This window comes from Mesorhizobium opportunistum WSM2075 (assembly GCF_000176035.2).
Classification (GTDB): Bacteria; Pseudomonadota; Alphaproteobacteria; order Rhizobiales; family Rhizobiaceae; genus Mesorhizobium; species Mesorhizobium opportunistum.
Genome location: NC_015675.1, coordinates 285,251 through 399,491, shown reverse-complemented (window position 1 = coordinate 399,491; position 114,241 = coordinate 285,251). Strand labels below are relative to the sequence as shown.

At 63.9% G+C, this 114,241-nt stretch carries 103 protein-coding genes and 1 tRNA gene (2 of these 104 cut by a window edge); 56 read left to right on the top strand and 48 right to left on the bottom strand.

Going from position 1 to position 114,241, the window contains the following annotated elements; all coding sequences use genetic code 11:
• Together MESOP_RS01785 and MESOP_RS01780 are read right to left on the bottom strand one after the other, a co-directional pair.
• A protein-coding gene (locus MESOP_RS01785) for an ABC transporter substrate-binding protein (protein ID WP_013891605.1) crosses the window boundary here: on the bottom strand, positions 1-1,519 show its 5' portion. It extends 68 nt beyond the left edge of the window; only the first 1,519 of its 1,587 coding nucleotides appear in the window; it begins with the start codon at positions 1,517-1,519; the stop codon falls past the left edge of the window.
• A gap of 154 nt (positions 1,520-1,673) precedes the next feature.
• On the bottom strand, positions 1,674-3,659 hold the full coding sequence (locus MESOP_RS01780; RefSeq protein ID WP_013891604.1) for a CocE/NonD family hydrolase: 1,986 nt from the start codon (positions 3,657-3,659) through the stop codon (positions 1,674-1,676).
• 179 nt (positions 3,660-3,838) lie between these two features.
• Between MESOP_RS01780 and MESOP_RS33215 the strand changes: the two genes are divergently transcribed.
• Together MESOP_RS33215 and MESOP_RS01775 are read left to right on the top strand one after the other, a co-directional pair.
• A complete protein-coding gene (locus MESOP_RS33215; RefSeq protein WP_013891603.1) occupies positions 3,839-4,093 on the top strand; it encodes a BrnT family toxin in 255 nt (84 codons plus the stop codon).
• Positions 4,080-4,391 (top strand): BrnA antitoxin family protein, encoded by a 312-nt coding sequence (locus MESOP_RS01775; protein WP_013891602.1) that lies wholly within the window; start codon positions 4,080-4,082, stop codon positions 4,389-4,391. The genes MESOP_RS33215 and MESOP_RS01775 overlap by 14 nt, the downstream gene beginning before the upstream one ends.
• A gap of 10 nt (positions 4,392-4,401) precedes the next feature.
• Here the strand turns inward: MESOP_RS01775 and MESOP_RS01770 are convergent, their stop codons facing one another.
• From MESOP_RS01770 to puuE, 4 genes are all read right to left on the bottom strand, one after another.
• Positions 4,402-4,995 carry a nucleoside deaminase gene (locus MESOP_RS01770; RefSeq protein ID WP_013891601.1) on the bottom strand — a complete coding sequence of 198 codons (594 nt, stop codon included), beginning with the start codon at positions 4,993-4,995 and terminating at the stop codon, positions 4,402-4,404.
• Between the two features lie 66 nt (positions 4,996-5,061).
• Positions 5,062-5,553, bottom strand: coding sequence for an ureidoglycolate lyase (locus tag MESOP_RS01765; protein WP_041164476.1), 492 nt, complete (start codon positions 5,551-5,553; stop codon positions 5,062-5,064).
• An 11-nt stretch (positions 5,554-5,564) separates the two neighbouring features.
• A complete protein-coding gene (locus MESOP_RS01760; RefSeq protein WP_013891599.1) occupies positions 5,565-6,428 on the bottom strand; it encodes a bifunctional allantoicase/(S)-ureidoglycine aminohydrolase in 864 nt (287 codons plus the stop codon).
• 10 nt (positions 6,429-6,438) lie between these two features.
• Positions 6,439-7,857: an allantoinase PuuE gene (puuE, locus tag MESOP_RS01755; protein WP_013891598.1), complete on the bottom strand. Its 1,419-nt coding sequence runs from the start codon at positions 7,855-7,857 to the stop codon at positions 6,439-6,441.
• A gap of 201 nt (positions 7,858-8,058) precedes the next feature.
• On the opposite strand from puuE, the gene uraH reads away from it, so the two are divergent.
• The 4 genes from uraH (at position 8,059) to xdhC (ending at position 13,437) form a co-directional block, all read left to right on the top strand.
• Positions 8,059-8,433, top strand: coding sequence for a hydroxyisourate hydrolase (gene uraH, locus MESOP_RS01750; RefSeq protein WP_013891597.1), 375 nt, complete (start codon positions 8,059-8,061; stop codon positions 8,431-8,433).
• 3 nt (positions 8,434-8,436) lie between these two features.
• Complete coding sequence (gene xdhA / locus MESOP_RS01745; protein WP_013891596.1) at positions 8,437-9,918, top strand: xanthine dehydrogenase small subunit; 1,482 nt, start codon at positions 8,437-8,439, stop codon at positions 9,916-9,918.
• Complete coding sequence (gene xdhB / locus MESOP_RS01740; RefSeq protein WP_013891595.1) at positions 9,918-12,284, top strand: xanthine dehydrogenase molybdopterin binding subunit; 2,367 nt, start codon at positions 9,918-9,920, stop codon at positions 12,282-12,284. Before xdhA ends, xdhB begins: the two co-directional genes overlap by 1 nt.
• Before the next feature lie 61 nt (positions 12,285-12,345).
• Complete coding sequence (gene xdhC, locus MESOP_RS01735) at positions 12,346-13,437, top strand: xanthine dehydrogenase accessory protein XdhC (RefSeq protein ID WP_013891594.1); 1,092 nt, start codon at positions 12,346-12,348, stop codon at positions 13,435-13,437.
• An 11-nt stretch (positions 13,438-13,448) separates the two neighbouring features.
• On the opposite strand, the gene MESOP_RS01730 is transcribed toward xdhC, so the two are convergent.
• From MESOP_RS01730 to MESOP_RS01720, 3 genes are all read right to left on the bottom strand, one after another.
• Complete coding sequence (locus tag MESOP_RS01730; protein ID WP_013891593.1) at positions 13,449-14,702, bottom strand: LLM class flavin-dependent oxidoreductase; 1,254 nt, start codon at positions 14,700-14,702, stop codon at positions 13,449-13,451.
• Positions 14,699-15,652, bottom strand: coding sequence for an LLM class flavin-dependent oxidoreductase (locus MESOP_RS01725; protein ID WP_013891592.1), 954 nt, complete (start codon positions 15,650-15,652; stop codon positions 14,699-14,701). Before MESOP_RS01725 ends, MESOP_RS01730 begins: the two co-directional genes overlap by 4 nt.
• Positions 15,653-15,780: 128 nt before the next feature.
• The gene (locus MESOP_RS01720; protein ID WP_013891591.1) at positions 15,781-16,701 is read right to left on the bottom strand and encodes a LysR family transcriptional regulator; all 921 of its coding nucleotides are present in this window, start codon (positions 16,699-16,701) and stop codon (positions 15,781-15,783) included.
• 236 nt (positions 16,702-16,937) lie between these two features.
• Here MESOP_RS01720 and MESOP_RS01715 point away from each other — a divergent pair, with 236 nt between their 5' ends.
• The 4 genes from MESOP_RS01715 to MESOP_RS01700 all read left to right on the top strand — a co-directional run bounded on the left by MESOP_RS01715 (position 16,938) and on the right by MESOP_RS01700 (position 21,595).
• Positions 16,938-18,155 carry a urate hydroxylase PuuD gene (locus tag MESOP_RS01715; RefSeq protein ID WP_013891590.1) on the top strand — a complete coding sequence of 406 codons (1,218 nt, stop codon included), beginning with the start codon at positions 16,938-16,940 and terminating at the stop codon, positions 18,153-18,155.
• Between the two features lie 2 nt (positions 18,156-18,157).
• Positions 18,158-19,474: a guanine deaminase gene (gene guaD, locus MESOP_RS01710; protein WP_013891589.1), complete on the top strand. Its 1,317-nt coding sequence runs from the start codon at positions 18,158-18,160 to the stop codon at positions 19,472-19,474.
• A 355-nt stretch (positions 19,475-19,829) separates the two neighbouring features.
• Positions 19,830-20,333 (top strand): heme-degrading domain-containing protein, encoded by a 504-nt coding sequence (locus tag MESOP_RS01705; RefSeq protein ID WP_013891588.1) that lies wholly within the window; start codon positions 19,830-19,832, stop codon positions 20,331-20,333.
• The gene (locus tag MESOP_RS01700) at positions 20,330-21,595 is read left to right on the top strand and encodes a glycerate kinase type-2 family protein (RefSeq protein WP_013891587.1); all 1,266 of its coding nucleotides are present in this window, start codon (positions 20,330-20,332) and stop codon (positions 21,593-21,595) included. Before MESOP_RS01705 ends, MESOP_RS01700 begins: the two co-directional genes overlap by 4 nt.
• A gap of 9 nt (positions 21,596-21,604) precedes the next feature.
• Here the strand turns inward: MESOP_RS01700 and MESOP_RS01695 are convergent, their stop codons facing one another.
• From MESOP_RS01695 to MESOP_RS01685, 3 genes are read right to left on the bottom strand one after another with little or no spacing between them, the layout of a single operon-like run.
• Entirely contained in the window at positions 21,605-22,285 is a 681-nt protein-coding gene (locus MESOP_RS01695; protein ID WP_013891586.1) for a UdgX family uracil-DNA binding protein, read from the bottom strand.
• A 57-nt stretch (positions 22,286-22,342) separates the two neighbouring features.
• Positions 22,343-23,743, bottom strand: a complete 1,401-nt coding sequence (locus MESOP_RS01690; protein WP_013891585.1) for a glutamine synthetase family protein — start codon at positions 23,741-23,743, stop codon at positions 22,343-22,345.
• Between the two features lie 11 nt (positions 23,744-23,754).
• Positions 23,755-25,134 (bottom strand): aspartate aminotransferase family protein, encoded by a 1,380-nt coding sequence (locus MESOP_RS01685; RefSeq protein ID WP_013891584.1) that lies wholly within the window; start codon positions 25,132-25,134, stop codon positions 23,755-23,757.
• A 158-nt stretch (positions 25,135-25,292) separates the two neighbouring features.
• Here MESOP_RS01685 and MESOP_RS01680 point away from each other — a divergent pair, with 158 nt between their 5' ends.
• Complete coding sequence (locus MESOP_RS01680; protein WP_013891583.1) at positions 25,293-25,745, top strand: hypothetical protein; 453 nt, start codon at positions 25,293-25,295, stop codon at positions 25,743-25,745.
• Between the two features lie 15 nt (positions 25,746-25,760).
• Here MESOP_RS01680 and MESOP_RS01675 read toward each other — a convergent pair whose 3' ends face one another.
• The 4 genes from MESOP_RS01675 to MESOP_RS01660 form a co-directional block, all read right to left on the bottom strand.
• Positions 25,761-26,735, bottom strand: a complete 975-nt coding sequence (locus MESOP_RS01675; protein WP_013891582.1) for a WD40 repeat domain-containing protein — start codon at positions 26,733-26,735, stop codon at positions 25,761-25,763.
• Positions 26,736-26,842: 107 nt separating this feature from the next.
• Positions 26,843-27,370 (bottom strand): acetyltransferase, encoded by a 528-nt coding sequence (locus tag MESOP_RS01670; RefSeq protein WP_013891581.1) that lies wholly within the window; start codon positions 27,368-27,370, stop codon positions 26,843-26,845.
• Positions 27,367-27,645: a type II toxin-antitoxin system TacA family antitoxin gene (locus tag MESOP_RS01665; protein ID WP_013891580.1), complete on the bottom strand. Its 279-nt coding sequence runs from the start codon at positions 27,643-27,645 to the stop codon at positions 27,367-27,369. Before MESOP_RS01665 ends, MESOP_RS01670 begins: the two co-directional genes overlap by 4 nt.
• Before the next feature lie 59 nt (positions 27,646-27,704).
• The gene (locus MESOP_RS01660; RefSeq protein ID WP_013891579.1) at positions 27,705-28,757 is read right to left on the bottom strand and encodes a CobW family GTP-binding protein; all 1,053 of its coding nucleotides are present in this window, start codon (positions 28,755-28,757) and stop codon (positions 27,705-27,707) included.
• A 420-nt stretch (positions 28,758-29,177) separates the two neighbouring features.
• On the opposite strand from MESOP_RS01660, the gene MESOP_RS01655 reads away from it, so the two are divergent.
• Positions 29,178-29,648 carry a MarR family winged helix-turn-helix transcriptional regulator gene (locus tag MESOP_RS01655; RefSeq protein WP_013891578.1) on the top strand — a complete coding sequence of 157 codons (471 nt, stop codon included), beginning with the start codon at positions 29,178-29,180 and terminating at the stop codon, positions 29,646-29,648.
• A gap of 16 nt (positions 29,649-29,664) precedes the next feature.
• Here MESOP_RS01655 and MESOP_RS01650 read toward each other — a convergent pair whose 3' ends face one another.
• Positions 29,665-30,540: an AraC family transcriptional regulator gene (locus tag MESOP_RS01650; RefSeq protein ID WP_013891577.1), complete on the bottom strand. Its 876-nt coding sequence runs from the start codon at positions 30,538-30,540 to the stop codon at positions 29,665-29,667.
• Positions 30,541-30,587: 47 nt separating this feature from the next.
• Between MESOP_RS01650 and MESOP_RS01645 the strand changes: the two genes are divergently transcribed.
• The 5 genes from MESOP_RS01645 to MESOP_RS01625 all read left to right on the top strand — a co-directional run bounded on the left by MESOP_RS01645 (position 30,588) and on the right by MESOP_RS01625 (position 34,649).
• A complete protein-coding gene (locus MESOP_RS01645) occupies positions 30,588-30,995 on the top strand; it encodes a DUF2000 family protein (RefSeq protein ID WP_013891576.1) in 408 nt (135 codons plus the stop codon).
• 198 nt (positions 30,996-31,193) lie between these two features.
• Positions 31,194-32,078, top strand: a complete 885-nt coding sequence (locus MESOP_RS01640; RefSeq protein WP_041163965.1) for a DMT family transporter — start codon at positions 31,194-31,196, stop codon at positions 32,076-32,078.
• A gap of 78 nt (positions 32,079-32,156) precedes the next feature.
• Entirely contained in the window at positions 32,157-33,179 is a 1,023-nt protein-coding gene (locus MESOP_RS01635) for a LacI family DNA-binding transcriptional regulator (protein ID WP_083833194.1), read from the top strand.
• A complete protein-coding gene (locus MESOP_RS01630) occupies positions 33,176-34,159 on the top strand; it encodes a 2-hydroxyacid dehydrogenase (protein ID WP_013891573.1) in 984 nt (327 codons plus the stop codon). Before MESOP_RS01635 ends, MESOP_RS01630 begins: the two co-directional genes overlap by 4 nt.
• Before the next feature lie 85 nt (positions 34,160-34,244).
• The gene (locus tag MESOP_RS01625; RefSeq protein ID WP_013891572.1) at positions 34,245-34,649 is read left to right on the top strand and encodes a hypothetical protein; all 405 of its coding nucleotides are present in this window, start codon (positions 34,245-34,247) and stop codon (positions 34,647-34,649) included.
• Here the strand turns inward: MESOP_RS01625 and MESOP_RS01620 are convergent, their stop codons facing one another.
• Complete coding sequence (locus MESOP_RS01620) at positions 34,650-35,423, bottom strand: gamma-glutamyl-gamma-aminobutyrate hydrolase family protein (protein ID WP_041164474.1); 774 nt, start codon at positions 35,421-35,423, stop codon at positions 34,650-34,652.
• 263 nt (positions 35,424-35,686) lie between these two features.
• Here MESOP_RS01620 and MESOP_RS01615 point away from each other — a divergent pair, with 263 nt between their 5' ends.
• Positions 35,687-36,796 (top strand): TRAP transporter substrate-binding protein, encoded by a 1,110-nt coding sequence (locus MESOP_RS01615; protein ID WP_013891570.1) that lies wholly within the window; start codon positions 35,687-35,689, stop codon positions 36,794-36,796.
• A gap of 78 nt (positions 36,797-36,874) precedes the next feature.
• Here the strand turns inward: MESOP_RS01615 and MESOP_RS01610 are convergent, their stop codons facing one another.
• The 4 genes from MESOP_RS01610 to MESOP_RS01595 form a co-directional block, all read right to left on the bottom strand.
• Complete coding sequence (locus tag MESOP_RS01610; RefSeq protein ID WP_013891569.1) at positions 36,875-37,903, bottom strand: zinc-dependent alcohol dehydrogenase family protein; 1,029 nt, start codon at positions 37,901-37,903, stop codon at positions 36,875-36,877.
• Positions 37,904-37,916: 13 nt separating this feature from the next.
• The gene (locus MESOP_RS01605; RefSeq protein WP_013891568.1) at positions 37,917-39,704 is read right to left on the bottom strand and encodes a TRAP transporter large permease; all 1,788 of its coding nucleotides are present in this window, start codon (positions 39,702-39,704) and stop codon (positions 37,917-37,919) included.
• Complete coding sequence (locus MESOP_RS01600) at positions 39,704-40,288, bottom strand: TRAP transporter small permease subunit (protein ID WP_013891567.1); 585 nt, start codon at positions 40,286-40,288, stop codon at positions 39,704-39,706. The genes MESOP_RS01605 and MESOP_RS01600 overlap by 1 nt, the downstream gene beginning before the upstream one ends.
• A gap of 184 nt (positions 40,289-40,472) precedes the next feature.
• The gene (locus MESOP_RS01595) at positions 40,473-41,378 is read right to left on the bottom strand and encodes a branched-chain amino acid ABC transporter permease (protein ID WP_013891566.1); all 906 of its coding nucleotides are present in this window, start codon (positions 41,376-41,378) and stop codon (positions 40,473-40,475) included.
• Positions 41,379-41,524: 146 nt separating this feature from the next.
• Between MESOP_RS01595 and MESOP_RS01590 the strand changes: the two genes are divergently transcribed.
• The 6 genes from MESOP_RS01590 (at position 41,525) to MESOP_RS33210 (ending at position 50,069) form a co-directional block, all read left to right on the top strand.
• Complete coding sequence (locus tag MESOP_RS01590) at positions 41,525-42,136, top strand: CGNR zinc finger domain-containing protein (protein WP_013891565.1); 612 nt, start codon at positions 41,525-41,527, stop codon at positions 42,134-42,136.
• A complete protein-coding gene (locus MESOP_RS01585) occupies positions 42,129-42,668 on the top strand; it encodes a hypothetical protein (protein WP_013891564.1) in 540 nt (179 codons plus the stop codon). Before MESOP_RS01590 ends, MESOP_RS01585 begins: the two co-directional genes overlap by 8 nt.
• A gap of 217 nt (positions 42,669-42,885) precedes the next feature.
• Positions 42,886-46,365 carry an indolepyruvate ferredoxin oxidoreductase family protein gene (locus MESOP_RS01580; RefSeq protein WP_013891563.1) on the top strand — a complete coding sequence of 1,160 codons (3,480 nt, stop codon included), beginning with the start codon at positions 42,886-42,888 and terminating at the stop codon, positions 46,363-46,365.
• A gap of 143 nt (positions 46,366-46,508) precedes the next feature.
• Complete coding sequence (locus MESOP_RS01575; protein ID WP_013891562.1) at positions 46,509-48,821, top strand: putative bifunctional diguanylate cyclase/phosphodiesterase; 2,313 nt, start codon at positions 46,509-46,511, stop codon at positions 48,819-48,821.
• Between the two features lie 147 nt (positions 48,822-48,968).
• Positions 48,969-49,748 (top strand): N-acyl amino acid synthase FeeM domain-containing protein, encoded by a 780-nt coding sequence (locus MESOP_RS01570; RefSeq protein ID WP_013891561.1) that lies wholly within the window; start codon positions 48,969-48,971, stop codon positions 49,746-49,748.
• A 171-nt stretch (positions 49,749-49,919) separates the two neighbouring features.
• Positions 49,920-50,069, top strand: a complete 150-nt coding sequence (locus MESOP_RS33210) for a DUF3096 domain-containing protein (RefSeq protein WP_013891560.1) — start codon at positions 49,920-49,922, stop codon at positions 50,067-50,069.
• A gap of 88 nt (positions 50,070-50,157) precedes the next feature.
• Here the strand turns inward: MESOP_RS33210 and MESOP_RS01565 are convergent, their stop codons facing one another.
• On the bottom strand, positions 50,158-50,973 hold the full coding sequence (locus tag MESOP_RS01565) for an alpha/beta fold hydrolase (protein ID WP_013891559.1): 816 nt from the start codon (positions 50,971-50,973) through the stop codon (positions 50,158-50,160).
• Between the two features lie 210 nt (positions 50,974-51,183).
• Between MESOP_RS01565 and MESOP_RS01560 the strand changes: the two genes are divergently transcribed.
• The 4 genes from MESOP_RS01560 (at position 51,184) to MESOP_RS01545 (ending at position 54,604) form a co-directional block, all read left to right on the top strand.
• Complete coding sequence (locus MESOP_RS01560) at positions 51,184-51,408, top strand: aa3-type cytochrome c oxidase subunit IV (RefSeq protein ID WP_013891558.1); 225 nt, start codon at positions 51,184-51,186, stop codon at positions 51,406-51,408.
• Between the two features lie 86 nt (positions 51,409-51,494).
• Positions 51,495-52,775, top strand: coding sequence for a Re/Si-specific NAD(P)(+) transhydrogenase subunit alpha (locus MESOP_RS01555; protein ID WP_013891557.1), 1,281 nt, complete (start codon positions 51,495-51,497; stop codon positions 52,773-52,775).
• Entirely contained in the window at positions 52,775-53,200 is a 426-nt protein-coding gene (locus MESOP_RS01550; RefSeq protein WP_013891556.1) for an NAD(P) transhydrogenase subunit alpha part 2, read from the top strand. Before MESOP_RS01555 ends, MESOP_RS01550 begins: the two co-directional genes overlap by 1 nt.
• Positions 53,201-53,206: 6 nt before the next feature.
• Positions 53,207-54,604, top strand: coding sequence for an NAD(P)(+) transhydrogenase (Re/Si-specific) subunit beta (locus MESOP_RS01545; RefSeq protein ID WP_013891555.1), 1,398 nt, complete (start codon positions 53,207-53,209; stop codon positions 54,602-54,604).
• A gap of 92 nt (positions 54,605-54,696) precedes the next feature.
• On the opposite strand, the gene MESOP_RS01540 is transcribed toward MESOP_RS01545, so the two are convergent.
• From MESOP_RS01540 to MESOP_RS01525, 4 genes are all read right to left on the bottom strand, one after another.
• Positions 54,697-55,623 carry a membrane protein gene (locus MESOP_RS01540; RefSeq protein ID WP_013891554.1) on the bottom strand — a complete coding sequence of 309 codons (927 nt, stop codon included), beginning with the start codon at positions 55,621-55,623 and terminating at the stop codon, positions 54,697-54,699.
• A gap of 236 nt (positions 55,624-55,859) precedes the next feature.
• Positions 55,860-58,331 (bottom strand): DNA topoisomerase (ATP-hydrolyzing) subunit B, encoded by a 2,472-nt coding sequence (gene gyrB / locus MESOP_RS01535; protein WP_013891553.1) that lies wholly within the window; start codon positions 58,329-58,331, stop codon positions 55,860-55,862.
• A 145-nt stretch (positions 58,332-58,476) separates the two neighbouring features.
• Positions 58,477-61,107, bottom strand: a complete 2,631-nt coding sequence (locus MESOP_RS01530) for a caspase family protein (protein WP_013891552.1) — start codon at positions 61,105-61,107, stop codon at positions 58,477-58,479.
• Between the two features lie 81 nt (positions 61,108-61,188).
• Positions 61,189-61,758, bottom strand: a complete 570-nt coding sequence (locus MESOP_RS01525; protein ID WP_041164472.1) for an NADPH-dependent FMN reductase — start codon at positions 61,756-61,758, stop codon at positions 61,189-61,191.
• A gap of 247 nt (positions 61,759-62,005) precedes the next feature.
• Between MESOP_RS01525 and MESOP_RS01520 the strand changes: the two genes are divergently transcribed.
• Both MESOP_RS01520 and MESOP_RS01515 read left to right on the top strand, forming a co-directional pair.
• Positions 62,006-63,037: an IS110 family RNA-guided transposase gene (locus MESOP_RS01520; RefSeq protein ID WP_013891550.1), complete on the top strand. Its 1,032-nt coding sequence runs from the start codon at positions 62,006-62,008 to the stop codon at positions 63,035-63,037.
• 406 nt (positions 63,038-63,443) lie between these two features.
• Entirely contained in the window at positions 63,444-64,811 is a 1,368-nt protein-coding gene (locus MESOP_RS01515) for a cytochrome P450 (RefSeq protein WP_013891549.1), read from the top strand.
• A 154-nt stretch (positions 64,812-64,965) separates the two neighbouring features.
• On the opposite strand, the gene MESOP_RS01510 is transcribed toward MESOP_RS01515, so the two are convergent.
• A complete protein-coding gene (locus MESOP_RS01510; protein ID WP_013891548.1) occupies positions 64,966-65,943 on the bottom strand; it encodes a complex I NDUFA9 subunit family protein in 978 nt (325 codons plus the stop codon).
• A 284-nt stretch (positions 65,944-66,227) separates the two neighbouring features.
• Positions 66,228-66,509 (bottom strand): hypothetical protein, encoded by a 282-nt coding sequence (locus MESOP_RS01505; protein ID WP_013891547.1) that lies wholly within the window; start codon positions 66,507-66,509, stop codon positions 66,228-66,230.
• Between MESOP_RS01505 and MESOP_RS01500 the strand changes: the two genes are divergently transcribed.
• The gene (locus tag MESOP_RS01500; protein WP_041163963.1) at positions 66,508-66,738 is read left to right on the top strand and encodes a hypothetical protein; all 231 of its coding nucleotides are present in this window, start codon (positions 66,508-66,510) and stop codon (positions 66,736-66,738) included. The two genes, MESOP_RS01505 and MESOP_RS01500, sit on opposite strands and share 2 nt — an antisense overlap.
• A gap of 13 nt (positions 66,739-66,751) precedes the next feature.
• Here MESOP_RS01500 and MESOP_RS01495 read toward each other — a convergent pair whose 3' ends face one another.
• The 5 genes from MESOP_RS01495 to MESOP_RS01475 form a co-directional block, all read right to left on the bottom strand.
• Positions 66,752-67,753, bottom strand: a complete 1,002-nt coding sequence (locus MESOP_RS01495) for an Ldh family oxidoreductase (RefSeq protein WP_041163962.1) — start codon at positions 67,751-67,753, stop codon at positions 66,752-66,754.
• 217 nt (positions 67,754-67,970) lie between these two features.
• Positions 67,971-68,780 (bottom strand): ABC transporter permease, encoded by an 810-nt coding sequence (locus MESOP_RS01490; protein ID WP_013891545.1) that lies wholly within the window; start codon positions 68,778-68,780, stop codon positions 67,971-67,973.
• Positions 68,780-69,493, bottom strand: coding sequence for an ABC transporter permease (locus MESOP_RS01485; RefSeq protein WP_210160835.1), 714 nt, complete (start codon positions 69,491-69,493; stop codon positions 68,780-68,782). The genes MESOP_RS01490 and MESOP_RS01485 overlap by 1 nt, the downstream gene beginning before the upstream one ends.
• Positions 69,494-69,654: 161 nt before the next feature.
• Positions 69,655-70,455, bottom strand: a complete 801-nt coding sequence (locus MESOP_RS01480) for a transporter substrate-binding domain-containing protein (RefSeq protein ID WP_013891543.1) — start codon at positions 70,453-70,455, stop codon at positions 69,655-69,657.
• Positions 70,456-70,509: 54 nt separating this feature from the next.
• Positions 70,510-71,325 carry an ABC transporter ATP-binding protein gene (locus MESOP_RS01475; protein ID WP_013891542.1) on the bottom strand — a complete coding sequence of 272 codons (816 nt, stop codon included), beginning with the start codon at positions 71,323-71,325 and terminating at the stop codon, positions 70,510-70,512.
• A gap of 210 nt (positions 71,326-71,535) precedes the next feature.
• Here MESOP_RS01475 and MESOP_RS01470 point away from each other — a divergent pair, with 210 nt between their 5' ends.
• The 4 genes from MESOP_RS01470 to MESOP_RS01455 all read left to right on the top strand — a co-directional run bounded on the left by MESOP_RS01470 (position 71,536) and on the right by MESOP_RS01455 (position 75,574).
• Entirely contained in the window at positions 71,536-72,408 is an 873-nt protein-coding gene (locus MESOP_RS01470) for a dimethylarginine dimethylaminohydrolase family protein (protein ID WP_041163960.1), read from the top strand.
• Positions 72,405-73,052 carry a TetR family transcriptional regulator C-terminal domain-containing protein gene (locus tag MESOP_RS01465; RefSeq protein WP_041163959.1) on the top strand — a complete coding sequence of 216 codons (648 nt, stop codon included), beginning with the start codon at positions 72,405-72,407 and terminating at the stop codon, positions 73,050-73,052. Before MESOP_RS01470 ends, MESOP_RS01465 begins: the two co-directional genes overlap by 4 nt.
• Positions 73,049-74,629, top strand: coding sequence for a 5-guanidino-2-oxopentanoate decarboxylase (locus MESOP_RS01460; protein WP_013891539.1), 1,581 nt, complete (start codon positions 73,049-73,051; stop codon positions 74,627-74,629). The genes MESOP_RS01465 and MESOP_RS01460 overlap by 4 nt, the downstream gene beginning before the upstream one ends.
• A 237-nt stretch (positions 74,630-74,866) precedes the next feature.
• Positions 74,867-75,574 (top strand): SDR family NAD(P)-dependent oxidoreductase, encoded by a 708-nt coding sequence (locus MESOP_RS01455; protein ID WP_013891538.1) that lies wholly within the window; start codon positions 74,867-74,869, stop codon positions 75,572-75,574.
• On the opposite strand, the gene MESOP_RS01450 is transcribed toward MESOP_RS01455, so the two are convergent.
• The 4 genes from MESOP_RS01450 to aroA form a co-directional block, all read right to left on the bottom strand.
• On the bottom strand, positions 75,559-77,427 hold the full coding sequence (locus tag MESOP_RS01450) for a hypothetical protein (RefSeq protein WP_013891537.1): 1,869 nt from the start codon (positions 77,425-77,427) through the stop codon (positions 75,559-75,561). The genes MESOP_RS01455 and MESOP_RS01450 overlap by 16 nt on opposite strands.
• Before the next feature lie 133 nt (positions 77,428-77,560).
• Entirely contained in the window at positions 77,561-79,258 is a 1,698-nt protein-coding gene (rpsA, locus tag MESOP_RS01445; protein WP_013891536.1) for a 30S ribosomal protein S1, read from the bottom strand.
• 205 nt (positions 79,259-79,463) lie between these two features.
• Positions 79,464-80,114, bottom strand: a complete 651-nt coding sequence (gene cmk, locus MESOP_RS01440) for a (d)CMP kinase (RefSeq protein ID WP_013891535.1) — start codon at positions 80,112-80,114, stop codon at positions 79,464-79,466.
• Positions 80,115-80,224: 110 nt separating this feature from the next.
• The gene (gene aroA, locus MESOP_RS01435) at positions 80,225-81,583 is read right to left on the bottom strand and encodes a 3-phosphoshikimate 1-carboxyvinyltransferase (RefSeq protein WP_013891534.1); all 1,359 of its coding nucleotides are present in this window, start codon (positions 81,581-81,583) and stop codon (positions 80,225-80,227) included.
• 206 nt (positions 81,584-81,789) lie between these two features.
• Here aroA and MESOP_RS01430 point away from each other — a divergent pair, with 206 nt between their 5' ends.
• Together MESOP_RS01430 and MESOP_RS01425 are read left to right on the top strand one after the other, a co-directional pair.
• The gene (locus MESOP_RS01430; protein ID WP_013891533.1) at positions 81,790-82,176 is read left to right on the top strand and encodes a TIGR02300 family protein; all 387 of its coding nucleotides are present in this window, start codon (positions 81,790-81,792) and stop codon (positions 82,174-82,176) included.
• A 173-nt stretch (positions 82,177-82,349) separates the two neighbouring features.
• Positions 82,350-82,425: transfer RNA gene (locus MESOP_RS01425), tRNA-Ala, on the top strand.
• A gap of 280 nt (positions 82,426-82,705) precedes the next feature.
• On the opposite strand, the gene MESOP_RS01415 is transcribed toward MESOP_RS01425, so the two are convergent.
• The 4 genes from MESOP_RS01415 to MESOP_RS01400 form a co-directional block, all read right to left on the bottom strand.
• Positions 82,706-82,945 carry a hypothetical protein gene (locus MESOP_RS01415; protein ID WP_013891531.1) on the bottom strand — a complete coding sequence of 80 codons (240 nt, stop codon included), beginning with the start codon at positions 82,943-82,945 and terminating at the stop codon, positions 82,706-82,708.
• Positions 82,946-83,120: 175 nt separating this feature from the next.
• Complete coding sequence (locus tag MESOP_RS01410) at positions 83,121-83,822, bottom strand: Crp/Fnr family transcriptional regulator (RefSeq protein WP_041163958.1); 702 nt, start codon at positions 83,820-83,822, stop codon at positions 83,121-83,123.
• 141 nt (positions 83,823-83,963) lie between these two features.
• Complete coding sequence (gene dgoD, locus MESOP_RS01405) at positions 83,964-85,112, bottom strand: galactonate dehydratase (protein WP_013891529.1); 1,149 nt, start codon at positions 85,110-85,112, stop codon at positions 83,964-83,966.
• Positions 85,113-85,119: 7 nt separating this feature from the next.
• Complete coding sequence (locus MESOP_RS01400) at positions 85,120-85,866, bottom strand: FadR/GntR family transcriptional regulator (RefSeq protein WP_013891528.1); 747 nt, start codon at positions 85,864-85,866, stop codon at positions 85,120-85,122.
• A 200-nt stretch (positions 85,867-86,066) separates the two neighbouring features.
• Between MESOP_RS01400 and MESOP_RS01395 the strand changes: the two genes are divergently transcribed.
• From MESOP_RS01395 to MESOP_RS01315, 17 genes are all read left to right on the top strand, one after another.
• Positions 86,067-87,056, top strand: coding sequence for an arabinose ABC transporter substrate-binding protein (locus tag MESOP_RS01395; RefSeq protein ID WP_013891527.1), 990 nt, complete (start codon positions 86,067-86,069; stop codon positions 87,054-87,056).
• A gap of 70 nt (positions 87,057-87,126) precedes the next feature.
• Positions 87,127-88,638 (top strand): L-arabinose ABC transporter ATP-binding protein AraG, encoded by a 1,512-nt coding sequence (gene araG, locus MESOP_RS01390; protein ID WP_013891526.1) that lies wholly within the window; start codon positions 87,127-87,129, stop codon positions 88,636-88,638.
• A gap of 11 nt (positions 88,639-88,649) precedes the next feature.
• A complete protein-coding gene (gene araH / locus MESOP_RS01385; protein ID WP_013891525.1) occupies positions 88,650-89,600 on the top strand; it encodes an L-arabinose ABC transporter permease AraH in 951 nt (316 codons plus the stop codon).
• A 25-nt stretch (positions 89,601-89,625) separates the two neighbouring features.
• The gene (locus tag MESOP_RS01380; RefSeq protein WP_013891524.1) at positions 89,626-90,405 is read left to right on the top strand and encodes an SDR family oxidoreductase; all 780 of its coding nucleotides are present in this window, start codon (positions 89,626-89,628) and stop codon (positions 90,403-90,405) included.
• 16 nt (positions 90,406-90,421) lie between these two features.
• A complete protein-coding gene (gene araD / locus MESOP_RS01375) occupies positions 90,422-92,134 on the top strand; it encodes an L-arabinonate dehydratase (protein ID WP_013891523.1) in 1,713 nt (570 codons plus the stop codon).
• An 11-nt stretch (positions 92,135-92,145) separates the two neighbouring features.
• Positions 92,146-93,051 carry a dihydrodipicolinate synthase family protein gene (locus tag MESOP_RS01370; RefSeq protein WP_013891522.1) on the top strand — a complete coding sequence of 302 codons (906 nt, stop codon included), beginning with the start codon at positions 92,146-92,148 and terminating at the stop codon, positions 93,049-93,051.
• 255 nt (positions 93,052-93,306) lie between these two features.
• On the top strand, positions 93,307-94,479 hold the full coding sequence (gene ssuD / locus MESOP_RS01365) for an FMNH2-dependent alkanesulfonate monooxygenase (RefSeq protein WP_013891521.1): 1,173 nt from the start codon (positions 93,307-93,309) through the stop codon (positions 94,477-94,479).
• Positions 94,476-95,936, top strand: a complete 1,461-nt coding sequence (locus MESOP_RS01360) for an FAD/NAD(P)-binding protein (protein WP_013891520.1) — start codon at positions 94,476-94,478, stop codon at positions 95,934-95,936. Before ssuD ends, MESOP_RS01360 begins: the two co-directional genes overlap by 4 nt.
• 164 nt (positions 95,937-96,100) lie before the next feature.
• The gene (gene sfnG / locus MESOP_RS01355; RefSeq protein WP_013891519.1) at positions 96,101-97,204 is read left to right on the top strand and encodes a dimethylsulfone monooxygenase SfnG; all 1,104 of its coding nucleotides are present in this window, start codon (positions 96,101-96,103) and stop codon (positions 97,202-97,204) included.
• Between the two features lie 125 nt (positions 97,205-97,329).
• Positions 97,330-98,265, top strand: coding sequence for an ABC transporter ATP-binding protein (locus MESOP_RS01350; protein ID WP_013891518.1), 936 nt, complete (start codon positions 97,330-97,332; stop codon positions 98,263-98,265).
• Positions 98,262-99,161, top strand: a complete 900-nt coding sequence (locus MESOP_RS01345) for a branched-chain amino acid ABC transporter permease (RefSeq protein WP_013891517.1) — start codon at positions 98,262-98,264, stop codon at positions 99,159-99,161. The genes MESOP_RS01350 and MESOP_RS01345 overlap by 4 nt, the downstream gene beginning before the upstream one ends.
• 3 nt (positions 99,162-99,164) lie before the next feature.
• Complete coding sequence (locus MESOP_RS01340) at positions 99,165-100,205, top strand: branched-chain amino acid ABC transporter permease (protein WP_013891516.1); 1,041 nt, start codon at positions 99,165-99,167, stop codon at positions 100,203-100,205.
• 82 nt (positions 100,206-100,287) lie between these two features.
• Entirely contained in the window at positions 100,288-101,625 is a 1,338-nt protein-coding gene (locus tag MESOP_RS01335) for an ABC transporter substrate-binding protein (protein ID WP_013891515.1), read from the top strand.
• A gap of 76 nt (positions 101,626-101,701) precedes the next feature.
• Complete coding sequence (locus MESOP_RS01330) at positions 101,702-102,508, top strand: ABC transporter ATP-binding protein (RefSeq protein WP_013891514.1); 807 nt, start codon at positions 101,702-101,704, stop codon at positions 102,506-102,508.
• A gap of 24 nt (positions 102,509-102,532) precedes the next feature.
• Entirely contained in the window at positions 102,533-103,780 is a 1,248-nt protein-coding gene (locus MESOP_RS01325; RefSeq protein ID WP_013891513.1) for an SfnB family sulfur acquisition oxidoreductase, read from the top strand.
• A 62-nt stretch (positions 103,781-103,842) separates the two neighbouring features.
• Positions 103,843-104,403 (top strand): FMN reductase, encoded by a 561-nt coding sequence (msuE, locus tag MESOP_RS01320; protein ID WP_013891512.1) that lies wholly within the window; start codon positions 103,843-103,845, stop codon positions 104,401-104,403.
• Between the two features lie 118 nt (positions 104,404-104,521).
• A complete protein-coding gene (locus MESOP_RS01315; RefSeq protein ID WP_013891511.1) occupies positions 104,522-105,007 on the top strand; it encodes a hypothetical protein in 486 nt (161 codons plus the stop codon).
• Between the two features lie 16 nt (positions 105,008-105,023).
• Here MESOP_RS01315 and MESOP_RS01310 read toward each other — a convergent pair whose 3' ends face one another.
• From MESOP_RS01310 to MESOP_RS01290, 5 genes are all read right to left on the bottom strand, one after another.
• Positions 105,024-105,557 (bottom strand): aminomethyltransferase family protein, encoded by a 534-nt coding sequence (locus tag MESOP_RS01310; RefSeq protein WP_013891510.1) that lies wholly within the window; start codon positions 105,555-105,557, stop codon positions 105,024-105,026.
• Positions 105,550-108,423, bottom strand: a complete 2,874-nt coding sequence (locus MESOP_RS01305; protein ID WP_013891509.1) for a sarcosine oxidase subunit alpha family protein — start codon at positions 108,421-108,423, stop codon at positions 105,550-105,552. The genes MESOP_RS01310 and MESOP_RS01305 overlap by 8 nt, the downstream gene beginning before the upstream one ends.
• Positions 108,420-108,686: a sarcosine oxidase subunit delta gene (locus tag MESOP_RS01300; RefSeq protein ID WP_013891508.1), complete on the bottom strand. Its 267-nt coding sequence runs from the start codon at positions 108,684-108,686 to the stop codon at positions 108,420-108,422. Before MESOP_RS01300 ends, MESOP_RS01305 begins: the two co-directional genes overlap by 4 nt.
• 8 nt (positions 108,687-108,694) lie before the next feature.
• On the bottom strand, positions 108,695-109,948 hold the full coding sequence (locus MESOP_RS01295) for a sarcosine oxidase subunit beta family protein (RefSeq protein WP_013891507.1): 1,254 nt from the start codon (positions 109,946-109,948) through the stop codon (positions 108,695-108,697).
• 92 nt (positions 109,949-110,040) lie between these two features.
• Complete coding sequence (locus MESOP_RS01290) at positions 110,041-110,700, bottom strand: TetR/AcrR family transcriptional regulator (protein ID WP_041163957.1); 660 nt, start codon at positions 110,698-110,700, stop codon at positions 110,041-110,043.
• 281 nt (positions 110,701-110,981) lie between these two features.
• On the opposite strand from MESOP_RS01290, the gene MESOP_RS01285 reads away from it, so the two are divergent.
• Both MESOP_RS01285 and MESOP_RS01280 read left to right on the top strand, forming a co-directional pair.
• Entirely contained in the window at positions 110,982-112,421 is a 1,440-nt protein-coding gene (locus tag MESOP_RS01285; RefSeq protein WP_013891505.1) for an aldehyde dehydrogenase family protein, read from the top strand.
• A 79-nt stretch (positions 112,422-112,500) separates the two neighbouring features.
• On the top strand, positions 112,501-113,076 hold the full coding sequence (locus tag MESOP_RS01280; RefSeq protein ID WP_013891504.1) for a DUF1349 domain-containing protein: 576 nt from the start codon (positions 112,501-112,503) through the stop codon (positions 113,074-113,076).
• Between the two features lie 69 nt (positions 113,077-113,145).
• Here the strand turns inward: MESOP_RS01280 and MESOP_RS01275 are convergent, their stop codons facing one another.
• On the bottom strand, positions 113,146-114,241 hold the 3' portion of the coding sequence (locus tag MESOP_RS01275; RefSeq protein ID WP_013891503.1) for a glycosyltransferase. It continues 479 nt past the right edge of the window; 1,096 of the gene's 1,575 nt are visible here — the last part of the coding sequence; its start codon lies off the right edge, out of view — the gene reads right to left on this strand; it ends in the stop codon at positions 113,146-113,148.

The window sequence follows — 114,241 nt, the reverse complement described above, 5'->3', positions numbered from 1 at the left end:
AGCCATCGACCTTGGCACCGGTCGCGTCGATGAACTGGTTGAACATCGGCAGGATCAGGCCGCCCTCGTCGCGCACCAGGACAGCCATGTCGTGGTACATCTGCTTGCGCTTGGCCTCGTCGAGCTCGGCGCGCGCCGCCAGCACCATCTTGTCGAAATCCGGGCGCTTGAAACGCGTATCGTTCCAGTCGGCGGTCGACAGATAGGCGGTCGAATACATCTGGTCCTGCGTCGAGCGCCCGCCCCAATAGGAAGCGCAGAAGGGCTGCTTGTTCCAGACCTCGTTCCAATAGCCGTCGCCGGGCTCGCGCTTGAGCTCGATCTTGATGCCGGCCTTGGCGGCGCTCTGCTGGAAGAGCTGCGAGGCATCGACCGCGCCCGGGAAGGCGACGTCGGAGGTCCTCAAAAGCACGGTGCCATCATGGCCCGACTTCTTGTAATGGAACTTCGCCTTGTCCGGATCGTACTTGCGCTGTTCGATTTCCGTGAACAGCGGGTAGGCGGAGTTGATCGGGAAGTCATTGCCGAGCGATCCGTAGCCGCGCAGCACCTTGGTCAGCATCTCTTCGCGGTCGATCGCCAGCTTCAGCGCCATGCGCAAATCGTTGTTGTCGAACGGCGCCGTGTTGCAATGCATGATGAAGACGTAGTGGCCCGGGCCGGCGTGGTTGCGGATGGTCACGCCCGGCACGCGCTTGATCAGGTCGACGATCTTCGGCTCGACGCGGTTGATCATGTTGACCTGGCCGCCCTGCAGAGCCGCCGTGCGCGCCGTCGCATCGTTGATGACGATGATCTCGATCTGGTCGGCATGGCCCATCTTGTCGCTCTGCCAGTAATTGGCGAAGCGCTCGCCGGCATGGCGCACGCCGGGTTCGTTGGTGGTGACCTTATAGGGTCCGGCCGAGATGCCGGCGTCGGCCTTGTCCTTGCCGCCATTGGGCTGGACGATCAGGTGATAGTCGCTGAGCAGGTAGGGAAGGTCGGCATTGGCTTCCTTCAGCGTCAGAACCACTTCCTTGCCATTGGCCTTGATGGTCTCGATGCCCTTCATGTAGCCGAGCGCACCGGATTTCGATTTCTCGTCGGAATGACGCTCGAGCGTCGCGGCCACGTCCTCGGCGGTCACCTTCTTGCCGTTGTGGAATTCGACGCCGTCGCGAATCTTCAGCGTCCATGTCTTGGCGTCCTTGGACGAGCCGATCTCCTCTGCGATGCGGTTCTCGAGTTTGCCGTCGGGCGACAGCTCGACGATCATTTCGCCCCAGCACTTGCCGAAGGCGAACGGCACCTGGGTCATGAACAGGGCCGGATCGAGACTGTTGGTGGATTCACCGCCGACCAAGCCGGCCTTCAACGTGCCACCCTTGACCGGACCGGCCGCCCGCGCCGCGCTTGAAAGCAGCGAGTTGGCGAAGGGTGCGGCGATGCCGAGCGCTGCCGCCCGGCCGAGAAAATCACGACGGCTCAGCTTGCCTGCTGCAACGCGCCGGCTAAGGAATTCGAGTTCATTCGACATTTTGAGTTCCTCACTCTGTTGGTTCGACTCTCTGGTCGATTTTCTTGTTTCTTGTGAGGGGAATAATGACCGTAAGGGAAAGCGGTAAGCAAGACCGAATGCGACATGCCGTGGCGTAAATCGTACGTCGCATTTGGACCAACCGTTTCAGTCCTCAGACCAGCGCGCGCGGAATTTTCTCCTCGAAATTCCGCTCGAAGACGAGGATTTCGCCCTCATAAGCTTCGATTCTGGCGCTGACGATGAAGTTTTGCGCGTCCGATCGCATCTCCGCCCATGTCTCGGTGCGCACCGACCATCCGTTTCGCGACAGCGTCTGCGTCCAGTGCGTCTTGCCCGACGCTGATAAGGGATTGTCAGGATGGATCGACCAGATCTCGCGGGCGATGCTGCCATTGGCCAGGCCATGGGCAAGATCGCGCACCTCGCCGAAGTCGTCCGCTATGGAAAGCGTGACGATTCCCGTCTTTTCGTCGCGATCGACATGACGTTCGGAATTGGCGGGCCGAACCGTCTGGGTGGCCCAGGGCGCGGCGCCTTCCGGCTCGGCGAATGTCACCTCGCTGCCCTTGGCCAGCGGGCGCAAGGGAAGGGCCAGTGTCGCTGCCGACAAGGTGAGTTGAACCGGCTCCGGCGAGGGCCAGATCATTGGCCAATAGGCGTTCGAAACGGCAACGCGCAGGCGGTGGCCGGCCGGAACGCGGTAGGCGCATTGATCGAGCACGACGCGCGCCGAAATGGCCTCGCCCGGCACCAGCGCTTGCGGGAATTCGTGCGAGTCGCGGTGCGTCAGATTGAGCACGCCGTAGGAGATCAGTTCCGAGGCTCCGTCGGGATGCACGTCGCACAGTCGGATCGCAATGTTGGCTTGCGGGCGATCGGACGAGAGCGTGACTTGGACTTCCGGTGCGCCGACAATGTCGAGCGCCTCGGCGAGTTCCGGCTGGTCGAAACACACCGACAGCGTATCGTCGGGACGCTGGTCACCTGGCAGTTCCGGGCCGAAGGTGAACGGGAAGTACTCGCCGCCAGCGAGACCGCAGCTTTGCGGCGAGGCGACGATGGCAGGTTTTGTGCCCTTGGAGATCAGCTCGATCGCTTGCGTCTTGATGGCGGGCGACGGCCACTGCTGTTCCGCCACCCAGCGGCCCGGCCGCTCGGGATGCCAGCGCGCCGGGCGCACGCTGTCCATCACATAGGCGCGATAGGCCGGATCGGCCTCAACGCCGGTGTCGATGCCCTTCAGCCAGCGGTCCCACCAGCGCAACGCTTCCTGCAGGAAGCCGATGGCCGGCTGAGGTCCGGCATAATGTGGATATTTGTGGATCCATGGGCCGACGATGCCCTTGACCGGTGCCTCGATGTTGCTGACGAGATTGGAGATCGTGTTGCGGTAACCGTCATGCCAGCCGCCGATCGACAGCACCGCTGCCTTGACCGCCGAAAAATCCTCGCAGATGGAGCCGCGTTTCCAGTAGGCATCGCGGTGCTGGTGGCTGAGCCACAGCGGCAGAAGGAAGGACTGGTTCTCCAGCCGGGTCAGCCACAGATCGCGCCACCGGTTGTCGCCTGAAATCAGCGGGTCCGGCGGTCGTGACGAATAGGAGAGCATCGTCGAAGCCCAGCCGAAATTCTCGATCAGCAGGCAGCCGCCCTTGTAGTGGATGTCGTCGGCGTAGCGGTCGACGGTCGAGCACAGGCTGATCACCGCCTTGAGCGCCGGCGGCTGTTTGGCCGCCACCTGCAGGCAGTTGAAGCCGCCCCAGGAAATGCCCATCATGCCGACATTACCGTTGCACCAAGGTTGAGCTGCCGCCCAGGCGATGACGTCGCAGGCGTCCTGCAATTCCTGCTCGGAATATTCGTCGTCCATCAGCCCTTCGGAATCGCCATTGCCTCGCATGTCGACGCGGATCGAGGCGTAGCCGTGGCCGGCAAAATAGGGATGCGTCAACTGATCGCGAAAGATGGTGCCGTCGCGCTTGCGGTAGGGCAGGTGCTCGAGAATGGCAGGCACCGGATCGTCGCCGGCGTCCTCCGGCATCCACACCCGCGCCGACAGCCGGCAGCCATCCGGCATGACGATGCCCATGTCCGGGAATTCGACGACCTTGCGGGGAAATTCGGTGACGGTTTTCATGGCTGCTCTCCAGGATATCAGTGACGCATGAAGCGCGCACATTACGAAGTCGAACGGACGACGGCCTGTGTCGCCGGGACGACGGTTGGCGCGAACATTTAACTTCTAACTTGCGTTATCCCGAGAATTTATGTATTACTTTTATTCACTCCAGTTCGACATACTGAGGATAATTACGCCTGAAAATCGTTTGGGATGAGCCGAAGCGCGTAACGAACCTCAAAAACCGGGGTCTCGATTTTGCCAAACTCGATATCGAGTTTTTTGCGACTTCAACCGTCCTGCCGGCCAAGGCCGGCCGGCTCAAGGCGATTGGCGAATTCGGAGAGATCATTCTCGCCGTTATTTTTAAGCCGCTTGGTTCCGAAGCGATTTCGGTGATCTCGATGCGTCGTGCTAGCCGAAAGGAAAGGTCAGTATATGAACAACCCTAAGTCACGTATTCGGCCGCTTACCGATGAGGAGGAAGCGGAAATCCAAAGGCAAATCGCTGCTGATTCCGACGACGCGGAGGCGACTGACGAGCAATTGGCGCGAGCCAAGCCTTTCGCGGAAGCGTTTCCGGAACTTTTCGAAAGCATAAGGCGCGCTCGTGGCCGGCCTCCTGTGGAAAAGCCCAAGCAAGTTGTGTCCATCCGTCTGGATCAGGACGTCGTCAGAAAATTCAAGGCGACTGGCAAGGGCTGGCAGGCCAAGATAAATGAGGTATTGAAAAACGCGAAGGTAAGCTAGGCGATCCCTCTCAATTCAGCGGAATGTCGTTCTCGTCCTTGTTCGCCTGGTAGGCGCCGGAGAGTTCATCGTAACGCGCCGAAATCTTGCCGATGCGCGTTTCCAGCCTCTGGCGCTCGGCCTCCGGCAGCGCCCGCACCAGCCTGCGTATGGAGAAACTCTTCCAATAGGCGTTCTCGGCATTGTAGCCGCCGGGATCGAGGGTGAAGACCTCTTTCAGGATTTTCAGATCGTGCGGGATGGCGAAGCTGTCGCGCGAATCCTCATGGCTGAACAGATAGTAGAAATTGTCGAAGCCGGTCCAGGTGATTGCCGACAGGCAGAGCGAGCATGGTTCGTGCGTGGCGAGGAAGATGGCGTCCTTGGTATCGACGCGCTCCGCCCTGGGCATCTCGTAAAAACGCTTGAGGCAATGCACCTCGCCATGCCAGAGCGGGTTTTCGATCTCGTTGTTGGTCTCGGCCAGCACCAGCGAGCGGTCGTGCTTGCGCAGGATCGCCGCACCGAACAGCTTGTTGCCGTGGGCAACGCCTTCCTCCGTCTTCGGCACGATGTCGTGCTCGATGACGTCGAGCAGGCGGTCGATCAGCGAAATGTCGGTCATGACGGGTCTCCTGCTGCATGTCGCCCAAAAGTGCCTCGGTTTTGGGGTGACGACATGCACAAAAAATTATGGGAGATGGATCTCGTAGGCGTGCGAGAAATGGAATTCCTCGAGATTGGAGCCGTCGCCGCCACGATCGACGATCAGGAAGTCCTGGGCTTCGCCCAGTGGCGTCAGCACGCCATGCCAGAGATTGCGGGAATAGTTGATGCCTTGTCCGGGCGCGGTGATGAAGGCGTACGGTTCGCCCGGCCCCTCCTTGCCGTCATGGCAGACGACGACCAGGAATGGGCGCGGCGACAGCGGAATGAAGGCCTGGCTGCCGAACGGATGCCGCTCGACCATGGTCAGCTTCAGCGGCAGTTCGTAGGGCATGCCGCGCACCATCGAGATCAGCACGCGGGCGTTCGGTCCCGTCGCCTCAGCGGTGGCGAGATCGTGGTAACGCTCGGCCTTGCCGCCATTGATCGGATAATGGTTGTCGCCCCCCATGTCGATGACGTCACCGAATTCGGCAAAGGCCTCACGGGTCAGCGGCCGAGCGACGATGTGAGCCAAGATGGGGCGGGTCACCGCGTGCGACCACCGATATCGGCACCGCCGAGCTTGGCGTGCCGGTTGACGTCCTTGTAGAGCAAATAGCGGAATTTCCCCGGGCCGCCGGCGTAGCAGGCCTGCGGGCAGAAGGCGCGCAGCCACATATAGTCGCCGGCCTCGACCTCGACCCAGTCCTGGTTCAGCCGATAGACCGCCTTGCCTTCAAGCACATAAAGCCCATGCTCCATCACATGTGTCTCGGCGAACGGAATGACGGCGCCGGGCTCGAGCGTGACGATGGTCATGTGCATGTCGTGGCGCAAATCGGCCGGATCGACGAACCGCGTCGTTGCCCAGCGGCCGTCGGTGCCAGGCATCGGCGTCGGCGCGATCTCCTGCTCGTTGGTGAAGAAGGCTTCAGGCACATCGAGACCGTCGACCGCTTCGTAAGCTTTTCGGATCCAGTGGAAACGGACAGCCGCCTTGCTCTCGTTGCGAACCGTCCAGCCGCTGGCCGGCGGCAGGAAGGCAAAGCCGCCGGGCCGCAACATATGCTTCTTGCCGGCAAGCAGAACCGTCAACTCGCCCTCGACCACGAACAGGGCGCCCTCGGCGCCGGCATCGGGTTCCGGCCGCTCGCTGCCGCCGCCGGGCGCGATCTCGACAATGTACTGCGAAAACGTCTCGGCGAAGCCGGACAGCGGACGCGACAGAATCCAGACGCGGGTCTCGTCCCAGAACGGCAAGGCGCTGGTGACGATGTCCTGCATCACCCCCTTGGGGATGACGGCATAGGCCTCGGTGAAGACGGCGCGGCCCGTCAGCAGTTCGGTTTGACCGGAATGGCCGCCATGCGGCGCGTAGTAAGTTCGGTCGGGCATCCTGATCGTATCCATGGGTTCAAACCTATTGCGGTAGCATGTCCCTGAGGCGGAGCAGCGCGATGCGCTCGACCTGTTTGCAGGCGGTCTCGAATTCGACGCCGCGGCCGTTGCCGATGCGGGCTTCGAATTCCGCCAGGATTTCCTCCTTGGTCTTGCCCTTCACCGCGATGATGAAGGGGAAGCCGAAGGTGGTGACGTAGGCGGCGTTGAGTTTGGAGAACAGTTCGCGCTCCTTGTCGGTCAGCGCGTCGAGACCGGCGGAGGCCTGTTCGCGGGTCGATTCCGCGGTCAACCGCCTGGCCTTGGCCAATTTGCCGGCAAGGTCGGGATGGGCGTTGAGCACGCCGAGCCGCTCGGTCTCGCTGGCGGAACGGAAGATGCGGCAAAGCGCGTTATGCAGGCCGCCGGCTGTGTCATGCGCTGTGCCGAGCTCAAGTTCATAGGCGCGTTCGGCAATCCACGGCGAATGCTCGAACACGCCGCCGAAGCTGTGAACGAAGGTTTCGAATTCCATTTTCGACGGGCGCAGCGCCGCCTGCCTGTAGGGATGATTTTCCTGCCAGTGCCTGGCGATGTCGATGCGCCGCGCCAGCCAGACCTTGTCGTGCGACTTCACATAGTCGACGAAGCGCTTCAGCGCCGCCACTCGGCCCGGCCGCCCGACGAGCCGGCAATGCAGGCCGATGTTCATCATGCGCGGCCGGCCCGCCTTGCCCTCGGCATAGAGCGTGTCGAAGCTGTCCTTGAGGTAGGCGAAGAACTGGTCACCCGAGTTGAAGCCTTGCGGCGTGGCGAAGCGCATATCGTTGGCGTCGAGCGTATAGGGGATGATGAGCTGCGTGCCGCCCGCATGCTCGAACCAGTAGGGCAGTTCGTCGTCATAGGTGTCCGACACGTAGTCGAATCCGCCCTCTTCTGCGACCAGCCGCACCGTGTTGACCGAGGTGCGGCCCGTATACCAGCCGGTCGGGCGCTGGCCTGTGACCTCGTAATGCAGCTTGATCGCGGCTTCGAGGTCGTGGCGTTCGTCCTCGGCGCTGTGGTCGCGGTAGTCGATCCATCTCAGCCCATGCGAGGCGATTTCCCAGCCAACCTCCTGCATGGCCGTCACCTGGTCGGGCGAGCGTGCCAACGCGGTGGCGACGCCGTAGCAGGTCACCGGCACCTGGCTCTCGCTGAACAGGCGCAGCAGCCGCCAGAAACCGGCCCGCGCCCCGTATTCGTAGATCGATTCCATGTTCCAGTGGCGCTGGCCCACCCAGGCCGCGGCGCCGACGATCTCCGACAGGAAGGCTTCCGAAGCCTTGTCGCCGTGCAGCACGCAGTTTTCGCCGCCCTCTTCGTAGTTGACGACGAACTGCACCGCGACATGCGCTCCGCCAGGCCATTTCGGATCCGGCGGATTGGCTCCGTAGCCGCGCATGTCTCTTTCGTAACGCATCGTCCCTCCCGCGGGGCATCGCCCGAAGTATGATCAGGATATCGAAAGGGTGCTTCTCGCATTCCCCCGAAAATTTTTGAAAGTGTTTTTGTCGCACTCCGCTCGACCGGGACTTATGCATCGCCTTTAATTGGCGCACAATTCATCACTTGTGTTCGATTGTACCAGCCAGTTCGTTCAACTGGGAAAGGGAGGCGGCCAATGGCAGAGACGTCGAAAGCCGATGGCGGACGCCTGACGACCCATGTTCTCGACACGGCGACCGGCAAGCCGGCGGCGGGCCTGTCGATCGCTCTTTACCGTCTCGACGGTGCCGCCCGCACGCTTCTGAAGACGGTCGCGACCAACGCCGATGGCCGCTGCGATGCGCCATTGCTTGTCGGCGGTGACTTCCGCACCGGCGAATACGAGCTGATCTTCGCGGCGGGCGACTATCTGCGTGGCCAGGGAACAAAGCTGCCCGAGCCGGCTTTCCTCGACAGGGTGCCGATCCGCTTCGGCATGGCGGAGGCGGTGCACTATCACGTGCCCCTTCTGATCTCGCCCTACGGCTATTCGACCTACAGGGGGAGTTGAGGCATGGCCAAGGTCAATATCCGCAACGAAATCCGTTTCATCCTCAATGGCAGGGATGTCGTGCTGTCTTCGGTGGCACCCGACACGACCTTGCTCGACTGGCTGCGGCTCGACCGCTCGCTGCGCGGCACCAAGGAAGGCTGCGCCGAGGGCGATTGCGGCGCCTGCACCGTGCTCGTCGGCAAGCTCTCGGCCGGCGGACTGGTCTATGAAAGTGTCAACGCCTGCATCCGCTTCCTTGGTTCGCTGGATGGCACCCATGTCGTGACGGTCGAGCATTTGCGCGGCCTGCCCGGCCAACTGCACCCGGTGCAGCAGGCAATGGTCGATTTCCACGGCTCGCAATGCGGCTTCTGCACGCCGGGCTTCATCATGTCGCTCTACGGCCTGTGGATGAGATCATCGGCCCCATCGAACACGACGATCGAAAAAGCCCTGCAAGGCAACCTTTGCCGCTGCACCGGCTACGAGGCGATCATGCGCGCCGCCCACGCCATCTCCAGCTACGGCAAGGCGGCGAAAGACCCGCTGGCGGCGGAGCGCGAGGCAATCACGGCAAGGCTCGACGCCATGCATGACGGCGCGCGGGTCGAGATCGGCGCCGGCAAGGCACGGCTGGTGGTGCCGGCCAATGTCGATGATCTCGCCGCCATACTGGACAAGGAACCCACGGCCACCATCGTTGCCGGGGCGACCGATGTCGGCCTGTGGGTGACCAAGCACATGCGCGATATCTCGCCGGTGATCTTCATCGGCAATCTCGACGGGCTTTGCACGATCTCCGAAGACAAGGGCGTCATATCGATCGGCGCCGGCGTCACCTACACCGAAGCCTTCTCGACGCTGTCGAAGCGCATCCCCGCGCTCGGACCATTGTTCGACCGCATCGGTGGCGAACAGGTGCGCAATATGGGCACCATCGGCGGCAACATCGCCAACGGCTCGCCGATCGGCGACACGCCGCCGCCATTGATCGCGCTCGGCGCGCGGCTGACGCTGCGCAGGGGCAAGAAGCGGCGCACGATCCCGTTGCAGGATTTCTTCATTGCCTACGGCAAGCAGGATCGACAGCCGGGCGAGTTCGTCGAAGCCGTGCACGTTCCTGTCCCCGCCAAGGGGGCGAAATTCGCCGTCTACAAGATCACCAAGCGCCGCGACGAGGACATCACGGCCGCCCTTGGCGCCTTTTTCCTGACGCTGGCCAAGGACGGCACAGTCGCCGACATCCGTATCGCCTATGGCGGCATGGCGGCGACGCCGAAGCGCGCAACCGCTGTCGAGAAGGCACTGCTCGGCAAGCCCTGGACCGAAGCGACGGTCGAGGCGGCGATGACTGAGTACGCCAGGGATTTCACGCCGCTCACCGACATGCGCGCGTCAGCCGAATACCGGGCGCTGGCAGCGAAGAACCTGTTGTTGCGCTTCTTTGTCGAAACCACCGGCACCAGGGCACCATTCCAGGTGTCACGCAACGAGGCGGCATGATGAACAAGCACGCCACCGCTAGTCTCAAGGCTGAGAAAATCGTCGGCGGCGTCGCCACCGACCAGCGGCATGATTCCGCCCACAAGCATGTCAGCGGCACGGCGGTCTATATCGACGACATGCCGGAACCGGCCGGCACGCTGCATGGCTGCCTCGGCCTTTCGGCTGCGACCCATGCCACGATCGTCGAGATGGACCTCTCGGCGGTGCGCACCGCGCCGGGCGTCGTCGATGTGCTGACGGCAAAGGATGTGCCGGGCGAGAACGACATCTCGCCGACTGGCCGCCATGACGAGCCGGTGCTCGCCGACGGCAAGGTCGAGTTCTACGGTCAGCCGATCTTCTGCGTTATTGCCGAGACTCGCGAACAAGCACGCCGCGCCACCAGGCTGGCCAAGGTCGAATACAAGGCATTGCCCTTCGTCACCGATATCGGCGACCTCGACCCGAGGAAGGACAAGTTGGTCACGCCGCCTCTCACGCTGAGACGCGGCGACGCGGCGGCCGCGATCCGTCAGGCGCCGCGCCGGCTGAAGGGAAAGATGCGCGTCGGCGGGCAGGAGCATTTCTACCTCGAGGGCCATATCGCCATGGCCGTTCCCGGCGAGGACCAGGACGTCACCATCTACTCCTCGACCCAGCATCCGAGTGAAGTCCAGCACATGGTGAGCCATGCGCTCGGCGTGCCGAGCAACGCCATCACTGTGGAAATCCGCCGCATGGGCGGCGGCTTCGGCGGCAAGGAAACACAAGGCAACCAGTTTGCGGCATTGGCCGCGATCGCCGCCAAGAAGCACCATCGCGCGGTGAAAATCCGGCCCGACCGCGACGACGACATGATTGCCACTGGCAAGCGCCACGACTTCCTCGTCGACTACGAAGTCGGCTTCGATGACGAAGGCAACATCCTCGGCGTCGACTTCATGTTCGCGGCGCGCTGCGGCTTTTCGTCGGACCTGTCAGGCCCGGTCACCGACCGCGCACTGTTCCACTGTGACAACACCTATTTCTGGCCGACGGTGCATGCGCAGTCGGCGCCGCTCTACACCAACACCGTATCCAATACCGCTTTCCGCGGGTTTGGCGGCCCGCAAGGCATGGTCGGTGCCGAACGCGTCATCGACGAGGTCGCCTTCGCGGTCGGCCAGGATCCGCTGGAAATCCGTAAGAGGAATTTCTACGGCACCAGTGGTGATAGCGAGGGGGGCCGCAACATCACGCCCTATCACCAGACGGTCGAGGACAACATCATCCAGCGCATCGTCGGCGAACTGGAGGAAAGCGCCTCCTATGCGCGGCGAAGGCGGGAGATTTCGGCCTTCAACGCCAACAGCCGTTTCATCAAGCGCGGCCTGGCGCTGACGCCGGTCAAGTTCGGCATTTCCTTCACCGCCACGCACTACAACCAGGCCGGTGCGCTGGTGCATGTCTACACCGACGGTTCGGTGCATCTGAACCATGGCGGCACCGAGATGGGGCAGGGCCTCTACCTCAAGGTCGCGCAGGTGGTGGCCGAAGAATTCCAGATCGACCTCGACCAGGTGAAGATCACGGCGACCACAACCGGCAAGGTGCCCAACACCTCGGCCACTGCGGCGTCTTCCGGCTCCGATCTCAACGGCATGGCCGCGCAGAACGGTGCGCGTCAGATCAAGGACCGGCTCATCGATTTCGCCGCCGAAAAGTACCAGGTGCCGCACGACCAGGTGGTTTTCCTGCCCAACCGGGTGCGCGTCGGCAACCAGGAGATCGCCTTCGCCGACCTCGTCAAGCAAGCCTACATGGCGCGCATTCAGCTTTCGGCGGCGGGATTCTACAAGACGCCGAAAATCCACTGGAACCGCGACAAGGGACAGGGTCGCCCCTTCTACTATTTCGCCTACGGGGCTTCCTGCTCGGAAGTCTCGGTCGACACGCTGACCGGCGAATATGTGGTCGAGCGCACCGACATCCTGCACGAAACCGGCCGCTCGCTGAACCGGGCCATCGATCTCGGCCAGATCGAAGGTGGCTTCATCCAGGGCATGGGCTGGCTGACAACGGAAGAACTGTGGTGGGACGACAAGGGACGGCTGCGCACCCATGCGCCGTCGACCTACAAGATCCCGCTGGCGTCAGACCGGCCGAAGATCTTCAACGTGACCCTGGCCGACTGGCCCGAGGCGAGCGAGCCGACGATCCACCGCTCCAAGGCGGTTGGCGAGCCGCCCTTCCCGCTCGGCATGTCCGTGCTGCATGCATTGTCGGATGCGGTGGCCAGTGTCGCCGACCACAAGATCTGCCCGCGTCTCGATGCTCCTGCAACGCCGGAACGCGTGCTGATGACGATCGAGCGGCTGAAGAGAGAGGCCAGGGCTGGCGCCTAAGTCGCCAAAACGTGCAAAATCAGCGTGAAAAGCCTATATTTCCCAATTGGGAATGCAAATGATGAACTCGAAAGTGCAAAGCCTGAAAGCCTTTCTCGCCAGCGCCCACCGGGTCGCCCTGGTCGAAGTGGCTGACACCAAGGGCTCGACGCCGCGCGAGAAGGGCGCCTTCATGCTCGTCTCGGCATCGGCCACCTTTGGCACGATCGGCGGCGGCCAGCTCGAATACATGGCCATCGACAAGGCCAGGCAGATGCTTTTCTCCCCCCTCGAGGGGGGAGAGGAGCGATCGGCCGTGGGCCGAGAAAAAGCCAACGATTTGGCTTTTTCAGCGACGAGCGCCCGGAGCCATAGCGAAGGGCAGGCCGCGAAGCGGCCAGAGGGGGTCCTCTCAAAAGGCACCGCAAGGACGTCGAGACCGGTCGATCCGACCCCACCCGGCGGCTTTGCCGCCACCCTCCCCTCAAGGGGGAGGGGAACCCGCATCGCAGCCGACGAAGTCCGCGCCACGCTCGACGTGCCGCTGGGGCCCGAAATTGGCCAATGCTGCGGCGGGCGCGTCGAAGTGCTGATCCGGCTTGTCGATGCCGCGCTTGCCGCCGATCTGATTGCGGGCGCCGAAGCCGAACAGGCCCACCTGCCGCATGTCTACATCTTCGGCGGCGGCCATGTCGGCCAGGCGCTGGCGTCGACGGTAGCACTTCTTCCCGTCCACGGCGTCATCATCGAAACGCGGGCCGAAGCGCTGGAAGGCATGCCGGAGACCGTTGAGACGCGGCTGACGCCGATGCCGGAGGCCGAGGTGCGCAACGCTCCTGCCGGCACCGCATTCGCCATCCTCACCCATGACCACGCGCTGGACTTCCTGATCGTCGCCGAAGCGCTGAGGCGCGGCGACACCGCCTATGTCGGCATGATCGGCTCGAAGACCAAGAAAGCGACCTTCAGGAGCTGGTTCCTGAAATCGGCTGATGGCACGGAAGCGGAGTTTGCTCGCCTCGTCTCGCCGATCGGCGGTGATGCGGTCAAGGACAAGCGGCCGCAAGTTATTGCAGCGCTGGCGGCGGCTGAGATCATGACGGCGCTGGTTATTCACAACACGGCCTTAAATGCCGGCCATCCGGCCCCGCGCGGCAAGGTGATGGCCGGCTAAGCTGTGCCGACTCAAGCCGGCCGCTTCAAGCCCAGATGGTCGCGCAGCGTTCGGCCTTCATAATCCCTGCGGAACAGGCCGCGCCGCTGCAGCTCCGGCACCACGAGTTCGCAAAAGGCATCGAGTTCGCCGGGGAAGTAAGACGGCATGACGTTGAAGCCGTCGGCCGCGCCGCCTTCGAACCGCGCCTGCAATTCGTCGGCGATCTGGGCCGCCGTGCCGACGATACGCCAATGACCCCTGGCGCCGGCGAAATGACGGGCAAGCTGGCGGATGGAAAGGCCGTCGCGGCGCGATTGTTCGATGACCAGCGCCTGCCGGCTCTTCATCCCCTCGCTTTCCGGCAGTTCGGGCAGCGGCCCGTCGATCGGATATCGCCACAGATCGGAGATGCTGAGATAGCTGGACAGCAGCGCCACGCCGACATCGTCGGGGATCAGCTCCTGCAACGCCTCGAATTTTTCCCGGGCCTCGGCTTCCGTTTCCGCCACCACGGGCGCGACGCCGGGCATGATCTTGATGTCGTCCGGCTCGCGTCCATAGGTTGCCATGCGCCCCTTGAGGTCGTCGTAGAAGGCCTTCGCCTCCTCGAAGGTCTGCGCCGCCGTGAACACCACATCGGCGGTGCCTGCGGCCAGATCGCGGCCGACATCCGAGGCGCCGGCCTGGACCATGACCGGCGCGCCCTGCGGCGAACGCGGCAGGTCGAGCGGGTCGCGAACCGAAAAGCTCTGGCCGTCATGGCCGGAGGCGCCGAGCTTTCCGTGCCACAGCCTAGTGACCACCTCGGCGAATTCGCGCGCCCGCTCATAGCGGTCGGCATGGGGCTTGAGGCCGGTCGAGCCGAAATTGGCAGCCTCGATCGGGCTGGCCGATGTCACCAGGTTCCAGCCGGCCCGGCCATCGCTCAGATGGTCGAGCGAAAGAAACATCCGCGCCAACCCGTAGGGCTCGTTATAGCTTGTCGAGGCGGTGGAGACGAGGCCGATGCGGCTGGTCTGCACGGCGAGCGCCGAAAGCAGGCTGATCGGCTCGAAGCCGATCGAGCGCGACGTCTGGCTGGCGATGCCGACGTTGGCCTCGCGCAGGCCGGCGGCGTCTTCGCAGAAGATCATGTCGAACTTCGCCGCCTCCGCCGTGCGCGCCAGCTGGATGTAGTGATCGATGTCGATGCCGGCGGTTACATGCGCCTTGGGGTGGCGCCAGGCGGCGATGTGGTGGCCCGTCGCCCACAGGAAGGCGCCGAGCTTCATCTGCGCGGTCATTGGTCCCCTCCGCCGGCAAGACCAAGATGCGAGCGCAACGTCGTGCCGCGATAGCTCTCCCGCAAAAGGCCGCGCCGCCGCAGCTCCGGCAACACGCGGCCGACGAAACCGTCCAGTGCCGGGGGCGGCATCGCGATGTTGAACCCATCGCAGTCTTGCGAGCGGAACGATGTATCGAGACGATCGATATCGACGCCGACATTCAGCAGCACCTTGACCGAGCCCGGTTCGCGTCCGCAGGCGGCCACGTGCCGCTTCAGATCGTCATGACGCGCCTTGGCGTCCTGAGCGGATCCGTCCAGGAGGATGACGTCGGCGGTCCGGGCGGCGATATCCATGTCGGCTTCGGACAGAACGGACAGCAGCAGCACCGGCTTATCCTGCAGCGAGCGCGCGACGTTGAGCGGGCCGCGCACGGAGAAAAATTCGCCCTTGTGGTCGAGCAGGTGCATTTTGTCGGGATCATGGAAGCGGCCGCCGGTCTTGTCGAAGAGCAGCGCATCCGCATCCCAGCCCTGCCACAAGCCGTGGACGATCCCGATATATTCCTCGGTGCGGCGGCGGAAATCATCGTTGGAAAATCCATCCGGCCGGCTGAAATTGGCCGCCTCGCGTGGCGCCTGCGCCATCGTCGCGTGCCAGCCGGCGCGGCCATGACTGATGATGTCGAGCGAGGCGAAACGGCGCGCCAGATTGTAGGGCTGGTGGGCGACGGTCGAGGCCGCGGCGACCAGCCCGATCCTGCTTGTCACGGTCGCCAATGCGGCCAGCAAGGTGGTCGCTTCGAAGGGGCTACTGGATACGGGGGCATCTGGCGCGGAGTCTTCAAGGATAATCATGTCCAGCCCGACCGCTTCCGCCTGCCGGACAAAGCCGGCCACATCCCTGAAAGTGAGCGCGCTGGTCTGGCCGGCCATGGAAGCAATGTTGAGCGAAACGGTGAGATGCATTGTGGTTTGCTCGTCGCGCAGCCATCGACCATGAGGCCGTGCACGCGAACCTAAGTTCGCCTCTGCGTAAGGCAACCCCTTCGACTGGGCCAGGAGCCGTTCACTTGCCAGCCAGCCCCTTGTCACCTCTACTTGCCGGCCAGAAGATCCTTGATCAGCCGCTGGCAGCGCTCCGCCATGAAGTCGAGCAGCAGCCGCACCTTGGGGTCCTGCAGCTTCTTGTGCGGATAGACGGCCGCGAACTGCACTGGCGTCGGCGGCGTGTTGCTCAGGATCACCTTCAGCCGCCGGTCGCGGATGAACGGTTCGACCTCGAAGCGCGGCTTGTTGATGATGCCGCGTCCCGATAGCGCCCAGCCGGTCAGCACGTCGCCATCGTCCGTGTCGTAGGGGCCATGCACCTCGAATTTCTGCGGGCCGGTGGGAGTTTGCAGTGTCCATACATATTCGCGCGCGCCGGAGTAGCGTAGCATCAGGCAGTCGTGCTTCTTGCCGATCAGCTCCTGCGGCTCCACTGGCTCGCCGCGCGCCTCCAGATATTTCGGCGCCGCCACCAGCACGCGCTCGCATTCCATGATGCCGCGCATCCTGAGGCTGGAATCCTCGATGATGCCGAGCCGAAAAGCGACGTCGATGCCTTCCTTCATGATATCGACATTATGGTCCGAGAGCCTCAGCCGCACCTCGATGTCAGGGTATTTATCGTGGAAATCGGGAATGCCCGAGGCCACCAGCCGGCGGCCGAGGCCGAGCGGTGCGGTCACGCGGATGGTACCGCGCGGCTGGCCGGACAGCGCCGAGACGGCGGCCTCCGCTTCGGTGATCGCTTCCAGCACCTGCTTGGCGCCCGCATAAAAAACCGTGCCGTGCTCGGTCGGCATCAACTGCCGCGTGGTGCGGTTGAACAGCCGCACGCCAAGATGCTTTTCCAACTCCTTGATGCGGTTGGAGGCGACCGCCGGCGAAATGCGCATGTCGCGGCCCGCCGCCGACAGATTGCCGAGTTCGACGACGCGGACGAAAACGGCGATGTTGTCGAGATAGGCCATGCGGAGCACCTTCGCCGGTTTGCAGCGATTAGCCTAGCGCATGACCCCGAAAAATCGGAATCGATTTTCGGAAAGGATCATGCGCCAGATCAAAGTGCTACAGCGTCCTTTGCGCGTCCAAGAGGACGCGCGGCGCTGTAGTATTTTCCATTTTTTTTTGAAAGTCATCGTACACCTCGCCTCTTTTCGTTTGCGCGGGACACCGTAAAGTCGCGTCATCGGCAGGGACTACGTCAATGATGGATTTCGCGATTTTCTGGGACTGGCTGAGCTTCGCCGTGCGCTGGCTGCATGTCATCACCGGCATCGCCTGGATCGGCTCGTCTTTCTATTTCGTCGCGCTCGATCTCGGCCTGCGCCAGCGACCGGGCATGCCTGTCGGCGCCTTCGGCGAGGAATGGCAGGTGCATGGCGGCGGCTTCTACCACATCCAGAAATATCTGGTGGCGCCGGCCGAGATGCCCGAACACCTGACCTGGTTCAAATGGGAATCCTACGCCACCTGGCTGTCAGGCTTCGCCATGCTGTGCGTGGTCTATTATGCCGGGGCCGATCTGTTCCTGATCGATCCCAACGTGCTGCCGATGTCGGTACCCGTGGGCATCTTGCTGTCTATGGCCACGATCGGCGTCGGTTGGGTGGTCTATGATCTCCTGTGCCGCTCGCCGCTGGGCAAAAGCGATACCGGCCTGATGCTGGTGCTCTACTGCGTGCTCGTGTTCATCGCCTGGGGGCTCACCCATTTGTTCACCGGCCGCGCCGCCTTCCTGCATCTGGGCGCCATCACCGCCACGATCATGTCGGCCAATGTCTTCATGGTCATCATCCCCAACCAGAAGATCGTCGTCGCCGACCTCATCGCCGGCCGCAAGCCCGATCCGAAATACGGCAAGATCGCCAAGCAGCGCTCGCTCCACAACAACTATCTGACGCTGCCGGTGCTGTTCCTGATGCTGTCGAACCACTATCCCCTGGCGTTCGGGACCGAGTTCAACTGGATCATCGCCTCGCTGGTGTTCATCATCGGCGTGCTGATCCGGCACTATTTCAACAGCGTCCATGCGCGCAAGGGCAACCCGCATTGGACCTGGCTGGGCGCCCTTGTCCTGTTCATCATCATCATCTGGCTGTCGACCGTGCCGAGGGTGCTGACCGGCGAACCCAAGCCATCCGCATCGGCGGAACTCTATATCGCCTCCGCGCATTTTCCCGCCGTGCGCGACACCGTGCTCGGCCGCTGTTCGATGTGCCATGCGGCGGAGCCGGTCTATGAGGGCATCTACCATGCACCCAAGGGCGTGATGCTCGACACCGACGCGGGCATCGCCGAGCATGCCCGCGAGATCTATCTGCAGGCCGGACGCAGCCACGCCATGCCGCCTGCCAATGTCTCGCAGATATCAGACAAGGAGCGGGCGCTGCTGGTGACCTGGTTCGAAGGCGCAGGGAAATAGGCATGATTTCGATACTTCTGCGCGGCCGCACGCTGTCTTTCGAGCGCTGGCCGCAAACCATCGACGACCATTCGGCCTGGCGCTACGAGGAAGACGGCGGCCTGCTGATCGGCGATGGCAGGATCGTCGCCGCAGGCGCCTATGCCGATGTCGAAAAGCAGGCTGGCGAGGCGGTGAAAAAAATCGACCACCGGCCGCATCTGTTGCTGCCCGGCTTCATCGACGCGCATGCGCATTTTCCGCAGATGCAGGTCATTGCTTCCTATGGCGCCGAACTGCTCGACTGGCTGAACACCTACACCTTCCCGGAAGAGACGAAGTTCGCCAACGCGCAGCATGGACGCCGCATAGCGCGGCTGTTCCTCGACGAGATGGTGCGTCACGGCACCACGACGGTCGTAGCCTACTGCTCGGTGCACAAGGCCTCCACCGAAGCCTTCTTCGCTGAGTCGCACGACCGCAACATGCTCAACATCGCCGGCAAGGTGATGATGGACCGCAATGCGCCCGACGGCGTGCTCGATACGCCGCAATCCGGCTATGACGACACCAAGGCGCTGATCAAGGAATGGCACGGCAAGGGTCGCCAGCTTTATGCCATCACCCCGCGCTTCGCCATCACCTCGACGCCGCAGCAGATGGAGATGGCTGGAGCGCTCTGCCGCGAGCATCCCGACCTGCACATGCAGACGCATCTGTCGGAAAACCACGCCGAGATCGCCTTCACGCAGGAACTCTACCCGTGGTCGCGCGACTACACCGACGTCTACGAACATTACGGGCTGCTGGGCAAAAAGAGCCTGTTCGGCCACTGCGTCCATCTCTCCGAGCGTGAGGCGGACGCGCTGTCGGACAGCGGCTCGGTGGCGGTGTTCTGCCCGACCTCGAACCTCTTCCTCGGCTCCGGCCTGTTCGACTATCAGCGCTACCGCAAGCGTGACAAAGCGCTGCGCATCGCGGCCGCCACCGATGTCGGCGGCGGCACCAACTATTCGATGCTGCGCACCATGGACGAGGGCTACAAGGTGATCGCGCTGAATGGCGAGAAGCTGAACCCGTTCCAGTCCTTCTGGCAGATCACGCGCGGCAATGCCGAGGCGCTGTCGGCGGTGGAAAGGATCGGCACGCTGACCGAAGGCACCGATGCCGACATCGTCGTGCTGGATGCGAACGCCACGCCGGCGATGCGGCTCAGGATGGAAACGGTCGAGACCCTGGCGCAGGAATTGTTTCTCCTGCAGACGCTGGGCGACGACCGCGCGGTGCGCGAGGTCTATGTGGCCGGGCGGGCAGCGAAGACAGACATGGTCGCGGGTTAAGACCGACCGCCGAGGGGAGAGGACCGCAACTCGATGGAGTGGGGGGTCGATCTTCGCGGGGGACAAGATGATGATTGCGCCTGATTGTTAAGTGGTTCCCCCACTCCGTCGCCGCTTCGCGGCGCCACCTCTCCCCCCTCCGGAGGGGGGGAAGGGGACCTCTGCTTCGCAAGACGGGTGCCGGTTCGGACAGCTTGGCGCGCTTCCTCTACCCCGTCGATCGGGAGAGAGGTGTCGAGCGAAGCTCGACGGAGTGGGGGTCGACGCTGGCGGGGCAAGACGACCGCTGCGACATGTGCTTGACCAGGCAGAGCTTGTCGTACAAACGACGTGTGACGATTTTCGGAGGAAGAAAATGGCCGTTGCCGAAGACATCGCTCTGATCAAGAGACAGGAAGAAGCCCTTGTCTTTCCCGCCTTCGACGAGGCTGTCGCTTTCAAGATCGGTTCGGCCATCCGCGACCGCGCGCTTGCCGAGAACATGCCTGTCATCGTCGACATCAGGACTTTCGACCGGCCGCTGTTCTATGCCGCCATGCCGGGTTCGAACGCTTCAAACCCCGACTGGGCGCGGCGCAAGATCAACGTCGTCAGGCGGTATCTCAGGAGCACCTATCGGCTGGTCCTGGAACAGCAGCGCCCGGACCGCACCTTCAAGGTCGGCGAAGGCCTCGACATCTCGGACTATGTGTTGGCCGGCGGTGGTTTTCCGGTCACGGTCAAGGGCTCCGGCGTCATTGGCGTGATCGCTGTGTCCGGCCTGCCGGAGCGCGAGGATCACGGCGTGGTCGTCGATGCGCTGTGCGCCCACCTGGGCATCGACCGCCAAGAGCTTGCCTTGCCGCCGGAAGCCAAATGACAGAACTCGACCCCAAGGCTTTCCTCATCTCGATCTTCGACGCCGCCGTCGCCGCCGCCGATCCGGAGCGCACCATCAGGGATCATCTGCCGGCCAGACCCAAGGGCCGCACCATCGTCATTGGCGCGGGAAAAGGCTCGGCGCAGATGGCGGCGGCGTTCGAGAAGGTATGGGACGGGCCGATCGAAGGGCTGGTCGTTACCCGCTACGGCTATGGTGCCAAATGCGAGCGCATCGAGATCATCGAGGCGGCGCATCCTGTGCCGGACGCCGCTGGCCTCGAAGCTTCGCGGCGATTGCTGGAAAAGGTCCGGGGGCTGACCGCGGACGACCTGGTCGTAGCGTTGATTTCCGGCGGCGGCTCGGCGCTGCTGCCGTCGCCGGCCGCCGGCCTGACGCTCGCCGACGAGATTGCCGTCAACGAGGCGCTGCTTGCTTCCGGCGCGCCGATCGCTGCGATGAACACCATCCGCAAGCACCTTTCCACCATCAAGGGTGGCCGGCTGGCGGCCGCCGCATGGCCGGCCAAGGTGGTGTCGCTGGTTGTCTCCGACATTCCCGGCGACAATCCGGCACTCGTCGCTTCCGGGCCGACCGTGCCGGACGTTGGCAGCCGAGAAGATGCGCTGGCATCGATATCGGCCTATGGCATGAAGGTGCCCGCTGCGGTGATGGCGCACATCAATTCGCCGGCTGCCGATGCGCCAGATCCCGATGACCAGCGCTTTTCGCGCAACGAGGTGCATCTCATCGCCTCGGCCGGCGTCTCTCTGGAAGCGGCAGCCGCGGAAGCCAGTCGACAGGGCATCGAGGCGGTCATCCTGTCGGATGCCATCGAGGGCGAAGCGCGTGAGGTCGGTGGCGTCCATGCGGCGATTGCGCGTGAGGTCGCGACGCGCAACCGGCCATTCCAAAAGCCAGCGCTGATCCTGTCTGGTGGCGAGACAACCGTGACTTTGCGCGCCAAGGGCAAGGGTGGCCGCAACTCGGAATTCCTGCTTGCCTTCGCCATCGGCATCAACGGCGTTGAGGGTATCCACGCCTTGGCCGCCGACACGGACGGCATCGACGGGTCGGAAGACAATGCCGGCGCCTTCGCCGATGGTTCGACCGTTTCGCGCATGCGGGCGGCGGGTGTGGATGCCAAGGCCATGCTGGCGGGCAACAACGCCTGGACGGCGTTCAATGCGGTCGGCGACCTGTTCGTGCCAGGGCCCACGGGCACGAACGTCAACGATCTCAGGGCGATCCTTATACGTTAGGGCAACAACTCAAGCAGCCATCAACCGCTTCACCTCTCTCATATCCTTCAGGAAGCGCTCGCGCTCGGCTTCCTTGTCCGCAGGCTCGCGGATGCGTAGGATGAAGGAAGGGTGGATGGTGATGAACACACGCAGGCCGTCCTCGCGCTCGATCACCTGGCCGCGCATCTTCATCACCGGTGTCGCCTTGCCAAGCAGCGACAACGCCGCCGTTGCGCCGAGCGCCACGGCAAGGTTCGGCTTGATCAGGTCGAACTCCTGGTCGAGCCACCAGCGGCAGGCCTGAACCTCGCCGGCATTGGGTTTGGAGTGGATGCGACGCTTGCCGCGTGGCTCGAATTTGAAGTGCTTGACCGCGTTGGTGACATAGACTTTTTGGCGGTCAACGTCCGCGTCAACGAGGATAGCATCGAACACCCTGCCCGCCGGGCCGACAAATGGTTTGCCGGCGAGATCTTCCTGGTCACCCGGCTGTTCGCCGACGAAAATCACCTTGGCGTTGTCAGGACCCTCACCGAAGACGGTCTGTGTCGCATTGCGCCACAGCGGACAGCGACGGCAACCTTCTGCCGCGTCGCGCAGTTCCGGGATCGAGTTGGCATCAGTCTCGTCCGATATCAACTCGGCGCGCGGCACGGAAACGCGCCGGGCTGGCATCTTCGCATTGCGCGGAAGGCCTGTGGTCGCCATCATCCTGCCTCGTCCATTCCAATATTGAAATGGCCGAAGCGGGCGATAGTTCCCTGCTCAGACCTCGTGCAGGTAGAGATGATAATCCAGCTCGCTCACCGTGCGCGCGACACGCAAATATTCGGACTGCTTGATCGCCACGAAGGTGCGGTGCAAATCCTCGCCGAGCGCACCCTTCAGGAAGCTGGATGTCCTCGCGGCCTCGATGGCGGCGCGCCAGTCGGCCGGCATCGTCGTGCGGGTGACGGCAGCCTCATAGCCATTGCCCGTCGTTTCGGGGCCGGGATCGAGCCCCTCGTCGAGGCCCTTGATGATACCGGCGAGCACTGTCGCGGCGATCAGGTAGGGGTTGGCGTCGACACCGGACGGCCGGTGCTCGATGCGCCGGTTCTTGGCGTCGCCCGCCGGCACGCGCAACGCCACGGAACGGTTGTTGACGCCCCAGGTCGGTGCCACCGGGGCGTAGGATTGCGAGACGAAACGCCGCCAGGAATTGGCGTGCGGCGCAAACACCAGCATCGATTCCGCCATCGTCTGGATCAAGCCGCCGAGACCGCGCAGCAGCGGCAGCGACCAGTTTTCGCCGCCGGCTTCCGAAAATACGTTTCGGCCCACCTTGTCCTGCAGCGAGACGTGGAAATGCATGCCCGAACCGGCGTATTTCTCGATCGGCTTGGCCATGAAACAGGCGGTGACGCCGTGACGGCGCGCCTGTGCCCGCACCAGCCGCTTCAGCATGACGAGGTCGTCGGCCGCCCGCATCACGTCCTTGCGGTAGTTCAGCGTCAATTCGTACTGGCCCGGCGCATATTCGGAAATCACCGTCTCGGCCGGAATTCCCTGCACCTTGGCGGCCGCATAGATGTCGGAGAACAGCGGCTCCATGCCGTGCAGATGGTCGACGGAATAGACTTCCGTCTTGCCCGAGACACGGCCGTCAAGCACCGCGCGCGCCGGCTGCACCTTGCCGTCGGCATCGCGTTCGTTGGCCAGCAGGAAAAATTCGAGTTCGAAGGCACCGGCCGGATAGAGCCCCTTGGCCGCCAGTATGTCGACTTGCCGGGCCAGTGCCAGCCTCGGGTCCGAAGACATTGGCTGGCCTTCGAGATGGTACATCGCCATCAGCACCTGGCCGCGCGGCGGGTTGGTGCCATGGAGCGGCACAAGCGTGCCGGGGATCGGCCATGCCCGGAGATCGCCGTCGCCGGTCGTCCAGATCAGTCCGGTTTCATGCACATCCTCGCCGGTGATGTCGAGGCCGAGAATCGAGATCGGCATGTGGCGGCCGCCCTCGAAGATGCTTTTCAGCTCATGCCGGCGCACGATCTTGCCGCGGCCGACGCCATTGGCGTCTGTCAGCACGATATCGAAGGCTTCGATCTCGGGATGGGCGTCGAGAAAGGCTTGCGCCTCGGTGGGCGAGGAGCCCGAAGGTGAGGTCACGATGGCATTGTCCATGGCCGCTTGTCTCATGCCGCAAGCTTTGCCGCAACCGCGCCGAAGGCGGCGATCAGCCGGTTGACCTGGGCGCCTGAGGTCGCTGGCGAGATCAGCATCATGTTGTGGAAGGGCGCGATCAACACGCCGCGATTGACCAGCGCGACATGGATGGCGGCTTCCAACTCCGGCGCATGCGCGCCTTCCGCCTCGGCGCCATTGCGCAGCGGGCCGGGCGCGCAGATGAACTCGACGCGGGCGCCGACACGGGCGACATGCCAGGGCAGATTGTAGCGGTCGATCACGCCGGTCAGGCCGGCATCGAGCCGCCGCGCCAGATGGTCCATGCGGTCGTAATTGTCCTCGGTCATCACCTCTTCGAGCGTCGCGCGCATGGTGGCGAATTGCAGCGGATTGGCCGAGAGCGTCGTGCCCATGCCGGAATAGCCGGGCTCCTTGGTCCTGTTGTAGTCGGCATAGCGCGAGGCGACCTCGTCGCTCATGCCCCACACGCTCGCCGGCACACCGCCGGCGATCGGCTTGCCCAGCACGAACAAGTCCGGATCGAGTCCATATTTCCTTGTGTAGCCGCCCGGACCGGTCGAGATCGTATGCGTCTCGTCGATCAGAAGCAGCGTGCCAGTCGCGCGGGTGAGACGCCGCAACGCATCGTGGAAGCCGGGATCGGCCAGAACCATGCAGGAATTGGTCAGCACCGGTTCCGCGATGACGCAGGCGACATCCTTGTCCTTGAGCGCTGCCTCAAGCGCTGGAATGTCGTTGAACTCGATGACCTTGGCCGTACGGGTCAGGTCGCGGAACTCGCCAGCCAGTCCCGGCCGGTTGATTGGCTTGCCGTCGATCAGCCGCACCATCGTCTCGTCCACCGAGCCGTGATAGCAGCCGTTGAAGACCAGGATCTTTTCCCTGCCGGTGACGGCGCGGGCGACACGCAGCGCAAAGCGGTTGGCGTCGGTCGCCGTCGTCGCGATCTGCCAGAACGGCAGGCCGAAACGCTGCTGCAGCAGCGGCCCGATGGCGAGCGCGTCTTCCGAAGGCAGCATATAGGTCAGCCCGCGGCCGGCCTGGCGGCGGATGGCGCGCGCCACCGCTGGCGGCGAATGGCCGAACATCGAGCCGGTGTCGCCGAGGCAGAAATCGTCGAGCCTGTTGCCGTCTATATCGGTGATCGTGGCGCCCCTGGCGCTGTCGACCAGGATCGGAAATGGCGTTGGCCAGTCATTCATCCAGTGCATCGGCACGCCGCCGAAGAAGCCGGGCAGGCCGTTGCCGACCTTCGCTTGCGATTTCGGCCGTGCCTTGCGGAACACTTCTCCTTCGGTCTCGCGCAGATTGGCGATGCGGTCGCGGCTGATGCCACCGATGGCCGTCTTTGACATGTCGCTGTGCATGGAAACCCCTTTGACAGGTTCCTCTTAGCCAATTCGGGTCGGCGACCGCAATTGGCCGCGCGTCTGTCCTGCATTGGCTCAGCCGTCAATGGCGGTGCTTGACCGTGCCCGAGAACTCAGCGTCAATGCTGCCGGCAATGGCAACACGGGGGGCAAAAATGCGGACGATCATCTGCGTGACGGCGCTGTTGCTGTCGGTCGGCACGGCGTTCGCCACCGGCGGCATCTGGTGCTCGGTCGATGACACGGCGGTGAAATTCCAGGTCGATGCCGGCGTCACCACCGGTATGGGCGGCCCGATCTTCAACTTTCGCGGTGATCTTGAAATCAAGGCAAGGCCTGTCGGCGACCAATCGCGAAAGACCACGTTCGAGGATTCCAACCTCACCCAGTACTGGCTCGACAACAAGGAACTGCGGCTCAACATCTACCACGAGCAGGAGATGGCCAAGACCTTCAGTTCCGTCGAGCTGACGATCCTGACCAGGGCCAGCGACGAAGGCGTCTATGATGGGGACTACAAGCTTGCCGTCTATGACAGCACGGCCGACAAGGACAGCGACGGCAAGCCGGTCGATCTGACAGGCAAGGTTTCCTGCAGCGCCGAATGATCCGCTATTTCGAAGCTACGCCGTGATGTCGATGACGCCGCAGTCGCCGGCGGCACTGCCGAAGGCGATGCGGCGTTCTTCCTTGTCCCACATCATCGAGGTGATCGCGCCCTTGCCGGGCCGCCGCAACAGCACTTCCTTGGCATCCGAGAAGCGCACCGCCATCACCATGCCGTCATCATAACCGACGGCGACGACATCCTGGCTCGGGTGGCAGGCAACAGCCGTCACCATGGCGTTGCCGCGCGTGCCGAGTTCCAGAGGCGCCTTGCCCATCGGGCCGTCCTTGCCTGAAAACGGCCAGACGATCGCCGCCGGCGCGCCGGAACTCGCCAGCCATTTGCCTTTGACGCTCCATGACAGGCTTTTGACCTTGCCGGGATAGCCGGTCATGCGCATGTGCTTGCCGTCCGCCAGCTTCCAGCCGTGCAAGGCGTTTTCCTGCATGGTGGTGACGAGGAAGGCGCCGTCGGGCGAAAAGGTGATGCCGGTGTGGGCGCCAGCCCATTCGAGTTCCACCGGCTTGCCCTCGGCAGCCGGGAAATGCAGCGTCGCGCCATTGTAGCGGGCAACGCCGAAGCGCATGCCCTTGGGCGAAAACGCCAGCCCCTCGACCGAGCGCGGATGGACGAATTCCCGGGTCTTGCCGTCGGCGAAACGCACGAAGGCGGTTTTCCCCGTCGCATAGGCAATGGCGCCCTGCGGTCCGGCCGCGACGCTGGTGATCCATTTCTTGCCGGCGCTTGCCAATTCCTGTGCCTCGCCGCCCGCCTTCACGGCAAACACCTTGCCGTCCTCACCGCCGGTGATCAGCCGGTCGTTGGCTGCGTCGTGGAAGGCCGCGAGCAGCCCGTCATTGGCCTGAACCGTCTTGTGGCCATTGTCGAGCCGGTGGACGGCGCCATCGGCCAGCACGAAATGCGGCACATCGCCGAGGAAGACGGCGGCAAGGCAGTGGCCTTCGAGATCAAGCGGGGCGACGGTGGGCATGGCTATCTTTGTTCAACCGGACGAAATTGGAGAGGCGTGTTCGGGCGGCTTACTCGACGTTTGCAGTTCCGGCAACCGGGAGGACAGGCAAAGTGGCGCGAGGCTTGTCAAAGCAACCCCTTAAGTCGTAGATCGGTTGCGAATGTCGCCAGGGGCATCGCCAGGGTCAAATCCGATCCTTGAAGGCGCTCGGCACCGTAGCTGGCGTACCATTTCGCAGCGCGCTCGCTCTTGGCGTCGATAATGAGCAGGATGCCCCCACCCTCGCTGGCAAGCCGCAGGCAGCGCAATGCCGCCGCGGCGAGCAATTGGCCTCCAAGTCCTTGTCCTGCGGCGGTGCGGTCGGTTGCGAGGCGGGCGAGCTTGAAGCCGGAAACCTCGTGCCGTGCCAAGCCCTTCGTCATGGCTGCCGGCACGTTTCCATGAACGACGGCAGAGGGCGCGATTGTGTAGAAGCCGAGAATTCGTTCCGGCGCCGCGTCATCAATCGCACAGAAGGTCTTGGCGGCATTCTGCTCGTGACTTTGCCGTGCGAAACGCCGCATAAAATCATTCATTTGCGCATCGCCGCAATCGAAGGAAGTTCGATTGTGCCGTTTCGCAATCGCCTCTTCGTGCCAGGACGGAAGCGTCACAGCGTATCTGGCAAGGCCGCAATCGCTGCCCGCAGCTTGGCGTTGGGTTTCGGCGGGTGCTCCAAAAGGTCGAGTATGCGCGTGAAATCGCGGTCGGATACTTTCGTGACCTCGGCCGCTTCGATCACGGCCTGAGCTTCGGGCACCACCTTGTTGAGGATGAAGTCAGCCACGTCCTGATGCGACAGGGCAGCCGCCCGCGCGATCATCGCCTTTTGCGCCGGCGCAATGCGGATTTGATAACGCTCGGTCTTATTGTCGGCGGTCCGCGGCATGGGTGCCTCCTTGATTTCACGTACACATAATATGTGTACGCGAAATCAAGGTCAATCCTTTATGCCTGGCAGGCGTCAAAGCTCTTCTTCAGCCGCTCGGCGTCGAGTTCGCGGCCGATGAACACCAGCCGGCTCTCGTGTTTCTCGCCGTCTTTCCAGGCGCGCTGGTGGTCGCCCTCGATGATCATGTGCACACCCTGAATGACGTAGCGCTCGTCGTCGCTCTTGAGCGCGATGATGCCCTTCAGCCGCAGGATGTTTGGGCCTTCCATCTGGGTGATCTTCTCGATCCACGGGAAGAATTTCTTCGGGTCCATCTCGCCGCCGCGCAGCGACACCGACTGCACCGTCACGTCATGGATGTCGGAAGGATGCGCGTGATGGTGATGGTCATGCCGATCATGGTCATGGTGATCGTGACCATCATGGTCGTGATGATGGTGATCGTGGTCGTCATGCGCCTCGAGGAAATGCGGATCGTTTTCCAGCGCCTTGGAGAGGTCGAAGGCGCCACGGTCGAGCACCTCCGACAGGGCGACGCCGGCGCGGGTGGTGCGATGGATCCTTGCCGCCGGATTGATGGCGCGGATCGTCGCCTCGACCTTGGCAAGCTCTTCGGGGGTGACGAGGTCGGTCTTGTTGAGCACGACGACGTCGGCGAAGGCGATCTGGTCCTCGGCTTCCCTGGAATCCTTGAGCCGGAGCGGCAGATGCTTGGCATCGACCAGCGCTACCACCGCATCGAGCTTGGTCTTGGAGCGCACGTCGTCGTCCATGAAGAAGGTCTGCGCCACAGGCACCGGATCGGCGAGACCGGTGGTCTCGACCACGATGGCGTCGAAGCGGCCGGGGCGGCGCATCAGGCCTTCGACGACGCGGATCAGGTCGCCGCGCACCGTGCAGCAGACGCAGCCATTGTTCATCTCGTAGATTTCCTCGTCGGATTCCACGATCAGGTCGTTGTCGATGCCGATTTCGCCGAATTCATTGACGATGACGGCGTAACGCTTGCCGTGGCTCTCCGACAGGATGCGGTTGAGCAGCGTCGTCTTGCCGGCACCGAGATAGCCGGTGAGAACGGTTACGGGGATCTGCGTCTGTGCGTCGCTCATGGCTTGCCTCGAACTGACTGGGCCAAAATCTGGGGCCGCGAAAGGGATTGTCGGCTCCATATAGGATGTGTGCCGGGCTTTTGCACGGGGCAAACCAATGGGCCAAGGCGGCCGGCCGGATTGTCCCATGATCCTGGCTGCGAAAAGCTTCGCTGCCTCCGCGACGTGACGACAAACAGGGCGTCCGGTCCAGGTCTGCGGACCGTCACACCGGGCCCGCGTCGCGGTGGCTGTGAATCCACCGTTGCCGAAACTCGTTTGTCATCTAACTGAAATAAACATCTGGCATTAGCCACGGCGGACACCGCAATGCTTGCCGGCAAAGCTGTTTGGAGCGCCGGAATCTTTTTCGATCGTCGATTGCCAACCGGCCGGCTGCGTCTATGCTGCACGCACCGGTACGGCCGAAGAGGGATGACCATGGCCAAGGCGGACAAGACTGCAACGATGAGCCGGCTGCATTCCGCGGCAAGGCTGGCAAGGACCGCACTGGCGGCTCGGCTTCTGGCGCACGGCTTCTATGCCGGCCAGGACCAGATCATGCTGGCGCTCGACCGCGAGGACGGCCAGACGCCGGGCAATCTTGCCGGTCGCCTCGGCGTGCGCCCGCCCACCATCACCAAGACCATCAACAGGCTGCAGGCGCAGGGTTTCCTGGAAAAGCGCGCCTCCGAGGCCGATGCCCGCCAGGCGCACATCTTCTTGACCGACACCGGCCGCGAAACCATCCGCGCCATCGAAAAGTCGGTGAAGAAGACCGAGAAGCAGGCGCTGAAAGGCCTCGACAAGAAGGACCAGAAGGCGCTGTTCAAGCTGCTTGCCCGCATCGAGGCCAACCTCTCCAACGAGGAGCTGGTGTTGATGGACGACGACGCCGAGTCGGACGACTGATAGTCCGGTACGACGATCAGGCCGCCGCCATCGCGGCCGGTCCACGGATCAGCGAAGACCAGCGTCCAGGTGTCATGCCGAACGCCTTCTTGAATTGCCTGTTGAAATGGCTCTGGTCGCTGAAGCCGGCCTCGACGGCAATCTGCGCCAATGGTTCGCCGGCGATGATCATCCGCCGCGCGTGCTGAAGCCGGCGCATCACCAGGAAACGATGTGGGCTGGTTGAGAAGGCGGCGCGGAAATGCCGTGACAATGCATAGCGGTCGAGCCCGGTGATCGCCTCCAATTCGCCCGACCCCACCGGACGGTTCAGGTTTTCCGTGAGATAGTCACGCGCCGCCGCGGCCGCTTGCCACGCCGTCCTGGCTATCGGCTTGCCCGGCTGGCCGGCATGCCGCGAGAGCCTCTGCATCAGCTGCGCCAGGAAGTCGTCGACGAACAGCTCGTCGAGTTCCTGCTCCAGCGGCCCCAGTGCCGAAAGCAGCGTTGCGCAAAAGGCATCGTCAGTCACCACGGCGTCCCTGACGAAGGGCAACGATGCGCCGCCAAGGCAGTCGAGCATCAGCGACGGTTCGAGATAGAGCATCCTGTAGCGCAACCCGTCCTCGGTGCCGGCGCCGCCGTCATGCAACTCGTCGGGATGCAGCACGATGATCTGGCCGGGCAGGCTTACCCGGGTCTCGCCGCGATAGCGAAAGGTCTGCACGCCCTGCAGCGTCACCCCGATCGCATAGGTGTCATGGCGGTGCAGGTCGAAGGCGCTGCCATGGAATCGCGCCTCGATCCGCTCCATGCCCGCAGGGTCGGGAGCCGAGATGATGCAGTTCTCAGCCGCATCGGCGCACAAACGTCCAAGACCCTCGAAGGCCTGGCTGCCTAGATCGTGCGACATCGTCTCCTTCAGCCTCGAATGGGGACAGTTCGAATGGGTAATGTCTCATGTTCGATACGAAATTTGCAATCGTGCTCAGGGAGGACCTGCCGGTCTGGCAGAAACTCAACGTCACGGCCTTCCTGACCAGCGGCATCGTCGCCCAGTTTCCTGGCATCATCGGCGAACCCTACCGTGACCGGTCAGGCAATCTATACAATCCGCTGTCGATCCAGCCGGTCATCGTGCTGTCGGCCGATCAGGCGACGCTCGCCGCGATCCACCGGCGCACGCTCGAGCGTGGCGTGACGACCTCGCTCTATGTCGAGGAGATGTTTTCGACCGGCTTCGACGCCGCCAATCGCGCCGTCTTCGCCGAGTTTGCGCCCGAAGACGCCAAGGTGGTCGGCATCGCGCTGCGCGCCGACAAGAAGGTGGTCGACAAGATCACCAAGGGCGCCCGCATGCACGCCTAGCGACATAGGCATGGACTAAGCCTGGCGGCACCTGTTGTTAGGCCAGCACGCCCAGGCGCGGCAGCGGGCGACAATTGGCTTGCCGGCAAGCCACAATTCCCGCAAAGGAGGGCTTCAGCCCAGCTTTTCCCCGGCCTGCAAGTGAATGCTCCCCAAAGACACCCAGAAAGCGCGACGCCGCCGGTGGCGATCCTGTGCATGCTTTCCACCTATGTCTTCTTCACCTTCCTCGACACCTCAAGCAAATATCTCGTCCTGGCCGGGGTCTCGGTGCTGATCGTCGCCTGGGTGCGCTTTGCAGTGCATGTCGTGCTGGTCGGCGCTCTCCTGCGCGGCTGGCGCCAGCCGGTGCGGTTTCGCCCAGTCAACCTGCCGGCGCATGTGCTGCGCGGGCTGTTCCTGTTCGGCTCCACCATCTTCAACGTCCTGGCGCTGCGGTCCCTGCAATTGGCCGAGACGACATCGATCTATTTCTTTGGACCGATGGTGATCACCGCACTTGCCGGCCCGCTGCTCGGCGAATGGGCCGGCTGGCGGCGTTGGCTGGCTATCGTGGCTGCCTTCGCCGGGGTTCTGATCATCACCAGGCCGGGTGTCGGCGTTTTTGGCATCGGGCATCTCTTCGCACTCGGCTCGATGCTGTCGAACTGCTTCTACGTCATCATGACCCGCCGCATGTCGGCGACCGAAACCTCGGAAAGCCTCATACTGTTTTCGGCGCTCGCGCCGGCGGTGCTGCTGTTGCCCCTGCTGCCGTTCTCGTTCTCGCTGCCGCATGATGGCTGGCACTGGTTCATCCTGCTCATGCTTGGCGTGTTCGGCGGCGTCGGGCACTGGCTGCTGGTCCAGGCCTACCGGCTGGCGACGACAACGGCGCTCGCTCCCTATCCCTATTCGCAGATGGTGTGGATGATCATTTCCGGCTGGATCGTCTTCAAGCAGTTCCCCGACCGCTGGACGCTGCTCGGCGCGGCCATCATCGTCGCCAGCGGCCTCTACATCGTCCACCGCGAGCATCGGCTTCGGCTGCAGAGCCGCGCGGCTTCCGATGTCGAGGCGGAAGCGCTGGCAAAAAAACTTTGATTTGCCCCCGATCGGTGGCATAACGCCGCCTTTAAACAGTTTAGGTCAGAATTCAGGTCGTTCGGGGAGCGCAAGGCGCTGGCACAAAAAATCAAGCTTTCGACGATCGCGGATGCGCTCGGCGTGTCCACGGCCACGGTTTCGCTGGCGCTGCGCGACAGTCCCCTGGTCGCCGGCTCGACACGCGACCGCATCAAGGAACATGCCCGCGCCATCGGCTATATCTACAACCGTCGCGCCGCCAGCCTGCGCACCTCGCGCTCGGGCATTGTCGGCGTCGTCGTGCACGACATCATGAACCCCTTCTTCGCCGAGATCCTGCGCTCGATCGAAAGCGAGCTCGACCGCAGCCGGCAAACCTTCATCCTGTCCAACCACTACGACCAGCTCGAGAAACAGCGCACCTTCATCGACACGCTGCTGCAGCTCGGCGCCGATGGCGTCATCATGTCGCCGGCAATCGGCACCCCGGCTTCCGACATCCTGATGGCCGAGGAGAACGGCCTGCCGGCGGTGCTGATCGCGCGCACTGTCGAGGGCGCCGACGTGCCGGTGTTTCGCGGCGACGATGCCTATGGAACGGGGCTCGCCACCAATCACCTGATCTCGCTCGGCCACAAGCGCATCGCCATGATCGGCGGCACCGACCAGACCTCGACCGGACGCGACCGCTATCAGGGCTATGTCAACGCCATGGAAGCGGCGGGACTGGAAGTCAGGCCGTCCTGGCGCATTGCCGGCCCGCGCACCAAGCAGGCCGGCTTCGAGGCCGCCGGGCAGTTCCTGGCACTGAAGGACAGGCCGACCGCGGCCTGCTGCTGGAACGACCTTGTCGCCATCGGATTGATGAATGGTATCGCGCGCGCCGGCCTGGTGCCCGGCGTCGACATCTCCGTCACCGGCTATGACGATCTCGAAGAGGCGGCGATCGCCACGCCGGCGCTGACCACCGTCTGGAACGGCCAGCGCGAGGTTGGCCGCCGCGCCGCCAGCGCGCTGCTCGACAAGCTCAACGGGCAGACGGTACGGCCCTCGCAGGAATTGATCAAGCCGGAACTGCATGTGCGCCAGTCGACCGGCAAACCGGTGGAGCGTGCATGACGAAGGCCGAAGAGTTGCAAGCCGTCGCCATTCTGGTGCCGGCGGGTTTCAGCGACCACGCGGTGGAGCGCATCGAGCGAACGTTCAGGCGCATCGGCATCGAGCGCGCCGATGCGGCGTTGGTCACCGATGAGATGCGCAGCACGGTGCGGGGCATTGCTTCGTTTGCCGGCATCAACGCGGCCATGATGGATGCGCTGCCCAATCTCGAACTGATCGCCTCCTTCGGCGTCGGCTACGATTCGGTCGATGTCGGCCATGCGGCGGCAAAGAACATCATGGTCACCAACACGCCCGACGTCTTGACCGAGGAGGTTGCCGACACCGCGATCGGGCTGCTCATCAACACCATCCGCGACCTGCCGCGCGCCGAAACCTGGCTGCGCGATGGCAGCTGGGCGAAGAAGGGCGAGTATCCGCTGAGCCGGCTGACCTTGCGGGCACGCCGCGTCGGCATTTTCGGCATGGGCCGCATCGGACGAGCCATCGCCCGGCGGCTGGAAGCGTTCGGCCTGCCGGTCGCCTACCACAACCGGCACCGCGTCGAAGGTCTTGCCTACCAGTATCACCCGACGCTGAAGGGTCTGGCCGAAGCGGTCGACACGCTGATTTCGGTGGCGCCCGGCGGCGCTTCGACACAGAAGGCGGTCAATGCCGAGATCCTGGTGGCGCTCGGCGCCAACGGCGTCTTCGTCAATATCGGCCGCGGCAGCACAGTTGATGAGGCCGCCCTTGCGGCAGCCCTGGCCAACGGCACCATCGCCGCCGCCGGGCTCGATGTCTTCGCCGCCGAGCCGAATGTACCCAAGGCATTGCTCGACGCACCCAACGCCTCCTTGTTGCCGCATGTCGGTTCGGCCTCGCAGCACACGCGCCGCGCCATGGCGGATTTGTGCGTCGACAATCTTGTGTCCTGGTTCGGCGAGCGCCGCCCGCTGACGCCGGTGCCGGAGACTGCGAATGTGAGGGCTCGCGGCTGAGTGGCAGTTCGCCACATTCATTAACGTCGGCTTAACCCTTGGAAATCATTGTTTATCCTGTCCGTGTACAGGGATGAAGACAAGGATGAAGACGCTCTCCGCATTGATCGCCGCCGCTGCGCTTTTTGGCGGTATCCAGCTGTATCATGGCGGCACTTGGGAAAGCGCGGCCAACGAGCCCGCCCCGTCCAACACCTACAGGCTTGTCGCCAATGGCGACGAGGCGGCTTGCGCGGTCAGCCGCGGCGCCGAAATTTCCGATGGCTTGTCGCTGCTTTCTGTCGCGCCGGCCTGCCGCCGGCTCCTGCCAGGTATCGAGCAAGCAAAATTCTGGCGTGAACAAACCGACGGCTCGGTCGCCTTCAGCGCCAACGGCATCGATCCGATCGTCACTTTCAGCATTGCCGACGGCAACGGTTACGAATCCTATGCCCCAGCCACGCCCTTGCTGTCGCTGGCGGCCACCGGTGGTTTGAAGTCGGAAGATTGATTATTCCGCAGCGGCCCGCGCACCGGCTTTCGCAGCCGCATGCAGGCGTACCGCGTCGCCGAAGGCGCGGAAAATCTTGACCGAGTTGCTGTCCGATTTGACCCAGTATTCCGGATGCCACTGGACCCCGACGGCAAAGGCGCGGGCCCCCCTGACCGAAACCGCTTCGACCGTGCCGTCGGTGGCGACAGCCTCGACCTCGAGCTTCGATCCCAGCCGGTCGATCGCCTGGCGGTGCAACGAATTGACCTTCATGTCGCCGGCACCGAACACGCCGGCTAGGCAGCTGCCTGGCTTGATCGAAATGGTCTGGTGGATGGCGAAGCGTTCGTCCTGCTTGTCGCTCACCGGCGCGCGGTGGTCGAGCGAACCCTCGCGTTCCTGGATCTCGGTGCCCAGCGTGCCGCCGAGCGCGACGTTCAACTCCTGGATGCCGCGGCAGATGGCAAGCAGTGGCACGCCACGCTCGATCGCCTTGCGGATCAGCGGCAGCGTGGTGGCGTCACGCGCCGGATCATAAGGGCCGTTGGCCTCGCTGGCATCGCCGCCGTAGAGTGAGGGATGCACGTTGGACTTCGAGCCGGTGACCATGACGCCGTCGACCGACGACAGGAGTTCGTCGAAGTCGAGCCTGTCGCCGAATGACGGCACCAGCAGCGGGAACACGCCGGCGCCGGTGATCGCGGCTTCCAGGTACTGCTGTGGGGCGGCATGCCAGGTGTAGTTGTCGAACCGACGGACGTCGGTCGATATAGCGACGAGCGGCTGCTGCATTTTGGCTCTGTTTTCCATCTGGGCAAGGAATGTCCTGCCTTCAAAATAGGCGATCTCCGGGCATTTTTCCATGCCAAGTTTCAGCGTGTCGCATGTGCCACGAAATCCCCTGTTAGACTATAGTTGCAGGGCTGCACGGCTTGGTCACCAAATCCGGCCGCCGTGCTGGACTAGGCTTCTCGCCTGTGTATTGTTTCGGCCAACCGATGCGGGAGCCGAGGATTCCCGAACGTCGGTCTGTTGATCCAATAGGGAGGAACTTCATGGATCGTCGTTCATTCATCCGCAAGGCCGGCGTGACCGGCGTCGGCGCCGCCGCCGCGGCCGCCACGCTTGCGGCACCGGCAATAGCCCAGTCGAATCCCAAGGTGACATGGCGGCTTGCGTCGTCCTTCCCGAAGTCGCTCGACACCATCTATGGCGGCGCCGAGGTGTTCTCCAAGATGCTGTCGGAAGCCACCGACGGCAATTTCCAGATCCAGGTCTTTGCCGCCGGTGAACTCGTGCCCGGCCTGCAGGCCGCTGACGCCGCCACGGCCGGCACGGTCGAAGCCTGCCACACGGTGGCATATTATTACTGGGGCAAGGATCCGACATGGGCGCTGGGTGCGGCCGTTCCCTTCTCGCTCAACGCGCGCGGCATGAACGCCTGGCACTATCATGGCGGCGGCATCGACCTGTTCAACGAGTTTCTCGCCACGCAAGGGTTGTTCGGCCTGCCCGGCGGCAACACCGGCGTGCAGATGGGCGGCTGGTTCCGCAAGGAGATCAACACGGTCGCCGACCTCTCCGGCCTCAAGATGCGCATCGGCGGCTTCGCCGGCAAAGTGGTGCAGAAGCTCGGCGTCGTGCCGCAGCAGATCGCCGGCGGCGACATCTATCCGGCGCTGGAAAAAGGCACCATCGACGCCGCCGAATGGGTCGGCCCCTATGACGACGAGAAGCTCGGCTTCTACAAGGTCGCGCCCTACTACTACTATCCCGGCTGGTGGGAGGGCGGCCCGACGGTCCACCTGATGTTCAACAAGGCGAAATACGAAGAGCTTTCGCCGACTTACAAATCGCTGTTGCGCACATGCGCCCAGGCCGCCGATGCGAACATGCTGCAGAAATACGACTATTTGAACCCTCCGGCGGTGAAGCGGCTGGTGGCCGGGGGCGCCAAGCTGCGTCCGTTCAGCCAGGACATCATGGCCGCCTGCTTCGAGAAGGCCAACGAAGTCTACGCCGAAATGGAAGCCTCCAACGCGCCGTTCAAGAAGATCTGGGATTCGATCAAGGGCTTCCGCAAGGAGCACTATCTCTGGGCGCAGGTGGCCGAGTACAATTACGACACCTTCATGATGGTCCAGCAGCGCAACGGCAAACTGTAGGACTGTCGAAGTCTGCGCCGCCCCTTATCCGCCCGGCAGGGCGATTAAGGGCGGCGCCAACTCCCGAAAGCTCGCCCTTCAGCCCAAACCCGGCACCACCAGCACCTTGACCTCGCCGGGCGCCGGCGGGTTGGCGATCACCGCTGGCGCTTCTTCGAGCGTTACTTGCCTGGAGATCAGCCGGTCGATCTCGATCGCGCCCGACGCGATCAGCTCGGCGGCGCGGCGATGCGTGTAGGGATTGAGGAAAGAGCCCAGCACCTTGAGTTCGCGAAACAACAGGTCGAAGGGTTCGAATTCCACTTTCATGCCTTGCGGCGTCACGCCGACGATGACGACCGTGCCGCCGGCCCTTGCCAACCGCATGGACTGCTCGACGGTCTCGCGCACCCCGGCGCATTCGAACACCACGTCAACGCCGCCCGGCATCAGGCCCGCCGGCCCGGCGATGGCATCGATGACGTCGCCGGCGGTCGGGTCGACCGTCGCTGTCGCGCCTAATTCCTCGGCGAGTGTGCGCCGTGAAGCCTGCCTGGTCGACAGGATGATGGTCGTGGCGCCGGCCAGCCGCGCCAGTTGCACGGTGAGCAGGCCGATCACGCCGCCGCCGAGCACGACCACCGAACTGCCGGGCTTGATCTCGGCCAGGTCCACGCCATGCAGGCAGCAGCCGAGCGGCTCGCAGAACGCGCCATGCGTAGGCTTCAGCGCCGCCGGCAGGATGAAAGCTTGCTTCTGCGGCAGCACGACATAGTCGGCAAAGCCGCCGTCGCGGTGGATGCCGATGGCGTTGAGATTGCGGCAGAGATTGACCCGGCCGGCATGGCAATGCGGGCACCGCCCGCAGGCGATATTGGGGTCGCCGGTGACGCGGTCGCCGACGGCAAAGCCGGAGACTTCGGCTCCAACAGCCTCGATGATGCCCGAGAATTCGTGGCCGGGCGTCACCGGCGGCCTGCAGGGAAACTCGCCGTGGAAAAGATGCCGGTCGGTGCCGCAGACGCCACAGGCTTCGACCCGCACCAGAAGATCGTTCGGTCCGGGAACGGGTCTATCGACCTCGCGCAGCGAAATGCTGCCCACCGCTTCCAGCCGCACCGCTCTCATGGCGTCGTTCCCATCAGTTGAAGCTCGGCGGCTGCGAAAGGTCCGGCGTCGGCGTCGCCGGCTTGGCCGGCGGCGCATCGCCGAAACTCGGCGGCTGCGACAGGTCCGGCGTGCCGGGCGCAGCCGGTCCATTGCCGCCATTGGCAGGCGCGCTGCCGCCCTGCGGGGCGCTGAGCGGCGATAGAGAGGGCATTTCCGGTACCTTGTAGTCGATCGTGCCCGCATCGGTCGCCGTGCCCTTGTAGCGCATCACCATTTGCGGGAAGGAGATGGTCAGCCCGATCATGATCACCTGGATCAGGACGAACGGCACCGCGCCCCAATAGATCTGGCCTGTCGTCACCGGCGCGACCTGCTTGCCGGTGAGGCGGTCGAGATAGGGTACCCGCGCGGCGACCGAGCGCAGGTAGAACAGCGCGAAGCCGAAGGGCGGGTGCATGAAGCTGGTTTGCATGTTGACGCCGAGCAGCACGCCGAACCAGATCAGGTCGATGCCGAGCTTGTCGGCCGCCGGCGCCAGCAGCGGCACGATGATGAAGGCCAGCTCGAAGAAATCGAGGAAGAAGGCCAGGAAGAAGACGAGGATGTTGACGCCGATCAGGAAGCCGACTTCGCCGCCCGGCAGCGAAGTCAAAAGGTGCTCGACCCATATCTGGCCGTTGACGCCGTAGAAGGTCAGTGAGAACACGCGCGCGCCGATCAGGATGAACAGTACGAAGGACGACAGCCGCGTCGTCGAAGCGAGCGCCTGCTTGATCACATCCAGCGACAGCCGGCCCTTTGCCGCGGCCATCGCCAACGCGCCGACCGCGCCCATGGCGCCGCCTTCCGTCGGCGTGGCGATGCCGAGGAAGATGGTGCCCAGCACCAGGAAGATCAGCGCCAGCGGCGGGATCAGCACGATGACCACCTGCTGCGCCAGCCTGGACATCATGTGGATGTTCAGCCGCCGGTCGGTAATGGCGACGATATAGATCACGATCACGCCGGCCGTGGCGCCCAGAATATCGGCATTGTCGCCATGCGCCGGCGCCAGATAGCGGTACGCGGCATAGGATATGGCCACCGTTGCCACCAGCGCCACCAGCAGCGACATCACGCCATGACCAAGCGTGCGTGCTTCGAGCGGCAGCGCCGGCATCATCTTCGGCCGGAAGATCGACACGATGAGAATGTAAAACGCGTAGAGCCCCGTCAGCACCAGGCCGGGGATCAGCGCGCCGGCATACATGTCGCCGACCGAGCGGCCGAGCTGGTCGGCAAGCACGATCAGCACCAGCGACGGCGGGATGATCTGCGCGAGCGTACCGGAGGCGGCGATGACGCCGGACGCCAGCCGGCGGTCATAGCCATAGCGCAGCATGATCGGCAGCGAGATCAGTCCCATGGCAATGACCGATGCCGCCACCACACCGGTGGTCGCCGCCAGCAGCGCGCCGACGAAGATCACCGCGTAGGCTAGACCGCCGCGGATCGGTCCGAACAGCTGGCCGATCGTGTCGAGCAGGTCCTCGGCCATGCCCGATCGCTCGAGCACGATGCCCATGAAGGTGAAGAACGGGATCGCCAGCAGCGTGTCGTTCGACATCACCCGACTGCCGTAGAAATTGTCCGGAAGCGCATAGAGCAGCGGCCAGGCGAGGTTGATCGCACCGCCCGAATAGGGCGTCAGGAGCACGCCGATAAAGAAGAACATCAATCCGTTGGCGGCCAGCGAAAAGGCGACAGGATAGCCAATCAGCATGAACAGGATCAGCGAGGCGAACATGATCGGCGCCATGTTCTGGGCAATGAACTCCATCACGAGCGCACCTCGTCGGCGAGCGCCTTGGCTTCGAGCTCAGCCTGTTCGTGCACGGAAATGAAGGGGGTGGGATCGTCCATGTCGCCGCGTATGATGGCGATCTTCTTGATGATCTCGGAAATGCCCTGCAGCGCCAGCAGGAAAAAGCCGACCAGCAGGATGGCCTTGGCCGGCCAAACGATCAGGCCTCCGGAATTGTTGGACATTTCGCCGCTGTGAAACGACAGCCGCACGTAGGGCACGAAATAGAACACCATCAGCGTCACGAACGGCATCAGGAACAGGAGATGGCCGAGAAGGTCGATCCAGTGCTGCACGCGGCGTGAGAACAGGCCGTAGACGATGTCGATGCGGATATGCTCGTTCTGCTTCAGCGTATAGGCGGCAGCCAGCATGAAGGCGGCGCCGAACAGATACCATTGCAGCTCCAGCCACGCATTCGACGAAATGTCGAAGACCTTGCGGATGACGGCGTTGACCGCGCTCACGAGGATCGCCAGCAGGATCAGCCACGACACCGACTTGCCGATGAATTCGTTGAGGCGGTCGATCGCCCTGGAGAGAGCGAGAAGCCCTGCCATGCATTCCTCCCTTTTATCGGAGGCGTGCCGGCTCCCCTTGTTCCGTCACGCCGCGTGGCCCAACGGTATGCCGCGCGTGGCCGGACGGGTCAACAAGGATGGAGGCAACAAAACAGCATCGATTAAAGCGAGGGCCAAAGACTGGCGGCCTGCCCCCGCGTCATGCAACCAAAGTCTGATCGGTTCAGACGACTTTGCTGGTGTCGCGGCCGGCGCCGATCAGCACCAGCATGGCCACCAGGAACAGATACATCCACGCATCGCGCCATTCGATCGGGAAATAGCCGGCCCATAGCGATTCGGCCATGCCGAAAGCCGCCGCGCCCAGCGCTGCCCGTGGCGGCGAGAGATATCCGCCGACCGCCGTCACGAACAGGATCTTCAATCCGTAGACGAGGCCGGAACCGAAGCTGACATTGCCATAGTAGAGGCTGGCCATGACGCCGGCCAGCGCCGCGCATAAGCCGCCGTACAACACGGCGCGCCGGAACACGGTGCGCACGTCGACGCCGCACAGGGCAGCGGCCCCGGGGTCGTCGGAGACCGCGCGCCAGGACCGGCCGAAGCTCGAGCGGGCAAACACCCAGGTGGCGAGCAGAACCGCTGCCAGGACAGCCGCGCAGTCGAGCACCTGGATCAGCGTCAACGTCGCCTTGAAGCCGGCGCCCTCGGCGAAAACGATGGGCTGGGCCAGCATTGGCGGCAGCCACAGATCATGCGTGTCGGCCGCGATGCGGCTCGCTTCCGACAGCACCAGCAGGATGCCGAGCGTCGTCACCACGATGGCATTGGGCGTGCGGTCGGCCAGCGGCTCGAAGACGCTGCGCGACAGGACATGGCTGATGAGCGCGGCATAGAGCAAGGCCGCCACGACGCCGAGCAGCACCGAAGCCAGCAGCGTCAGCCACAGCACCTGGTAGCCGAAGGCGACGGTCAGGATCATTGCCTGGCCGCAGAAGGCGAACAGCGCGCCATAGGCAAGGTTGGTGCGGTGCAGGATGCCGTTGGTCAGCACGTAGCCGAAGGCAAGCAGCGCATAGAGCGCACCCGAATGCAGCCCGTTCAGCACCTGCTGGAAGAAATAGAGCATGCAAAACCTGCAAAGCATGTCGCCCAAAGCGCACAGCGGTTGGACAGACGGAATGCTCAAGACAAAGGCGACGATAGCTTACCCATAAGAGGTTTGCATCGGCGAATCTAACTTGTCAAATGCGATTTATCGGTTAGATTTTGGGCATGACAGTTGCCTGGACCCCGCATCGCTTCACCGGCGGCCTGCTCGCGCTCGATACGGCGAACACCGTCGTGCTGCGCGGCGATCCCCAGCGCACCTTCGACCGCTTCGACGATCCCGCCGAAATCGCCCGCTTTGCCGAGGCGGCCAGTGGTTTTCGCGCCGACGAGCTTGGCGACAGGCGGCTTGCGGTTTCCTCGCCGGCGGCGATCGCCCCCGTCGTGCTGTCGATCCGCGAGGCGACCGACCGGCTGTTTCGCGGTGCGGTGTCGAAAGGGGTGCTCGCGACCGCGGATATGCCCGGGTTCCTGACGGCCTGTGCCGAGGGCCTGGCTGGCAGCCGGACCGAGATCGGCGCGCCGGGAAGGCCGTTCGGCGACCCCGTGACGCCGATCGCCTTCGAGGCGGCGCTGGCGGTTTCGGCGCTGTCGCTGCTGCGGGACGATACAGTCGCGAGATTGAGGATATGTCCCAACTGCACCTGGCTGTTCGTCGACAGGAGCCGCAATTCCAGTCGCCTTTGGTGCGACATGGCGGTGTGCGGCAACCGGCAGAAGGCAAGCCGTCACTATCGCCGCCGCCGCATGGCGGCCCATGAGGTCAAGGATGCTTAGAAGGATTTCCCGCTCGGTCGTTGTCGGCGCCATGCTGATCGCCGCCGCGGCACTCGGCGCCTGCCGGGATACGGGCAAGGACGGCGAAGGCAAGTTGTTCGAGGTTTCGGGCAAGATATTCGTCTTCAACTACCGTCTCGCCCGGGCGACCTATGTCGTCACGCTGCGGCCCTTGCGGCCGATGGGCGAGGGCCAGGTGGCGGTCGCCAGTTTCCAGAATCCGGCCGGTGGTGCGCCTATCGTGGTCGAGCAGAAGGTCTGGCCGAAGCTCGGCAAGGTGAGCCTTGAGAGCCCGGCGCTGACCTGCATCGTCAAGAACAAGCCCTATGCCATCGCCATCAGCATCAAGGGCGCCGACGGTGCGGTCCTGCAGAAGATCGACACCACGCTGATGTCGACGGAAGACCAGTCGATCCTGCCCGACCGGCCGCTGGTCATCGACCAGCTCTATACGGCCAATCCCGACCTCGCCGGCCATCCCGACGGCAAGCTGCCCGGCGAGCCGAAGCCGGATTGTTCGAAAGCCGGCTGACACTTTCCGACCGGCATCGATTTGGCTGGAATTTTCGTGCGTCGTCGCACGATCGGCGCGCTGGTTCGTGCGCGATCCGGCACCTGCCGGACTGTTTGTTGCGCGGCACCCGGTCCCTTCGATTTTGTTTGACCTGACTTGCAAGGGGAGAAAGGATGCGTCATCCGATCCCGACGTTGGCTGCTGCCCCACGCGGCCTTCGCAGAGGAAATGCCTGATGACGCTGCACGATGTCGCGCTCGACGACAAGTTCGATCTCGGGAAGGAGCGCATCTTCCTGTCCGGCGCGCAGGCGGTCATCCGCATGCTTCTGATGCAGCGCGAGCGCGACCGTCGCGCGGGCTTGAACACGGCCGGCTTCGTCTCTGGCTATCGCGGTTCGCCGCTCGGCGGCCTCGACATGCAGCTGTGGAAGGCCAAGAAGCAGCTCGCCGGGGCCGACATCGTCTTCCAGCCGGGCCTCAACGAGGAGCTTGCCGCGACCGCCTGCTGGGGATCGCAGCAGACGGAACTGCTGGGCGAGGGCACCCACGATGGCGTGTTTTCCGTCTGGTACGGCAAGGGGCCTGGCGTCGACCGTTCCGGCGACGTGTTCCGCCACGCCAATCTCGCCGGCTCGTCGAAGCATGGCGGGGTGCTCGCGCTGATGGGCGACGACCACATGGCCGAATCCTCGACCAATGCGCATGCCACCGAATTCCTGTTCGTCGACACCATGGTGCCGATCCTCAACCCGGCGGGTGTCCAGGAGATCATCGACTACGGCCTCTACGGCTTTGCCATGTCGCGCTTTGCCGGCACCTGGGCGGCGATCAAATGCGTCAAGGACAATATCGAATCGACGGCCTCGGTCGATGCCTCGCTCGAGCGGCTGAACATCGTCGTGCCGGAGTTCGACATGCCACCCGGCGGCCTCAACATCCGCCACGAGATCGACATGCTGGGCCAGGAGGAGCGCCTGCATGAACACAAGCGCGCCGCGGCTTCCGCCTTCATCCATGCCAACGGATTGAACCGCATCGTCTATTCGGGCGGCCGCAGCCCGAAGATCGGCATCATCACCCTGGGCAAGAGCTATCTGGATGTGCGCCAGGCGCTGGAGGACATCGGCATCGACGAGGCGGCCGCCAACCGCATCGGCGTGCGGCTGTTCAAGGTCGGCTGCCCCTGGCCGCTCGATCTGCATCACATCGCCGACTTTGCCCGCGGCCTCGATACCATCGTCGTGGTTGAGGAAAAGCGCTCGCTGATCGAGGTGCAACTGCGCGAAAGCCTCTACGGCACCGCCTCGCAACCGGTCATCGTCGGCAAGAAAGACGAGCGCGGCGACTGGCTGTTTCCCGCCAAGGGTGCGCTCGATCCCAACGAGATCGCGATTGCGCTCGGCGAGAAGATCGTGAAGACCATTGGTCCGTCGGAAGAGATTTCGGCGCGGGTGGGCAAGCTGCGACAGTTCCAGGCGATGCTTGCGGACGCCACCGACATCGGCTCGCGCACGCCTTTCTTCTGTTCGGGTTGTCCGCACAATTCCTCGACCAAGGTGCCGGACGGCTCGATCGCCGCCGCCGGCATCGGCTGCCATTTCATGGCGCTGTGGATGGACCGCAACACGCTCGGCTTCACGGCCATGGGCGGCGAGGGCGCGCAATGGGTCGGCCAGGCGCCGTTCTCCAAGCGCGACCACATCTTCCAGAATCTCGGCGACGGCACCTACAACCATTCCGGCACGCTGGCGATCCGCTTCGCCCTGTCGAGCGAAGCCAACATCACCTACAAGATACTCTACAACGACGCCGTCGCCATGACCGGCGGCCAGCCGCATGAGGGTGGCCTGACCGTCGAGATGATCGCCAGGCAGGTGCGGGCAGAGGGTGTCGACCGCATCGCCATCGTCACCGACGAGCCCGACAAATATGCGGGCAAGGTCGAATTCCCCGCCGGCGCATCCATCCATCACCGCGACGACCTCGATCTCGTCCAGCGCGAGCTGCGCGACGTCAAGGGTGTCTCGATCCTGATCTACGACCAGACCTGCGCGGCCGAAAAGCGCCGACGCCGCAAGCGCGGCACCTTTCCCGATCCCGACAAGCGCGTCTTCATCAACGAGCTGGTCTGCGAGGGCTGCGGCGACTGCGGCGTGCAGTCGAACTGCGTCTCGATCCAGCCGGTCGAGACCGAATTCGGCCGCAAGCGCAAGATCGACCAGTCGAGCTGCAACAAGGACTTCTCCTGCATCAACGGCTTCTGCCCTTCCTTCGTCACCGTGCACGGCGCCAAGATCAGGAAGGCCGAGGGCCTGGCCGGCAAAGCCGATCCGCTCGACGGCGTGCCGACCCCGGCCGAATTCCCGCTGGGCGCCGAAGGCTGGGCCGCGATCATCGACGGCGTCGGCGGCACCGGCGTGGTCACCGTCGGTGCGGTGCTCGGCATGGCCGCCCATCTCGAGGACAAGGGCTGCGGCATGATCGACATGGCCGGCCTCGCCCAGAAGGGCGGTTCGGTGTTTACCCATGTGCGCATCGCCCGCACGCCGGACGACATCCATGCCATCCGCGTTTCGGCGGGCAAGGCCGACCTGGTGCTTGGCTGCGACCTCGTCGTGTCGGGCGCCAAGAAGGTGCTGACGGCGGTGCGCGAGGGCCATACGATCTTTCTCGCCAACACCGCCGAGATCATGCCCGGCGAGTTTGCGCGCTCGGCCGATTTCTCGCTGCCCATCGAGCGCCTGAAGAAGGCGATCCGGAGCGCGGCCGGCGACGACAAGGCGCATTTCTTCGATGCCACCCGCACCGCCACCGCGCTGTTCGGCAATTCGCTCGGCGCCAACATGTTCATGCTCGGCTTTGCCTTCCAGCATGGTGGCCTGCCGCTGTCGGCCGAGGCGGTCGAAAGGGCGATCGAACTCAACGGCGAAGCCGTGGCGATGAACATCGCCGCCTTCCGCTGGGGCCGCCGCGCGGCGCACCAGCCGGATTTCGTGCGTGGCCTCGTCGCCCAGCCGGGCAAGGCCGGGCAGGCCGCCCCGGTCGCGCAGACGCTGGACGAGATCATTGGCCGCCGCGTCGCCTTCCTCACCGCCTATCAGAACGCCGCCTACGGCAAGCGTTATGCCGACAGCCTGGCCCGCCTGCGTGCTGCCGAAACGAAGGCGGTGCCGGGTTCGACCGCCGTGACCGAGGCTGCGGCCAGGAATCTGTTCAAGCTGATGGCGATCAAGGACGAGTACGAGGTGGCGCGGCTTTACACCGACGGTTCCTTCGCCGCCGAGCTTGGCAAGCAGTTCCAGAGCTACGAGAAGCTCGAATTCCATCTCGCGCCGCCGATCATGGGCCGGCGCGGCAATGACGGCAAACCGAGGAAATCGAGCTTCGGCCCCTGGATGATGAAGGGGTTTCGCCTGCTGGCGGCGCTCAAGGGCCTGCGCGGCACCGCTTTCGACCTGTTCGGCTACACCGGCGAGCGGCGCATGGAACGGCAGCTTTTGGCCCAGTACGAGGGCGATCTTGAGCTTGTCGCCAAGTCGCTGGCGCCGGGCAAGATCGAGGCAGCGACCGCCCTCATGTCGGTTCCTGCACTCATCCGTGGTTATGGCCATGTCCGGCAAGCCAGCGCCGAAAAGGCCGCTGGCGAGCGCCAAAGGCTCCTCGAACGCCTGTCAGCCGCCTCGAAGCGGCCGGAACTCCAGGCCGCCGAATGACGGATACGGCTTGTTTACCTGAACCGCATTTTCCCGACTTTCCCTAGCGTCAACTCCCTTGACCGTGAGCGGGCGGCCGCTCCTCTAAATGTTTCTTAAGGCGAATATGGCACTGCTTGGCTCCCAAGGGTTGGGATTCAGGCGTGAATCTGAGAAAAAAGAACGAGATCCCGGTCGACGTCTACATTCCGTTCGTGGAAACCCTGTTTCGCGACGGACTGACGCTTTCGATCGGATTCTTTGCCCAGACCCTGCTGGTGGTGCTCGTCTATTGGAAGACCAGGGACCCGGCCTACCTTGCGGTGACGTTTGGTTTCCTGGCCGTCGCCTTCCTGCGCTTGCGCAACATCCGCAAGTACCGGCATGCGCCGACGCCCAAGAGCTGGGAGGAAGCCCGCCGGCGCGAGAACGACTATATTTTCTACGGCTCCATGCATGGTTTCATGCTGGGAACCTTCTGTTTCGTCGGCATCTATCTCGCCTATGACGGATTTGCCGAGATCGCCGCGGTCTGCGTGACGCTGGCGTCGGCCACGTCCATCGCCGGCCGCAACTATGGTTCGCCCAGGATGGTGATGATCTTCATCATGACCATGACCTGGCCGATCTCTCTCGGCTTCATCCTGCGCGGCGATCCCTACCATTTCATCCTTGGCCTGCTTTCGGCGCCCTTCCTGTTCGCCATCAAGCGCTTCGCCGATCTGGTCCGCGAGGTGCTTTTCGCGGCGCTGTCGGAGGAAAAGAAGGCAAACCGCCTCGCCCAGCGTTTCAACCGGGCGCTCAACACCATGTCGCACGGCCTCGTCATGCTTGGCCCGGACGGCCGGGTGGCGGTCGCCAATGCCGAGGCCGCGCATTTGATGTCGCTCAAATCGGCCGACGCGCTGCTCGGACGATCGATCCACGGTCTCCTGATGCGCGGCGTCGCCGGCGGCATGCTGGCGCCGAAGGACTGCCGCTACATTGAGGCCCAGCTGACGCGCGCGCTGCGCGAAGGCCGCGACCGCAAGGTTCTGGTTTCCCTCGCCAATGGCCAGCATTATGAATTCTCGGCCCGCGAAGGCAGCCAGGAACTGGGGGTCATCACCTTCGAGGACGTGACGGCGCGCGTCGAGGCGGAAGACAAGATCCGCTTCATGGCGCGCTACGACAATCTCACCGGCCTGCCCAATCGCGCCTATTTCCATGAACTGATCGGCGAGGCGATGGCTTCGGGCGACCGCGACCGTCTCTGCGGCCTCGCCGTGCTCGACCTCGACGATTTCAAGAGCGTCAACGACACGCTTGGGCATCCGATCGGCGACGGGTTGATCTATGCGGTCGCCGAACGTCTTGCCGCCGTCGCCGGGCAAGGCATCACTGTCAGCCGTTTCGGCGGCGACGAGTTCATGGTTTTCTTCGACCGCATCGAGGATGAGAGCCACCTGACCATCCAGATCGATGAGATCTTTGCCGCGTTGCAGGGCGAAGTGGACGTCGCCGGCCACGGGCTGCGCATCCAGGCCAGTGGCGGCGCGGTGCTGTCGCGGGTCAGGGACAGCGATGTCGACGCGATGATCGTCAAGGCCGACCTGGCGCTCTACAAGGCCAAGGAACTCGGCAAGAACGGCTGGCGCCTGTTCGAGGCGGCGATGGATGCCGCGTTCCGCAATCGCCAGTTGATGAAGGCTGACCTGCGCAGCGCCGTGGAAAGCAAGGGCCTGCGGGTGGTTTACCAGCCGATCGTGGCGATGAGCACCATGCGCATCGCCAGTTGCGAGGCGCTGTGCCGCTGGGACCATCCCGATCTCGGACCGGTCTCACCAGGCATCTTCATTCCGCTGGCCGAGGAAATGGGCATCATTTCGGAAATCAGCACCTTCGTGCTGCATGCGGCCTGCACCGAATGTGCCAAATGGCCTGACCAGACCAGCGTCTCGGTCAACCTTTCCGCCAAGGATTTCCGCAGCCGCGACGTCATCCAGAAGGTTCGCGATGCCTTGGCGAGCTCCGGTCTCGCTGCCGGCCGGCTGGAGATCGAGGTCACCGAAACGGCGCTGCTCGACGACAAGTCGCTGACGCGCCAGTACATCGAGGAGCTGAAGCAGATTGGCGTGCGCATCGCGCTCGACGACTTCGGCACCGGCTATTCGAGCCTGAGCTATCTGCACAAGCTGCCGCTCGACAAGATCAAGATCGATCGTTCGTTCCTCATGGACGTCACCCAGAACTCCCGTTCCCTGGAGCTGCTCAAGGGCATCGTCAATCTTTCGCGGCCGCTGGGGCTTTCGGTAACGGTCGAAGGCGTCGAAACCTTCGAACAGCTCAAGATCCTGGCGCTCGAGGTCAAGCCGGATCTCGTGCAGGGCTTCCTGTTCGGCTCCGCGCTCAGCGCGTCCGGCATCGAGACCATGTCGACCACGGTCTGGCCCTTTGCCAAGGAGATCAAAAGCGCCAAGAGGGCATCCCGCGGCTAGTTTGCGGGACGGATGCTTTTGATTTTAGTAAAATTTTACCGATTGTTAACCTTAACGTTCGGTAAACAGTGCCCGAATCATTTTCATCTTTACATCCCGTGGTCTCGTCGTAGGGTTGAAACGCGGCGGCATTTACGGGGAAAGTCCATGGACGCGCATTTGACAGCGCTTCGCCAGGTGGCGGGCGTGAGCGAAGAAAATTCGCCCGACAACATGTCGAGCTTTGCCCGAAACATCTCCGCGATGTTGGAGCGCACTGAATATCGCCGCTGCGACAAAGGCGAAGACCTCGAAGACATCTACAGGTTGCGCTACAAATCCTACCGGTTGAGCGATATGGTGCCGGAGAATCCGGACCATATTATCCACGACGAGCTGGATGAAGCCGAGAACTGTTCGAAGTTCGGCATCTACATTGACGGCGACCTGGTCAGCACGCTGCGCATCCACCATGCCTGCCACGAGACGCCGCAGTCGCCTTCCACCACGGTTTATGGTGACATCCTGCGGCCAATGCTTGCCGCCGGCGCGCATTTTGCCGATCCGAGCCGCTTTGCCGCCGACCCGGACTGGTCGAGGGTTTATCCGCAGATTCCTTATCTCACGCTGCGCCTTGCCGGCATGGCCTGCTTCTACTTCGATGCGCCCTACTGCCTTTCCACCATCCGGCCTGAGCATGCGGGCTTCTATCGCCGCATCTATTGCTCCGAACAGATCGGCGAATTGCGCGACTATCCGGGACTGAACTACAAGGTCGTGCTCTACCGCGCCAACGTCAACGCAATCCGCGAGCGCTCCTTCTCCCGGTTCCCCTTCTTCCGCTCGACGCCGCTGGAGCAGCGCATGCTGTTCGAGACGCCTGGTGCGGGCGAACTGGCACCGCTGACCATCCTGCCGACGGCAAAGTATTTTCGCGAAGCCGCCTGAGGCCTCGCGACCGACGCCGTGCGATTTTTCCCGACATCCGTGGAGCTTCCAGGCGGTTTCCGCGTTCTGGGTGACGGCGGGCGCGCCGGGAATGTGCGCCAGCGGCTGTCGCGTCGTTATCGCGTGGGCCATACAATCGTCGACCAGACAGGGTCGAAAGGAGTTCCCCATATGACCGTTTCAACGCTCGCGCTCACGCCGCTGATCTCCTTGATAGCCGGCGTGCTGATCCTCGTGATGCCACGATTGTTGAACTACATTGTCGCGATCTACCTGATCATCGCCGGCCTGCTTGGATTGTTCCCGCACCTCGCCGGCTGAAGCCGGCGCAATTTCAGGAAAATGTAAGGCGGGTCTCCCGATAAAAGCGTATAGCGCTTGCCCTTGGGAATTGCGTCAGCATTAACTCTCAGCCAGCGAAGAAGCGTAGCGCTGCGGCGACGATGGCCTCCGGCCTGTCCTCCTGCATGAGATGGCCGGAACCGGGGACGAGGGTCAAGGCGCAATCCGGCAACATGGCCGCGAGCTTTTGGCCGCTTTGCGGCGATATCCAGCGGTCGTCCTCTCCCCACAGCAAAGCGACGGGGCAGCGGAGTTCACCGTAGAGCGGTTCGACCTCGTCGGTGAAACGCGGGTCCATCTGGGCGATCTGCCGATAGAAAGCCGGCTGGCCAATAGGCCCGGTCCAAGGCGCGATGTAGGGTTCCAGTTCGCTGTCCGACAGAGGCCTGGCCGCAGCGCCCGAAACATACGCCTTCAGGATCGCCACCTGTATGTAGTCAGGCACGCCGGCGAAGGCGGCCTCATGTCGCCGGACATGCTGAACGAAGGGCGAGCCCCATGGCCGCACCGCCACCGGGTCGATCAAAAGCAACCTGTCATAGTCACGGCCGTCGATCAGGTGCGCGCGTAGCGCCGTGGCGCCGCCGAAATCATGGGCGATGATCTTGGGTCGATCGAGCTTCCAAAAGGCCAGCATCGCCGCCAGCGCCTCGTTCTGGATGCCCAGCGAAACATCCTGGCCTTCCCGTTTGGTGGATCGCCCATATCCGGGAAGATCGTAGAAATACAGCGTATGCTCGCGCGCCAGTTCCGGTGCGACGCGATGCCAGACATGCGAGGAGAACGGCGTGCCATGCACGAGCACGATCGGAGGGCCTGAGCCGGCGGTCCCCCACGCAATGGCAGTTTCGTTCCAGTCAAATGTCTGTATGGGCGTGGTCATGGCGCTTCACCACCGGCTGTTCATCCGGCGACGATACTCCCCCGCGACAACGTCCAGAACCGCCAAATTCTCACAGCAGCTTCAACGGAGCTGACGGCAGTTTCAATTTTCCCTTGAGGCAGTTGTCGGCTGCGATGCGGCAATAGCGCCATTGCTCTTGGCCCGGCTTTTCGCTATGTGCCTCAAAGATGTCTTCGAAGGGGTATTCCTATGGCTGATCACACGCCGAGCGGTCCTGTAGAACTGGGCGCGAAGATGGACTACGCCGAGCATGACCGCACCTATGCGGGCTTTCTCATGCTGGCCAAATACGGATCGCTTTTCTGCGGCGCCATACTCCTGGCGATGGCTTTCGGCTTCTTCGCTGGCGGCTTCTTCTCGGCGACCATCCTGTTCATCCTGATCATGGCCGTTGGCGCTTTCATTCTGCGGTAGACTTTCCAAAACCCTCTTGCCTTGACGTCGCCGGACGCCCCGGCCGACACTTTGCGCAGACAGGTTCCAGCCGAAAGGATCATGCGGTGGGACAGACGGTTTTCATCCCTCGTGAGCTTGACGCGAACGAACCGCGTGTCGCGGCGTCGCCCGATACGGTGAAGCGGCTGGCCGGACTTGGCTTCGATGTCGTCGTCGAGACCGGTGCCGGCACCAGGTCGCGCATCCCCGACGAAGAGTTCGCCAAGGCGGGAGCTGCCATCGGCAAGGCCGCGGATGTTGGCAAGGCCGATGTCGTGCTCAAGGTCCGCCGGCCGTCGGAAGCCGAGCTGAAGGGATACAAATCCGGCGCCGCCGTCATCGCAATCATGGACCCCTATGGCAACGATGCCGCCGTCGCGGCGCTGGCCAAGGCCGGTGTCACCGCCTTCTCGATGGAATTCATGCCGCGCATCACCCGCGCGCAATCGATGGACGTCCTGTCCAGCCAAGCCAACCTCGCCGGCTATCAGGCGGTGATCGACGGCGCCTCGGAATATGACCGTGCGCTGCCGATGATGATGACGGCGGCCGGCACTGTTCCTGCCGCCAAGGTGTTCATCATGGGCGTCGGCGTCGCCGGCCTGCAGGCGATCGCCACCGCACGCCGCCTCGGTGCGGTCGTCACCGCCACCGACGTGCGCCCCGCCGCCAAGGAACAGGTCGCCTCGCTCGGTGCAAAATTCCTGGCCGTCGAGGACGACGAGTTCAAGGCCGCCGAGACGGCAGGCGGCTACGCCAAGGAAATGTCCAGGGAATACCAGGCCAAGCAGGCGGCGCTCACCGCCGAGCACATCGCCAAGCAGGACATCGTCATCACCACGGCGCTGATCCCCGGCCGGCCGGCGCCGAAGCTGGTCTCGGCGGCCATGGTCGCTTCGATGAAGCCGGGCTCGGTGCTCGTCGACCTCGCGGTCGAGCGTGGCGGCAATGTCGAAGGCGCGGTTCCAGGTCAGGTGGTGAACACGGCCAATGGCGTAAAAATCGTCGGCCACCTCAATGTGCCCGGCCGCGTCGCCGCATCCGCCTCGCTGCTCTACGCCAGGAACCTGTTCGCCTTCCTCGAGACGCTGGTCGACAAGACGACCAAGACGCTCGCCATCAACCGCGATGACGATCTGGTCAAGGCAACGATGCTGACCGATGGCGGCAAAGTCGTTCATCCGGCCTTCGCCAAGGCCGACCAGCAGCCGCCAAAGGGCCAATATGTCGAGCCGGCCGCGATCCCGGCCAAGACCATGGTCGCCGACGCTTCGCCCAAGAAGTCCGCGCCCAGGAAGACCGCCGCATCCAAGTCGCCCTCTTCCAAGTCGAAAGGCACAGCGTGATGGATCAGACCCTGCAGAAAGCCCTCGACCAGCTCGACCAGGCCAGTGCTGCCGTCCGGCTCGCAGTGCAGAACCTGGCCAACGCTCCTGGTGGCACTGACGCGGCGGGTGACGCCGCGCACGCGCTCTCGGGCGGCGCCATCGATCCCTTCGTCTTCCGTTTCGCCATCTTCGTGCTGGCGATCTTCGTCGGCTACTATGTCGTCTGGTCGGTGACCCCCGCACTGCACACGCCGCTGATGGCCGTCACCAACGCCATCTCCTCGGTCATCGTCGTCGGCGCGCTGTTGGCCGTCGGCATCGCCGCTTCCGGTGTTGCCGCCGGCTTCGGCTTCGTCGCGCTGATGCTGGTTTCGGTCAACATCTTCGGCGGCTTCCTCGTCACCCAGCGCATGCTGGCCATGTACAAGAAGAAGGACAAGTAGAGCGCCATGAACGCCAACTTCGCGTCCTTCCTCTACCTCGTTTCCGGCGTCCTGTTCATCATGGCGCTGCGCGGCCTGTCGCATCCGACCACCAGCCGCCAGGGCAACCTCTACGGCATGATCGGCATGGGCATCGCCATCGCCACCACGCTGGCGCTGGCAACTCCATCCGCCCCGCGCTTTGGCCTGATCGTGCTTGGCCTCGCCATTGGCGGCGGCGTCGGCGCCGTCACCGCGCGCCGCATCGCCATGACCTCGATGCCGCAGCTGGTCGCCGCCTTCCACTCGCTGGTCGGCCTCGCCGCCGTCATGGTGGCGGCAGCCGCCATCTACGCGCCGGAAAGCTTCGGCATCGGCACGGCTGGCGACATCCACGCCCAGGCGCTGATCGAGATGAGCCTTGGTGTCGCCATCGGCGCCATCACCTTCACCGGCTCCGTCATCGCCTTCCTCAAGCTCGACGGCCGCATGTCCGGCAAGCCGATCATGATCGGCGGCCGCCACTTCATCAACGCCGCGCTCGGCGTGGCGCTGATCGTGCTGATCATCCTGCTCGTCACCACCGAGTCAAAACTGGTCTTCTGGCTGATCGTCGCCGCCTCGCTGGTGCTCGGCATCCTGTTGATCATCCCGATCGGCGGCGCCGACATGCCGGTGGTCGTCTCGATGCTGAATTCCTATTCGGGCTGGGCGGCGGCCGCACTCGGCTTCACGCTCGGCAATCTGGCGCTGATCATCACCGGCGCGCTGGTCGGCTCGTCCGGCGCGATCCTGTCCTACATCATGTGCAAGGGCATGAACCGCAGCTTCATCTCGGTCATTCTCGGCGGCTTCGGCGGTGAGACGACTGCTGCCGCCGATGACGGCATCGAACGCACGGTCAAACAGGGTTCTGCCGACGATGCCGCTTACCTGATGATGAACGCCCAAAAAGTCATCATCGTGCCGGGCTACGGCATGGCGGTCGCGCAGGCGCAGCATGCGCTGCGCGAAATGGCCGACAAGCTCAAGGCCAACGGCGTCGACGTCAAATACGCCATCCATCCGGTCGCCGGCCGCATGCCCGGCCACATGAATGTGCTGCTCGCCGAAGCCAACGTGCCCTATGACGAAGTGTTCGAACTCGAGGACATCAACTCCGAATTCGCGCAGGCCGACGTCGCCTATGTCATCGGCGCCAACGACGTCACCAACCCGTCCGCGCGCGATGACAAGAGCTCACCTATTTACGGCATGCCGATCCTCGACGTCGACAAGGCGCGCACCTGCCTGTTCGTCAAGCGCTCGCTCGGCTCCGGCTACGCCGGCATCGACAACACGCTGTTCTACAAGGACGGCACCATGATGCTGCTCGGCGACGCCAAGAAGATGACCGAGGAAATCGTCAAGGCCATGGATCACTGATCCGGGCCGGCAGAAATCTCGACATACAAACGCAAAGAGCCCGGTTTCAAAGCCGGGCTCTTCTCGTTTCTATTTTCTATGGACGATTGCGTTCAGGGGTTCGCGAGAAATACCGCTTCCTCGTCGTCGCGCTGCCTGCCGCCAAGCGCCGCGGCGGCACTGGCGATGAAGGCGCCGATGACGAGTGACAGGGCGCCGAGCAGGGCGAAAGTCGCGCTTGCTTTTCGGGCCGTGTCGGCCGCCTGCTGTGCCTTGACCTTGGCATCTTGCGCCTTGGCCAGGACAGCATCGACACGCGTTTTGGCATCCGCCTCGGAGAGGCCGGTGCGCGCGGCCACCAGTTGCGACAGGTATGTCTTGTCCTCCGCGGATACCTCGCCCGCGACGGTACCGGCGATCAGGATGCGCGAGGCCTGCCCCGCCGCGGCGGCCTGATCGCCGGGGTTGCCGGTGGCGAGCTTGGCCGGATCGGCCGGCCGGAACAGCGAATCCACCAGATAGGAGGTCGCATTGTCGGCCGATGCCGATGCGTTGCTGGCATTGGCGGAGGCGCCCGCCGACGCTCCCGTGGCGGCGCCCGAAGCCACGTTGGATGCTGCCTGCACGCCCGTTCCAATCGCCGCCGAAAGTGCCGAGCCAAGCACGCCGACGACGAGCAAGGTGGCCAATGCCCAAGCGAGGAAGCCATGAGCGGTGTCACGGAAATAGACTTCGTCGGTGTGGATGCCGACCCATTTGGTGCGCAGCCGGCCCGCCAGATAGCCGCCCACACCCGACGACAACCACTGCACGACGACAAGCCAGATCGCAGTCGATACGGCGAAACTGGTCGCCGAGAGGCCAGAGCCCGACCAGGGTGAAACCATCGTTAGCCCAAGCCCGGAGCCGAGCAGCATGAGGATGAAGGTCAGCGTCGAGGCCGCGAAGGCACCGGCGATGATCGGTCCCCAGCTGACAGCCGTGGAGGATGATTCCGTTGCAGTCGATACGCCGACAGCCGATAGGGTGGAGGACTGCATGGAGGCCTCCTATCGCATGAAAAGCATGAGAAGAATGATGATCGGAATCGGAACTCCGAGCAGCCACAGTAGAATGCCGCGTCCCATGAAAGCCTCCTGTAAGAAATTGTGATCGACACTGTCACAATGTCTTTGAACGCCTTCTGTTCCGGCAACTCCTCAATGATTTTGATTGTGCAAGCCGACATTGGCGGGCCCTGGGGCACGCCAATGTCTCAAAAAAGCTTGCACAGACCTCAGATATCCAGATTGGCGACCGATAGCGCGTTGTCCTGGATGAATTCACGCCGCGGCTCGACCTCGTCGCCCATCAGCCGCGAGAACAGCGAGTCCGCGTCGGTGGCGTCATTGACCTTGACCTGCAGCAGCGAGCGCACATTCGGGTCGAGCGTGGTTTCCCAGAGCTGCTCGGCGTTCATCTCGCCGAGACCCTTGTAGCGCTGCATGGTCAGCCCTTTGCGGCCGGTCGCAAAGACCGCATTGAGCAGCGCCAGAGGCCCCGAGACGGTTTCGGAGATATCCTTGCGGCGCAGCACCGGCGGCGTCCCATAGACCTCGCTGAGGCGCTGTGCGTAGCGGTCGAGCTGGCGGGCGTCGGCCGAATTGATCAGTGCCATGTCGAGATGGGCGTATTCCTTGACGCTGCGCACGGTGCGCTCGAACACATAGCCGCCGATCCCTTCGTTCGACGTCGACATCCGCCCTGTCCAGCCGCGCTCGGTATCCTCGGCTATGATGTCGAGACGTTGTGCGACCCGCTCCGCCATTGCGTTGGCACGACCAAGGTCGGCAAAGACGTCGGGGTTGAGCCCGCCGGCGATCGCGGCCTGTTCGACCACGCCCCTATTGTAGCGCGTGTGCAGGCCGTTGATGAGCTGGCGCACGGCCAGCGCATCGTCGATGGCGCTGCGCAGGTCCTGCCCGGCCCGAACCTCGCCGGAGCCCAGCGCAAGCGAGGCTTCCTCGAGCCCGGAGCCGATCAGGAATTCCTCGAAGGCGCTCTCGTTCTTGATGTATTGCGAGCTCTTGCCGCGCGTCACCTTATAGAGCGGCGGCTGGGCTATGTAGAGGTGGCCGCGCTCGATCAGTTCCGGCATCTGCCGGAAGAAGAAGGTCAACAGCAAGGTCCTGATATGGGCACCGTCGACGTCGGCGTCGGTCATCAGGATGATCTTGTGGTAGCGCAATTTGTCGGCATTGAACTCGTCCTTGCCGATCGAGGTGCCGAGCGCGGTGATCAGCGTGCCGATCATGTCGGAGCCGAGCATGCGGTCGAAGCGTGCCCGCTCGACATTGAGGATCTTGCCGCGCAAGGGAAGGATCGCCTGGTTCTGCCGCGAACGGCCGCCCTTGGCCGAGCCACCGGCGGAATCACCCTCGACGATGAAGATTTCGGATTTCGCCGGGTCGCGTTCCTGGCAGTCGGCCAGCTTGCCGGGCAGGGACGTGACGCCGAGCGAGCTCTTGCGGGTGATATCGCGCGCCTTGCGCGCGGCTTCGCGCGCCGCCGCGGCCTGGATCACCTTGTCGATGACCACCTTGCCCTCGGTCGGGTGCTCTTCCAACCAGGTGCCGAGCGCCTCGTTGACCAGCCCCTCGACCACCGGGCGGACTTCCGACGAGACCAGCTTGTCCTTGGTCTGCGAGGAGAATTTCGGGTCGGGAACCTTGACCGACAGCACCGCCGTCAGGCCTTCGCGGCAATCGTCGCCGATCAGCGAGACCTTTTCCTTCTTGGTCAGGCCCGAGGAGTCGCCATAGCCGGTGATCTGGCGCGTCAGCGCGCCACGGAAGCCGGCCAGATGGGTGCCGCCATCGCGCTGCGGGATGTTGTTGGTGAAGGCCAGCACATTCTCGTGGTAGCTGTCGTTCCACCACATCGCCACCTCGACGGTAATGCCGTCGCGCTCGGCCTTGATGGCGATCGGCTTGTCGATCAGCGGTTTCTTGACCCGGTCGAGATATTTGACGAACTCTTCGAGGCCGCCATCGTAATGCAGCTCATGCCGCAACACGTCGGCATGGCGGGCATCGGTCAAGACGATGCGCACGCCGGAATTGAGGAAGGCGAGTTCGCGCAGCCGGTGTTCCAGCGTGCCGAAGTCGAATTCGACCATGGTGAAGGTCTCGGACGACGGAAAAAAGGTGATTTCCGAGCCGCTGCGCCCCTCATAGGTGCCTGGCTGCTTGTCCTGTTCATAGGCGCCGGTGACTTTCAGCGGCGCGTCCGCATTGCCATGCGTGAAGCTCATCTCGAAGATCTGGCCATTGCGGCGGATTTTGAGCTTCAGCCACGCCGAAAGGGCGTTCACTACCGACACGCCGACACCATGCAGGCCGCCCGACACCTTGTAGGAATTCTGGTCGAACTTGCCGCCCGCATGCAGCTGGGTCATGATCACTTCGGCCGCCGAAATGCCTTCGCCGGTGTGGATATCGGTCGGAATGCCGCGGCCATTGTCGATAACCGTCACCGAACCATCGGGGTTGAGCGTCACCGTGACCAGGTCGGCGTGACCGGCCAAGGCCTCGTCGATGGCGTTGTCGACCACCTCATAGACCATGTGATGCAGGCCTGAACCGTCGTCGGTGTCGCCGATATACATGCCGGGGCGTTTGCGGACGGCGTCCAACCCCTTCAAAACCTTGATGGAATCGGCGCCGTATTCGGCTTCAGCGCCGTTGGTGTTCTCGATCTGGTCGCTCATGAAAACCTGTTGTCTAGATGCCGCTTGTACAGCGCGAAAAATCGGCCCCGAATCGCGCCTCTGCTATGCACAAGATATAGGCGCTAAAGGCGGTTTTTCCAAGGTTTGCAGGCATTTCCGGCCCAAATGCGGAGCCGGCAGCCGGCTATTTTTTTCGGGTGCCGAATTTAGCGAGAAGGCCGCGCAGATATTTGATCGTGGGTTTGTCCCTGGGCGCCAGCCGGCCCGTGCGGTCGAGCTCCAGCGCCAGGTTCAGCGCCTTGGTCAGCACCGCCTTCGGATCCTTGGCCACATACGCGTAGTTGATGTAGGCCTGCACCAGGTCGAATTGCCAGATCGCATTGTTCGGGTCGGACCGGGCCAATTGCTGGCGGATGCCAAGGCTGGCTTCGAAGGCCTTCTTGGAGCCCTCGAAGTGGCGCTGCTTGGTCTCCAGCATGCCGATTTCCGACAGGGTGATTGACAGATCGCGTTGCCAGTCGGAATTGCCTGGGTCGAGCTTGGCCAGCCGGTCGGCAATGGCAAGGCTGTCCTGGTAGTTTTGCAGCGCGTCGCCGGTATTGCCCTGGGCGTCAAGCACGCCGGCGACCTTTTCCAGGCAGACCGACAGGTCGCGCTGCCACTCGGTGTTGGCGGGGTCATCAGCGGCAAGGTCACGCGCCACGGCCAGTGCTTGCCGGTAGGAAGCCAGTGCCGCCGGCCAGTTCTCCTGGTCGTTGAGCGCGTTGCCGATCTTGGCGTAACTGATCGACAGGTCGCGCTTCAAGTCGGTATCGTTAGGGTCGCGGCGCACCAGGTCTTCGGCGATTGCCTGGCTGTTGCTGTAGGCCACGAGCGCACCGGCGGCGTCGCCGCGCTGGCGCAGCACGTCACCGATCCGCTCCTGGCTGACCGCGACAGCGCGCTGGCGCTCTGGGTCATCGGGTTTGTTCCCCGTCAGCACCAGCCGAATTCTCAGGCTCTCCTCAAAGGCCGTCTGGGCATCGTCCAACTGGCCGGCGGCACGGGCAAGGTCGCCGATCTCGTCATAGCTTATGGTCAGGTCGCGCAGCCGATAGGCGCTGTCCGGCTCGGCATCGGCCAATTTCTGCTTGATCGACAGGCTCTCTCGATAGGCCTGAGCCGCCGCGCCCACGTCGCCTTGCGTCGCCAGCACGTTGCCGATCTTGTCATTGGCCATGGCAAGATCACCGAGCCAGTCCTTCTTATTCGGCATGCTTGCGGTCAGCTGCTGCAGCATGCCCCTGGCCGCCTCATAGTTTTCGAGCGAGGTCGGCAGGTCGCCTTGCGCCATTTTTATGTTGGCGAGCTTGATGTGGCTGATGGCGAGATCCCGCTTGACGCTGGGATCGGCTTCCTGACGCGACCGCTGCTCGAGATCGCCCAACAGGGCGGTGAAGGCGCGGCCGGCCGCCTCGACATTGCCGACCGTCGTATAAAGCTGACCGAGTTCCTCCAGCGTGCGGCTCTGACGGTCGGCCTGTTCCAGGTTGAGAGCGGTCTGCCCAGCTTCGCCATACAGCGACAGCACCGTTTCATAGCCCTTGATGGCCGCCGCATAGCTGAGGTCGGCGCGTGCTGCACCCGCCGACAGGAACAGTGTTGCGGCCTGTGACAGCGTGCGGTCGACGAAATTCGCCTTCAGCGCCTTGCGCGACACCTCGTCGACGGCGACCGCTTCGGCGAGCTTCGCCTGGGCCGCGCCGAAGGCGCCCAGGGCCAGTTGCTCCTCGGCCTGGCGGCGCAGTTCAGTGACCCGCGGATCGTCGGCAGCCAGCGTCTTCATCTCGGCGCGCACCTTGACGAAGGCGTCGGCCGCCTCGCGCAGCCGGGCATTCAGCCTGTCCGCCGACAGATGGCTGGTGTCGGCGCTGATCAGCGCGCCATAGAGCGGCGCCAGCGGCATGTCGGCATCGCTGGCGATCTGCTCGACCTGACCGCGCATTTCCGGCGTCACGTCGGCCATGGCCAGCAGCAGGCGTTCGCGCTCCGGCAACTGTTCCCTGGCGGTGGCGGCGAAGAACAGCTTCGGCAGGCCGCTCTCGACATAGGGCAGCTGTTTGCCGCGCGACAGGTCATAGACCTCCTGTTGTACCAGCGTCAGCACGGAGCGGATTTCGAGCCCGTCGGTGCCGAGATATTTGGTCAGCGCCGTCGTGAAGGGCGAGTTCTGGCCGGTTCCGTCGGCGGCCGTCTCGCCGGGCGCGGCCGAAAAAGCAAACAGGATGTTTTCCGCCCGGCCAACGCGCCCGAGGCCCGGCTTGACCTTGTCCACGACATCCTTTGCCAGGGCGGTGGCGCCGCGCCCTTCGCCACCGTTCCCCGAGAACGGATCGCTGCGGCATGCATCGAGCACGATCAACCCGACCTTGGCGGTGGCGGCGACCGCGTCGCGCACCTCTTCCAGCGGCAGGCTGGTCTTGTCCAGCGCGTCGAGCGAGGACGCGTCGGCATCGACCGGCAGCAGCCGGTTGTCGCCTGAGATCTCGACGCCATGGCCGGAGAAATAGACCAGCGCCACGTCGGCACCCTTGGCGTCTTCGCGAAAATCGTCGAGTGCGCGCCGCATGCGCCGCAGATCCCGGTTGGTTTCGAGCACGACCTCAAAACCGAGCTTCTTCAGCGACGCTTCCATCGCCTCGCCGTCGTGAACGGGATTGGCGAGCGCCCGGACCAGCCGGTAATCGTCGTCGGCCATGACCAGCGCCACGCGCCGCTCGGCCACCGCGGTGGCGGTGGTTGCGAGCATCAGCAGCAAGGCAAACAGCAAACGCAAGTGGAACCGCCCCCCGGCTCGGTCGTTTGCCGACCATTCCACCTCTTTATTGCGCGGGCAAGCCGGCTCGAACCGGCTCGTTCAGGCCGCGCGCATCGGCTTCAGTGCCTCGCTCCAGCGCGACAGCTCGTCCAGCATGATCTTGGCTCCGCCGGCCACCTGCTCGCTGGCGTTGAAAGCGCGGTTTTCGTCGAGCAGCTTCTGATACATCGGCAGCGCGACGCCCTCCGGGATCGGCATGATTCCGACCGATGTCAGCAACGGCTTCAGCGCCTGCGCCGCGCGCAGGCCACCGGAAACGCCGCCATAGCTGAAAATGGCGGCGGGTTTGTATTTCCATTCCCGCGCGAGGTAGTCGACCGCGTTGACGATCGCCGGCGCGACGAAATAATTGTACTCCGGCGCCACGAACACAAACGCGTCGGCGGCGTCGGTCGCCTTCGACCAGGCCTTGGTGTGGTCGTTCTGGTAGTTGCCAAGTCTCGGATGATGCGGCTCGTCCAGCACCGGCAGGTCGAACGCGGCGATATCGGTCAGCACCGGCTCGAATTTTCCATGCTCGCGCGCGAACGCCTCCAGCCACTCGGCAAAAACCGGGCCGGCGCGGCCGGGCCGCGTGCTGCCGATGATGATGTTCAACTGGTGCTTCAAGGCGGGCTCCTTCGATTGGCGGTATCCGTTGCTGACGGTCCCTACGGCAGAGCGCAACGACGGACAAGGCGGGAGCCTGCGCATGGCGGTCACGATCGGATGAACGAACATGAAGTAATCGCGGAAGCGGTGGCCACCTGAGATGTGGCGGCGATGTTCGAACATCTGGCCGGCTGGCTGTCCTCCGATAGGATGAAGAACGGGCTCTCGATCGACACCGGGCCCAGCCACCGAACGGAGGACAGCCATGGAACACTATATCGGTCTCGACGTATCCATGAAAGAGACGGCAATATCGATCCGGCAGAACGGTAAGAGGATTTGGCGGGGCAAGTGCGCGTCCGATCCGCAACTGCTTGCGGCGGTGATCCGCAAGCGCGCACCGCATGTCCGGCGGGTCGTGTTCGAAACGGGGCCGCTGTCGGTGTGGTTCTACCATGCGTTGACGGCAGAGGGCCTGCCGGTGATCTGCATCGACGCGCGGCATGCCAAAGCCGCGCTCGACATGGCCGCGAACAAGACCGATGCGAACGATGCCGATGGCCTGGCACATCTGGCCGAGGTCGGCTTCTACCGAGAGGTCCGGGTCAAAGGTTTCGACAGCATGCTGATCCGCACGCTGATCACCGCACGGCGCCAACTTCTTAAGATGCGTTTGCAGATATCCAATCAAATCCGTGGGTTGATGAAGACGTTCGGCCTTGTCGTGCCCAAGGGCGCCGGAAGCGTGTTCGAACGCAACGTTCGCGACCTTCTGCAGGGTGAAGAAAAGCTGGCGCGCATTGTTGTGCCAATGCTTCAGGCATGGAGTGGTATCCGATACCAAATCGCAGAGCTGAGCAAGCAGCTGGCCGCGACGGCGCGTGAGGACCAGCACTGCCGTCTGCTCATGTCAGTGCCCGGTGTAGGCACCGTCACAGCCACTGCCTTTGCCGCAGCGGTGGAGGATCCGGCCAACTTCAGGAACTCGCGCGCCGTGGGCGCATGGGTAGGCCTGACCCCGAGGCGCTACCAGTCCGGCGAGGTCGATAATGATGGTCATATCTCGCGCCGTGGCGACAATCAGTTGCGCGGACTGCTATATGAGGCGGCCGCGGTTATCCTGAACCGGTCGACGGATACCAGCAGCCTGCGAACCTGGGCGTTGGAGCTGAAAGATCGGATCGGCTTCAAGCGAGCGGCCGTAGCGTTGGCGCGCAAGCTGGCGGTGATCATGCATGCGATGCTTCGGACGGGCGAGCTGTTTGATCCGCACGGAGGAACGCAAGCCGCTGTCTGATACCTCGGTCGCTCGCCTGCGACGATTCCGCCATACCATTCCACCAACAGCGTTCTTACAGACGCATCAAGCTGTCCCTGCCGGGACGTGGCTGAGATCATTCCGCGAAGCGGGAAGCAACTGCCTCGGTAAGCAGATTGCGCAACGAACATAGGAAGATCTCACCTGCGAAACTCATCCTGCGGCGATCATCGCGTCGACCGCGTAGACGACCCTGTACCCGGCATTCGGACGAACGAGAATCGACAGAAAGGACGACGGCCTTGCACTCACCCCCTTGACGGTCGAGCGATTAGACGACCCGTCTGCTTTCGCGTCTCGCGCTGGCCTGGTTCGTCCTGCCGTTCGGCCACATGGACGCCCGCATCGCCAGTCACTACATTGAGGGCGAACAGCGGAGCACTTCATGGACACGCAGCCCGCCCCATTCGTACCGCCCGCGCCGAAGCCGCGCACATCGCCGCCTTCGACGCTGGAGATGATCCGCATCGTCTACCGCAACCCGCTCGAACTGTGGGGTGAGCCGACCTACAACGAACCCTGGATTTCGGCCAACGGCGCCGGCGGGCCGCTGGTCATCGCCAACGACCCCGGCCTTATCCGCCATGTGCTGGTCGACAATGCCAAGAACTACAAAATGGCGACGGTGCGCCAGAAGATCCTGCGACCGATCCTGCGCGACGGCCTGCTGACCGCCGAGGGCGAGGTCTGGAAGCGGTCGCGCAAGGCGATGGCGCCGGTGTTCACCCCGCGCCACATTTTCGGCTTCGCCCAGCCGATGCTGAAGCGCACGCGCGAGTTCGCCACCCGCTACGAGGCGGGCGGCATGTCCGATATCGCCCATGACATGACGCTGCTCACCTACGACATCCTGGCCGAGACGCTGTTTTCCGGCGAGATCGCTGGCGAGCAGGGCAGTTTCGCCAATGAGATCGATCGTCTGTTCGAGACCATGGGCCGTGTCGATCCGCTCGACCTGTTGCGCGCGCCCGACTGGCTGCCGCGGCTCACCCGCATCCGCGGGCGCAAGACCATGGCCTATTTCCGCAAGATCGTCACCGACACGGTCAAGATGCGCGAAGAGAAGGTCAGGCGCGATCCCGATGCCGTGCCGCAGGATTTCCTGACGCTCCTGCTCAAGGCCGAGGGGCCAGAGGGGCTGACCCGGGCCGAGGTCGAGGACAACATCATCACCTTCATTGGCGCCGGCCATGAGACCACGGCGCGCGCACTCGGCTGGACGCTTTATTGCCTGGCCGAATCGCCATGGGAGCGCAACAGGGTCGAACAGGAGATCGACCAGGTGTTGGCGCGCGAAGCCGATCCGACGAAGTGGCTGGACGCCATGCCGTTGACGCGCGCCGCCTTCGAGGAGGCGCTCAGGCTCTACCCGCCGGCGCCGTCGATCAACCGCGAACCGATCGTGCCGGAGATGTGGAAGGATCTTTACATCCCCAAGCACGCGGCCGTGCTGGTCATGCCATGGGTCGTTCATCGCCACCGGAAGCTTTGGGACAGGCCCGATGCCTTCCTGCCGGAGCGCTTTCACCCGGGAAACCGCGAAAAGATCGACCGCTTCCAGTATCTGCCGTTCGGCGCGGGGCCGCGCGTCTGCATCGGCGCCAGCTTCGCCATGCAGGAGGCGATCATCGCGCTCGCCATCCTGCTATCGCGCTTCCGCTTCGATGTGACCGCTGAAACGAAGCCCTGGCCGGTGCAGAAACTGACCACGCAGCCGCATGGTGGTTTACCCATGCAGGTCACACCTCGCTAGAGCAATTCCAGGAAAAGTGTGACACGGTTTTCCGTCCGGAATTGCGTAAAAACAAAGAGATAGAGCGGTTCGCCGTTTCCGTGAAACGGTGAAATGCTCTAGGCGGGCCGATAGTCAGGTGATGCCGGCCTGACCTTTGGACGGTTGCGGCAGTTTATGCCGCGGGCTTGCGCTGCTGGAATTGACCGGCGGCGCGAAAGCGCCAGAGGTAGCTGGGCAGGACCGTCGCGATCGATTGCGGCTGGATGCCCAGCCCGGTGAGTGTCCGGTTGGCCTTGGTTGCCGCGTCGGAAACGATGTTGTGCTCGCGCAGCTGCATCACCTGGTCCTTGGTCAGCAGCGGATTGGGCAACAGTCCGAGGATAGAGGCCTGGATGTTGGCCACCCACCACGGCACCGGCACCAGCAGGCGTTTGCGCTCGATCACCTCGAGCAGCTCTTCCATGCATTCCCTGAAGGTGAGCACCTTGGGACCGCCAAGCTCGTAGATCTGGCCGCCATCGACCTTGCCCTCGACCGAGCGCGCCACCGCCTCGGCGACATCGCCGACATAGACCGGCTGGAGCTTGTTGTGACCGCCGCCGATCAGCGGCAGCACCGGTGAATAGCGCGCCATGTTGGCGAAGCGGTTGAAGAAGGAATCCTCAGGCCCGAAATTGATCGACGGCCGGAAGATCACCGCATCCTTGATCGTCTCCAGGACGGCCTGTTCGCCAAGCGCCTTGGTGCGTGCGTAGTCCGAGCCAGAGCCCAGATCGGCGCCGAGCGCTGAAATATGGGTGAGGCCGGCGCCGACGGAGCGCGCCGCCTCGGCGACCGCGCGGGCGCCGAACTCGTGCACGGCGGAGAACTTCTGCCGGCCGCTCTCATGCAGGACGGCGACCAGGTTGATGACATGGTCGGCGCCTTGGACGGCGCGGTCGACCGACCAGCGCACCCGCACATTGGCCTGTACCGGCTGGATCTGCCCGACATTGCCGAGCGGCTGCAAATGGCCTGCAAGGTCAGGCCGCCGGCAGGCGACCCGGATGCGATAGCCGCGCTTGGCCAGCGCGCGCACGACATGGCGGCCGACAAAGCCGGACCCGCCAAAGACGACGACGAGCTTCGGGGTCTGCAAGATTTCGGTCATGGCGGGCTCCGGCGCACGTTCCAGATGGCTTGGCTGAAGCCGTTTCATAGTCCGTTTTGCGCCAAAGGCAAAGGGTGACGCGACGTCGCTGTCCCCCTTGTCTCCGAGCAATTCCAGGAAAAGTGCAAGGCGGTTCTTCCTTGGGAATTGCGTCGGGACAAAAACACCTCAGAACGCCTTGCCGATGCGGGCGTCGACGCAGAAAACCCCGCCGAAGCGGGGTTTTCTGGATGACATCCATGCGAAGCCAGGGGGCCGACGAAGCGGCCTGACCTGAGACGGTATCAGGAGGGCGTGAAGCAAGTACGCCCACCCCAGCCCTGAACATCCGACATGGTGCCACCGACCTTCTTGCAGGCCGCGACGAAATCGGCGCTGCAATTGGCGAATTTGGCGTGGCCGTTCTTGCAGTAATGGTCCTCGGTGGCGCCGCCGCTCGGGGCGGTGATGACGCCGGGCGTGGACGGTTTCACCGGAGCGGCCTTCAACGTGGCTGCCTGGGTGGCGCCCATGAACGAGCCGAGAAGAAGGACCGCGGTGAGCATGGTTATCTTGGTGTTGGTCATGGCAATTTTCCTTTTGATTCCGGTTGGGTTTTCCGAGGCGCAAAGGGACATCCTCCGCGTGAAGCAGGCTTTCGCTTTCGGTTTGCTGTTTCCCCCGGCGTGGATCGGGCAAGCTCGCCTTGCCCTGGACAAAGCTGGGTGTTTGCAAAGCGCAAAAAGGTTCAGCGGCGCGCAGAAAAAAACGCACCGCGCCGCGCCCTGCGCCGGCAGTCTTCAGGTAACTGTCTGAAATAATGGACTATTCAGGTTGAATAGCGCTCGGCGAATTCGGAAATGCGCTGCACGACCGCCTTCGGCGCGGTGATGCCGCGTGCCTGCGCCTTCTCGGCTGCCTCTGCCCGGGCGCGCCCCGGCACATGGACGCCGTAGCGGCGGCGCAGCCGGTCGAGCTGGTCCTTCATGCGCTGCTCGAAATCCGGATCGAGCAGCTTGGGTTCGACGGCAAGCACGAACAGGCCGGTTCCGGGGCTGTCCGGGCCGCCGCTGAACCATGGCGCGTCGAGCGACCAGTTGGCGCCCGACAGGCCGGCTGCCAGCACTTCGACCATCAGCGCGATGTTGGCGCCGCGCTGGCCGCCGAAGGCAAGCATGGCGCCCTTCATGGCGGCCGCCGGATCGGTGGTCGGGTTGCCGCTCTCGTCCAGCGCCCAGCCTTCGGGAATTTTCTTGCCGTCCTCGGCCGCCTTGCGGATGTTGACGAAAGCGGTGGCGCTCGACGACTGGTCGATGACCAGCGGCGCGCCGTCGGCGGCAGGGGCGGCGAACGACATCGGGTTGGTGCAATAGACCGGCTTGACCGAGCCGGAACCAGCCAGAACGGCCGGGCCATTGGTGGCGGCGAACGACACCAGCCCTTGCGCCGCCAGCCGGCCGGTGAAGTAGCCGAGCGCGCCGCATGTATAGGCATTCTTCTGCGAGAAGATGGCGACGCCGAACAGCCTTGCCGCCTTGGCGAGGTCGTCGATGGTGCGGTCGAAGCCGGTATGCGCCAGCCCGCCGCGCGCGTCGGAGAGATAGACCGCCAGCGCCGGCCTTGTGATCACCGGATCGGCGTTGCCGTCGATGCGGCCGGCCTCGAGCGCTTCGAGATAATCGATGAAATGCGTGAGCCCCACGCTCGAAAGCCCTTCTGCCTCGGCCGATATGATCGAGGCGGTGAGCGATTGCGCCGCTTCTTCATTGGCGCCGGCGCCGAGTGCCGCCATCCGGCACAGTCCTCTTGCCTGGTCGAGACTGAGTTGCATCGTAGCTGCCTTCAAGTGGGTAGGGAGTGGTGGGTAGTGAATAGAGGATGCGGCGAGCCGCTTCCACTCACTATTCGCTACTCACTCCTCACGAGAGCAATTCCAGGAAAAGTGTGACACGGTTTTCCCGGGAAAAGCGCGTAGCGCTTTCCCTTGGGAATTGCGTAAAAACAAAGAGATAGAGCGGTTCGCCGTTTCCGTGAAACGGTGAAATGCTCTAGCCGATCTTGTTCGGGATGCGCGCCTCTATCCTGCCGAAGGCGAACACCAGGATGCCGGTGATCGTCATGTAGATCAGCGCCAGCAGCAGCAAGGGTTCGTAGGTGAGATAGGTGTCCTGCCGCACTTTGGACGAAACGGCGAAGATATCGATGACGCTGATCGTCGCCACCAGCGGCGTCGATTTCAATTGCAGCACGGTCTCGCCGGTCAGTGTCGGCAGCGCCCTGTAGAAGGCCTGCGGCAGCCAGATGCGCCGAAAGATTTTCCAGCGGCTCATGCCAAAGGCGCGAGCCGCCTCCAATTGTCCCTTGGGTACGCCGGCAAAGGCACCGCGCATCACCTCGCCCTCGTAACCGGCGAACGACAGGGTCAGCGCCAGCACGCCATAAGGCCAGGCTTGCCGCAGATACGGCCACATCCAGGATTCGCGGATCCACGGATATTGCGGAAACAGCGAACCGAGGCCGTAATAGAGCAGCCACAGCTGGATCAGCAGCGGCGTTCCCCGGATCACCGTACAGAAGGCCTTGGCGAGTGCCGCGAACCAGAACGAGCCGGTGGCCTGCGCCAGCCCGAGCGGCACGGCGAGCAGGAAGCCGAGCACGCAGGTAACGGCCAGGATCCATAGTGAACGCCAGATGCCGAGCAGGCCCATCTCGTAATACTGCGGCAGCCAGTCCCAGCGCATGAAGAATATGGCACCCAGAACCAGCCCCAGCGCGACCAGGATCAGCACGATGCGGTGCGGCTGCAGCCATAGCGACGTTCGCGCGACAACGTTGATGACGGCCGCTTCGTTCGCCATCAGCGTGCTTCCTTGAGCGAAGGCATGCCGCGCCGCGACCATGCCTCGACGCGGCCGATAAGGAAATTGGAAATCAGCGACAGCAGCAGGTAGAGAACGGCTGCGGCGAAAAAGAAGGTGAAATAGGCTTTGGTGACGCCTGCGGCCTGCCGCGTTGCCAGCGCCAGTTCGTAGAACCCGACGACCGCCAGCAGGGCGGTGTCCTTGGTGGCGATCAGCCAGAGGTTGGCGAGGCCCGGTATGGCAAACGGCAGCATGGCCGGCAGTGTTATGCGCCGCAGCATCAGGCCGGGAGACATTCCGTAGGCACGGGCGGCTTCGATCTGGCCCTGCGGAATAGCCAGGATCGCTCCGCGTATCACCTCCGTCGAATAGGCGCCCTGGACGAAGCCGAGCACGGCGATGCCGGCGGCAAGGCCACTGATGTCGACGCGCTGGTAGCCCATTGCCGTCAGCGCCTGGTTGATCAGGTCGGTTCCGGCATAATAAAGCAGTAGGATCAGCACCAGTTCGGGCACCGCGCGCACGACGGTGGTGTAAACCGCCAGCAGATCACGCACCACCGGCCCGCCATAAAGCTTGCCGAAGGCGCCGCCAGTGCCGATCAAAAGGCCGAGGCAGGTGGCCCCGAGCGCGATCTCGATCGAATGCAGAAGTCCGAGCAGAAGCGTTCCGCCCCAGCCTGGTGGGTTGGGCGAGAGAAGCTCGATGATGCCGGCCGCCGAGGCCGAAAGAAATGCGTCGATCAGCTTTGCCCCCGGATTGCTGGCGTCAGCCGCTGGCCATTTTCGTCAGCGAAAGCGTGCGTGGACAGGTTCAGGCGAAACCCGCACGGCGCACGATGCGCCGCGCGGTCACAAGCCAGGCTTGCCAATCAGTTCGACTGCGCGCCGCCGCCGCCGTAAATGTCGAAATCGAAGTACTTCTTCGAGATCTCGTCATACTTGCCGTTGGCGCGGATCGCCTTGATGCCGGCGTTGATCTTTTCCTTCAGGTCGGTGTCTTCCTTGCGCACGCCGGCGCCGACGCCCGGTCCGAGCACTTCGTCGTCCGGAGCCACCATGCCCTTCAGGTCACAGCAGGCCTTGCCCTGGTCCGACTTGAGGAATTCGCCGAGCGCGATGGAATCGGCCTGCACCGCGTCCAGCCGGCCGGCGGCGAGATCGTTGTTGGCTTCGTCCTGGGTCTGGTACTCCTTGATCTCGGAAGCCGTGGCGCCGAAGTGCTTCTTGGCGTAGACGGCATGCACGGTCGACACCTGGACGCCGACGACCTTGCCCTTGAGGTCTTCAGGCGTGGAGCCGAATTTCTGGTCCTTCGGTCCGATGATCGCCGTCGGCGTGTTGTAATACTTGTCCGAGAAATCGATCGTCTTCTCGCGCTCCGCGGTGATCGACATCGAAGAGACGATGAGGTCGATCTTCTTGGTGGTCAGCGCCGGGATGATGCCGTCCCAGGCGACCGGCGTGATGACGCAGTCGAGCTTCTCCTCGGCGCATACGGCGTCGATGAACTCGATCTCCCAGCCGACCCATTTGCCCGAGGCGTCCGGCGAGGTGAAGGGCGGATAGGGCTCGGCGGCGACACCGATCTTGACCGGATCGGCCTTGGCGACGCCCATGGCGGCGACGCCGAGCAGCAGCGCCGCGGCGAATGTCTTCAGAACAGTCTTCATTTCAAACTCCCAGTTTGTTGTTGGTTCCCGGTTTTCTTCCGCCTCGGCCTGTCCCTAGCCGATGTTGCGGATGAACTGCTTGAGCCTTTCGGATTTCGGTGCGCCGAAGATCTGCTCCGGCGGGCCTTCTTCCTCGACCAGCCCGTTGTAGAGATAGACGACGTGGGTCGCGACCTCGCGGGCGAACTTCATCTCGTGGGTGACCAGCACCATGGTGCGGCCTTCGCGCGCCAGGTCGCCGATCACCTTCAGCACTTCGCCGACCAGTTCGGGGTCGAGCGCCGAGGTCGGCTCGTCGAACAGCATGACGCGCGGATTGATGGCAAGCGCGCGAGCGATCGCGGCGCGCTGCTGCTGGCCGCCTGAAAGATAGGCCGGATAGACATCGCGCTTTTCGGCAAGCCCGACGCGCGCCAGCAATTTCTCGGCCTGGGCGATAGCCTCGTCGCGCTTGACGCCGAGCACATGCACCGGAACCTCGATGACGTTCTCGATCAGCGTCATGTGGCTCCACAGGTTGAAATTCTGGAACACCATGCCGAGCTTGGAGCGGATGCGCTCGATCTGCTTGCGGTCCGCCGGAACGGTGTGGCCATAGCTGTCGGCCCTGAGCTTGATCTCCTCGCCGTTGACGCGGATGATGCCGCTGGTCGGGTTTTCCAGGCAGTTGATGCAGCGCAGCAGTGTCGATTTGCCCGAGCCCGAGCCGCCGATAATGGCGATCACCTCGCCGTCGCGCGCCGACAGCGACACGCCCTTCAGCACGTGCAGTTCGCCGAATTTCTTGTGCAGGTTCTCGACATGGATGGCTTCGGCGGCGCCGTCCTGCACCTTGCCGGATTGGACTGTGGCAGCTTCCACCACGGTCACTGGGCGACCTCTGTAGGGTCGGCGGCTCGTCGAACGTCTATCCGGCTAATCAACATATACGCTGTACTGCCCACTCCAGACTTCAGCATGGACCCAACGGCGAGAGCCCGTCAATCCTGCTCATTACGGCACTTGCGAGCTTGTTGTGCAAGTGTATAAATAGCCTTCCATGAAATTTTTTCGATTTTTTTCAGCAGAAAAAGGGCCTCTATGAGCGCTTTCGGATCACAGTCCATGGCGGCGCCGCTGCGACGCGTGCTGATGCGGTCGGCGGCCAACGCCATGCGCAATGCCGACAGGGATGCCTGGCACTATGGCCCGGGTTTCAATCCGGCGAAAGCGGCATCGCAGCACGCGCTCCTTGCTGAACTGGTGACGGCTTCCGGTGCCGAGATCGAATGGATCGAGGACACCGCGGACGGACTTTCGGACTCGGTGTTTACGCACGACCCGTCGCTGATGACCGACCGCGGCGCGTTGATCCTGTCCATGGGCAAGCCCTTGCGCGCCAGGGAACCTTCGCTGCATGAGGAAACCTACCGAAGGCTGGGCATTCCAATCCTCGGCCGGGTCGAGGCTCCCGGCCAGGTCGAAGGTGGTGATTGTGTATGGCTTGATGCCCGCACGCTGGTGATCGGGCGCGGTGTCCGCTCCAACCAGGAAGGCATCCAGCAGGTTTCCAACCTGCTGACGCCGCTCGGCGTTTCCGTCTACGGCTTTGACCTGCCGCTGTGGCAGGGCGAGGAGGCGTGCCTGCATCTGATGTCGGTGATCAGCCCGCTGGCCGACGACCTCGCGCTGGTCTATTCACCGCTTTTGCCGGCCCCGTTCTATCAGATGCTGAAGGCGCGCAACATCCGGCTGGTCGAAGGCGACGCCGAAGAGTTCGCGGCTTCCAATGGCCTTAGCCTGAACGTGTTGCCGACCAGCCCACTCAAGGTCATTGCCGTTGCAGGCTTTCCAAAGACCAAAGCCGCGATGGAAGCCGCCGGCTGCACGGTCGAAATCTTCGAGGCGGATGCGCTCTGCATCGCCTGCGAGGGCGGGCCGACATGCCTGACACGGCCGATCCTGCGCCAATGAATACGCCGTCCCGCCGCAGCTTCCGTCGCGAGGGCGAGGAGCGGCGGCGGCAGGATCTGATCGAGGCCACCCTGGACAGCGTGGCGGAACATGGCCTGCAGGGCGCCACCTTGCGCACCATCGCATTGCGTGCCGGCGTCACCGCCGGGCTGATCCGGCACTATTTTCCCAGCAAGGAAGAATTGCTGCAGGAAGCCTATGCGGCGCTGATGGGCCGCATGACCGAGCAGGCGAAAGCGGCGTTGGTCATGGAAGACGCCTCGCCTCGTCAGCGTCTTGCGGCTTTCATCACCGCCAACCTCGATGCGCCGATCATCGACGCGCGGGTGTTTTCGCTCTGGGCAACCTTCATCGGCCGCGCCAGAGCGGATCCGACCCTGGCCCATGCCCACCGCGAAGGCTACCTTGGTTTTCGCAATGAGGTGGAAGCGGTCGTGGCCGAGGTGCTCGCCGCCGAACGGCGCAATCCGGACACAAGCCAATTGCGCCACCATGCCATCGCGATCAATGCGATCATCGACGGACTCTGGATCGAAGGCTGCCTGGCCGGCGAGATGTTCTCGCCCGGCGAACTGGCGGCGATTGGCATCAAGACCGTCGAGGCCGAACTAGGCCTTGCGCCGGAAGGGAAGAAAAACCAATGACGACACTCGGCGAGGCCCTCATCACGCTGCTTGAAGCGCATGGCGTCGATACTGTCTTCGGCATTCCAGGCGTCCACACGGTCGAGCTTTACCGTGGCCTGGCGCGCTCGAAGATCCGTCACGTCACGCCGCGCCATGAGCAGGGTGCCGGCTTCATGGCCGACGGTTATGCCCGCGCCAGCGGTAGGCCGGGCGTCGCTTTCGTCATCACCGGACCGGGGCTGACCAACACCATCACCGCCATGGGCCAGGCGCGCGCCGATTCGGTGCCGATGCTGGTCATCTCGGGCGTCAACGCCATGCCGACCCTGGGCAAGGGGCTGGGCTTCCTGCATGAGCTGCCGGATCAGCGCGGCATGATGGAAACGGTGGCCCTGTTTTCGCAACGCATTACCGAAGCCGATGAATTGCCCGGCGCGCTGGCACGGGCCTTCGCACTGTTTTCGTCTTCCCGCCCCGGTCCGGTGCATATCGAAATCCCGACCGATGTCATGGTCAAGCCGGCGGACGGCATCGCTGCCTTGTTGAGCAACGTCGCACCGCCGGCGCCCGACGGCGCGGCAATTGCGGACGCGGCCAAACTCATCGCCGCCGCGCGCCGTCCGTTGATCCTTGCCGGCGGCGGCGCCAAGCGTGCCGACATGGCGCTGCGTCGCCTGGCCGAGACAATGGGCGCACCGGTCGTCGAAACCACCAATGCGCGCGGCCTGCTGCACCGCCATCCGCTCTGCGTTCCGGCAAGCCCGAGCCTGAAGGCGGTTCGCGCCCTGATGGCGGACGCCGATCTGGTGATTGCCGCCGGCACGGAATTCGGGCCGACCGACTATGACGGCTATGGCGACGGCGGCTTCGTCCTGCCTTCCAATCTGATCCGCATCGACATCGGCGCCGACCAGCTTGCGCGACGTCCGATGACAGTCGCCATCCAGGCCGATTGCACCGAGGCGATCGAGGCCCTGCTTGCCGCGATCGGCGCCGCTCATCCGGCCGCGCCGGACGGCCAGGTACGCGCCGCCGCTGCACGCGAGGCCGGCTTTGCCGAGCTGAGCCCGGCCTATGTGGCGCAGGTGCATGCGGTGGAAATGATACGCGACACCTTGCCGGGCGCGATTATCGTTGGTGATTCGACACAACCGATCTACGCCGCCAACCTCTACTATGATCACGACCGGCCAGGCGGCTGGTTCAACGCCTCCACCGGCTTCGGCGCGCTCGGCTACGGCCCGCCGGCGGCGATCGGCGCAGCGCTTGCCATGCCCGATGCGCCGGTCGTTTGCCTGACTGGCGACGGCGGGTTCCAGTTCACGTTGCCTGAGCTCGGCGCGGCGCTCGATGCCGCGGCCCCTGTCATCTTCGTCGTCTGGAACAATCGCGGCTATCGCGAGATCGAAACCTCGATGCTCGATGTCGGCGTGGAACCTGTCGGCGTATCGCCGGCGCCGCCGGATTTCTGCAAGCTGGCCGAGGCCTATGGCATCGGCGCCGAACGGCTGGCCGATATCGGCGCCTTGCCGCGGGCCCTGAAACGCGCCCGGGCGACGGGACTGCCGTGCGTCATCGAAATCACGATCGATTGAAGCCTTCAGGACAGCGTTGATTTTCCATCCAGCATCGTATCCTTCGCCGGCTTGGCTTTTGCGCAGGCATGAGCAGCGCGCCCGCGGCTCTGCCTGTCGCACGGCTGCCTGACGCATGCAAAGACGTGACGGCTGCCATGTCGAGATATCAATTGAGTGATCGCCCGAAAGGCGCGACGCTTCGCGTCGGGCGGCAACAAGCGACAAAATCATAAAAAACGACAGGAGCGGTCCAGGATGACGGAAACACTCAAGGGCAGGCATATCGTTGTGACCGGCGGAACCGGAGCGCTCGGTGGCGCGGTGGTCGGCAGGCTGCTGGAGCAGGGCGCGATCTGCCACGTGCCGAACGCGCACGCCGCCGCACCCCAGCATTTTCCTTTCGCCGCGCACGAGAACGTCAAGCTGGCGCACAATGTCGACCTGTCGGACTCCGCCAAGGTCGAGGCCTTCTATGCTCAGGTTCCCGCCTTGTGGGGGTCCGTCCATCTGGCCGGCGGCTTTGCCGCGGCGCCGGTGGAAAAGATCGAATCGGCATCTTTTGCCGAGATGATGGACACCAATGCCCGCACCACCTTCCTGTGCAGCCGCGCGGCCATCCGCTCGATGCTGGAGTCAGGCACCGCCGGCCGCATCGTCAATGTCACCGCGCGCGCCGGGCTCGACCTCAGGCGCGGTGCCGGCATGGTTGCCTACGCGGCCAGCAAGGCAGCCGTCGCGGCGATGACGGTGGCGATGGCGGAGGAACTCAAGGCCGAGGGTATCCTGGTCAATGCCGTGGCGCCGTCGACGCTCGACACGCCGGCGAACCGTGCCGATATGCCGGACGCCGATTTCACCAGATGGGTCAGCCTCGAAGCCGCGGCCGAGGCCATCGCCTACCTGGCCTCACCCGCCAATCAGGCGATGAGCGGAACTCTGGTGCCGCTCTACGGCCGGGCCTGAATCGCGAGCGTCGAAGCCGGGCACACGGCATCCGTTCCATCGGCATTGCGATAGCTGTAGATCCGCAGCGGCGATGAAGCGGCCGTGGGGCACTCGCGCAACCATGCCGGCGGCCGGCCTTCAATCAACCCCGCCGCGAATGGATAGGCGGCTTCCAGCGCCGGCAAAGGCGGCCCTCGCCAGGCGCAAATCGCGACATGCGTTGCCTTGGTGGCATCGAGTATCGCGCGTGGGTCGGCGGTCGCCGGATCAAGAAAACGGTAGCTTCGTTCGATTCCCTTGGCCGACGGGTGATTGGCGATCGTCACCACCTTGGGACCGTCGGCAAGGGCAACGAAACGCGAGCCGACCAGCGGTGGGGAAAGGACAATGGCGCCCGCCGGCCAACCCTGTTCAGGCTCAAAAGGGCTGGAATAGCAGTTATCGGCGAGCTCGCCCGCGGGAACCGCCGCTTCGGACGGTTTTACCGACAGGTTGTACAGCGCCATTGCGACGGACAAAACGAGACCCGGCAGGATCAACGTATATCTGCGCGATGCCGCCGGCACCGGAGATTTCAAATAGCGTCCCAACCTCGCATCCGGCGACAGCAGGCTCGCCAGGACGAAAACGAGGCCTATGCCGGCAAAGATCGGAAGGTAGCGGTAGTAGCGGACATAACCGACCGCAAGCACCAGCGCGAGCAGCGAGAACAGGGCCAATATCACGAGAGGCCGGCTTCGACCGTGCCGCCCGGCGCAGATGACGGCAGGCGCAAGCGCGCCGATAAACAGCAGCGCCATACTGGGAAAGCCTGTCGACAGGACGACATCAGGGCGCCGGAACAGGCTCATTTCCTGAAGAATTCTGTTGATCATGTTGTCGCGGACATAGGCGTCGAGCGAGGCATAGGGGCTGGCCAGGCATTGCGGAAACAGCTTGGCAAGCGCCGCGGCACTTGCCGCCGCGAACACCAGCAGGATTGCCGTGCGCATAGCCCATCCTCCACGCCGGCCGGCAAGCGAAGGCACGACGGCAAATGAAAGCCCGGCCGCGACCAGCGCCGTCACATGCGGCGTCGAATAGGTGTCGCATCTGACCGCGGTATAGGCGGAAGGCGGCACGATCGCCGCGAACAGGCCGATCGCCCCGGCAGCCAAGGCGATGCCGAAACCGACGATCCGGCTTTCACCGCCCTCGCGGTCAAAAATCCAGTCGAAGGCGTAGACCGCGATCACCAGCGCATAGAACGGCGCGAACTCGGCGCTGACGGCGATTGACAGGGCCGTCAGCAGCCCGTTGACGAAGGCGGAAAAGCGATTTCGCGACATCATCAACACCAGCGCTGCCAGAAGCAGCAGGATTTGCAGATTGTGATAGTCGATCCGTCCCGGGGCGAATTCGAAGAAGGTGCGCGCGGCAAAGATCAGCGCCAACGGGAATGCAACGGCCGGATAGGCAAAGCCGGTGGCGATCACCAGCCGGTTGTAGAAATAGAGCGCCGGCGCAAGCAGCAGCAGCGGGACAGCGAAGCTTGCCAGCATCAGAGCCGGCTCGAAGCCGGCGAACGGGGTGACCAGCCGCGCGAAGGCGGCATAGGGCAAGTCCACGATCCATGGCCAGTGCGAGACATAGGGCTCGGGCTGGACGATACCGGGCAGCGTCCGGTCGAAGATATTGCCCGTCTCAAGCAAGGTACGGATTTCGTGGAGCTTGAGCAGATCGTCCGCGTCATTGTTGAGCCTGAAGCCCAGGCACCAAAGGGCGGTCATCAGGATCGCCATTGCGCAAAAGCAGAACAGGACAGGCGCGTTGGTGTAAAGACGCAGCAACCAGGAAGGTCGCGCGGCGGCATTGTTGGCGCCATTGCTCATGGAAGGTATTCCCTTGGACCACTGGCAAATACGCGACGAAGTTTATGTTCCCGTAAAGAAAAGACCCGCCGGATCGCTCCGGCGGGTCTTTTTGTGAGGTCGCACGCGAGGCGTGCCGTCGATGGCTGACGCCTTAGTTGCCCTGCTTCTTCAGCGCGGCACCCAGGATGTCGCCCAGCGAAGCGCCGGAGTCGGTCGAGCCGTACTGAGCGACGGCTTCCTTCTCTTCGGCGATTTCCAGCGCCTTGATCGAGACCTGCAGCTTGCGGGTCTTCTTGTCGAAGGCGATGACGCGGGCATCGACCTTCTGGCCGACGGTGAAGCGCTCGGGGCGCTGCTCGTCGCGGTCGCGGCTGAGGTCGGAACGCTTGATGAAGGTCTCGATGCCGCTTTCGACAAGCCGCACTTCCAGACCGCCATCCTTGACGCCGATGACTTCACAGGTGACGACCGCGTTCTTGCGCAGTTCGCCGCTGTTGGCCGCTTCGCCGACCGTATCCTTGGCCAGCTGCTTGATGCCGAGCGAGATGCGCTCCTTGTCGATGTCGACGTCGAGCACCTGCGCCTTGACCATGTCGCCGCGATTGTACTCTTCGATGACCTGCTCGCCCGGACGGGTCCAGTCGAGATCGGACAGGTGCACCATGCCGTCCACGTCGCCTTCGAGACCGATGAACAGGCCGAACTCGGTCTTGTTCTTGACCTCGCCCTCGACCTGGCTGCCGACCGGATGGCTGGAGGCGAACGCCTGCCACGGATTCTCAAGCGTCTGCTTGAGGCCGAGCGAGATGCGGCGCTTGGCCGGATCGACCTCGAGCACCACGACGTCGACTTCCTGCGTCGTCGACAGGATCTTGCCGGGGTGCACGTTCTTCTTGGTCCACGACATTTCCGAAACGTGGATGAGGCCTTCGATGCCCGGCTCCAGCTCGACGAACGCGCCGTAGTCGGTGATGTTGGTGACGGTACCCTTGATCTTCTTGCCGATCGGGAACTTGGTGCCGATCTCGGACCACGGATCGCTCTCGAGCTGCTTCATGCCGAGCGAGATGCGGTGGGTTTCCTGGTTGATGCGGATGATCTGCACCTTGACCGTCTGACCGATGTTGAGGATTTCGGTCGGATGGTTGACGCGGCGCCATGCCATGTCGGTGACATGCAGCAGGCCATCGATGCCGCCGAGGTCGACGAACGCACCGTAATCGGTGATGTTCTTGACGACGCCTTCGACAACCTGGCCTTCTTCGAGGTTCTGCACGATTTCCGAACGCTGTTCGGCGCGGCTTTCCTCGAGCACGGTGCGGCGCGAGACCACGATGTTGCCGCGGCGGCGATCCATCTTGAGGATCTCGAAGGGCTGCGGGTTGTGCATCAGCGGGGAGACGTCGCGGATCGGGCGGATATCGACCTGGCTGCGCGGCAGGAAGGCCACGGCGCCGTCGAGGTCGACGGTGAAGCCGCCCTTGACCTGGTTGAAGATGACGCCTTCGACGCGCTCACCCTTGGTGAACTTCTCTTCGAGACGGACCCAGCTCTCTTCGCGGCGGGCCTTCTCACGCGAAAGCATCGCTTCGCCAAGCGCGTTCTCGATGCGCTCGACATAGACTTCGACGGTGTCACCGACCTTGAGGGTGGTGTCCTTGCCCTTGACGCCGAATTCCTTCAGCGGCACGCGGCCTTCGACCTTGAGGCCGACGTCGATGATGGCCATGTCCTTTTCGATCGCGGTGATCGTGCCCTTGACGACCTGGCCTTCGCCGGAATGGCCGGCGGTAAATGATTCTTCGAGCAGGCTCGCGAAATCATCGCGAGTGGGATTTGCAGCTGACATATTTTCTCCTGGAGTGCCCCGCATCTGAAGCGGGACGGGCGCCGTGGGTTAGCGTTGCGTTGGCCTGCCGGCGTTCCGGGTTGAAAAACCCTGGGCCGCTTTTCAAGCGGCAATTCCGGCGCATGAAGAATGCTGGCAGGCTGGTTCATGCCCGATATGGGTATTTTCTGCGTTTCCGGCAACGGAAAACGAGGGAAAACCCGGATCAGGCTTTATTTCGCTTGGCCAGCACGTCGTCGATGACAGTCATGGCCGCGAGAAACGCGGCTTCTATAGCCATTTCGCTGGTATCAAGCAAGTGCGCGTCGGCGGCCGGCTTCAAGGGCGAGTCGGCGCGGCCCATGTCGCGCTCGTCGCGCCGCTCGATGTCGGCGAGGATTTCGGCGAAATCGGCGGTGCCGCCGATGCTCTCGATCTCCGCCAGCCGGCGCCTCGCGCGCACTTCGGCGCTCGCCGTGACATAGAGTTTGATGTCGGCGTCGGGACACACGACAGTGCCGATGTCACGCCCGTCGAGCACCGCGCCCGGCGGCGTCTTGGCGAATTCGCGCTGCTTTTCCACCAGGATGCGCCGCACGGTCGGGTAAACCGCGACTTTCGAGGCAGCCTCGCCGACCGCATGCGCCGACAAGACCGCGCGGTCGAGCGTCGCCAGATCGACCTGGCGCGCGGCGGTTTCGGCCGCCGATACGTTGTCGAGCGGCAGGCCGAGCCGCAGCAGCGCATGGGCCACCGCACGGTAGGTGAGGCCGGTGTCGAGCAGGTTCAGCCGGTAATGGTCGGCGAGACGCCGGGCGAGGGTGCCTTTGCCTGCACCGGCTGGACCGTCGATGGCGATGGTGAAGACGTGTGTCATTGGCGGGCCAACGCGATCGGAAGATGCGGTGGATAAAACAAGCGTCGCGATCCTTCACACCCCCCTCTGTCCTGCCGACATCTCTGCTTGCTTCGCGCTTGCCATCAACCTTACCCGATCTCCGCGCCCAGTCCCTTCATCAGCCCCATGAATTCCGGGAAACTCGTCGAGATCATCGCCTGGTCGTCGATCGTCACCGGCTTTTCCGTCGCCAGCCCCATGACCAGGAAACTCATGGCGATGCGGTGGTCGAGATGGGTCTGCACCGTCGTATCCAACCCGTTGGGATGGCCGCCCAGCCCCTTTCCGCCCGGCTTGCCGCGTACCGCAAGCGAAGCCTCGCCCTCGGTGCAGTCGACGCCGTTGAGCTTCAGCCCGTTGGCGACCGCCGACAGCCGGTCGGATTCCTTCACCCGCAGCTCCTCCAGCCCCTGCATCAGCGTCTCGCCCTCGGCAAAGCTCGCCGCGACCGCCAGCACCGGATACTCGTCGATCATCGACGGCGCCCGCTCGGGCGGCACGGTGACGCCCTTGAGCTCGGAATAACGCACCCGCAGGTCGGCGACATCCTCGCCGCCGGCATTGCGCGGGTTGAGGATTTCGATGTTGCCGCCCATCTCCTGCAGCGTCAGCAGAAGGCCGGTGCGGGTCGGGTTCATCAGTACGTTTTCGATTGTGATGTCGGAACCCGGCACGATCAGTGCCGCCACCAGCGGGAAGCCGGCCGAGGACGGGTCGCCCGGCACCGCGATCGTCTGGCCGTGAAGCTTGCCCTGGCCTTCGATGAAGATGTGGCGCACGCCGCGCTCGTCGGTTTCGACCGACAGATTGGCGCCAAAACCCTTCAGCATCTTTTCGGTGTGGTCGCGTGTCATCACCGGCTCGATCACCGTGGTGATGCCGGGCGTGTTGAGGCCGGCGAGCAGCACCGCCGACTTCACCTGCGCCGAGGCCATCGGCACGCGGTAGGTGATCGGGGCGGCGTGCTTGGGCCCATGCAGCGTGATCGGCATGCGGTCGCCTGGCGTCGCCTTCAACACCTGCACGCCCATCTGGCGCAGCGGCTCCAGCACGCGGCCCATCGGCCGGCCCGACAGCGAGGCATCGCCGATGAAGGTGGTTTCCATGTCATAGGTGCCGACGAGGCCCATGGTCAGCCGCGAGCCGGTGCCGGCATTGCCGAAATCGAGCGGGCCTTCCGGCTGCAGCAGCGCGCCGTTGCCGGTGCCGCGGATCACCCACTCGGTGCCGCGCTTTTCGATATGCGCGCCCATCGCCTTCATGGCCGCACCGGTGCGCATCACGTCCTCGCCTTCGAGCAGGCCGGTGATGCGGGTCTCGCCGGAGGCCAGCCCACCGAACATGAAGGAGCGGTGCGAAATCGACTTGTCGCCCGGCACCCGTGCGGTGCCGGAAAGGGCTGACGATTTGCGGGCGGTGGCCGGCTTGGCAGCGGCGGCGTGAGACATGGAATTTCCCTGGACGGAGTGCCGGCGGGCCGGCGCTTTTCATTTGTTGCGGCGGTCTCGTATCACGGCGGGGCGAAATGGTCATCCCCATGGTCGTCACTTGGCGCGAGGCCTTTCAGGACTTGGTTTTGTGACGCCGGCTTTTCGCTTTGACAGCGCCCCAAACTGTGGTTAAGGGGACCACTCTTTTATTGACGAGGCTTGCCGTGGCAAAAAACGAACTTGGCACAAAGCGTATCGACCCTGAGACGGGTCGAAAATTCTACGACCTGAACAAGGACCCGATCGTCTCGCCCTATACGGGCAAGACCTATCCGCGTTCCTATTTCGAGGAAGGCAAGATCGCCGCCCTCGAGGAGGAAGAGGAAGTGGCCGAGAAGGAAGTGGACGCCGAGGACGAAGAGGGCGTTGAAGTCGTCTCGCTCGAAGAGGCCGACGAGGACGCCAAGGGCGACGATCTGCCCGATCTCGGCGACGACGAAGATGTCGACCTGGGCGACGACGAGGATGACACATTCCTTGCCGACGAAGAGGAAGAAGACGACGACGTCGCCGACATGATCGGCGTTGGCGACGACGACGATGAGGTCTGATCGGCCCTGGAATGCAAGTGTTTGCAGGCTTTCTCGGCCTGTGAACAAAAAGCCGGTACTCAAGGCTTGATATCTGGGAAAGGCGGGGTTAGAAGCCGCCTGCACTAACGGCGCGGTGTTCCAACCCGCGCCGGATCTCTTCGCCGGCAACGGCGCCGGTTGACTCCGGAAGTGGGGCCATAGCTCAGTTGGGAGAGCGCTTGAATGGCATTCAAGAGGTCGTCGGTTCGATTCCGATTGGCTCCACCAGTCACCTTCTAGGCCGCTGATTTTCCTATCGGTTTTCGATACGGCCAGGATCCTCCCGCGTCGAAATCGATCGCAAATCCAGCGCCGATCGCGCTTCGCGCAATGAGATCGTCAAGTTCCCAATCGGTAAGTTCGCAAAGCGGAAACATTCGCCTCACGGCGCGGTTCACCTCGGATATCGAAATGCTCGTGCTCTCGACATTGTCGATCAGGTGTCGGACGATCGCCAGTCGGACGTCCGACAAGGTAGGCGTCTCCACGGGCGCGGACATCTACGGGCCTACGAATGGAGCCGTGGTGCTTTGGCCGTTCTTGCGTCGAAGGCGACGGGCACGCCATGAACGAAGGATGCGGCCGCCACCAGTTCCTCCAACTCGCGGTCGGTGGCCTTGCATGCCGGCATCAGTGTTCGGATGGCGCGGATCGCCTGCGCGATGGAGAGGAACCGGGCCCTTCCCCTGGAAAGGACATAGGCTTCGGCGGCTTTTTCAACAGTGATGGTTCGAAACGAATTGGTCATGAAGAATTCCTCCCTGAAACCCCGACCAATCCGATTTATGGCACGAATTCGACCGCCTTCAAGCCTATGTCCGGTAGCGGACAGTCGCTGCGAGCCGCTCAAAACCGCTGATGCTTTCGGGCGACCTGCTGAGGGGCTAGGGCACGTCGGCTGAACCCGTTTCAACCGGCATGCTTCAGGCTGCGGCCAGGCCGAAATAACGCTGCTCCTCCTCGCCGTAAGCGCCATGTGTGAGCTTTATCAACCCAGCGCGGTCGACGATCGTGATCTCGCCGCGCTTGGCGTGAACCAATCCTCGATATTCAAGCATTTGCAGGGCCGTGGTGACCCCGGGGCGGTGGGCGCCGAGCATGGTCGCCAGAAACTCATGCGTCAGGTAGATCTTGTCTCCTTCGGCGCGGTCATGGACCATCAGCAGCCAGCGGGCCAGGCGTTCCTCGATTTTCGAATGACCATTGACCAGCGCCGTCCGCGACGATTGGACGAGGAACGCGTGGGCATAGTCCAGGAGTGATGCGCGAAGGGACGGGCTTTCCGCAATCGCGGAGCGAAGGGTTTCAACCGGCAGGCGCCACCCATTGCCCGCGACCTGGATATAGGTCTCGGTGGCGGTGCTTTCCTGTCCGAGAATGACGGCAATTCCTGTCATCCCGTCATAGCCGATAATGCCGACTTCACTTTGCCGCCCGCCGGTCATGGTGGCGACCACCGACGCGATGCCCCTCTCGGGAAAATATACGTCCTTGATCGGCTGATGCGCGACCTCCAACTGGTCCTTGATGTCCAGTTCGACATGATGCAGCGATGGCCGCAAAAGCGCGAAGTCCTGCGAGGAGAGGGCCTTCAGCACCTGGTTGCGAAAGAGGGATTGGGGCAAGGCTCTCTCCCATACGGGCAAGAGCACGCACCTCTCACTGTCGGACGCATCCGAAGAACTGGCGGCCGATGCCGAAGCATAGGCCTTAAATGCGCGATTGCAAAGAAATAGCTGACCTGCCGAGACCGGCGATCTATCTCTTCACCACTCGGCGAAGGAGCCGTCCTTATGGCGCCAAATCGGATTGCGCCAGCGATGGCCTTCCTTGGCGCGCTCCTTGACATAGTCTTCGTCGATCTCGACGCCCAGGCCCGGCCCGTCGGGAATGGCGACATAGCCGTCCTCGTAGCGGAAGACGTCCTTGTTGGCGGCATAGTCGAGCAGGTCGTTGCCGGCGTTGTAGTGGATGCCGAGGCTCTGCTCCTGGATGAAGCAATTGTAGCTGACCGCGTCGAGTTGCAGGCAGGCGGCGAGCGCGATCGGCCCCAGCGGGCAGTGCGGCGCCACCGCCACGTCATAGGCCTCAGCCATCGCCGCGATCTTGCGGCATTCGGTGATGCCGCCGGCGTGCGACAGGTCTGGCTGGATGATATCGACGACGCCTTGCTCGAATACCGACTTGAAGTCCCAGCGGCTGTAGAGCCGTTCGCCGAGCGCGATCGGGGTCGAGCCGAGGGCGGCGATCTCCTTCAGCGCTTCGCGGTTTTCGCTGAGCACCGGCTCCTCGATGAACATCAGCCGGTAGGGTTCGAGTTCCTTGACCAGGATGCGCGCCATCGGCCGGTGCACGCGGCCATGGAAATCGACGGCGATGCCGATGTTCGGCCCGACCGCCTCGCGCACCATGGCGACGCGCTCGACGGCGGCATCGATCTTGTCATGGCTGTCGACGATCTGCAGTTCCTCGGTGCCGTTCATCTTCAGCGCCAGGAAGCCGCGCGCCACCACTTCCTTGGCGCCGGCAGCCACTTCCGCCGGCCGGTCGCCGCCGATCCAGGAATAGACCTTGATCGTGTCGCGCAATTTGCCGCCGAGCAGCTCATGCACGGGCACGCCGAGCGCCTTGCCCTTGATGTCCCACAGTGCCTGGTCGATGCCGGCGATCGCGCTCATCAGGATCGGCCCGCCGCGGTAGAAGCCGCCGCGATGCATCACCGTCCAATGGTCCTCGATCAGGCGAGGATCCTTGCCGATGAGATAGTCGCCAAGCTCCTTCACGGCGGCCTCGACGGTCAGCGCCCGGCCCTCGACCACCGGCTCGCCCCAGCCAGTGACGCCGGCATCGGTCTCGATCTTCAGGAACAGCCAGCGCGGCGGCACGATGTAGGTGGTGAGCGATATGATTTTCATGCTGGTCTCAGTTGTTCTTGAGTTTCTTGGCGCTGACGAGGTCGCGCGCCGCAAGGTCGAGAATCCGGTTTGCGGCACTGCGTGCCGCCTCGGCGTCGCGCATGCGCAGCGCCTCGACCACCTCGCGGTGCGCGGCCACCGCCTCCATGCGCCGATCGAGCGAAATGGTCGCCGTCGCCTCCAGCGAGAATTTGAGCCCGGTGTCGATCAGATTGCCGATCTGCCGGAAGATCGGGTTGTGGCTCGCCGCATAAAGGATCTGGTGGAAGGCGATGTCGGAGCGCGAGAAGGTACCGAGGTCCTCGCCGGCGCCGGCCATGCCGCGCCACGCGGCTTCGAGGTTGGCGATTTCCTGCAATGTCGCGCGCGCGGCGGCAAGCTCGGCGACCAGCGGTTCGATGGCGCGGCGGGTTTCGAGTATGGCGTCGAACAGCTTGTCGTGGAGCGCATGCGGCGCGTGCCAGGCCAGCACCTGCGGGTCGATGATGTTCCAATCATCCTCGGTGCAGACGACGGTGCCGACACGCGGCCGCGACAGCACCAGTCCCTTGGCGGCCAGCACCTTGAGGGCCTCGCGGATGACGGTGCGGCTGACGCCGTATTCGACGCCCAGTTCGTTTTCGGTCGGCAGCGAAGAGCCGGCCGGATAGCGCCCGGAAAAGATGTCGGAGGCAATCGCCTTCGTCACGTCGGGCATGACGCGCGGTCGGCGGGTAGCCGTGTCGCCTGGCGTCTTTTTCAAAATGTCGGTCACCTCAGCCCTCCTCCAAGGCGGCGAACCTGCTGGTTCGCGCAACCGGCCCGGCCTTACCGGATGCGGATGATTTGCGCCAGCGATCCCTGGTCAGAGCATGTAGCTTAATTATCATACCAGATCAATTGACGAGTATGATAAAAACAATTAGAGACTCCAGCACCCGGGCTGAGCGCCCGGCCTATCGCTGGGAGGTAATCATGCGACTTTTGAAGACCGCGCTCGTCGCGGGCGCGCTTGCCGTGCTGTCCGTCACGACTATCGCTGCGTATGCTCAGGACACCAAGATCGGCTTTATCGTCAAACAGCCCGAGGAGCCTTGGTTCCAGGACGAATGGAAGTTCGCCGACCAGGCCGCCAAGGAAAAGGGTTTCACCCTGGTCAAGATCGGCGCCGAGGATGGTGAGAAGCTGATGTCGGCGATCGACAATCTCGGCGCCCAGGGTGCGCAGGGCTTCATCGTCTGCACCCCGGACGTCAAACTCGGCCCCGGCATCGTCGCCAAGGCCGCCGCCAACAATCTCAAGCTGATGACCGTCGACGACCGCCTCGTCGGTGCCGACGGCAAGGCGCTCGAAGACGTGCCGCATATGGGCATTTCGGCTACCAAGATCGGCGAGGCCGTTGGCCAGGCGATCGTCGACGAGATGAAGGCGCGCGGCTGGAAGGCCGACGAGGTCGGCGCCATCCGCGTCTCCTATGATCAGTTGCCGACCGCCGTCGATCGTGTCGAAGGTGCTATCTCGGTGCTGAAGGCGAACGGCTTCAAGGCCGAGAACATCTTTGACGCCCCGCAGGCCAAGACCGACACCGAGGCCGCGCTTAATGCCGCGACGGTAGTGCTCAATGCTCACGCCGACATCAAGAAGTGGGTCTCCTTCGGTCTCAACGACGAGGCCGTGCTTGGCGCCGTGCGTGCCTCCGAAAGCGTCGGCATTCCCGCCGACGGCATGATCGGCGTCGGCATCGGCGGCGCGGATTCGGCGATCAACGAGTTCAAGAAACCGACCGCCACCGGCTTCGTCGGCACGGTGATCATCTCGCCGAAGCGCCACGGCTACGAGACGGCACTCAACATGTACGACTGGGTCGCCAACAACAAGGAACCGGAAAAGCTGATCCTGACCTCCGGTGCGCTGGCCAAGCGCGACGACTACCAGAAGGTCCGCCAGGGCCTCGGCATCGAATAATCCTCACTGTACAAACAGGCGGCGGCGCAACCCGCCGCCTGTTTGCCGTGGTTCAAAAGGATCGACGCCAGTGTCCTTTCTCGACTTCTCGCGCATCACCAAGACCTATCCGGGCGTCAAGGCGCTGTCGGACGTCTCGTTCGGCGTCGACAAGGGCGCCGTGCATGGCCTGATGGGCGAGAATGGCGCCGGTAAATCCACGCTGATCAAAATCCTGTCGGGCGACCAACATGCCGACGAGGGCGAGATCAGCATCGACGGCAAGGCCCAGGCCTATGCCTCGACAAGGGATGCCTTCGACAATGGCGTCATCGTCATCCACCAGGAACTGCAGCTCGTCCCCGAGCTCACCGTTGCCGAAAACCTCAGCCTCGGCCGCTTTCCCGCCAGTGCCGGCATCATCGCCGGCCGCAAGATGCTGGACGATGTCGGCGCCAAGCTGAAATCGGCCGGCATCGACATCGACATGCGCCGCAAGGTCAAGACGCTGTCCATCGGCGAACGCCAGATGGTCGAGATCGCCAAGGCGATCATGCTCGACGCGCGCGTCATCGCACTGGACGAGCCGACCTCGTCGCTGTCCTCGCGCGAAAGCGAAATCCTGTTTGCCCTGATCGACCGTCTGCGCGGCGAGGGCAAGGTCATCATCTATGTCTCGCATCGGCTGGACGAGGTGTTCCGCCTCTGCGACAGCCTGACGGTGCTGCGCGACGGCAAGCTCGCGGCGCACCACGCGTCACTGAAAGGCGTCACCCGCGACCAGGTCGTCGCCGAAATGGTCGGCCGCGAAATCTCCGACATCTGGGGTTTTCGGCCGCGCGGATCGGGAGATGTCCGCCTGGAGGTCGAGGGGATCTCCGGGGCCAAGCTCAAGACGCCGGCCAGCTTCGAGGCCCGTGCCGGCGAGATCGTCGGCTTCTTCGGCCTGATCGGCGCAGGGCGCTCGGAACTGATGCGGCTGGTGTTCGGCGCCGACCCGCGCTCGAGCGGTACTATCAGCGTCGACGGCAAGCTGGTCCACGCCACCGATCCGCACGGCTCGATCCGGGCCGGCATCGTGCTGTGCTCCGAGGACCGCAAGCATGACGGCATTATCCAGGGTCGCTCGATCGAAGAGAACATCAACATCTCGTCGCGGCGCCATCACACGCGCTTCGGCGTGCTCGACCGCGCCAGCGAGATCGCCACCGCCGAGACCTTCATCAAGAAGCTCAAGGTGCGCACGCCCTCGCGCAGGCAGGACATCATCAACCTCTCCGGCGGCAACCAGCAAAAGGTCATCCTCGGCCGCTGGCTGTCGGAGCAGGGCGTGCGCGTCCTCATCGTCGACGAGCCGACGCGCGGCATCGACGTCGGCGCCAAATCGGAAATCTACGAACTCCTCTACCAGCTTGCCGAGGACGGCATGGCGATCGTCGTCATCTCGTCCGAGCTACCGGAGGTGATGGGCATTTGCGACCGCATCCTGGTGATGTGCGGCGGACGCATCAGCGCCGTACTTACGCGGGACCAGTTCGCCGAGAAGGCGATCCTGGCCGCGGCCCTTCCCGACCAGAAAACCCCCGACGCGATCGCATCCTGAGGACTTTTGCAATGACCGGCCAGTTGAAAAAAATCCTGCTCGGCGAACAGGGCCTCGTCGTCATCTTCGTCGTCGCCTTCGCGCTGGTGTCGGTCCTGGTGCCGAACTTCCTCACCGACCGGAACATGCTCGGCCTTTTGCAGTCGGTGGTCACCGTCGGCATCGTCGCCTGCACCATGATGTTCTGTCTCGCGGCGCGCGACTTCGACCTGTCGGTCGGCTCGATCGTCGCCTTCGCCGGCATGGTCGCGGTGATGGCATCGAACTACACCGGCTCGATCCTGCTTGGCCTGCTGGCGGCAATCGCCTGCGGCGCCTTCGTCGGCTTCATCAATGGCGTCGTCATCGCCAAATTCCGCATCAACGCACTGATCACCACGCTCGCCACCATGCAGATCGTGCGCGGCCTTGCGCTGATTGCGTCCGACGGCCGCGCCGTCGGCATCAACAGCCCGGATTTCTACCAGCTCGCGCTGTCGAAACTGCTCGGCATACCGACGCCGATCTGGGTGCTGGCCGTGCTCTTCGGCATCTTCGGCTTCGTCTTGAACCGCACTGTTTTCGGGAAGAACACGCTGGCCATCGGCGGCAATCCGGAGGCGTCACGGCTGGCCGGCGTCAATGTCGACCGGACACGCATCTGGATCTTCGCGCTGCAGGGCGTCGTCTGCGGCATCGCCGGCATCCTCTTGGCCTCGCGTATCACCTCCGGCCAGCCCAATGCGGCGGTCGGCCTGGAGCTTTCGGTCATCTCCGCCTGCGTGCTCGGCGGCGTCTCGCTTGCCGGCGGCCGCGCCACCATGTCGGGCGTGATCGTCGGCGTGCTGATCATGGGCATTGCCGAGAACGCCATGAACCTGCTCAACATCCCGGCCTTCTACCAGTACATCGTGCGCGGCGTGATCCTGCTGCTCGCCGTGCTGCTCGACAATCTGCGCTCGTCGGCGCTCGGCCGGCGTTGATGCGTCTTCACGTGGAGTGACAGCGATGGCTGAGCGCCTGTCCGGCAAACGCATCTTCCTCACCGGTGCCGCGCAAGGCATCGGGCTTGCCATCGCCGAGGCCTGCCTTGCGGAAGGCGCAAGACTGTTCCTGGTCGATCGTGACGGGGCGCTGCTCGACAGGTCCGTCGCCGGGCTCGCCGCTTCGCAGGGCCATGTCGGTCATCAAGCTGCCGACATCAGCGACGGGGCGGCGATCGCCGCCGCGGTCGGACAAGCAGGCGACGAGATCGGCCCGATCAACGCGCTGATCAACAATGCCGGGATGAATGTATTCTCCACCCCGCTCGATGCGACCGAGGAAGAGTGGAACCGCAATTTCGACGTCAACGTCAAGGGCGCCTGGAACTGCAGCAAGGCGGTGCTGCCGGGAATGATCGCGAGCGGCGGTGGCGCCATCCTCAACGTCGCCTCGACCCACAGCTTCACCATCATCCCGCACACCTTCCCCTATCCCGTCGCCAAGCACGCGCTGCTCGGCCTGACCAAATCGCTGGCGCTGGAATACGCCGCGCAAGGCGTGCGCGTGAACGCGCTGGCGCCCGGCTATGTCGAGACGCGGAAGGCGATCGATTACTGGAACAGTTTTGCCGACCCGGTGGCGGCGCGCGCCAAGACGCTCGCGCTGCATCCGGGCGGCCGCATCGCGTCGGTGCGCGAGATCGCGCTGGCGGCTGTGTTCATGATCTCCGACGAGTGCCCGTTCATGAACGCGGCAACCCTCGTCGTCGATGGCGGGCTCAGCCAATTGCAGCATCCCGCCTGAACGTCGGGAAGAAACCATGACCAAGAGACGATCGCAGCACTGGTTCGGCGGTAATGGCAAGGATGCCTTCATCCACCGCAGCTGGATGAAGAACAACGGCCTGCCCGACGACGCTTTCGACGGCCGCCCGGTGATCGGCATCTGCAACACTTTTTCGGAATTCACCCCGTGCCATGTCCATTTCCGCGGCCTGATCGAGCACATCAAGGCCGGCGTTCTGGAGGCCGGTGGCCTGCCGCTGGAATTTCCCGTCTTCTCCTGCGGCGAATCCAATCTGCGGCCGACGGCGATGCTGTTTCGCAACCTCGCCTCGATGGATGTCGAGGAAGCGATCCGCGGCAATCCGATGGATGGCGTCGTGCTGATGGCCGGCTGCGATAAGACCACGCCGTCGCTGGTGATGGGTGCTGCATCCTGCGACCTGCCGTCGATCGTCATCTCCGGCGGACCGATGCTCAACGGCCGCTTCCAGGGCCGCGAGATAGGTTCGGGCACGGATGTGTGGAAGTTCTCCGAGGATGTCCGCGCCGGGGTGATGAGCGAACAGGATTTCGCCAATGCCGAAAGCGCCATGTCGCGCTCGCCCGGCCACTGCATGACCATGGGCACCGCCTCCACCATGGCCTCGATGGTCGAGGCGCTCGGCCTGGCGCTGCCCGGTAACGCCGCCTATCCGGCCGTCGACGCGCGCCGCAGCCGCATCGCCCGGATGACCGGGCGGCGCATCGTCGAAATGGTCAATGAGGATCTGCGCCCGTCGGCCATCCTGACGAGGCAAGCCTTCGCGAACGCCATCCGCGTCAATGGCGCGATCGGCGGCTCGACCAATGCGGTCGTCCACCTGCTCGCCATCGCCGGCCGCGTCGGCGCGGAGCTGACGCTCGACGATTGGGACGCCTTTGGCCGCGACGTGCCGACCATTCTCGACCTGATGCCATCCGGCCGCTTCCTGATGGAGGATTTCTGCTACGCCGGCGGCATTCCGGCGGTGATGAAAGAGATCGCGGACATGCTCGATCTCGACGCGCTGACAGTCACCGGCAGACGACTGCGCGACAACATCGCCGACGCTCAAAACTACAATCCGGAGGTCATCCGCCCGCGTGACAAGGCGCTGACGCGACACGGCGGCATCGCCGTGCTGCGCGGCAATCTGGCGCCCGACGGCGCCATCATCAAACCGTCGGCGGCGTCTCCCGCCCTGATGAAGCATCGCGGCCGCGCCGTCGTCTTCGAGGACATCGACGACTACAAGGCGCGCGTCGACGATCCCGCGCTCGATATCGACGAGAGCTCGATCATGGTGCTCAGGAATTGCGGCCCCAAGGGCTATCCCGGCATGGCCGAGGTCGGCAACATGGCGCTGCCCCAAAAACTCCTGAAGCAGGGCGTCCGCGACATGATCCGCATCTCCGACGCCCGCATGTCCGGCACCGCCTTCGGCACGGTGGTGCTGCATGCGGCGCCCGAGGCCGCCGTCGGTGGCCCGCTGGCGCTGGTCAGAAGCGGCGACATCATCGAGCTCGATGTCGAGGCGCGGCGGTTGCACCTCGACGTGTCGGAACAGGAGCTGGCGAGACGACGAATAGGCTGGGCTCCTCCGGAGCCGGCGATGCGCGGCGGCTACCAGGGCCTCTATGTCGACCATGTGCTGCAGGCGGACCGTGGTGCCGATCTCGATTTCCTGGTCGGCAGCCGCGGCCACGCCATTCCCCGCGAAAGCCATTGAGGTCGACGAGGATGGCGAATTTCCAGCCGGATGATCTCCATGGCATTCATGCCATCCTCTATGCACTGTTCGACGAGAACGAGCGGCTGGACCGCGCGGCGATGCGCAGCCAGGTCGAGATCTGCCTGGCGACCGGCGTGCATGGCATGGCGGCACTCGGCCTCGCCACCGAAGTCGCCAAGCTGACCGAGGCCGAGCGCCGGACGGTCATGGACTGGACGGCGCAGGACACCGCGGGAAAAGTGCCGCTCGCCTTCACCATCCTCGGCGCTTCGATGGCCGAGCAGATATCCCAGGTTCGCCATGCCGAAAGCGTCGGCGCCGACTGGGTGATCCTGCAGCCCCCGCCTGGCGGATCTTACGGGGCGCTGGAGTATATCCGCTTCTTTGGCCGTGTCGCCGAGGCGACCGACCTGCCGGTCGCGATCCAGAACGCGCCCGCCTTTTTCGGTCGTGGCCTGACATCGGATGAAATCCGCGACCTCGTCACGCTGCATCCCAACATCAGGCTGATCAAGGGCGAGGGGCCAGTCACCGACATTGCCGGCCTGATCGAGCGCACCGAGGGCCGGATTCCCGTTTTCAACGGGCGTGGCGGGCTGGAACTGATCGACAATTTCCGCATCGGCTGCCGTGGCATGATCCTGGCGCCGGATTGCGTGGATTATGCCGTACGCGCCTGGAAGGCGTTCCGCGCCGGAAACGAAGCGATAGCCGAGGCTGAGTATGCTAAAATGCTGCCGGCGGCGGTTTTCGTCATGCAGGGCATCGAGAACTTGATCTGCTACGGCAAGCGGCTGTTTGGCGCCCGCACCGGCATCCCGATACATGATCGCGCGCCGGCGATGCGGCCCAATGAGACTGGTCTCGCCATCGTCGAGCGCTTCGCGGCAGGGCTTGGCCGATTGCCGGGCTAGAACCGCAGCCATCGGCAGCGGGGTCGCTGCCGTGATGCGCCGAATAGGCGAAGAACCGGGGTGCATCAGCCCGGGTGCGAGCTGGCGGAGAGAATTTCTAATAATCCGGTCGGAATTGGAATAAACTTAACTCTACAGAATTTATAGAATAAGCAATCTGTACTGGCGATCTGGCTTTCCCGGACAGGACCACGCCATGCACACTTCCTTGAGCCCGCTCTCAGTCCGCCGCCGCCCGCGCGTCGGAGGCAGGCCATGACCATTGATGTTCCCGACCGCATCAAGGTGCTCTGGTTCCTGCCGACGCATGGCGACAGCCGCTACCTCGGCACGACGGAAGGCGGCAGGGCCGTCGACCTGCCCTATCTGACGCAAGTGGCCAAGGCCGCCGACACGCTGGGCTATTACGGCGTGCTGTTGCCGACCGGTCGGGCCTGCGAGGATTCCTGGGTGATCGCCTCGGCGCTGGCGCCGCTCACCGAGCGGCTGCGTTTTCTCGTTGCCGTGCGGCCCGGCCTGCAGTCGCCGACGCTCGCCGCGCGCATGACCGCCACGCTCGACCGCATCTCCAACGGCCGCCTGCTGATCAACGTCGTCACCGGCGGCGATCCGCTGGAGAACAAGGGCGACGGCATCTTTCTCTCGCATGCCGAACGCTACGAGGTGACGCAGGAATTCCTGCGCATCTACAAGCGCGTGCTGAGCGGCGAGACGGTCGAGCATCAGGGCAAGCATTTCCGCATCGAGGATGGCCGCCTGTTGTTCCCGCCGGTGCAAACGCCATATCCGCCGCTCTATTTCGGCGGCTCGTCCGATGCCGGCTCCGTGGTGGCGGCGCAGGAGATCGACAAATATCTGACCTGGGGCGAACCGCCGGCCGATGTCGAGCGCAAGCTGGACGCCGTGCGCGAACTGGCCGAAAAGGCCGGCCGCAAGCTCTCCTTCGGCATTCGCCTGCATGTCATTGCCCGCGAGACGACCGAGCAGGCCTGGGCCGCGGCGGACAGCCTGATCAGCCGGCTCGACGACGCCACGATCGCCTCGGCACAGAAGGTGTTTGCCCGCATGGATTCGGTCGGCCAGGCGCGCATGAGCGCGCTGCATGGCGGCAGCCGCGACAGGCTGGAGATCGCGCCCAATCTCTGGGCCGGCGTCGGCCTGGTGCGCGGCGGCGCTGGAACCGCCCTTGTCGGCGATCCAGACACGATTGCCGAGCGGATCGACGAATACCGGCGCCTCGGCATCGACACCTTCATCCTGTCCGGCTACCCGCATCTTGAAGAAGCCTATCGTTTCGGCGAACTGGTGCTGCCGAAACTGCCGACCGATCACCCGGTCAAATCGGCCGTCTCATCCGTCAACACCGGGCCATTCGGCGAAACCATTGCCGGCGACCATCGCCCGAAGTCGCTCGCCAGCGCCTCGTGAACGCGCTGCCCCAATCGCGCCGGCTGCGCGTCGCCATCATCGGCGGCGGCTTTTCCGGCGCTGCGGTCGCCTGGCATCTGGCGCAACTGCCCTGGTTCGAGCGTCTGTCGATTTCGGTGATCGAGCCGCGACCGGCGCTTGGCGGAGGCCTTGCCTATTCCAGTGCGGAGCCGGCGCATCGGGTCAATGTTCCGGCGATCAGGATGAGCATGGCTCCCGACGATCCGCAGCACTTCGCGCGCTGGTTGACCGGCAGTGGCGAACTCGAGCGCGATACCGACGCCATCTGGAAGAATGGCGACGCCTATCCGCGGCGGCGCGTGTTCGGCCGCTACGTCGCCGAGCATCTGGCGCCCTGGCTCGGTTCGGGCGTGGTTCGTCATGTCCAAGGTCTCGCCACGCGCGTGACCCGTGACGCTGATGGCGCTGGCTGGTCCGTGCACACTTCCGGCGGCCCGGTCGCAGCCGACATTGTCGTCCTGGCGGCGACGCACCTGCCGCCTGGAATTCCGGACGCGCTGGCCGCCCTGGCCGAAGCGCCGGGTTTCGTTGCCGACCCGTACGCCGCTTCCGCTCTTGCCCATATCGGGCGGGAAGCATCGGTGCTGATTGTCGGTTCCGGATTGAGCTCGGCCGACATGGTGGCCGAACTCGATCGCCGCGGCCATCGCGGCCGCATCCTGGCGTTGTCGCGCCGCGGGTTGCGCTCGCGCGGCCACCCTGACGTTAGGGGCGAGCCCTTCGGCGATTTCGCGTCATCGCCGGCCGCGACGGCGCTTGGCCTGCTGAAGACTATTCGCGCCACGCTGGCGGCGGCGCGAGCCGCCAATGTCAACTGGCAGTCGGTCTTCGACCAATTGCGGCTGCAGGGACCCGTGCTGTGGGCAGCGCTTGCACCGCGCGAGCGGGCAAGGCTGGTCCGCCAGTTGCGCGTATTCTGGGACGTGCATCGCTTCAGGATCGCACCGCAGGTGGCGGCGGTGCTGGATCGCCGTCAGGCCGCCGGCACCTACGAAACCGTTGCCGCCAGGCTTGTCGCGTCGAACCATGAGGATGACGGCCCGGCGGTCAGCTTCCAGCGGCGCGGACGGACGCGGATCGAAACGGTGCGCTTCGATGCCATCATCAACACGACTGGCCCGGCGCATGGGCAAGCCCTTCGGCTCAACCCGGCGCTGCGCTCCTTGGCCGAAGCCGGGCTGATCAGGGCTGACGCCTACGGACTGGGTATCGAGACCAGCCTCGATAGCCGCGCCATCGGCCGGGGTGACAAGGCGGTCGCCACGCTTTTCGTCGCCGGCCCGCTCGCCAGGGGCACGTTTGGCGAACTCATGGGTCTGCCGGAGGTGGCTCGTCATGCCCAGGCGGTTGCCAGGGAGACTGCAAGGCTGCTGGACACGGTCCCGTCAGCCGAGACGATCGGCGTCGATGCGGACAGCGTTGCCGCGGCCCGTTGACGGCCGGAAGCCGGTTGACCGGGAAAATTGGTATTTCCGTCCCACGAGGGCTCCAAAAACGGAAAATCCTTCTTTGTATATAAATTCCATAAACATAATAAATATTGGGGAAAGCCGGCGCCGACCGGACCGATCAACGACATCGCCTGAATGGGAGACAGTTCATGGCACACGCAGACACCGACGCGATCAAATTCGCCTATTGGGTGCCCAATGTTTCGGGCGGCCTGGTGATCTCCAACATCGAGCAGCGCACCAACCATTCGGCCGAATACAACCGCAAGCTGGCGCAGATCGCCGAGAAGGCCGGCTTCGACTATGCGCTCAGCCAGATCCGTTTCACCGCCGGTTACGGCGCCGACGAGCAGCATGAATCGGTAGCCTTCAGCCATGACCTTCTCGCCGCCACCACGACGCTGAAGGTCATCGCCGCGATCCTGCCCGGCCCGTGGAATCCGGCGCTGGCAGCCAAGCAGATCGCCACCATCAGCTATCTGACCAATGGCCGTGTCGCCATCAACCTCGTCTCCGGCTGGTTCCGTGGCGAGTTTCACGCCATCGGCGAGCACTGGCTCGACCATGACGAGCGCTACCGCCGCTCGGAGGAGTTCATCCGCGCGCTGCGCGGAATATGGACCGAAGACAGTTTCACCTTCCGCGGCGATTTCTATCGCTTCAACGAATATTCGCTGAAGCCGAAACCGCCGCAGCCGCTGCCCGAAATCTTCCAGGGCGGTTCATCGCGTGCCGCGCGCGACATGGCATCGCGTGTCTCGGACTGGTACTTCACCAACGGCAACACACCGGCCGAGATCGCCAAGCAGGTCGAAGACCTCAGGACCAAGGCGAAGGCCAACAGCCATTCGGTCAAGGTCGGCGTCAACGCCTTCGCCGTCGTCCGCGAAACCGAGGACGAGGCCAAGGCGGTGCTTGCCGAAATCATCGCCAAGGCCAACCCCGAAGCGGTCAATGCCTTTGGCCACGAGGTCAAGAATGCCGGCAAGGCCTCGCCGGAAGGCGAGGGCAATTGGGCGAAATCCTCCTTCGACGATCTGGTCCAGTACAATGATGGCTTCCGCTCGAACCTGATCGGCACGCCGAGACAGGTCGCGGAACGCATCGTCGACCTGAAGCGCGCCGGCGCCGATCTCATCCTGCTCGGCTTCCTGCACTTCCAGGAGGAGGTCGAGTATTTCGGCAAGCATGTCATCCCGCTCGTCCGCGAGCTGGAAGACGCCGAACAGGCAGCGTCACTGGCGGCAGAATAGTCATCCCGCAAGCTGGCCGGTCAAGCTCCGGCCAGCACACGAACGAAGGTTTTTCAGGCGCGCTCGATCTCCTCGGGCGGCATCGAGAATTCGCGCGCCTAAAGGCGCAATCGAGGACCTTGGAAATGCCATTGGCCAGCTATTCCCTTGGAATGATGGAGGCTTCGGTCTACGCGCCGGAAATCTTCGCGCGCGGCTTGCCGTCGGCGCCCCAGCCGGCGCTGCCTTCCGCGGGCCGTATCGAGCCGGCGGGGTCCGTTTCGGGTACAGCCGCTCCGCTGCTTTCACTGCAAGGTATCGGCCTGTCGTTCGGCGGCGTCGTGGCATTGGCCGATATCGACCTGTCGGTGCAACCCGGCGAGATCCGCGCCATCATCGGGCCGAACGGCGCCGGCAAGAGCTCGCTGATCAACGTCATCAGCGGCGTCTACCGGCCGGATCGCGGCCATGTCCTGCTCGACGGCGTCAGCCATGCCCAGGTGCCGACGCAGCGGCTGGCGCGTCTCGGAGTCGCCAGGACCTTCCAGAACCTGGCCTTGTTCAAAGGCCTCAGCGTCCTCGACAATGTCGCGTCCGGCCTTGCCTATAAGGTCCGCTCCAATTTTGCCGGCCAGGTGCTCGGCATTGGCCGCTCGCGCGGCGAGCAGCGTGAAACACGCGGCCGCGCCGACCAGGTTCTCGAATTCCTCGACCTCACCGCCGTTCGCGATCGCCTTGCCGGCACGCTGCCATACGGGCTGCAGAAGCGCGTCGAACTGGCTCGCGCACTGGTCGCGCAACCGCGCCTGCTTCTGCTCGACGAGCCGATGGCCGGCATGACATCAGGCGAGAAGAGCGAGATGGCGGGTTTCGTCCGCGCCGCGCGCGATCGTTTCGCCACCACCGTCGTTCTGATCGAACACGATGTCGGCGTCGTCATGGGCCTGTCCGATCGGATCGCCGTTCTCGACTACGGCCGCAAGATCGCCGACGGCACGCCTGACGAAGTCAGGAACGACCAGCGTGTCATCGATGCCTATCTCGGCGTCGCCTCCGACAATGAGGACGGGGCAGGCATATGATCGCCGACTTCGATTATCAGTTCTTCATCGAAGTGCTCGTCGGCGGCCTGCTCTCCGGCGTCATGTATTCGCTGGTCGCGATCGGCTTCGTGCTGATCTACAAGACCTCGGGCGTGCTCAATTTCGCGCAGGGCGCGCTGCTCCTGTTCGCGGCACTCACCTTCGTCAGCCTCGTCGAACGCGGCGTCCCGTTCGCGCTGGCCCTGGTCGCCACCTTCGCCATCATGGTGGCGATCGGCGTCGCCATCGAACGCACGGTGCTCAGGCCGCTCACCAACAAGCCGCCGATCACTTTGTTCATGGCCACGCTCGGCCTGTCCTACATCATCGAGGGTGCCGCCCAACTGATCTGGGGCACGCAGGTCCACGGCCTCGATCTCGGCATCGAGGACGTGCCGCTGGAAGTCGGCGGCGTGCTGATCAGCCAGTTCGATATCTTCGCCGCGGTGGTTGCCGCCGGCATGGTTCTGCTGTTGTCGCTGTTCTTCCGCTACACCCGCATCGGCCTCTCCTTTCGCGCCGTCGCCGATGACCAGTTCGCCGCGCTCGCTGTTGGTCTGCGGCTGCCGCTGATCTGGGCGACCGTCTGGGCGGCCGCCGGCCTGGTCGCATTGGTGGCGGGACTGCTCTGGGGCGCCCGCCTCGGCGTGCAGTTCTCGCTGTCGCTGGTGGTGCTCAAGGCGCTGCCTGTGCTGGTGCTCGGCGGCTTCGATTCCATCCTCGGCGCCATCGTCGGAGGGCTGCTGATCGGCGCCAGCGAGAAGCTCGCCGAGGTCTATATCGGCGACTATTTCGGCGGCGGCATCGAGAGCTGGTTCGCCTACGTCGTCGCGCTCGTCTTCCTCCTGATCCGCCCTTCCGGCCTGTTCGGCCAGAAGCTCGTCGAAAGGGTTTGAGCGATGACCGCGATAGCAAGCGATTTCTCGTCCACGCCGGCGCTGCCGAAATGGCTCGCGCCTGTCCTCCTGCTCGCCTTCGCCTATGGCGTCGTGCCGCTGATCGGCTCGAGCTACCTGTTCGAAGCGATCCTGCTGCCGTTCCTGGCGCTCAGCCTCGCCGGCGTCGGCTTGAACATCCTCACCGGCTATGCCGGCCAGGTGTCGCTTGGCAGTGCTGCCTTCATGGCGGCCGGTGCCTTCGCCGCCTACAATTTCAACTTGCGCGTCGAAGGCCTGCCGTTGATCGGCAGCATTGTTCTGGCCGGCCTCGTCGCGGCCGCGATCGGCATCGTCTTCGGCCTGCCGAGCCTGCGGCTGAAGGGCTTCTATCTGGCCGTCTCGACGCTTGCCGCGCAGTTCTTCGTGCAATGGGCGCTGACCAAGTTCAGCTGGTTCTCCAACAATTCGGCATCGGGCGTCATCGACGCGCCGAGGCTGTCGATTTCAGGCTTCGCACTAGACGGCGCCGTCGGCCGCTATCTCTTTGCGCTGACCATCGTCGCCGTGCTGACCTTCCTCGCTCACCGGCTGGTCTCCTCGCAGACCGGGCGCAACTTTATCGCCATCCGCGACAATGAAACCGCGGCCCGCATCATCGGCATCCCCGTGTTGAAGACCAAGCTTCTGGCCTTTGCCATCTCGTCCTTCATCATCGGCGTCGCCGGCGTCATCTGGGCCTTCGCCTATCTCAGAACCGTCGAGCCGGACGGCTTCGATCTCGACCGCTCGTTCCAGATCCTGTTCATCATCATCATCGGCGGCCTGGCATCGGTCCGTGGCGCGTTCTTCGGCGCCGCCCTCATCGTGGTCTTCCCGCTTGGCTTATCGCGCCTCGGCGGCTTCCTGCTTGGCGATGTCTTTGACTCGGGCGTGCTCGACATGAGCCAGCGCATCGTGCTGGGCGCGCTCATCATCCTGTTTCTGATCCTTGAACCCGACGGGTTGGTGGCCCTGTGGGACAGGCTCCGAAGACGGCTCCTGTTCGCCTGGCAGACGAGCTGAGTTCCATCATTCGAAATCAATCGCATTTGGAAATGAACCAGAGGCCGAACCAAGGACGGCCCATACCGGGAGTACCCAACCCATGAATTTTCTCAGCACAATCAAGGCGGCGGCGCTGTCCGCGGCGATGATCGCGTCGGTGGCTTTGCCCGCCGCAAACGCCGACGAACAATATTTCCCGCTGCAGAGCTATCGCGTCGGGCCTTACGCGGCTGGCGGCACCGGTTTCTTCGGCGGCTTCATCGACTATCTCAACCTCATCAACATCCGCGACGGCGGCGTCAACGGCGTCAAGCTGACCTGGGATGAGTGCGAGACCCAGTACGAGGTCGAGCGCGGCGTCGAATGCTACGAGCGGCAGAAGAGCCATGCCGGTGCCGCCGCCTGGAACCCGCTCTCGGTCGGCATCGCCTATGCCATGATCGACCGTATCACCGCCGACAAGGTGCCGCTGATCACCGTCAACCACGGCCGCACCGATTCCACCGACGGGCGCGTTTTCCCCTATGTCTTCCCGCTGCTGCTCAACCCCTACAGCGAGACGTCGGGCATCGTGAACTACATCGCTTCCAAGGAAGGCGGCATCGACAAGCTGAAGGGCAAGAAGATCGTCGTGCTCTATCACGGCTCGCCCTACGGCAAGGAGACCATCCCGATCTATGAACTGCTGGCGCAGAAATACGGCTTCACCATCCAGCAGATCGAGGTGCCGCATCCCGGCAACGAGCAGCAGTCGCAGTGGCTGACCATCCGCCGCGCCAAGCCGGACTTCGTCGTCCTGCGCGGCTGGGGCGTGATGAACCCGGTGGCGCTGAAGACGGCGGTCAAGGTTGGCTACCCCGTCGACCATATCGTCGGCAATGTCTGGTCGAATTCGGAAGAGGATGTCATACCCGCCGGCGACGCCGCCAAGGGCTACACCGCCATCACCACCCAAGCGTCGGGTAACAGCTACCCGGTGGTGCAGGAGATCGTGAAGACCGTCTACGGCGCCGGCAAGGGCAATCTGGAAGACAAGTCGCGCATCGGCTCCGTCTACCACAATCTCGGCATCGTCAACGGCATCTTGAATGTCGAGGCGATCCGCGTCGCGCAGGAGAAGTTCGGCCACCGCACGCTGACCGGCGACGAGGTCCGCTGGGGCTTCGAACATCTCAAGCTCGATCCGGCCAAGGTCGAGGCGCTCGGCGCCAAGGATCTGTTCCACTCGATCAATGTCAGCTGGGACAACCATGAGGGCGAGGGCTACGTGACCTTCCAGCAGTGGGACGGCAAGAAATGGAACGTCGTCTCCGACTGGATCGCGCCGGACTGGGCGCTGCTGCGGCCCATCATCGAGAAGTCGGCCGAGGCCTATGCCGCCGAGAAGGGCATCAAGCTGCGCACCGCCGATGATGCCAATGCCGTGACCACCAACTGATCAGCCAGTGCCGGCGCCGCGGACAGGTTCCGTGGCGCCGGCCGCTTTCGCTCCGCGGACCAGGGAAGAAGAGCCCATGCCGGACAATGACGTCATTCTTGCCGTAAATGCGGTCCACGCGACCTACAACCACGCCATCACGGCGCTGCACGGCGTCAGCTTCGAGATCAGGCGCGGCGAGATACTGGCGCTGCTCGGTGCCAATGGTGCAGGCAAGACCACCACGCTGAAGGCGGTCTCGAACCTGCTGCCGGCCGTACGCGGCCAGGTCAACGCCGGCACCATCCGCTATGACGGCTCGGATGTCTCGCGCCGCAAGCCGGGCGATCTGGTGCGCGCCGGCCTGGTGCCGGTGCTGGAAGGCCGCCACTGCTTCAAGAGCCTCACCGTCGAGGAAAACCTGGTCGCCGGCGGCATCGGCCGCAGCGGTCGTCGCGCCGAAATCAACGTCGACCTCGAACGCATCTACGGCTATTTCCCCCGCCTCAGGGAAAAGCGCCGGACACTGTCCGGACTGACCTCCGGCGGCGAGCAGCAGATGACCGCGATTGGCCGGGCGCTGATGTCGCGGCCGCGCCTGCTCGTCCTCGACGAACCGTCGATGGGGCTTGCCCCGCTCATCGTCCAGGACATCTTCCAGACGCTGAGAAAACTCAATCGCGAGACCGGCCTGTCGATCCTGGTGGCCGAGCAGAATTCCGCGGTCGCGCTCAGATATGCCGACCATGCCACGGTGCTCGAAAACGGTGTCTCCGTCCTCTCTGGCCCGGCTGCAGAGCTTCGCCAGCGCGAGGATGTGCGCGCCTTCTATCTCGGTCAATCGACCTCCGGGCAACAGCCGTCACCGGCTACCAAAACAGCCCATCTCCATGCCGTCGCCTGAAACGAAATTCGAAGGAGCAGTGAAATGACCGTCTCGACCGTCAAGACAGACCATGCCTCCGCCGCCGTGCCGCCCGTTGCAAGGCCATCGGCGCCAGCCCACATCATCAAGGATGACGCCGAAGCGATCGCCATCGCCCACGCACTCGCCGCCGAATTCGCCAAGGACTCCTCCAGGCGCGACCGCGAGCGGATCTGGCCGGTTGCCGAACTCGACGCCTTCTCGCAAAGCGGCCTCTGGTCGATCAATGTGCCCAGGGCATTCGGCGGACCGGAACTGTCCTACGCGACGCTGGCCAAGGTGATCGAGATCATCTCGGCGGCGGATTCTTCTATCGGCCAGGTGGCTCAGAACCATCTCGGTGTCATTGCCGCCATCCGCACCGTGTCGGACGCCGAACAGCAGAAACTGCTCTTTGGTGAGGCGTTGAAAGGCACGCGGTTCGGCAACGCCTTCTCCGAGTTCGGTTCCAAGCGTGCCGCCGATTTCGAGACCCGCTTTACCGATGCCGGCGACCATGTCGTGGTCAATGGCCGCAAATTCTATTCCTCCGGCGCGCTGCTCGCCCATCTGGTGCCGATCGTGGCGCTCGATGACGAGGGCCGCGCCTGGTATGCGATCGCCGACCGTGGCGCGCCCGGCCTGACAGTCATCGACGACTGGTCGAGCTTCGGCCAGCGCACGACGCTCTCCGGCACCGTGATCATCGACAACGTCAAGGTGCCGAAGACTTTTCTGGTGCCCGGCTACAAGGGCTACGACAGGCCGACCGCCGACGGCGCCATCTTCCAGATCATCCAGGTGGCGGTAGACACCGGCATCGCCCAGGCGGCGATCGACGAGACGGTTCACTTCGTCAGGACCAGGAGCCGCGCCTGGATCGACAGCGGCGTCGACAATGCCTGGGACGATCCCTACACCATCCAGGCGATCGGCGACCTGACGCTGCGCCTGCACGCGGCACAGGCGCTGCTCGAAAAGGCCGGCCATGCGATCGACCGGGCCGTGATCGAGCCGACCGCCGAGACGGTCGCGCATGCGCAGATCGTCACCGCCGAGGCCAAGATCCTGTCGACCGAGATCGCCATTGCCGCGACGAACAAGCTGTTCGAACTCGCCGGCACCCGCTCGACGCTGGCCGAACACAATCTCGACCGTCATTGGCGCAACGCCCGCACGCACACGCTGCACGATCCGGTGCGCTGGAAGTATTCGATCCTCGGCAAATATTTTCTCAACGGTGAAAATCCGCCGCTGCACGCCTGGAGCTGATTTCCATCGGCGGGCGAAAGCCCGCTTTAGTAAAAACTTCGACCATCAAGAGGCCCACCGCCATGTCAAATCCAACAGTCGTCGGCTTTTCCGGCAACATCACCCGGCCGTCAAAGACACGCGCCTTCGTCGATTTCGTCGCAAGGGACATTGCCGCGCGCCACGGCCTGTCGGCCAGCACCTATGACATCGAGGATGTCGGCCCATCGCTGGGCACGGCAAGGTGGGCACGCGACCTCGACAGCCAGGCGCAACCGATCCTGGCCCAGATCCTCTCCGCGGATGTGCTGGTGGTCGGTTCGCCGACCTACAAGGGCAGCTACACCGGCCTGTTCAAGCACTTCTTCGACCTCATCGATCCAGCCGCGTTGCGCGGCAAGCCCATCCTTTTGACCGCGACCGGCGGCGGCGAGCGCCACGCCTTGATCGTCGAGCATCAGCTGCGGCCGCTGTTCGGCTTCTTCGAGGCCTTTACCCTGCCGACCGCCGTCTACGCCACCGACAAGGATTTCACCGACGGCGTGCTGCGCTCCGAGGCGATCCTGAAGCGCGCCGCGCAGGCCGTGGACGAGGTCGGCTTCGTGCTGGCGAACCGCTCGGCGGGCAGGGTCGCCGCCGAATAGCCTCTCGTCATCGGCTTGCGCAGAGGTCGAAATCGGCGTCCCGGGTAAGCTCGCTTACCCGCAGTTTACGACCGCCGGCTACAACGTTCCTGTCTGATTCGTCTGGGACAGGAACATCATGAGCAAAGCCCTCATATCCTTCGCGCTGGTCGCGGTGCTGACCGCCTTGCTCATGGCGTTGAGCCTGGCGGTGGCCAGGCACGGCTATCCCTATGGGGCGATCGGCGTCAGGCGCCTCGACGGCATTGCCGATGCCGGAACGTTCATTCCGCTGGCCGCCGTCTACTTCTTCAGCGCGCTGCTGATGATGATCCTGCCGATCCGTGCGGCCAGCATCGTGCTGACCCATGCCGCCGACGCGATCTTCTGGACGGTGATCGTGCTGCTTGCCACCATTGTCGGCGGCCTTCTTGCCAGATGGGCCTTCGGACAGGGCAGCGCCCTGCTGGCATTATTGAACTGGCGGTTCCTGTTCGCCGTCGCCGTCGTCGGCTGTCACTTCGTCATGAACGAGCTGCGCCGCAATGTGCTGCTGCGCAGCCTGTTCTTCGTGGTCTTCGCCGCCGCGATGCTGGCCTGCCTGTTCTGGTCGTTCACGCTCTGAGCGTGATCATGGCTGGCTAGCTTCCAGCCGCGACGTGGCCTGCGGCCTGCTCCATCCACGTCCAGAGATAGGCGGCAAGACCGCGGTCGACATGGATGCGCAGCTTGCTTCCATGGCGATAGACGATGGCGCTGACGCCGGCGAAGGACAGTGTCGCACTGGCACTTGACTGCCTGGGGTCAATTGTCGTTCCACGGGCGATGAAAGCATCGAGCCCCACGCCTTCGATTTCGAACAGTTGCAGGCCGGTGCTGATCTCCGTCACCGCGAACCCTTCCTTGTGCCAGCCCGCCGCGATGGCAAGCGGTGCGTTCGACACCACGAGCAGCCGGTCGCGGGCCAGCCGCGCGGCATAGCGCTCGCCTTGCGCCGCGCCAAAGGCGCCCACGCCTTCCGCCTTCACGCCGGACAGACGCGCCCAGGCATCGAGATCGCCGCTGACCAGCATCTGGTCGAGGCCCGTGACCGTACGCACCGCCAGGCCAGGCGTCGTAATCATTGCCGCCGGCCAGTCCGGCGCGATGGGCCATTTCTCCGCGAGATCACGCATTGAGCCGGTCTCCTGCCGGATCGAAGGCGCAAGCGGCGGCGATCGTCGCCGTCCTGATCTTGCCGAGATGCTGGATTTCGATCGTCTCACCATGACGCGTTGCGCCACGCTCGATCAGGCCAAGCGCGACCGGCCGACCTAGCGTCGGACTCTGATAACTCGAGGTGACAAAGCCCTGGCTTTTCAGCTTGCCATCGCGACGGTCGATGCCGTGCGCGCCAGTGGGCAATGGGGCTTCGCCTGACGGCACCGTCAAGCCGACAAGCTGCAAACGGTTGCCTCGCGACGCCTCCTCGGTGAACAGCGAGCGGCGGCCGACATATTCGGTCTTGCGCTTGGCGCGGGGCCCTTCGCTGCCGAGGTCGTGCGGCAGCGTGGTGCCGTCAGTGTCCTTGCCGATGACGATGAAGCCTTTCTCGGCCCGCAGGATCATCAGCGCTTCGAGGCCGATGACGACGGCATCGAGCGCTTGGCCGGCTTGACGCAGATGCGCCCATAGCGGTTCGGCGCGATCGGCTCGGATCGAGATTTCGTAGCTTCTGTCGCCGGTGAAGCTGACACGGGCGATGCGAACCTGGTCGCCGCCATAGCGGCCATGGCCGACCGCCATATGCGGCAGGTCGGCATCGTCGAGCGAAAGGCCGAGCTTCAGTCTTTCGAGCAGCTTTCGTGCGTTCGGACCCGAAACGGTCAGCGTCGCCATTTCCGATGTGGCGTTGTGGATGTAGACGGCGTCGCGGCCGAAACGGTCCTGGCGCCATTCCTCCAGCCGGGCGTGCACGGCGGCAACATGCGAGGACGAGCACGAGATGACGAACCGATGCTCGTCCAGCCGCACCAGCACGCCGTCATCGAAGACCACGCCGTTCTCCGACAGCATGAAGCCGTAGCGGCAGCGGCCGGGCTTCAGCGTCGACATGGTGTTGTAATAGAGGAAGTCGACGAACGCAGCCGCCTGCGGTCCGATCACCTCGATCTTGCCGAGCGTCGAACCGTCGAACAATGCCACCGACTGGCGGGCACGCCGCGCCTCATCCTGGATGGCGCGATCCGCATCGGCGTCGCGGCCGCCATAATGGGCCGGGCGCAGCCAGCCGCCATATTCCTGGAAGACGGCGCCGCTGGCACGGTGGACGTTTTCTAGCGGAAGCCGGCGCACCGGCGCCATCAGCTCGCCAACGCGCGCGCCAGCAAAGCTTGCCAGCGGCACCGGCGTGAACGGCGGGCGATACGTGGTGGTGCCGACCTCCGGCACCGTGCGGCCGGTAATGCCTGCCATCAGCGCCAGCCCGGGCAGGTTGGAGGTCTTGCCCTGGTCCGTCGCCATGCCGAGCGTGGTGTAGCGCTTGAGGTGTTCTACCGAAACGAAGTTTTCGCGTGCCGCCAGTTCGACGTCCTTCACCGTCACGTCGTTCTGGTAGTCGATCCAGATGCGCCCTTTCGAGCCCGGCATCGGCCATGCCGCTACTATGCCGCCAGTCGCCTCTGGTCCGGTGCTGCGCGGTGTTGCAGCACTTCCCTTGCCCGGGAAGGCGTCCGCGACGCCGGCGAACACATCCGACAGGCAAACCGCGCCAGCGGCTGCCCCGACGACGGAAATGCCGTCGACCGGGTCGCCCGGCAGGAAGGCGGCGCGCGCCTCGCTCCAGGCGAGCTTGCCCCTGGCCTGACCGAACAGATGAATGGTCGGCGTCCAGCCGCCCGAGACCAGCACGCAATCGGCATCGAGCCTGCTGCCGTCGTCGAGCGTCACGCCTTCGACGCGAAGCTTGCCGCGTGCCGAGGCAAGCGCCCGCCCTTTGAGCACCCGCGCATTGACGGGCGCGGCGGGCATGCCGTCGCGCCTGATGTCGACAAGCGTGACGTCGGCGCCGGCCTCCGCGACTGCCTCGGCAACCTCGTAGGCGCTATCATTGTTGGTCGCGACAACGATGCGCCGGCCGACCAGCACCGCATGGCGCCTGAGATAGGCGAGCGCCGCATCGGCCGACAGGATGCCCGGCAGGTCATTGTTGGCGAAGGGCAGCGGTCGCTCGATGGCGCCGGTCGCCAGCACGATCCGGCGCGGCCTGACCCGCCACAGCGTGTCCGACCGACCGTCGAGATGGCGCTGGTTCAGCCCGACCAGATTGTGGTCGTAAATGCCGAAGGCGGTGGTCCAGGGCAGGATCAGGTGGCCGTTGGCAGCTAGGTTCGCAACCGTCTCATCGACCCACTCAGTCGCCGATTTCCCATCGACCTCGCCGGCGCGATGGCCGAGCGATCCCCCAGCTCGGAGTTGGTCATCGACAAGCACCACGGATTGATCCGCCCCCGCGGCCAGCTTGGCCGCCGCCAGTCCTGCCGGTCCGGCGCCCACCACCAGCACGTCGCAGTGATGGTTGATCTGGTCCGATAGGCCCGGCGAGGCCCAGCCGGCGTCGACCTTGCCCAATCCGGCCATGGCACGGATGCGCGGCTCGAACATGTGCCAGTCCGGCCACATGAAGGTCTTGTAGTAGAACGCCGCCGGAATGAAGCGCGAAAAGCGATCGAGAAAAGCGTTGCGGTCGACCAGCGCATTGGGCGTCGCGTTGACGCTTTTCGCCACCAGCCCGTCGCGCGCCGGCTCGGTCGTGGCCCGCGTGTTCGGCGTCGCGCCGCCGACATCGACCAGCGCGTTCGGCTCTTCGACGCCCGCACCCCAGATGCCGCGTGGCCTATGATACTTGAAGCTGCGGCCGACCACCGCGACATCACCGGCCAGCAGCGCCGAGGCGATGGTGTCGCCGGCAAAGCCCTGCACGGTCGTGCCGTCGAAGCTGAAGCGGATCGGGCGCGAGCGGTCGATGGCGCTGCCGCCGGTGGCAAGACGCGAGGCGGTCACGCCGCCTGCTCCCCGCCAAGCGCGGCCGAGGACAGCACCTTGTGGGTGACGGTGTCACGTTCCATAACGAAGAACTCGCCGCAAGTCATGTGAACCCAGATCTCGCGCGCCGTGCCCTTCGGATTGCCGCGCAAATAGAGGTAATCGGCCCAGCGCTCGATCGGCACCTCGGCACCATCCGGCCGGACATTGCCGGCATCGCCGCCATAGTGGAATTCGGTCTCGTCGCGCGGGCCGCAGAATGGGCAAGGGAAAAGCTGCATGATTGCCTCTAATGCGCGATGCCGGAGCCGGCCGCCTCGTCGATCAACCGTCCGCCGGCGAAGCGGTCGAGGTCGAACGGACGGCTGATGTCGTTGTGCTTACCGGTCGCCAGCAAGTTTGCCAGCAGCGTGCCGCCGGCCGGAATGGCCTTGAAGCCGCCGGTGCCCCAGCCGCAATTGAGGAACAAATTGGGCAGCGGCGTTTCGCCGATGATCGGTGAAGAATCCGGCACGACGTCAACGATCCCCGCCCACTGCCGCATCAGCTTCAACTGGCCGAAGATCGGGAACATTTCCAAGACGCCGGCAATCACCGTTTCCAGCGTCGGCAGATTGCCGCGCTGCGCATAGGACGGGATGCGGTCGAGCCCGCCGCCGATGACGATCTCGCCCTTGTCCGACTGGCTGACATAGACGCCGCAGCCGGGCGACAGCACCACGGTGTCGAGGATCGGCTTGACCGGCTCGGAAACGCAGGCCTGTAGTGCATAGGAATTAACAGGCAGCCGGAACCCGGCCTTGGCCGCCAGCACCGAGGAATGCCCGGCCACCGCCATGCCGATGCGCTCGGCACGGATGACGCCACGTGTCGTCTGGACACCGCGGCAGTGGCCGCCTTCGATGATGAAATCGGTGATCTCGCAGTTCTGGATGATATCGACGCCAAGCCGGCTCCCGGCGCGCGCATAGCCCCAGGCAACCGCGTCATGACGCGCCGTGCCGGCCCGGCCTTGCCAGATGCCGCCGAACACGGGGAAACGCGCATCGGCCGAGAAATTGTATATCGGCGCTACGCGCCGGACATCCTTAGGCGAGAACAGCTCGGCATCGATACCGTTGATCTGCATGGCGTTGACGGTGCGCGCGCCGATCTCCATCTCGGCCGTCGAGTGGCAGAGATTGACCATGCCGCGCTGCGACAGCATGACGTTGTAGTTCAAATCCTTCGACAGGCCCTCATAGAGCCGGTGCGCCAGCCCGTAGAGTTCGACGCTTTCCGGATAGTAGTAGTTGGAGCGCACCACGGTGGTGTTGCGGCCGGTGTTGCCGCCGCCGATCCAGCCTTTCTCCAGCACGGCCACTCGGGCGATGTTGTGGTTCTTGGCCAGGTAATAGGCCGTCGCCAGCCCGTGGCCGCCGCCGCCGATGACGATCACGTCATAGGCCGGCTTCGGCTCGGGCGAGCGCCAAGCCTGCTTCCAGCCGGTCTGGCCGGCCAGGCCTTCCTTGAAGAGCGATAATGCGGAATAGCGTCTGGTCATGGTGCGGCGGACAAGCCTGATTTCTCAGGAAAGCGTAGTCGCATTGTACATATATGTCTAGTTCGGTATCGCTTTGCGCACGACGGCTGGTGCTAACCTTTGCGTGCCATCGTCTCCACCACATAGCGCGAGAAATCCTCGACGTCTGCGGTCGTGGGTTCCTGGCCGGTAAAGCTGCGCAAGTATGAAGCGACGTGAGGCAGGCGGCTGCTCATCGGCTCGTCGAGTTCGAGCGAGTAATAGCCGATCTGCATGAAATAGAGGATGCGGGCACGAACGAATGCGTCCTCCTCGTCATAACCATGGCGCATGAACATGTCGCGGATGGCGTTGACGCGTTCCTCGTCGGCCTCGTCGAGCGCGCGCCGGATTGCTGGCGAACGACGCGCCCAGGCCCGGATCGCGAAATCCAGTCGGGGATCGAACAGCCTTTCGTCGACCCAGCATTCGAAGATGCTCATCACCCCGCGGACCACGGTGGCGGAAGGCCGCCTGGCGCGCTCGACGATGAATTTCGTGTTGGTCTGCCGCCAATGATCCAGCAGTTGGTCGAGAAGATCCTGCCGGCTCTTGAAATACCAGTAGAAGCTCGAGCGCGAGACGTCGAGCTGCTGGCCCAGCGTCAGCACGCGGACGCGCTCGACACCATCAGAGATCAGTGTTTCAAGCGCAAGCTTCAGCCAGTCTTCGCGAGTGGCCTTGACGTTGCCGGTGGCGCCGGTGCGTTGGATCGTCGTTTCGAGTGCTGCCATCGCACGACGCATGACACGCCGCACAGGCCAAATCAAGGTCATGGACACTACTGTACAGGGCGATTCATTCCGGTCTGAATGACGCCGCGTGGATATTAGCCGGGTTGGTTTTCGGAATGCACCGCACCATCGGCGCGGAGACAAGCTTGGGCATTTTTGTCGCGGCGTCTCGGCCAGTGCGTGCTTTCCCGCAAGGCAATTGTCTGGCAAATACCAATTCAGACGGATGCCGCCCCGCGGCCGGCAGCCAAGCCAGCAGCCAAGGCAAGGAAGGCAAGATCATGAACGTATTTCGCAAGAACCTCATCGATGGCGAGTGGGTCGGCGACGCCGGCTCCCGCAACATCAATCCCTCGGATACCGGCGACGTCGTCGGCGAGTATGCCTCGGCTGGCGTCGAACAGGCCGGCCAGGCAATCGCCGCGGCCAAGGCGGCGTTTCCGGCATGGTCCCGCTCAGGTCCGCTGGCACGCCATGCGGTGCTGAAGAAGACCGCGGACGAGATCATGGCCCGCAAGGACGAGATCGGCCGCAATCTGGCGCGCGAGGAGGGCAAGACGCTGGCCGAAGGCATTGGCGAGACCATTCGCGCCGCCCAGATATTCGACTTCTTCGCCGGCGAGACATTGCGCCTGTCCGGCGAGATGGTGCCGAGCGTGCGCCCGGGCGTCGGCGTCGAGATCACCCGCGAAGCGGTCGGCGTGGTTGGTATCATCACGCCGTGGAATTTCCCGATCGCCATTCCGGCCTGGAAGATCGCGCCCGCTTTGGCCCACGGCAACACCATCGTCTTCAAGCCGGCGGAACTCGTTCCCGAAAGCGCCTGGTCCATCGTCGACATCCTGCATCGCGCCGGCCTGCCCAAGGGCGTGCTCAACCTCGTCATGGGCAAGGGCTCGGTGGTTGGCCAGGCCATGCTCGACAGCCCCGATGTCAACGCCATCACCTTCACCGGTTCGGTCGGCACGGGCAAACGCGTCGCCGCCGCCAGCGTCGAGCACATGCGCAAGTTCCAGCTCGAAATGGGCGGCAAGAATCCGCTGGTCGTGCTCGACGATGCCGATCTCGCGGTCGCCGTCGATTGCGCGCTCAACGGTGCCTTCTTCTCGACCGGCCAGCGCTGCACGGCCTCGTCCAGGCTGATCGTGACCGACGCCATCCACGACCGTTTCGTCGACGCGCTCAAGGACCGCATGGGCAAGCTGGTCATCGGCGATGCGCTCGACGCGCAGACGCAGATCGGCCCGGTCGTCGACGCTACTCAGTTGAAGCAGGACGAGGACTACATCGCCATCGGTGTCAGGGAAGGCGCGACCCTTGCCTTCGGCGGCGAACGGCTCGACCGCAAGACGCCAGGCTTCTTCCTGCGCCCGGCGCTGCTGACCGAGGCCACCAATGCCATGCGCTCTTCGCGCGAGGAGATCTTTGGCCCTGTCGCCAGCGTCATCCGTGTCAAGGATTATGACGAGGCGCTTGCCGTCGCCAACGACACGCCTTTCGGGCTGACGTCGGGCATCTGCACGTCGAGCCTCAAGCACGCCACCCACTTCAAGCGCAACTCCGAAGCCGGCATGGTGATGGTCAACCTGCCGACGGCGGGCGTCGACTTTCATGTTCCCTTCGGCGGCCGCAAGGGCTCGAGTTTCGGCCCGCGCGAACAGGGCCGCTATGCCATGGAGTTCTACACCACGGTGAAGACCGCCTACACGTTTGCAGGCTGATCGGGCGCAAGGTGGTCGGCGCCGGCCGGTCGAGCCGGCGAGCGGTCACGCAGCTCAAGAAACGGATCGGCGCGACGCCATGGCATTGCAGGACCTGACCTGGCTCAACCCGCCGCCGCACCACGCCATCGACGGCGATACCGTCCATGCACGCACCGGCAAGGAGACCGATTTCTGGCGTGAGACCTTCTACGGTTTCTGGCGCGACAACGGCCATTTCCTGCATCGGCCGGTCGAGGGCGATTTCACCGCCGAAGTCACCGTCAAGGGCGACTACAAGGTGCTCTACGACCAGGCGGGGCTGATGGTCCGGCTGAGCGAAACGCACTGGATCAAGGCCGGCATCGAATACACGGACGGCCTCGCCTATGTCTCGGTCGTCGTCACCAACGACGCGTCGGACTGGTCGCTGGTGGCCATTCACGCCGGCCCGGACGGCGTCAGGATCCGCCTGACCCGCCACGCCGAGGCGATCCGCGTCCAGTATCTCGATGCTTCGGACGGTCACTGGAAGCCGGTGCGGCTCGCCTATTTCCCGGTGTCGAAGACGGTCGATGTCGGCATGATGTGCTGTTCGCCGCAGCGCGAGGGTTTCGAGGTCACATTCTCCGGCTATTCTGTCGGTCCGCCGATATCGCGGGAGTTGCATGACTGACGCCTGGCGACATCTGCGGCCATCGCCGATCTGGAACCCTTAGGAAAGAAACTTCGGCGGGCTGCCGGCTCACCACGGCACGTGCAGTATTTCCAGCTTAGGCAGGCCGACCGGCCTGATGCCGAGATCGTTGGCGAGCACGCCAAAAGCTTCGGTCTCGATCAGGTCGCGGTAGGGAATTTCGGGGAAGCGAAGGCCGCCGCGATGCAAGGCGGCATCGACCAGGAGCATGGTTCCGCCGACCGCATCGAGGCCGATGATATCGAGATGCCTGACATCGCTGAGATGATACCGGTTCGGTGTTTGCGCGGGAGGCTGGTGGAGACCGCCACGGATGTCGCGGTAATAGCGATAATCCCTTGTCTGCCGCCTTACGATGAAGCTGTTGAGGTCGAAACTGCCGCCGCCGGCGATCTTCACGCAGTTGGGCACCGCGATGCGATGTCCCGTGGCGATCAGCCGGTTGAGGGCATCGCCGGGAAAGCGCCAGACGTCGATGTCGATCCACAGTGCCCAGTCGTCGTCCTTGCTCAGCCCGTGATCGATCAGGTAATTTCGCACCTTGGCGATCGCGCCCCGCCTCACGCGTTGCATCCTGGGCCTTGCCCGTTTTGCCCGGTCGAGGCTGGTGCCGACCCGCCTTTGCAGCAGGACGATGTCACGATATTTGCCGGTTAATCCCGCCGTCGCGGCCTGCAGCCGCTCCCAGCTCCCATCCAGGCTGTCACCCTCGCAGAAAACCAGCTTGATCCTCTCCTTGGGATAGTCGAGCCCCTCCAGCGCATCGAGAAATGGCTGGATGAGGTCGGCGGCGTCGCGAAGCGGCACCAGTACGGCGATATTTTTGCCTGAAGGCGGCGGCGCCGACAGGACCGCTTTGTCGACGCCCGCTTTCGCCACGGCCTCATCGAGATACGCGCCACGCGTCAGCTGATACCAAAGCCGGTAGGCTCGATTGCGAAGCTTGGTGGTCCAGTTCGGCGGCGGCTCAGGGATCCACCAGGTGCCGGCCCAGTGATGGATCGAAAGTGCTGTCGTGTCGTCGGCGGCCTCGCGCTCGGCGCTGCCGGCCGACGTCACCGGCGTGAACAGGCCGGAAGGATGAATGGCGAAGGCCGCCTGGTCATCGTAATCGCGCTGGGCGGAGGTCAGCAGGCAAGGACCC

Coding starts and splice junctions, on each gene's coding strand:
- MESOP_RS01780 (WP_013891604.1), bottom strand. CDS start 3,659: ATGAAAACCGTCACCGAATTTCCCCGCAAGGTCGTCGAATTCCCGGAC.
- MESOP_RS01775 (WP_013891602.1), top strand. CDS start 4,080: ATGAACAACCCTAAGTCACGTATTCGGCCGCTTACCGATGAGGAGGAA.
- MESOP_RS01770 (WP_013891601.1), bottom strand. CDS start 4,995: ATGACCGACATTTCGCTGATCGACCGCCTGCTCGACGTCATCGAGCAC.
- MESOP_RS01760 (WP_013891599.1), bottom strand. CDS start 6,428: ATGGATACGATCAGGATGCCCGACCGAACTTACTACGCGCCGCATGGC.
- puuE (WP_013891598.1), bottom strand. CDS start 7,857: ATGCGTTACGAAAGAGACATGCGCGGCTACGGAGCCAATCCGCCGGAT.
- uraH (WP_013891597.1), top strand. CDS start 8,059: ATGGCAGAGACGTCGAAAGCCGATGGCGGACGCCTGACGACCCATGTT.
- xdhA (WP_013891596.1), top strand. CDS start 8,437: ATGGCCAAGGTCAATATCCGCAACGAAATCCGTTTCATCCTCAATGGC.
- xdhB (WP_013891595.1), top strand. CDS start 9,918: ATGAACAAGCACGCCACCGCTAGTCTCAAGGCTGAGAAAATCGTCGGC.
- xdhC (WP_013891594.1), top strand. CDS start 12,346: ATGAACTCGAAAGTGCAAAGCCTGAAAGCCTTTCTCGCCAGCGCCCAC.
- MESOP_RS01730 (WP_013891593.1), bottom strand. CDS start 14,702: ATGACCGCGCAGATGAAGCTCGGCGCCTTCCTGTGGGCGACGGGCCAC.
- MESOP_RS01725 (WP_013891592.1), bottom strand. CDS start 15,652: ATGCATCTCACCGTTTCGCTCAACATTGCTTCCATGGCCGGCCAGACC.
- MESOP_RS01720 (WP_013891591.1), bottom strand. CDS start 16,701: ATGGCCTATCTCGACAACATCGCCGTTTTCGTCCGCGTCGTCGAACTC.
- MESOP_RS01715 (WP_013891590.1), top strand. CDS start 16,938: ATGATGGATTTCGCGATTTTCTGGGACTGGCTGAGCTTCGCCGTGCGC.
- guaD (WP_013891589.1), top strand. CDS start 18,158: ATGATTTCGATACTTCTGCGCGGCCGCACGCTGTCTTTCGAGCGCTGG.
- MESOP_RS01705 (WP_013891588.1), top strand. CDS start 19,830: ATGGCCGTTGCCGAAGACATCGCTCTGATCAAGAGACAGGAAGAAGCC.
- MESOP_RS01700 (WP_013891587.1), top strand. CDS start 20,330: ATGACAGAACTCGACCCCAAGGCTTTCCTCATCTCGATCTTCGACGCC.
- MESOP_RS01695 (WP_013891586.1), bottom strand. CDS start 22,285: ATGGCGACCACAGGCCTTCCGCGCAATGCGAAGATGCCAGCCCGGCGC.
- MESOP_RS01690 (WP_013891585.1), bottom strand. CDS start 23,743: ATGGACAATGCCATCGTGACCTCACCTTCGGGCTCCTCGCCCACCGAG.
- MESOP_RS01685 (WP_013891584.1), bottom strand. CDS start 25,134: ATGCACAGCGACATGTCAAAGACGGCCATCGGTGGCATCAGCCGCGAC.
- MESOP_RS01680 (WP_013891583.1), top strand. CDS start 25,293: ATGCGGACGATCATCTGCGTGACGGCGCTGTTGCTGTCGGTCGGCACG.
- MESOP_RS01675 (WP_013891582.1), bottom strand. CDS start 26,735: ATGCCCACCGTCGCCCCGCTTGATCTCGAAGGCCACTGCCTTGCCGCC.
- MESOP_RS01665 (WP_013891580.1), bottom strand. CDS start 27,645: ATGCCGCGGACCGCCGACAATAAGACCGAGCGTTATCAAATCCGCATT.
- MESOP_RS01660 (WP_013891579.1), bottom strand. CDS start 28,757: ATGAGCGACGCACAGACGCAGATCCCCGTAACCGTTCTCACCGGCTAT.
- MESOP_RS01655 (WP_013891578.1), top strand. CDS start 29,178: ATGGCCAAGGCGGACAAGACTGCAACGATGAGCCGGCTGCATTCCGCG.
- MESOP_RS01650 (WP_013891577.1), bottom strand. CDS start 30,540: ATGTCGCACGATCTAGGCAGCCAGGCCTTCGAGGGTCTTGGACGTTTG.
- MESOP_RS01645 (WP_013891576.1), top strand. CDS start 30,588: ATGTTCGATACGAAATTTGCAATCGTGCTCAGGGAGGACCTGCCGGTC.
- MESOP_RS01640 (WP_041163965.1), top strand. CDS start 31,194: ATGCTTTCCACCTATGTCTTCTTCACCTTCCTCGACACCTCAAGCAAA.
- MESOP_RS01630 (WP_013891573.1), top strand. CDS start 33,176: ATGACGAAGGCCGAAGAGTTGCAAGCCGTCGCCATTCTGGTGCCGGCG.
- MESOP_RS01625 (WP_013891572.1), top strand. CDS start 34,245: ATGAAGACGCTCTCCGCATTGATCGCCGCCGCTGCGCTTTTTGGCGGT.
- MESOP_RS01620 (WP_041164474.1), bottom strand. CDS start 35,423: ATGCAGCAGCCGCTCGTCGCTATATCGACCGACGTCCGTCGGTTCGAC.
- MESOP_RS01615 (WP_013891570.1), top strand. CDS start 35,687: ATGGATCGTCGTTCATTCATCCGCAAGGCCGGCGTGACCGGCGTCGGC.
- MESOP_RS01610 (WP_013891569.1), bottom strand. CDS start 37,903: ATGAGAGCGGTGCGGCTGGAAGCGGTGGGCAGCATTTCGCTGCGCGAG.
- MESOP_RS01605 (WP_013891568.1), bottom strand. CDS start 39,704: ATGGAGTTCATTGCCCAGAACATGGCGCCGATCATGTTCGCCTCGCTG.
- MESOP_RS01600 (WP_013891567.1), bottom strand. CDS start 40,288: ATGGCAGGGCTTCTCGCTCTCTCCAGGGCGATCGACCGCCTCAACGAA.
- MESOP_RS01595 (WP_013891566.1), bottom strand. CDS start 41,378: ATGCTCTATTTCTTCCAGCAGGTGCTGAACGGGCTGCATTCGGGTGCG.
- MESOP_RS01590 (WP_013891565.1), top strand. CDS start 41,525: ATGACAGTTGCCTGGACCCCGCATCGCTTCACCGGCGGCCTGCTCGCG.
- MESOP_RS01585 (WP_013891564.1), top strand. CDS start 42,129: ATGCTTAGAAGGATTTCCCGCTCGGTCGTTGTCGGCGCCATGCTGATC.
- MESOP_RS01580 (WP_013891563.1), top strand. CDS start 42,886: ATGACGCTGCACGATGTCGCGCTCGACGACAAGTTCGATCTCGGGAAG.
- MESOP_RS01570 (WP_013891561.1), top strand. CDS start 48,969: ATGGACGCGCATTTGACAGCGCTTCGCCAGGTGGCGGGCGTGAGCGAA.
- MESOP_RS33210 (WP_013891560.1), top strand. CDS start 49,920: ATGACCGTTTCAACGCTCGCGCTCACGCCGCTGATCTCCTTGATAGCC.
- MESOP_RS01565 (WP_013891559.1), bottom strand. CDS start 50,973: ATGACCACGCCCATACAGACATTTGACTGGAACGAAACTGCCATTGCG.
- MESOP_RS01560 (WP_013891558.1), top strand. CDS start 51,184: ATGGCTGATCACACGCCGAGCGGTCCTGTAGAACTGGGCGCGAAGATG.
- MESOP_RS01550 (WP_013891556.1), top strand. CDS start 52,775: ATGGATCAGACCCTGCAGAAAGCCCTCGACCAGCTCGACCAGGCCAGT.
- MESOP_RS01545 (WP_013891555.1), top strand. CDS start 53,207: ATGAACGCCAACTTCGCGTCCTTCCTCTACCTCGTTTCCGGCGTCCTG.
- MESOP_RS01540 (WP_013891554.1), bottom strand. CDS start 55,623: ATGCAGTCCTCCACCCTATCGGCTGTCGGCGTATCGACTGCAACGGAA.
- gyrB (WP_013891553.1), bottom strand. CDS start 58,331: ATGAGCGACCAGATCGAGAACACCAACGGCGCTGAAGCCGAATACGGC.
- MESOP_RS01520 (WP_013891550.1), top strand. CDS start 62,006: ATGGAACACTATATCGGTCTCGACGTATCCATGAAAGAGACGGCAATA.
- MESOP_RS01515 (WP_013891549.1), top strand. CDS start 63,444: ATGGACACGCAGCCCGCCCCATTCGTACCGCCCGCGCCGAAGCCGCGC.
- MESOP_RS01510 (WP_013891548.1), bottom strand. CDS start 65,943: ATGACCGAAATCTTGCAGACCCCGAAGCTCGTCGTCGTCTTTGGCGGG.
- MESOP_RS01500 (WP_041163963.1), top strand. CDS start 66,508: ATGGCAATTTTCCTTTTGATTCCGGTTGGGTTTTCCGAGGCGCAAAGG.
- MESOP_RS01505 (WP_013891547.1), bottom strand. CDS start 66,509: ATGACCAACACCAAGATAACCATGCTCACCGCGGTCCTTCTTCTCGGC.
- MESOP_RS01495 (WP_041163962.1), bottom strand. CDS start 67,753: ATGCAACTCAGTCTCGACCAGGCAAGAGGACTGTGCCGGATGGCGGCA.
- MESOP_RS01490 (WP_013891545.1), bottom strand. CDS start 68,780: ATGGCGAACGAAGCGGCCGTCATCAACGTTGTCGCGCGAACGTCGCTA.
- MESOP_RS01480 (WP_013891543.1), bottom strand. CDS start 70,455: ATGAAGACTGTTCTGAAGACATTCGCCGCGGCGCTGCTGCTCGGCGTC.
- MESOP_RS01470 (WP_041163960.1), top strand. CDS start 71,536: ATGAGCGCTTTCGGATCACAGTCCATGGCGGCGCCGCTGCGACGCGTG.
- MESOP_RS01465 (WP_041163959.1), top strand. CDS start 72,405: ATGAATACGCCGTCCCGCCGCAGCTTCCGTCGCGAGGGCGAGGAGCGG.
- MESOP_RS01460 (WP_013891539.1), top strand. CDS start 73,049: ATGACGACACTCGGCGAGGCCCTCATCACGCTGCTTGAAGCGCATGGC.
- MESOP_RS01455 (WP_013891538.1), top strand. CDS start 74,867: ATGACGGAAACACTCAAGGGCAGGCATATCGTTGTGACCGGCGGAACC.
- MESOP_RS01450 (WP_013891537.1), bottom strand. CDS start 77,427: ATGAGCAATGGCGCCAACAATGCCGCCGCGCGACCTTCCTGGTTGCTG.
- rpsA (WP_013891536.1), bottom strand. CDS start 79,258: ATGTCAGCTGCAAATCCCACTCGCGATGATTTCGCGAGCCTGCTCGAA.
- cmk (WP_013891535.1), bottom strand. CDS start 80,114: ATGACACACGTCTTCACCATCGCCATCGACGGTCCAGCCGGTGCAGGC.
- aroA (WP_013891534.1), bottom strand. CDS start 81,583: ATGTCTCACGCCGCCGCTGCCAAGCCGGCCACCGCCCGCAAATCGTCA.
- MESOP_RS01415 (WP_013891531.1), bottom strand. CDS start 82,945: ATGACCAATTCGTTTCGAACCATCACTGTTGAAAAAGCCGCCGAAGCC.
- dgoD (WP_013891529.1), bottom strand. CDS start 85,112: ATGAAAATCATATCGCTCACCACCTACATCGTGCCGCCGCGCTGGCTG.
- MESOP_RS01395 (WP_013891527.1), top strand. CDS start 86,067: ATGCGACTTTTGAAGACCGCGCTCGTCGCGGGCGCGCTTGCCGTGCTG.
- araH (WP_013891525.1), top strand. CDS start 88,650: ATGACCGGCCAGTTGAAAAAAATCCTGCTCGGCGAACAGGGCCTCGTC.
- MESOP_RS01380 (WP_013891524.1), top strand. CDS start 89,626: ATGGCTGAGCGCCTGTCCGGCAAACGCATCTTCCTCACCGGTGCCGCG.
- araD (WP_013891523.1), top strand. CDS start 90,422: ATGACCAAGAGACGATCGCAGCACTGGTTCGGCGGTAATGGCAAGGAT.
- MESOP_RS01370 (WP_013891522.1), top strand. CDS start 92,146: ATGGCGAATTTCCAGCCGGATGATCTCCATGGCATTCATGCCATCCTC.
- ssuD (WP_013891521.1), top strand. CDS start 93,307: ATGACCATTGATGTTCCCGACCGCATCAAGGTGCTCTGGTTCCTGCCG.
- sfnG (WP_013891519.1), top strand. CDS start 96,101: ATGGCACACGCAGACACCGACGCGATCAAATTCGCCTATTGGGTGCCC.
- MESOP_RS01350 (WP_013891518.1), top strand. CDS start 97,330: ATGCCATTGGCCAGCTATTCCCTTGGAATGATGGAGGCTTCGGTCTAC.
- MESOP_RS01345 (WP_013891517.1), top strand. CDS start 98,262: ATGATCGCCGACTTCGATTATCAGTTCTTCATCGAAGTGCTCGTCGGC.
- MESOP_RS01340 (WP_013891516.1), top strand. CDS start 99,165: ATGACCGCGATAGCAAGCGATTTCTCGTCCACGCCGGCGCTGCCGAAA.
- MESOP_RS01335 (WP_013891515.1), top strand. CDS start 100,288: ATGAATTTTCTCAGCACAATCAAGGCGGCGGCGCTGTCCGCGGCGATG.
- MESOP_RS01330 (WP_013891514.1), top strand. CDS start 101,702: ATGCCGGACAATGACGTCATTCTTGCCGTAAATGCGGTCCACGCGACC.
- MESOP_RS01325 (WP_013891513.1), top strand. CDS start 102,533: ATGACCGTCTCGACCGTCAAGACAGACCATGCCTCCGCCGCCGTGCCG.
- msuE (WP_013891512.1), top strand. CDS start 103,843: ATGTCAAATCCAACAGTCGTCGGCTTTTCCGGCAACATCACCCGGCCG.
- MESOP_RS01315 (WP_013891511.1), top strand. CDS start 104,522: ATGAGCAAAGCCCTCATATCCTTCGCGCTGGTCGCGGTGCTGACCGCC.
- MESOP_RS01310 (WP_013891510.1), bottom strand. CDS start 105,557: ATGCGTGATCTCGCGGAGAAATGGCCCATCGCGCCGGACTGGCCGGCG.
- MESOP_RS01300 (WP_013891508.1), bottom strand. CDS start 108,686: ATGCAGCTTTTCCCTTGCCCATTCTGCGGCCCGCGCGACGAGACCGAA.
- MESOP_RS01295 (WP_013891507.1), bottom strand. CDS start 109,948: ATGACCAGACGCTATTCCGCATTATCGCTCTTCAAGGAAGGCCTGGCC.
- MESOP_RS01290 (WP_041163957.1), bottom strand. CDS start 110,700: ATGGCAGCACTCGAAACGACGATCCAACGCACCGGCGCCACCGGCAAC.
- MESOP_RS01285 (WP_013891505.1), top strand. CDS start 110,982: ATGAACGTATTTCGCAAGAACCTCATCGATGGCGAGTGGGTCGGCGAC.
- MESOP_RS01280 (WP_013891504.1), top strand. CDS start 112,501: ATGGCATTGCAGGACCTGACCTGGCTCAACCCGCCGCCGCACCACGCC.